Raw genomic sequence first — 115343 nt, 5'->3', positions numbered from 1 at the left:
GCCGGCCTTCTTCGCCGCCTGTTCGATCGCGGCGCCGCCGCCGAGCACGATCAGATCGGCGAGCGAGATCCTCTTGCCGTCCTTCTGCGCGCGGTTGAAGTCCTTCTGGATGCTCTCCAGCTTCCTCAGGACCTTGGCGAGTTCCTTGGGATCATTGACCGCCCAGTCCTTCTGCGGCGCCAGCCGCACCCGCGCCCCGTTGGCCCCGCCGCGCATGTCGGTGCCACGGAAACTCGCGGCCGAGGCCCACGCGGTGCGCACCAGTTCCGGAGTCGTCAGGCCCGAGGCCAGGATCCGGGCCTTGAGTTCGGCGACGTCCCTGGCATCGACCAGCGGGTGATCGACCTTCGGGATCGGGTCCTGCCAGATCAGTTCTTCGGCCGGGACCTCGGCGCCGACATAGCGCGCACGCGGCCCCATGTCGCGGTGCGTCAGCTTGAACCAGGCCTTGGCGAAGGCCAGCTCGAACTCCTTGGGATTCTCCATGAAGCGCCGGGAAATCTTCGCGTAGCTCGGATCGAAGCGCAGCGCGAGATCGGTCGTGAACATGATCGGCGCGTGCGTCTTCGTCTTGTCGTGCGCGTCCGGCACGTTCTTCATCGCGTCCGCGTTCTTCGGCACCCACTGGATCGCGCCGGCCGGGCTCCGGGTCTGCTCCCAGTCGAAGGCGTACAGGTTGGTCAGGTACATCATCGTCCACGCCGTCGGCGCGGCCGTCCACGCGCCCTCCAGACCGCTGGTGATCGTGTCGGCACCCTTGCCGCTGCCGCACTTGTTGGTCCAGCCCAGGCCCTGCTCCTCGATCGCCGCGCCCGCCGGTTCGGGACCGAGGCAGCCCTCGGGACTGCGCGCGCCGTGTGCCTTGCCGAAGGTGTGTCCGCCGGCGATCAACGCGACCGTCTCCTCGTCGTTCATCGCCATGCGGCCGAAGGTCTCGCGGATGTCCTTGGCCGCGGCGAGCGGATCGGGATTGCCGTTCGGACCTTCCGGGTTCACGTAGATCAGACCCATCTGCACCGCGGCCAGCGGGTTCTCCAGCTGCCGATCGCCACTGTAGCGCTCGTCGGCCAGCCACTTCTTTTCCGGTCCCCAGTAGACGAGATCGGCTTCCCAGTCATCGGCGCGGCCGCCGGCGAAGCCGAAGGTCTTGAAGCCCATCGATTCGAGCGCGACGTTGCCGGTCAGGATCATCAGATCGGCCCAGGACACATTGCGGCCGTACTTCTGCTTCACCGGCCACAGCAGGCGTCGCGCCTTGTCGAGATTGGCGTTGTCCGGCCAGCTGTTGAGCGGCTCGAAACGCTGCTGACCGCCGCCGGCGCCGCCACGCCCGTCGGCGACGCGGTAGGTGCCAGCGCTGTGCCAGGCCATGCGGATCATGAACGGCCCGTAGTGGCCGAAGTCGGCCGGCCACCAGTCCTGCGAGGTGGTCAGCACCTTGCGGATGTCCGCCTTCAGGGCCGCGAGATCGACGCTGGCGAAGGCCTTGGCGTAATCGAAGTCGGCGCCGTAGGGGTTGGAGCGCGCGTCGTGCTGCCGCAAGGGAGCCAGATCCAGCTGCTCCGGCCACCAGAAGCGGTTGGCCATCGACGCGCTTTCGGCGCGGGCGACGCCCGCGGCCAGCAGGGGTGGAAGGGCCAGCGCACAGACCGCCAGCCAGGTCGCGGATTTCTTTTGCATGGGAGCACTCCTCTTTGGATGGGAACGACGACCGCGCAGCTACCTTACGGCGTCGTCGCGTGCTCGTGGATGAAAAGATTCAATTGCTGCGATAGCACATCCCATCGACCCCTGCGCCGCGGCGGGTGCGGCCGGTCACGCCGCCAGCGCCGGCGCCGACTCCGTGATCGGCGTCAGGCGGTAGTGCGCGAGCACCAGCGCGGCGGTGCGGCGCCGGAACTCGGTCTGCAGGCCGATCCAGTTGTTGGTGTTGCGGCCGTCGGCCGTGGTGTACCAGCTGTGGCAGCCGCCCTCGTAGGTGGTGCGCGCGCTGCGCTCGCGGATCTCGGCGACGTAGTCGGCCTGGGCCTCGGCGGTGACCTCGACGGCCGCGAGCTTCTGCCGCTCGCGCGCCTGGAGCAGGCTGACGATGTAGCGCTGCTGGCATTCGAGCATGAAGATGATCGAGCCGGAGCCGAGATTGGTGTTCGGACCGTAGAGCATGAAGAAATTCGGAAAGCCCGCGACCGCCATGCCCAGGTAGGCCTCGGCGCCGTGCTGCCAGTTCGCATGCAGGTCGAGGCCGTCGCGGCCGGTGACCTTCATCGGCGCGAGGAACTGCGTCGCGGCGAAGCCGGTGCCCCAGATGATCGTGTCCACCTCGCGCAGCCTGCCGTCGGCGGTGCGCACGCCGGTCGGCGTGATCTCGGTGACGGCGTCGGTGACGAGTTCGACATTGGGTCGCTGCAGCGTCGGCAGCCATTCGTGGGTCAGCAGGATGCGCTTGCAGCCGATCGGATAATCCGGCGTCAGCTTCCTGCGCAGTGCCGGATCACGCACCTGCAGCCAGAACATCAGCTTCGAAAAACCCGTCACCAGACGCTCGGCCCACTTGTGGCCTTCGTAGGCATAGCCCAGCAGCTCGGTGATGCCATAGATGCGCCAGCGGTCGAGGTCGTGCAGGATCGGGAAGGTGTCGAGCAGCCAGCGCTCGAAGCGCGAGAACTGGCGGTCGAACTTCGGGATGATCCAGCCGGGCGAGCGCTGGAACACGTGCATCCGCGCGACCCTGGGCGCGATCGCCGGCACGAACTGGATCGCGCTGGCGCCGGTGCCGATGACCGCGACCGTCTTGCCGGCCAGGTCGTAGCCGTGGTCCCAGGTCGCCGAGTGGAAGGTCTTGCCCTGGAAGCGGTCAAGCCCCGGGATGTTCGGGATCGCCGGGCGGTGCAGCTGACCGACCGCGCTGACCACGGTGTCCGCCTCGATGCGCGCGCCGTTGGCCAGCGTCACGGTCCAGACGCTGCGACTCTGGTCGAAGGCCGCCGACCGCACCTCGGCACCGAAGCGCACGTGGCGCAGGAGGTCGTGCTTGCGCGCGCAGTGCCGGATGTAGTCGAGGATCTCGGGCTGCGGCGCATAGCGGTTCGACCACGGGTAGTGCGGCTCGAACGAGTACGAGTACAGGTGCGACGGAATGTCGCAGGCCGCGCCGGGATAGGTGTTCTCGCGCCAGGTGCCGCCGACGTCCTGGCCTTTTTCCAGGATCACGAAGTCGTCGATGCCGGCCTGCTTCAGGTAATAGCCCATGCCGATGCCGCCGAATCCGCAGCCGATGATTGCGACGCGGGTCCGCGCGGTCTGGGTGCTGTCCACGATGCGCCTCCGTTCCAGTGACGACTTGTTTTGTGCACGGCATCATGCCCCGCGATGGTCCCCGGGTGAATGACGTCGATGGCCAAGGTGTTGACAATTGTGGCCACCTCGCCAAGTGCCGTCACCCTCCATGGCCCGTGCCCAAGTCCGCCGCACCGTGATCAGCGCGAAAGTGCTGGTGCAGTTCGCCACCGCCCGCGGCGTCGAGCCGGCCGACAGCCTGCGCGACAGTGGCATCACGCCGGCGATGCTCGAACAGCCCAGGACCGAGATCGGCGCCGAACAGGAGCTCGCGGTGGTACGCAACATCGTGCGCCGCATCGGCCATCTGCCCGGCCTCGGGCTCGACGCCGGCCTGCGCTATCACCTGTCCACCTACGGCATCTGGGGCTTCGCGGTGCTGACCAGCCCGACCTACCGCAGTGCCGCGGAGATCGCACTGCGCTATCTCGACCTGACCTATGCCTTCGTGCACTTCCGCCTCGAAACGCGCGGCGGCGATCTCGCGCTGATTCTGGACGACGGCTCGATCCCGGAGGACGTGCGGCAATTCCTGTTCGAACGCGACTTCGCGGCGTGGTCCAACGCCGTGCACGAGCTGGGCGGCGTGCCGGTGGCTGCCGTGCAGTTCCGCTTTGCGCGGCCGGCCTACGCCGCGCGCTTCGCCGAACTGTGCGGCGGCGTGGCGCCGCGCTTCGACGCTGCGGAGAACGTGATCCTGCACCATGCCAGCGACGTCGATGCGCCGATGCTGCAGGCCGACCCGAATGTGTGGCGCCTGTGCCTGGCGCAGTGCCGCCAGCTGCTCGACGCGCGCCGGACGCGCAGCGGTGTCTCCGGCAAGGTGCGCGACATTCTCCTGCGTGGGTCCAGCGAGATGCCCGACATCCGGACGGTTGCCGCGGCGCTGCACGTCGCCCCGCGCAGCCTGCGCCGCCACCTCGAACAGGAAGGCACCTCGTTCCGCGAACTGCTCGACGAGGTGCGCCTGACACTGGCCGAGGAAATGCTCGGCACCGGCCGCATCAAGCTCGACGAGATCGCGCTGCGCCTGGGCTACGCGGAGGCCGCGAGCTTCACGCACGCATTCAAGCGCTGGAAGGGCGTGTCGCCGGCGGCGTACCGGCGGCAGCGCAGCGATTCGCCGTAGGAGCGGCCCATGGCCGCGATGCGGTGCGTGCACCGCGCCGAATGAATCGCGGCCATGGGCCGCTCCTACCTGGCAGGCTTGTTCACTCGCTCAGCGTCAGCGTCTGCGTGACGTGCCCGGCGATCTCCGACTCGCAGAAGCGCGCCGGCACCCAGCCGCTCTGCGAGTACAGCCGCGTCTGGTCGGCGTAGTGCGGCGAGGCCGGATTCGCGCTCTGCGAGTAGGTCAGGATCGTGCGCGCGTCCGGGCAGTCGTCGTCGTCGAAGTTCACCACCTGGATGAAGCTCGATCCGTGCACGATGTCCGGGTAGCCGGTACCGGCGACCCAGGGCGCGGTGATGGCATTGAACACGCCCATTTCGCCGGGGCCGCCGTGGATCGGGATCTGCTCGTCGCCGCGCGCCTCGAACTGCGTCGTGCGCAGCGTCACATCCAGCGGCAGGTCCGCAGACTGCAGGTCGCTGATCGCGTTGGCCAGCGCTTCCTGCACATGCGGGTTGGCGACGTTGAGGCCGCGCGGCGTGTGCACCGGATCGTTGACGTCGAAGGGCGTGCGCCAGGCGTCGGCGAAGCCGAGGTAGTTCGCCGAGCTGCCGGACGGCACGCTGGTGATGAACAGGTTCTGCGCGAAGCGGCGGAACAGCACCGCACCGGGACTGTCGAGACGGTCGCTGCGGTCCCACGCGGCGAGCACGTCGCAGGCCTCGCCGGTGACCACCGGCCCCGCCGTGCCGAGCAGCACCGGCGTCAGCCGGCAGAACGGGATCAGGTCGTCGAGCCACAGCTCGGCGGCGTGCTGGCGGTCGTTGAACAGCAGGTCCTGCATCTGCTGGCGGCTGAACGTGCCCTGCGCGAGGCGTTCCTCGACCATCACCAGGCCCAGGCGCGTGCGCATGCGCCGCTCGATGCGCTCGTCGCCGATGATGCGCGCATAGCCTTCCAGCGGTTCGTGCGGATTCGACAGCCAGTAGCTGTCGTTGGAGTTGGTGACGTAGTCGGCGCGGAACAGGTGCGGCATGTGCGACGGTCCGATCGTGCCGGGCTGCACCGCGTCGGCGTCGATGCGCCAGGCACAGGCGCTGCGCGAGCCGTCGAGGATCGGCAGGCCGAGCAGCTGCGCGGTGGCGACGCCGAGCACGCCGGCGCAGCTGATCGCCATGTCGTCGGGCACGTTGGGCGTCACCGAGATGTCCGCATAGAACGCCTCGCCGGCGCGGTCGGCGGCGATGGTGTTGACCCAGGGAATGCCCTGGTTGCGTTCGAGGATCTGCAGCAGCTCGCGCGTCGAGCGCGCGCGGTTCACGTCGAAGAAGTGGTTCACGTAGCGGAAGTTCGCGGCATTGGCGTCGGCCAGCGCATAGGCCTGCGCCGGCAGCCACGGGAACAGCGGCAGTCCGAGCACGCTGGTGAACACCGGCCCCCAGCGTGTCGTGTACAGCGTGCGCTCGACGGTGGCGACGCTGCCGTCCGGCTGCAGCGCCTCGACACTCAGCGCATGCGGGGTCATTGCTTCCGGCAGGCCATCGACCAGATAGCTCGTCGGCATGCCCGGCACCAGCGTCAGCTGGTAAGGCGTGAAGCGCCACGCGCTCGACACGGTGTGGCTCCAGGCCAGGTCCTTGTTGTAGCCGATCAGCACCAGCGGCACGCCGAACAGGCTGACGCCGGTCACGTCGAGCACGCCGGGGATCTGCAGGTGCGCCTGGTGGAAGCGCTCGGAGCCGTGCCACGGGAAGTGCGGATTGCCGAGCACCATGCCGCGGCCGGAGTCGGTGGCGTCGGCGCCGAGCGCGATCGCGTTGCTGCCGATCTGGATGCCCTGCCAGGCCTGCCCGAGCTGCGCCGCGACCTGTTCGCCGGTCGGCAGCGCCGCCGGCACGATGCCCGCCGTCGGCGGCTGCGCGCTGCCGATGCCGTCGATCGCGACGGCCGACGACGCCAGCAGCGCAAGCTGGTAGAAGCGGCGGTACACGTCGATCTCGCGGATCTCGCGCACCCAGGCCGCGCCGCGGCAGGTCGGATCCGGCAGGTTGGCGACGCCAACATCGCGCAGGTAGCGGTTGTAGCCGGCGACGTAACCGCGGATCAGCGCGCGCACCTCCGGCAGCGGCCCCTGCGGCGGCGGGAGCGCCAGCAGCTGCTCGACGCGCTGCTCGGCGATGATCAGCTTGAAGAAGAAATCCGAGTTGAGGTTGTTGTTGGTGGTGCCGTTGCCGGTGAAGATCCAGCTGGCGTCCGGCCCGAAGTACCTGCTGCGCTCACCGTTCACGGTGACGTAGCTCTCGGCGATCGTGCACAGGTTGTCCTGCGCGAAGGCGTAGGCGTAGCCGTAGCCCAGGCCCTCGTAGCTGTCGGCCTTGACGTGGACGACGCCGTAGTCTGTGCGGCGCAGCTCGGCCTTGAGCGTGCCGCTGCCGCCGCTCGACGGTGCCGTCGGCGAGGAATTGCCACAGGCGGACAGCAGGGCGGCAAGGGTTGCGGCGCTCAGGTAACGCGCGACGGACGACATCTTCAGGGCTCCTCGCTTCGGGGGCCGGCATGATGCCGAGCCGCAAACCTCAGATACAGCCGTAAAACCGACCTATCGCTGCGCACCGCGCATCCGATGCCGTCCTGCCCGCGCAGACGCGCATCCAGTCTTGCTGCCCCCGGCTCTGGATTCCCGCTTCCGCGGGAATGACGCCGGAACTCACGCCGCCGCCCGCACCCGCCGCGGCGTATCGCCGGTCCAGCGCCGGAAGGCTCGGTTGAACGCGCTCTGCTCGGAGAAGCCGAGCAGCAGCGCGATGTCACCGAGCGACAGCGAACGGTCGCCCAGGTACTGGCGCGCGAGCTGCTTGCGCGTCTGGTCGAGCAGCTGCTGCCAGGTCTGCTCGCGCGCGTCGAGGCGACGTTGCAGCGTGCGCACCGAAAGATGCAGTTCCTTCGCAGCGCGGCGCAGGCTGGCGTTGCCGTCCGGCAGCAGGCGCAGCATCACCTGCTGCAGCGCGCGGTCGAAGTCGTCGGGTTGCGGCTGGGCCAGCAGCAGCGCCTGCGCCTGGCGGTCGAGTACCGCGCGCAGGCCCGGGTCGGCCTGGCGCATCGGCATGGTCAGGTAGGCGGCCGGGAAGCGCACCCGCGTATGCGTGTCGCCAAACCGCACCGGACAGCCGAAGAAGCGCTCGAACTCCGCGTGCTCGGCGGCGTCGACCGGCGGGTTGACGAAGGCCACGAAGGACGGCGGCGGCGCGCCTTCGATCTGGCGGCGCACGAAGGTGACCAGCGCGGCGATCGCCACCGAATCGCCGAGGTGTCCGAGCGGCGGATCGCTGGGCGGCCAGCGGATCTCCATTTCGTTGCCGGTCATCACCGTGTCGGCGATGTCGACGCCGTAGAACAGGCGCTCGTAGCGGCGGTAGGCCAGCGCCGCCTCTCCGAGATTGCCGACCGAGGCGACGAGGTAGCCGAGCACGCCGACATGACGCGGCTGCACCAACGCACCGATCGCCAGGCCCGGCGCAATGTGGTCAGGGCGCAGCGCGACGGCCTTGCGCAGCCAGTCGGTCCACAGCGGCGTCGGCACCGCATCGTCCGCTGCACGGCTGGCGACGGCCGCGCGCAGCTCGGGCGCGGCGAGGTGCTCCTGGTCGAGCCAATCGACCAGCAGCTGCACCCACGCCCCTGTTACGCGCATCGCACTGGCCATCCGGCTTTGCCCCATTTCGTTTGGCATGGATGGTCAAAAAATGGGCGCCGATCGTCAAGCTTGAGCGGCGCCACCCGCGGAACAATGGCAGCGTCGGCAATGACCGAAGTGAGGAGAAGGCAGGATGAACCTGGTGGACGCGATGTTGGATGTGTGGACGCGCAGCGGACTGGCCGAGCTGTACGCGGTGATCGCGCCGTGGCTGGCGCTGGACGCTCGGCAGCTGATCTTCGTCATCGCCACGCCGGTGTTCCTGGGCGTCGCGTTCTGGGAATACCTGCGCATCCGTAACGACCGCCGGCTGATGGACACCGGCGAGGCCATCCGCAACTTCATGCTCGGCGCCGGCTACCAGGTCACCGAGCTGCTGTTCGCCGGCCTCATCGCCTTCCCGGTCTATGCGTTCGCCTACCAGCACCGCCTGCTCGACATCGAGCTGAACTGGGCCACCGGCGCGCTGCTGTGGGTGCTGACGGACTTCTGCTTCTACTGGTTCCACCGCGTCTCGCACCGCGTGCGCTGGTTCTGGTGCGCGCACGTCACGCATCACTCGTCGGAGCGCATGAACTTCTCGACGGCGATGCGCCAGAACGCGACCAACATCTTCAACGGCGGCTGGCTGTTCTACGTGCCGCTGGCCTTCGTCGGCTTCAACCCGGTGTGGATCGGCGTCTGCTACGCGCTGTCGCTGGTCTATCAGTTCTTCATCCACACGACGCTGATCCACAAGCTGCACCCGGCGATCGAGTACGTGTTCAACACGCCCAATCACCACCGCGTGCACCACGCGAGCAACCCGGGCTATCTCGACACCAACTACGGCGGCGTGTTCATCGTCTTCGACCGCATGTTCGGCACCTTCGCCGCCGAGCGCGCGGACCAGCCGATCCGCTACGGCATCACGCGGCCGGTGCACACGACCAGCCTGGTCGTCGCCTGGACGCACGAGTACGTGGACATGGTGCGCGACATGCTGCGCTCCGGCGCGCTGACCGAGCGCATCAAGCACCTGTGGATGCCGCCGGAGTGGGAACGCAAGACCGGCAGCTCCCGGTCTGCGGCAACGCAGTCGTAGGAGCGGCCCTACGGAGCTTGCGTCGCGGTCAGGCCGCCTGCGGCAGCATGCCGCGGATGAAGGACTCGCACTCCGGCTTGTCCATGTAGCGCGGCACGGCGTAGAACCAGTGCGCCTCGGACAGCGCCTTGTCGGCGATCTCGGGGATGTCCTGCGCGCGCAGCTTGTCGACCTGCGTCGGGATGCCGAACTCGGCGTTGAGCGCGCGCACCTTGGCGATGAAGGCGTCGGCGAGCTGCTCCTCGCTCTCGTTGCCCTTCTTCAGGCCGCTGACCTCGGCAAGCCTGGCCAGGCGCGGCGTGCAGTCCGGCTTCGAGAAGTCGAGCACGCGCGGCAGGATGATCGCGTTGGCCAGGCCGTGCGGCACGTGGTAGTAGGCGCCGAAGTTGTGTGCAATCGCGTGCACGTAGCCGACGCCCGCGGTGGTGAACGCGACGCCGGCCTTGAACGAGGCCAGCGCCATGTTCTGGCGCGCCTCGATGTTCTGGCCGTCCTTCACCGCGGTCGGCAGGTTCTGCATGATCAGGCGCGTGGCTTCCAGCGCTTCCCTGTCCGTCGCCGGCGTGTGGTTGCGCGAGATGTAGGCCTCGACCGCGTGCGTGAGCGCGTCCATGCCGGTGGCCGCGGTGATCGCCGGCGGCAGTCCGGTCATCAGCGCGCCATCGAGCGCGGCACCGATCGGCACCAGCTTGGGGTCCATGATCGCGAACTTGCGCGTCGTCGATGGATCGGACACGACCGCGGCGATCGTCACTTCCGAACCGGTGCCGGCGGTGGTCGGCACCGCGTACAGCGGCATCGGCTTGAAGATCACGCGCATCAGTCCGGCCATGTGCACGATCTTGTGCGGGTTCTTCGCGCGCGCCGCGATGACCTTGGCGGCGTCGATCGACGAACCGCCGCCGATCGCCAGGATCGCGGTGCAGCCTTCCTTGCGCAGCATCGCCAGGCCGGTCTCGATCTGCTCGATGGTCGGGTTCGGCAGCACGCCGTCGTAAACGACGAAGTTCACGCCGAGCTGCTTGAGCCTGTCCTGCATCGGCTGCAGCAGGCCGATCTTGACCAGCATCGCATCGGTGACGATCAGCAGGCTCTGCACGCCCTGCGCCGCGATGTGCTCGCACAGCTTGAGCGACGAGCCCGGCCCGCTGAACAGTTCCGGCGTGCGGAAGTTCAGCAGCTTGGTGGACCACTTCAGCAGAAACTGGAAGAACCTGAAGAACAGTACCTTGATCGAAAACGGGATCATCGCAGCCCCCAATCGTGTGAGCGGGCGCTTCTGGCGCCCGGTCCGGTCATCCGGAGGGCGCGATTGTCCGCTGCGGCGACCCGGCGCCGTCAATAGGGCAGCGCGATACCGGATGCTCAGGCGGCGACCGGCTGCGCACCATCGAGAGCCAGCGGCGCGGCCGCGCGCGGCCGGCTCGGCAAGGCGTGGCGCAGGATGCGCCAGACCACCTGGCCGAACTGCGACGCCAGCGAGCCGGTGTTGTAGTGCTGGCCATAGCGCGCGCAGATCTCGCGCACCACTGGCGCCATCTCGGCGTAGCGGCGCGCGGGAATGTCCGGAAACAGGTGGTGCTCGATCTGGTGGCTCAGGTTGCCGGACAGGATGTGGAACAGCGGCCCCCCCTTGAGGTTCGACGAGCCACGCAGCTGGCGCAGGTACCAGTGCCCGCGGGTCTCGTTGTCGAGGACGCTCTTGGGGAAGACCTCGGCGTTCGCCGTGAAGTGGCCGCAGAAGATGATCATGTAGGTCCACAGATTGCGCAGACCGTTGGCGACGAAGTTGCCCAGCAGCACCGGCATCCAGAACGGCCCGGCCAGCAGCGGGAACAGCACGTAATCCTTGAGCAGCTGGCGGCGCATCTTGCGGCCGACCGGACGGAACTTCTCGCGCAGCTCGGCGGCGCTCATCTTGCCGTGCCACCAGCGGCCGATGCGCAGCTCCTGGATGGCGACGCCCCACTGGAACAGCAGCGCGAAGACCACCGCGATCAGCGGCTGCGCGAGGTAGAACGGCTTCCACTTCTGTTCCGGGAACAGGCGCAGCAGGCCGTAGCCGATGTCGTCGTCCATGCCGCGGACGTTGGTGTAGGTGTGGTGCTTGAAATTGTGCGTCTTGCGCCAGTTGTCGGAGGTGCCGACGATGTCCCATTCGTAGGTCTTGCCGTCGAGCGTCGGGTCACGCATCCAGTCGTACTGGCCGTGCATCACGTTGTGGCCCAGCTCCATGTTCTCGAGGATCTTGGACAGGCCCAGCAGCAGCGTGCCCAGCACCCAGGCCGGCGCGAACAGGCCGAAGAACAGCAGCGCGCGACCCGCGGCCTCGGTGTAGCGCACGGCCGCGACGATGCGGCGGATGTAGCGCGCGTCCTTCTCGCCCAGATCGGCGACATGGCGCGCGCGCAGCGCGTCGAGTTCGGCGCCGAAACGCTGCAGTTCTTCGGCGGACAGGGGACGGCTGAGAGCGGTCGTCGTCATGGCGGTCAGAGATCGAGAATCAGGTCGGTGCAGGCGCGGCTGATGCACAGGCGCAGCGCACTGCTCGCTTCGGCGCTGCTGTCGCCGCTGTGCAGATCCTGCGTGGTGCCAGACAGCTTTCCGCAGGCGCAGGTGTTGCAGATGCCCATGCGGCAGCCGTAGGCGGGGGTCACCCCCTGCGCTTCCAGAGCCGGCAGCAGCGCCTGGCCCGCCGGGATTTCCAGGGTGCGGCCGCTGGCGCGCAGCTCGACGCGCACGGTGCCGGTCGCTTCGTCGGTCGGCATCGGCGGCGTGAAAGCCTCCGCGCTAAAGGACTGCGCGATGCCCTGGGTCAGCTGGCGCGCGGTCGCGACGAAGCCGGCCGGGCCGCAGGCATAGACCCGGCGCGAGGCCAGATCCGGCACGAGGTCCTGAAGCAGCACCGCATCGAGGCGTCCGCTGCGTTCGTTCACCAGCAGATCCGTTTCGCGCGTGAGCACCAGGTGCAGCCGGAAACGCGGCGCGCGCGCCGCCAGCTCGCGCAGTTCCTGTGCAAAGCACAGTTCCGCGCGCGTCTTGGCCCAGTAGATCAGCGTCAGTTCGGCCGGAAAGCCGTCCTGCGCGAGCTGGCGCGTCAGGCCCATCAGCGGCGTGATGCCGCTGCCGGCGGCGAGAAACAGCCAGCGGCCTTCGGGCCGGACCGCGAGCGTCATGTCGCCGAAGGCGGGGCCCAGCTCGACCACGTCGCCGACGCCGATGCGCCGGCACAGGTGCGTGCTCATGCGGCCCTGGTCGATGCGCCGGACCGTGATCGACACGCGGCCATCGGGACGCGGCAGCCCGGTCAGGCTGTAGCTGCGCGTGACGCGCACGCCGTCGATGTCGGCACTGACATGGACGTGCTGGCCAGGCACGAAGCCGGCGAAATGGCGGTTGGGCTGCAGCACCAGCGTGACCGCATCGCGCGCTTCCACGCGGCGTTCGACGACGCGCGCCAGCGGCCGTTGCCAGGACCAGGTCGGATGGAGTCTTGACGCCCAGAAATCGAAGACGTGCGGTGCCACCAGCGGGGACAGCAGGCGCTGGAGCGCGGTCGGCGTGGCGGCAGTCGGCACGGGAGATCCGGCGAATGGATGACACGGCCATTATACAGGTGACTGCACGACTGTCTATACAACTGTATATTAATGACGCCGTTATCATGCTGGACGTTTCCGTCCGGGAGCCGTCCCGTCGTGCCCTCCATCCGAACGCGTACCACCGCCGCGCGCCGCGCCCCTGCGGGCCGCAAGGCGGCGATCTCGCGCGACGACATCATCACGGCCGCGCTCAAGCTGGTCGGGCCGCATCGCAGCGTCTCGACGCTGAGCCTGCGCGAGGTCGCGCGCGAGGCCGGCATCGCGCCGAACAGCTTCTACCGCCATTTCCACGACATCGACGAGCTGGCGATCGCGCTGATCGATCTGGCCGGGCGCTCGCTGCGCCAGATCATCGGCGCCGCGCGCCAGCGCGCGACCACCGAGCGCAGCGTCGTGCGCAGCTCGGTCGAGACCTTCATGGAGCAGCTCGGCGCGGACGAGAAACTGCTGCACATCCTGCTGCGCGAGGGCACGGTCGGTTCGGACGCGTTCAAGCAGGCGGTCGAGCGCGAATTGCAGTTCTTCGAGAACGAGCTGTGCGCCGACCTGATCCGGCTGGCCGAGGCCAACGGCACCGGCCTCTACGAACCGGCGCTGACCGCCAAGGCGATCACGCGCCTGGTGTTCGCGATCGGCGCGACCGCGATGGACCTGCCGCGCGAGAGACACGCCGAGATCACCGAGCAGCTCGCGGTGATGGTGCGCATGATCGTCGTCGGCACGCAGACGATGGCGCAGAACCGGGCCATCCGGCCCTGATCTTTCAGGCCGGGATCACTGGGTGGTCGTGCCCGGATAGCTCGCTTCGAGCGCGCTGGCGTGCACGTAACCGCTGCGCCCGCGGACCAGGAACCAGTCCGCTTCGTCGGTGCGCGCCAGCTCGACGACCGAGGCCGGCGCGAGCTTGGCCAGCACCGGCGCCTTCAGCGAAGGCGAGGCACGCAGATTGACGCGGCTGGCGACCGTCATCGCCGGGAAGTAGTCCGCCTCGCCGCGCGATCCGCCGCCCTGACGGCGCGCCGCGGCGATGACCTGCTCGCGTTCCTTGTTGATGGCGAAGCGGCCGCTGTCGTTCAGGCGGCGATTCAGAGCCGCGACCTCGTAGTCCACGACCGCCAGCACTTCGTCGGTGAGCGTGGCGCAGGGCGCCTTCTGGATCAGCGTCCGCCCGCCGGAGTCGGCCTCGTTGGCGGCGGTGCCGCGCAGCCAGTGCAGATCGATGCGCAGCTGGTACAGGCAGGACTGCGCGTCCATGCGGCCGGCGACGATGCTGAGCGTCGGCTCGACGGCACGCCGCCCGTCGTGGCTGCGGACGGGTTCGAGCGGACTGGCGTACTGGCGCGTCGTCAGCTGCGCGCCGTCGGTGATGGTCTTCAGGAACGCGCCGAGTTCGCCGCGGATCTGCTGCGCCGGATTCGCGCACAACGTGGCCGGCGCCAATAGCGCGCAGACCAGCATCCCTGTGGTCAGTGCTTTCACCATGGTCCCCCCGGACCCCGACCCTCCCCTGCCCGAATGCCAAGGATGGTTGTTATCGACGGCTGACCCGGATCATAGGCAGGAAACCCGGGAATGGGCCAGACACCCCCGGGTAAATTCAGCCTACAGGGAAAACCCTCAGGGCGCCGATGCGATCGCCGCCGCCGGCAGCGCCGGCAAGACCACGCTCGACGCACGCGCCGCATCGCTGTAGATGGTCAGCGCGCCGACGGCCTGGTCGACCAGGTCGAGCAACGGCGGCAGGCCGTGCGGAAAGTCGCTGGCGCCGACGCTGACGCGCAGGCGGTGGCCCTGCTTGATGACGAAGCTCGACGGAAACACTTCGACCGGCAGCAGCACCGGCGTGTTCATGCCGACGGCCTCGCGCGACTCGGCGGTGAACGGGTGCCAGGGCTGGATCATCTGGCCGTCGAGGTAGCGCGAGCGCGCCGCATCGACCTGGCGCAGCGACGCGGTGAGGATGCCGTTGCTGATCTCGCGCGAGGCGCCGCCGGGGGCCACGTCGGTGATGCGCACCAGCAGCGACGCGTCGAGCGCGGTCGTCGCGATCCAGACATCGGCCTGGATCGGGCCGTTGACGACGTAGTCCTCGGCCATCGGCGCGCTGGTGAACGTCACTTCGAGCAGCGGATTCTCGTTGACGCGGTTGTCGCGGGTGCAGGGCAGCTGAAGGGCGCCGATCAGGCCGGCGGTCCACTGCGAGGTGCTGGTCGAGCAGATGCCGTTGAGCGGCTGCTGCAGGACGGTGTTGCTGCCTTCGCCCGCCGCGGGCGCATCCGTGCTGAGTGTCTTGTCGGCGCGCAGATACCAGCGCTGCGCGCGGGCCTGCGGATGCGGCCAGGCCGTCGTCGTGACGTAACGCTCCTCGCCGTAGTAGTACTGCGTGACCGCGGGCACCGTCGCGGCCCCGGTGTCCATGCCGCGCAGGTACCGGTCGAACCACATCAGTGCGATGCGATTCAGGTCCGGCACGCCGTCGCGCGGCAGGCCCTCGCCGCTGGACCCGCCGAGGTGCTGCCACGGACCGATCAGCAGCTTGGCCGTGGTGTTGCGCGCGATCTTCTCGTACAGCAGCGGCTCGCCGCGCTGGAAGATGTCGTTGAGGCCGCCGACGATGAAGGTCGGGATGCTCACGCGGTCCGCGACCTCGATCGGCGAGCGCGTGCGCCAGAACGGGCCATCGTAGTTGTAGCCGCCGACACCGATCGCGGACTGCGCGATCACCGGCACCTGGAAGCCGGTCAGCGCATTGACGATATGGCTGGCGATGATCTGCGGCGCCGCCGGGTCCGGCTCGGCCGGGAGCGCGCCCAGGCCGGTGACCAGGCCCATCCACAGCGGGATGAAACCGATGTTGGTCTGGCCGCCGCTGAAGACGATGTCGCGGTAACCGTCGGCCATCGGCACGATCGCGAACACCGCCTTGTGCGCCGGATGCCGGTGCGCCGCCGTGTAGATCTGCGTGATGCCCATGAACGACGCGCCCCAGGTGCCGACCGTGCCGTTGCTCCACGGCTGCGTCGCCACCCAGTCCATGACCTGTGCGTAATCGGCCTGCTCGCGCTCGCCGAATGCCTCCCAGTCGCCTTCGGACAGGCCGGTGCCGCGCACATCGACGCTGACGTGCGCGTAGCCGCGGCGCACGAAGAACTCGTTGTAGGCCGGAATCGCCGGGATGCTCTTGTTGTAGCCGGTCTGCGTCAGGATCACCGGCAGCGGCGCGCTCACCGCGTTGCCGCTCGCGTCCGCCGGCAGGGTCACGGTCGCCGACAGGCGCACGCCGTCGTCCATCGCGATCTTCGCGCCGGTGATCTGCACGACACCCGGGTAGTCCTCGGCGCGCTCGTAGGTGAACCATCTCGCAGCATCGGCGGCGCCGCCGCCCGACGATTCGCCGCCGCCGCAACCGGCCAGCACGGATACCGCAGCCAGAGCCATCGCTCCGGCGATCCACCACCATCCCGCACGCATCGTCTCGCTCCTGACCTCGCACCCGATGTCGTGAATCCTGCCATCATGGCAATCCGCGCTGATTGGCCGCCGCGCCCCGTTCGTCCGATGAATCGCCCACTTCCACCCCGCGCCCCTGCGGTCCGCCACCACGCCAACGTGCGGGCGCTCGCCGCACGCGTGATCAGCGCCGTGCTGCGCGGGCGCAGCCTCGACGATGCGCTGGAGCCGGCCGCCGCGCGCCTGAAGCTGCCGGCCGACGCGGCGATGCTGCGGCTGCTCGCCTACGGCGTGCTGCGCGAGCTGTCGATGCTGCAGTGGCTGTCGGGCCGCCTGCTCGACAAGCCGCTGGCCGCGGATGACGAAGTGGCCGCGCTGATCCTGGTCGGCCTGTTCCAGCTGCGCACGCTCAGGACGCCCGCGCACGCGGCGATCCACGAGACGGTCGAGGGCGTCGAGCTGCTCAAGCGCCCGCAGGCCCACGGCCTGGTCAACGCCGTGCTGCGCCGCTATGCGCGCGAGGCCGCGGCACTGGAACAGAAGCCGCCGGCCGATCCGGCGATCCTGCATTCGCACCCGACCTGGCTCGTCGAGAAGCTGCGCCAGGACTGGCCGCAGCAGTGGCAGGCGATCCTGCAGGCCAACAACCGGCAGGGCCCACTGACGCTGCGCGTGAACCGGCGGCGGCTGACGCGCGACGACTACCTCGAGCGACTGGCCGAGATGCACATCGGTGCGAGCGCGCACCCGCATGCCGCCGACGCGGTGACGCTCGCCGAAGCGCGGCCGGTCGAGAAGATCCCCGGTTTCAACAGTGGCCGGGTGTCGGTGCAGGACGCCTCGGCACAGCTCGCCGTCGAACTGCTGGACCTGTCGCCGAACCTGCGCGTACTCGACGCCTGCGCCGCGCCGGGCGGCAAGACCGCGCACATGCTCGAACGCGCCGACGTGCAGGTGCACGCGCTCGACAGCGATGCGCAGCGCCTGATCCGTATCGACGAGAACCTGCGTCGCCTCAAGCTGCAGGCGCAGATGATGGCCGGCGACGCCGGCGAACCGGCGCGTTGGTGGGACCGCGTGCCCTACGACCGCATCCTGCTCGACGCGCCCTGCTCCGGCACCGGCGTGATCCGCCGTCATCCCGACATCAAGTGGCTGCGCCGCGACACCGACATCGCCGGCCTGCAGCAGCAGCAGCTGCGCCTGCTCAAGGCCCTGTGGCCGTTGCTCAAGCCCGGCGGGCGGCTGGTCTATGCGACCTGCTCGGTGCTACGCGACGAGGGCGATGAAATCATTTCGCGCTTCCGCCTGCTCGGCGAGCACCTGCGCGTCGTGCCGATCACGGCAGGCTGGGGCGAACGCACCGAACCTGGACGCCGCATCGCGCCCGGCGATGCGGGCGACGGCTTCTACTACAGCGTGCTCGAAAAAGGCGGCTGATCGGAACCCGCGGCCGCTGCCCGCCCTCGCAGTGGCTCAAAGACGTAGTCCCACAGCAGCAGCGTCAGCGCGAGCAAAGCGACCGTCACGCTGAGGGGCCCGGCCAAGACGTAATCCGGCACTCGGATCAGGGCCGCCACCGCGCAGAGCACGATCGACGCGACGAAGGCCAGATGCGGCACCAGTGCCAGGCCCCAGCGGTTCGCACGGACCGTCGGCACCGCGAGGCCGACCGCCAGGCCGGCGACCGCGGCGCCGGCGATCACGTCCAGCGGCCAGTGGGCGCCGACCCAGACGCGGCTCAGCGCGACCGCGCAGGCGAGCGCGTAGAGCAGCAGACGGACACCGAGCGGCCTGCCGACCGAGAAGCACGCGGCGGCGACGAAGGCCGTCACCGTGTGGCCGGACGGGAAACTGAGCGCGTGCAGCTCCGGGCCGATGACCGCCAGCGCCGGACCGAGCACGACGTGCGGTCGCGCGGCATGGAACAGGAGCTTGAGGCCATTCGACAGCACCGTGGCATAGCCCGCCGCGACCACCGCCAGCCACAGCGCGTGCGGCTGGCGGCGGGCGAGCAGCGCGGCCAGGCACACCGCCGACAGGCCGTCGCCGAGGCTGGTCAGGATCTCCAGCAGACTCGCCGGCAGCCGTGTTCCGGCATCATGGATCGGCACGAAGCCGGTCTGATAGCCACCCCAGGAGAACAGTGCGACAGCCGCCAGCGCGCCGGCCGCGGCCAGCAGCAGATTGGTGTTGCGATCCACGGCGCCCGGCACGGCGGCCTGCGCGAGGGCCTGTCGATGTCGCTGGCGCAGACGCAGCAGATAGGTGCGGAGCATCAGGGTGTCCTGGCGTAATCCGGGCTGAAGACGTCGAACTCGGCGCGGTACACCTCGCTGCGCATCCGCAGGGCACCGAGCACGGTATGGAAGATGTCGCGCTGGCCGTGCACCGGCTGCGCGCGCACGCGCTCGGCATCGACGCCGCGCAGGCGCATGAACGCCTCCGACATCCAGACGATGAACGGCACCTTCTTCTGCACGTCCGGCGCGATCGACCACGGCGTGCCATGCAGGTAAAGCCCGTACTCGCCCAGCGATTCGCCGTGATCCGACATGTAGATCAGCAACGTCGCCCTGTCCTCGAAGCGCCGCAGCAGGTCGATCGTGCGCGCGAGGAAGTGATCGGTGTACAGAATCGTGTTGTCGTAGGCGTTGACCAGCGCGTCGTGCGCACATTGGCCGAGCTCGACCGAGGTGCACACCGGGCGGAAGCGCTCGAACTCCGGTGGATAGCGCGAAAAGTAGGCCGGACCGTGACTGCCCATCTGGTGCAGCACGACGAAGCTGCGCGAACTCGACGAGGCGCGGATGCGTTGTTCGAGTCCGTGCAGCAGGACGTCGTCGTGCTCGCAGCCCGCGCCGCGGCAGTCGGCGGCGAGCTCGCCGGCCTTCTGGTAGGTCTGCACGTGCAGCGGCGGCTCGCCCCAGTTGTGCGACCGCCAGATCACATCGACGCCATGGCGCTGCAGATAGGTCGGCAGCGGCTCGTAGCGCTTCGAAAACTCGGAACGCGAGTCCAGGTGCGAGAGCATGCAGCGGATCGACGCGGTGGTGTACGTCGAGCAGGCGGTCGTGTCCTGCAGCGCGATGACACCGGCCGCCGTCAGCGCGGGATTGGTCGGACGCGGGTAGCCATACAGCTGAAAGTTCTGCGGCCGCGCCGCCTCGCCGATCACCAGGACCACGACGATTCGCTCGTCGGACAGGAACGTCGCCGGGGGCAGCGGGATCGGCGCGTCGCCGCCGATCAGCCGGGGCAGCTGGTAACGCGCCAGATTGACCATGTAGGACCACGGCAGGACCATGCCGCCGAGCTTCTTGGCGTTGTGATCGAACCACAGCCAGGTGCTCCCCGCGAGATACGCCCAGAGAATCGTCACGAGCGCGCCCGCCACGCCAAGCCCGGCGAGCCGCAGCCGCGGCGCCGGCCGCAGCCGCACCCGCGTCAGCAGCGCGATGGGCACGACACCCAGCACGACCACATAGGCGAGCAGCGTCGGATGGAACAGCTCGAAGGCCTCGGCGGCGTTGGTGTTGCGGACGTTGCCCATCATCGTCTTGTCCAGCACCACCTGGTAAGTGACGATGAAATAGACGGCGACCGCGTTGCCGGCGGCCGCGATCATGCAGAACGGCTTGAGCAGCCGCTGCGACACCAGCGCCAGGACGAGCAGCGGCAGCGCGGTCGAAGCCAGCAGCGCGACCAGCAGACTGGCCAGCGTCAGCAGTCCGGTGAACGAGGTCAGGTCGAGGTTGGCCACCGCGAACGACAGCAGCGGCGCGTGATACAGCAGCGCGTTGCCCAGCGCCGCCAGCGCGATGAACGGCACGGCGCCGAGTGTCCTGCGCGTGCGCTCGCGGCTCATCGGCCAGCCGATCGACAGGGGCGTGGATTCATGTCGCTGCAGACATTACCCGGCGCTGCACGTGTTGTCAGCGCACGCCGAACACCGCGTCGTACGCCAGGCCGAGATACTCCTTGAACGCGGCGCTGCTGCGTTCGAGCTTCTGCGCGTCCGGCAGTACGCCGAGCAGGCCGTAGCGGCGTTCCGGCAGCACTTCGACGTCGGTCGGCGCGGCGATCGCTTCGACGCCGAGCACGCGCGCATTGGCCATCGCCCTGGGCATGTGCAGCGCCGAGGTCACCAGCAGCACGCGCCGTGCGTGCAGCTGCGCCAGCTTCGGCGCGCTGTAGCGCATGTTCTCGCGCGTGGTGCGGGCGCGGTCCTCGCGCAGGATCGCGGTGTCCGGCACGCCCAGCCGCGCCAACGCCTGCGCCATCGCGTCGGCCTCGCTGGCGGCGCCGGCGGTCCACGGCAACCGGCCGCCGGTGGCGACGATCACCGGTGCCTTGCCGGCGCGGTACAGCGCCGCGGCGTGGACGATGCGGTCGCCGGCAGCGGTCAGGTCGAAGTCGTTGCGCAGCGGCGGCGACGCCGGCTCGATGCCGCCGCCGAGCAACAGGATCGCGTCCGCGTGCGGCAGGCGTTCGGCCGGCAGCGCCGCATAGCGGCGTTCGAGGCTCGCGCACAGGGCCGTCGAGGCCCACGGCGTCGCCCACAGCCACAGCCAGGCCAGCGCGCACGCGACCAGGCCCAGCGCCAGGCGCCGGCGCCGCCACAGCGACAGCGCGACCAGCAGCAACAGCGCCGCCGTGCCGAGCGGCTGCAGCAGCAGGGTCAGGAGCTTGAGAACCATCATCATGCGGTGAACCGCCCGGACGCGCGCGAAAGCGCATAACCTAGCAAGCTTTCCCTGCCCGGAGATCGACGATGCCGACACCGATCCAAGCCTGGTCCGCCACCACTGCGGGCGGCCGCCTGTCCGCTTTCGAATACGATCCGGGCCCACTGCAGCCCGAACACGTCGAGATCCGCGTCGAGCACTGCGGCATCTGCCATTCCGACCTGTCGATGCTCGACAACGAGTGGAAGCGCACGGTCTATCCGTTCGTGCCCGGCCACGAGGTCGTCGGCCGCGTCGTCGCGCGTGGCGAGCAGGTCAAGGGCGTCAACGTCGGCGATCGGGTCGGGCTCGGCTGGTTCTCCGCGAGCTGCATGTGCTGCACGCAGTGCATGTCCGGCGACCATCACCTGTGCCCCAACGGCGAGGAAACCATCGTCGGCCGTCACGGCGGCTTCGCCGACCGCGTGCGCTGCCACTGGTCGTGGGCGGTGCGCCTGCCGGAAGGCCTCGATCACGCTGCGGCCGGGCCTCTGTTCTGCGGCGGCATCACCGTGTTCAGTCCGATCGTCGAGTGCGACGTGCGTCCGACCGACCGCGTCGGCGTGATCGGCATCGGCGGGCTCGGCCACATGGCGATCCAGTTCCTCAACAAGTGGGGCTGCGAGGTCACCGCATTCACGTCGAGCGAGGCCAAGCGCGCCGAGGCGCAGGCGCTCGGCGCGCACCAGGTCGTGACCAGCACCGACCGGGCGGCGCTCAAACCGCTGGCCGGGCGCTTCGACTTCATCCTCGTCACCGTCAACGTCAAGCTCGACTGGGCCGCCTACGTCGCCGCGCTCCGCCCTCGCGGCCGCCTGCACTTCGTCGGCGCGGTGCTCGATCCGATCGGAGTGAACGGATTCCACCTGATCGGCGGCCAGAAGACGATCTCCGGCTCGCCGATGGGCAGCCCGGCGACGATCACCAGGATGCTCGACTTCTGCGCCCGCCACGGCATCGCGCCGCAGGTGGAACGCTTCCCGATGAGTCGCGTCAACGATGCGCTGGAACACCTGCGTGCCGGCAAGGCGCGCTATCGCGTGGTGCTGACCGCGGACTGAAGCTCACGGACAGACGCGGGCCCCCTCGGGCTGCGCCAGCAGTTGCGCCAGCAGCGACGGCAGCAGCAGCATGGAAACGACCAGCGGATAGCGGCAGATGGACATGTGCGCGGAGAGCTTCATTCGAGATACAGCGCGGATGAGAACGCCAGCACGGCGAGACGGTTGCGGCAGTAGGTGGTCTGGTCACCGAACACGCCGTCGCAGGTCGTCGCGCGCAGTTCGCCGTCTTCGGGAATCACGACTTCCGCGCGCAGCCAGCGCGCCGATTGCAGCGCCGGCACCGCGTATTCGAAGGTCTCGGCGAAGGACACGATCGGCTCGTTCTCGACGAGCAGTTCGTCGCCGGCGATCACGCGCAGGAAGGTGCCGGCACCGCCGGTGACACGCACGCGCAGCGCAGCACTGCGCGGCACCGTGTCGCCGAGCATGGCCTCGAAGACGCCGTCGCCATCGACGTCTGCCTCGACGACGACCTTGGGCGCCGCGGTCAGCGGCGGCTGGTGGCTGATGGTCGTGCGCCCGGCGCGCAGGCCTTCGAGCACGCCGCGCGCGCTGCGCTCGGTCGCGTAGACCCAGGTGGTCGGTTGCCCCGGCCCCTGCACGAGCACGGTGCTGACCCAGTGGTTGTCGCTGCCACCGGTCGCGGCGACGCGCGCGCCGGCATCGAGCCAGCCTTCCCAGTAGCGCACGGCGTCGTCGATGGAGTTGCCGGAGGGCAATGGCGGCTGGAAGTACCAGGCGATGTTCCACACCTCGACCGTGTCCGGCACAGTCCTGCCCGCATAGTCGAGCAAGGGTCCGCGCGCCTCGGTCCAGTCGGCGTCGTTGGGAAAGTCGACCGAGCCGCCGGCGGGGTGGTTGATCTGGAAGGCGCCGCCGTCCGCGCGCAGCGCGTTCGCCAGCGCCGTGTACGGCGGCTGCGGCGGGTTGTCGTAGACGCGCGCCGCGCCGAGCATCTGCGCGTGACCGGACAACGAGTTCTCGTAGCCGGGGACCGGCACGACGCCGTAGGCGCCGAAGCCCGGATCGGCGACCGACAGCAGGTTGTTGTGATCGGTCAGCGCGAGAAAATCGAGTCCGCGCAGCGCCGCGTACCGGAACTGCTGACTGACGCTGTTGCCGAGCGTCCAGAATTCCGCCGGGCCGGGCTCGTCACCGGGAGTGCCGTCCCAGGAATCGTGCGAGTAGGTGCTGTGTACGTGCAGATCGCCGGCGAGCCACTCGCCGCAAACCGGCAGCGCTCCGCCGACACGGAGCCACACCGGCGCGCTATACGCCACCGGCCGGCCTTCGGCATCGAGCACGCGCGCATAGGCCCAGCGCTCGGCGCCGGACGCGACCAGGCTGTGCTGCAGCGTCGTGGCCTGCGCGTGCGCGAGCACCACGCCGCCGCTGCCCACGATCTCCAGCGTGCCGCCGGCCCAGCCCTGCGTCACCTCGGCGCGCAGGATCACGCTCGTGCCGGATGGTCGCGCGAGGCGCGCCCCCATCGGCTGATCGTCCGCGGTGAAGCGCAGACGCAGGTCGTTGTGATGCTGCGCCAGCGCGACCATGCGCCGCGCCGACATCGCCTCGCGCAGCGCAGCCTCGCTGCGGTCGCGCGCGATCAGCACGGTCTTGGCACGCGTCGGCTGTGCCCATGCGGTGCCGTGCTCGTCCTCGGCGCCGACCGGACCGACGTGCCAGCCCTGGTCGAGCGCGTGGGCGTACCAGCCGCCGGCAGGCGCGCCGTTGTCGGTGTCGTAGGCGTCGCCGGACTTGCCGAACACCTCGATGCCGACGACGCGGCGGTCGAAGGCGGCGCGGTATTCGAAGTCGTTGAAGGCATACGCCGGATCGGGCACGTAGGCGTGCAGCGTGTCCTCGCGGCCGGGATGGTTGAACACGACCAGGCCGTCGGCGCCGCCACCCTGCTCCGGCCGCGTGCCCAGCCAGGTCCAGAAACCCTCCATGCTCAGCACGTAGCCGTCGGTGGTCTTGGCATTGAGGTCGTTGCGCGAAAAGAACACGTTGATGTGGCCGAAGCGGTCCGAGGTCCACTCGAAACCGCGGAACGCGGTGAAACTGCTGTCGCTCGCCTGCCGCGCCTGCACCAGCGTCGCATCCCATTTCAGCATCGAGCCGACCGGGTCCGTGGGATTCAGCGTCAGGCACTCCGGCAGTTGCCCGGACAGGCAGTCGGTATTCGCCGTCAGCGGCAGATCGGCGTTGTCGGAATGTTCGGACGAGCCGATGAAGTCCAGGCCCTGCGCCTTCGCCGCCGCGAAGTAGTCGCGCGGTTCGGTCGCCACTGCGCCATCGGAAAAGCCGCTGTGCGCGTGCAGCGAACCGATCTGTTCGGTGTAGGTGCCCCAGTTGCGGTTGTCCGGCGCGCAGGCCTCGTCGCCACCGGCCGGCCCCGCGGGCGTTGGCGCCGGAGTGGGCGCGGGGCTCGGTGTCGGCGTGGATGACGCACTCGGGGTCGGTGACGGTGTCGCGGTGGGTGTTGGTGATGGTGTCGGCGATGAAGCCGGCGACGTGGTGGGCGTCGGGCTCGGTGAGTCGCTCGGCGCCGGCGTGGCACCGGGCGAGGGCGTTGCGGTGGGCTGGGCGCTGGCCGTCGGCGTCGGCGTCGCGCCGACCGGCGCTGCGCCGCGATTGCCGCTGCCGCAGCCGCTCAGCAGCAGCACCAGGCACAGCGCCGCAAGATGCCGTCCGGTTCGCAAACCGGACTTACGGCAGGCTGGCTGCCCCGAAATTTCCATCGTCGTCATACACGCGCACCTCCACTGCCGTCGCAGTCGGCGCGACCGTGGCCGTGCAGCGTAGCGAGCCACCATTGCCGGCACATTGCGCCGGCAGCGGATTGCCGCCGTCGGCGCGTACGTCCGCGCGGGACAAGTGACCCACTGCGGCCCACGGCCGGAACGTGCAGGTGATGCAGATGCGCGGGTTGCCGCTGTCCGATATGAACGGGAACGGGCTGTTCGCGTAGCTGCGCGGATAGGCGATCGCCGGCACGTCGAAGCTCACCGTGGAGCCCGAGCGCGACAGGTTCTCGATGGCGATGCCGCCCCAGGGGCTCACCTCGAAGGACTCCGAGCAGAACGCGTAGGGCGCCGTCGCGCCGCCCTTGCGCGCGCGGCCATCGACGCAGAAGCGGTAGCGTCCCGGCTCGGTGCTGCCCAGTCGCGCGGGAAACGCGCTGTAGGCCTCGAAGCTCGCGCTCCAGCGCCACTCCTGCGTGCCGGTCCAGGTGGTCAGCACGCCCGGCAGGCCGTTCGGAAATTCGACCCGCACCGGCACTTCGCCGGCACTGCCGGCGACCGGCAGCCACAGACCCGGTGCCGTCTCGCGTTCGACGCGCGCATGGGGACTGTCCACCGCGGTCGAGCCGCCGCGCCACGTGAAATGCGCGGCGGCGAAGCGCGTGATGTCGGTCGGCTGGATCAACGGCTGCGGCACGCCGGCGTCATCCGGAATGCCGGCCTGCCAGAGCGCGTAGCCGCCGCCGGCGAGCTGTCCGACCAGCGTCGCCTCCGCCTGCTGGCGTGCCTCGTCGATCTGCGCGAGCGGGTCGAGCAGTTCGGCGGCAAGCGCGCCGACACCCTGCAGGACCGCGCCCATGCGCACCAGGCGCGTGACCATGTAGTCGGCAGTGTGCGGGCCGTAGGCGGTCAGTGCCTTGCGGTAGTGATCGCGGTTCATGTACTCGCGGTAGCTGACCGTGTAGCCGTTGTAGTCGCCGGCGTGGCCGACGCCGACGGCGAGCTTGTATCCGGGCGCGCCCAGATCCTGGATCTCCTCCTTGGTGAAGTTGCCCCAGATCGCCGCGGCGTCGGCTGGCTCGTTGTTGGCGTCGAACGCGTTTTCCGGCGCGTCCCAGCCGCGCGCATCGTTGTGCACCTGGGCGCGCATGCGCGCGATCGCGGCCGGATCGAAGTTGCTGCCCGGAACCGACGTGGCGTTGAGCGGGTCGTCTGGATCGAAGTAGGTCTTCTGCCGCGCGCAGGCGTCCACGTAGGCCGGGTCGTCCTTGAACTCGGGCAGCAGGCAGGCCCAGTCGAAGCCGTCGTAGATGTCGCCGGCGGTGTCGTTGAGGCGCGATTCGAGATTCAGGATCAGGTCGGCCTGCGCCTCACAGGCGCAGGACGCGAGCAGGATGTCGCCGAGCCGGAAGGCCTGCAGGCGCAGGCGCAGGTTCTCCTCGACGCCGGAGAAGCCGGGAAAGTCGTAGTGGTCGGGCAGCGGCACGCCCTCGGCCTTGAGCGTGTGGAACAGCAGCGCCGTCGTGCCGGTGATTTCGTTGTCGCCCGGGAAGCCGGAACGCTCGCAGTCCGGCAGGCCCAGCACCGGCGCGCCCGGGTCGCCGCCCGCGGTGGTGGCGGTGGAGCAGTTCGACACGCTCGGATACGGGTGCGAAACCGGGCCCGGCACCCAGGCATTGAGATAGTCCACGTCGAAGTCGGACGTGAACGGCACGCGCGCGTCGCCGGCACCGATCCGGTTCCAGGCGCGGACGATGTCGTCGGCGAGGAAGCGCACGTTGCGCTCGGTCTGCACGAAACCCTTGTGGTCCCAGTCGCGGATCACGCCCTGCCCCGGCGGGCACGCATCGGTCTCCGGTGCGGCCGCGCCGTCGGGCCAGCGCCCGCAGACCTGCGCCGCGTCGTCGAGCAGCTCGCTCTTGTTGCCGGTGTTCTCCGCACTGCCGACGTCACCCTGGCTGAAGACCAGCGGCACGCCCAGATCCCGCTCGACGAAACGCTCGAGCGGGCCGAGGAAGTCGGCGCTGTGCAGGTCGTGCGGGTCGAGGCTTTCCGGATGCTCGCCCCAGTTGACCCAGACGGCGAGCGGCTGCGGGTTCGCGCTGTCGCTCAGATCGTCGAAGCGCAGCACGACCAGGCCATGGTCGTTGTATTCGAGCGGATAGCCGGCCGGCGTGCCGTCGTCGGCGACCGCCAGGCGCACGACGTTGCCCTTGTACACGCGGTGATGGATCTCGGTCGCGCCCAGGCGCGCCGGCCTGAGGTTCGCCGCGGCCTGCTCGATCGCCTCGGCCATCCGGCGTGCCTGGTTCTCGAAGAAGCGCGCGTCGTAGAGGTCCTCGAACAGCCATACGCCCCAGGCCAGCGTCGACGAGTACGCGGAGGTGTGGTCGTGGGTGACGTGATGCAGGATCTGGTCGTAACCGATGCCGGACGAACCCTTGTCGAGGATCTGGCCGACGCGGCGCAGCAGCATGTCCTGCGCGAGATAGTTGTCGGTCTTGAGCAGCGCGATGCGCTTGCCGTTGGCGCCCTCGACGACGATCGCACGCGCCGTCAGCCGCGACTGCACGCCGTAGCTGGCGTGCTTGGACTTGTGCGTGAGGAAGGGGTCGAGATCCTGGCCCGCCAGTCCGCCGAACGTGTCCGTCGCGTAGTCGCAGTACTGGCCGGCGCAGTAACCCACGTCCGGCGTCATGTCGACCACGCCGACGCCGGCGCGCACCTTGATCGCGGCCACGGGCGTCGGACTCGGCGTCGGGCTGCCCGACGGCGTCGGCTCGGGGCTCGGCGATGCGCCGGGCGATGCCGACGGCGACGGCGATGTCGAGGGAGACGGCGAGGGACTGCCGCCCGGTCCGGGCGTAGGGGTCGCGCTCGCCGTCGGTGGCGGCGTGGCGCTGGCCGAGGGTGTCGGCGATCGCTCATTGCACGCCGCCAGCAAGACGCTGGAACCGACCAAGAGAATCCGCAATACAGCGTGGCGCATCGAAAATCCCCCAATCAGTTCGCCGTAGCGGACCGCTGCGCAGCGGCAGGCATCCGCACCGGACGTGACTTCGCCGCACCCAGAGGCGCACTGTTACCCCACCGGTCGAAGCCGGTCGCGGAGACCGTGCCGGCAAACGCGGCGGCCGGCGCGCTGTACACCGCGACGAGCCGACCCTCTCGCGCCTCGATCGACGGCTGCGTCGCCTCGACGGTGTTCGCGCCGTCGCTGAACACCACCCGGCCCTCGCGCACCGGCGCCGGCCGGTCGGTTTTCACTTCGACATCGATCAGCCGATAGTTGTGCGGCCGCGGGGTGTATGCAAGCGTTGCCTCGATGCGCAGACCGTCGGCGCTGGCAACCGGCGGCGACAGCTGCAGGCTGGGCGACGTCGAGATCGTGAACGGCGCTGAGGTCACCGCATAGTCGCTGCTGACCGCCAGCGCGTGACCATCGACGACGAATCGGTACTCGCCGGCCGGCCAGTCCTTCGGCGGTTCCAGCTCGACCGTCCACAGGTGCACGCCCGCGGCGAGCCGGTACTTGAGATGCATCTCGAACAGCGTGTCGATCGCCGTGCCATTGGCGCGGCGCGCGTCCTCGAAGAGGCCGGGCGCGGTGCGCCGCTGCAACCGCACCCTCGGCGCATCGACCACCGGGTCGCCGCCCTCCCAACTGAAGACCGCCGTCTGAAAGCGCTCGATCGGCGCCGGCTGCTCGATGACGCGGCCGGGCATCAGCGACGGCGTCGCCTGTGCCGGCGCGTACGGCAGGTCGCGGTAGAAGTAGTTCGCGCTGAACTCGTCGGCCGGCGGCGCGCTGCGATCACGCAAGGCCCGCAGCAGCGCACGGTTGACGTCGAGCAGGCGTGCACCGAGCCGCCAGCCCCAGAACGTGGTCGTGCCTTCGGTGCCGCCCTGCTCCCAGTCGGCCTTCTCGTCGGCGAGGATGTAGCCGACGTGATCCTGGGCGTAGCCCCAGACGAAAGTGCTCGCAGGATCGCGGCCTTCCTCCTGCGCCATGGCCAGCAGGCGCACCCCGTACTCCGACAGCGGCTCGCCCGGCTGTGCGAGCAGCATCACGTCACCGATCCGCACCGCGGTCACGCGCGTGTCCTGTGGCACGAACGCACCGTTCTCGGCGACGCCGTTGTCGGCGAGATCGATCTCGTCGGGTGGGGGCGCGGGCAGGCAGAACGGAATCGACTCGCCGGTTCCCGGACCCACGAACGGCACCGCGGCCTCGTTGTTGCATTGCACACCGCCCCAGGGATAGGGGTAGTCGCCATCGCCATGCTGTCCGTCGCTGTCCGGATAGCCCAGATGCTCGGCGTCGAGGACGATCCGCTGCGACACCGCGCGCAAGTCCGGCGCGTCATCCAGTTCGTCGATGCCGTCGTAGAGCGCACGCACCTGCGGCGCGAGCAGCTTGCCGAAGCGCTCGATGCGCTGCAGCGTCGGTCCACCGTCGGCACGCGGGCTGACGTTGCCGCCGGCGCTCTGCACCAGCATCGCCACCACCGGCGTATCGAATCCCGCCTCGACCTCGCGTTCGACGGAGGCGAGCACGTCGCCGGAGAAGTACTGGTTCTCGACGTCGAAGGCAATGCCGTGTGCGGCGTAGTTGATGACCACGGCGAGCGGCGTGCCGTCGAGGCGATCGACGCGCAGCACGCCGAGGCGCTTGCGCATCGCGTCGTTCGCCTCGACGTCGTATCCGGGCAACGCGACATTGCGCCGGAACGAGTTGAGGTTCTTCGGCTGCGGGTTGGCCGGATCGTCGATGCGCGAGAGGTAGCCCTCGCTGCCGACCGCGTGACCGAAGCGTGCCGGCTGCAGATCGGCGAGCGCTTGCTTGACGAGGTCGGCGAGCTGCGCCACCAGACGCTCGAAGACTTCCGGCTGGTACACGTCCATCGCCAGCCAGAAGTAGCGGGTGGAATGGTTGGCGAGCGCGCCGGGTCCGTCGTGGGTGTGCGTGGCCGACATCAGCAGGCCGTCGCCGAGCGCGATGCCGGTGTCGGCCTCGACTTTCTCGTTCACCGCGACGACCACTTCGTCGAGCATGCCGATCATGTCGGTCTTGACCAGCACGACGTAGTCGTGACCGTCGTAGAGCGCCACCGCCTTGGCGATCAGCGAGTCGTAGTAGCCGCGCGACGGCGGCGAGTACGTCGCGTAGGGCGAGTGCAGGGCGCGCAGTTCGTCAGGCAGCGGCGCGAGCGGCGTGCCGTCGTCCGCCTCGTAAACCAGGAAGTCGAGCATCTCGTTGAAGAACGCGCTCGGGTCGCCGCCGGCGAGGTCCTCGAAGGCGGGGATGTACTCGCCACCCACGGGCGGGCGCAGATAACCCCCCAACGGAGTGCCGACCGGAACGTCGAGTGCGCGCGCGGCCACGCCGGCCATCAGCGGTTGCGGCGGCGGCAGACCGAGCGTCGGAGACGGTGTGGGCGACGCCGTCGGGCTGGCACTGGGGGTCGCGGTGGGCGTCGGACTCGGGCCTGTCGACGGCGACGGACTCGGCGACGGACTGCCGCCGGGACCGGGCGTCGGTGTCGCCACCGGCGTGGGCGTCGGCGGCGTGCCGTAGCCGATCGTCAGCGACCGGTTGTCGCAGGCACCCAGCGCCAGCGCGGCGCCCAGCACGAGCATGCGAACCGGGACAGGGCGCATGGCAGACGGCTCAGGGCACCGGGAACGCGCTGGGCTGCAGCGGGAAGCGCGCGACATTGGCATAGGGTGCCGCGAGATTCTCGGGCCGCGCCGCGGGCACCATGAACTGCCATTGCTCGCCGTCGATCTCGGTGCTGGTCACCGGCGTGAACAGGTTGTCGCTGTCGTGCGTCACGAAGAAGTGCAAACCGTGCGCCGCGTGCGCACCCTGACGCTGCAGGCAGTCCGCGAACGTATGACCCGAGTGGTCCAGCGCGCGGCCGGCAGCGGCGTCATAAGCGGCCGGCACCGCGCCGCCGTTCCAGGCGTAGCTCTCGCCCGGCCACGGCCGCGGCACCGGATCGTCGCCGGTGCCGTCGTCGAGGCAGGCATCGTCGCGGTAGTACGGCACCACCAGCGGGTTGAGCAGCGAGGTCGCACCGCGCAGCAGGAAGGTATAGACCAGCGCACCGCCGTTGCCCTTGGCCGAGATTTGCTCCCAGTTGTCGAAGGCCAGCGGCAGGTTGAAGCTCGGATCGGCGGCGTCGAAGAAGGCCGGGCAGCGGCCGTTGGCGTTGGGCGGAATCACGCCGCTCTCGGCCGGGCACATGCCGTTGATCGGCGCGAAACCATCGACGTTGCCGACGTCGTCGTTGACGCCGTCGATCGGCACGCCCTGCGGCCGCAGCACCGTGTAGTAGCGTCCGCCGGGCACGCCGGCGGCGGCTTCGGCGGGCGTGGGCACCATCGCGCTGCGGTTGTAGTCCCAGGACGTGTACAGGCCGTCCGGCGGAATCGGATGCACGCGCACGCGGTAGCGGTAGCTGATCGCATCGCGGTAGAAGGTCTCGGTCTTGGTGACGTTGGTCCCGGAGTCCGCGCCCCAGACCTCGCGGATGCAGCGCACCGGACCGCAGCGTTCGCCGATCAGGCTGGAGTTGCCTTCCCAGTTGACCTGTTCGTCCTCGAAGCCGACCAGCGAGATCACCGAGTCGGGCGACTGCTGGAAGGCGCGACCCTTCCAGCGGTCGATCAGATCCGGGCGTGTCGTCCAGTAATCCGCGCCGGCGATGGCCGCGGACGTGTCCGACGGCCCGCGCACGCGCAGGTCGCGCACCATCCAGCGACCGCTGGCCTTCCAGCGGTAGGTGTCGGTCGTCACCGTCAGGCCGTCGCGCGGGAAGCGGTCGGTGGATGGACACAGGTACTTGCCGCTGGCGACGTCGAAGTGGCATGCGCTGTCGTTGCCGTGGTAGGCGTCGAGCGACGCCACGCAGACGGTGCCGGGGATGTTGGCGCCGTAGCCGGTGTTGCTGGTACCGAGCTTCTCCGGATCGTCGTCGCGGAAGAAGCGGCGATCGATCCACTCGTCGGCATTGGCATCGCGCTGGTAGCGCACGTAACGCTGCGTCTTGAACGCCGAGCCGCCGTCCTTGAGGAACAGATAGACGTAGCGCTGTGCGCCGCTGTCGAGCGGATCGGCCAGCGCGATCATCTGGCCCGGCTCGGCGCGCACGCCGGCCGGGCGGCTGCCCGCCGGCGCCATGCCGCCGGCGTCCGCGGCCATGAACACAACCTCGTCATCGGCATCCAGGCCCGGCACCGGGTCGCTGCTCGGCCAGGTCTTGCCGCTGTCGGTCTCGTAGACCCGGCTGCAGTCACCCTCGGTCATCGCCCAGGACTCGGTATCCCAGACGTAACTGGTTTCCGGATCGGTGCCGGAGTAGGTGGAGAAGTCGCTGCTGCCGTTGGCGAGGAAGTACGGCCGGCGTTCATCGACCTGGACCGGGATCTCGACCCAGGCGCCGTTCTTCCAGGCGTAGGCGGCGATGTCGCCGACCGGCTTGCCGGGCAGCGCCAGCGGGCCGATCGGGTACAGCAGCGTGCCGTTGTGCGCGTCGCGCACGCCATCGCCGGTGGTCATCGCCCCTGACGGATAGGGGTTGGCCACGCCATAGGCCGGCGGCACCGACCAGCTGCCGAGCATGAAACCGGGGACGACCACGGGCTCGACGCTGCGCTGCGCCGACAGAGTCTGCAGCGCGGCGGACGGAATGGACTGGCCCAGACCGAGCAGGCCCTCCGGCGTCGTCGTCTGCGACAGCGCCTGCAGGTCGGCGGCGAAGGTGGTCAGGGTCTGCGTCAGCGCCGCTTGCGCGGCGGCGACATCGCCGGCGAGCATCGCGTCGATGAAGCTGTGACCGTTGGCGCCGACACGCGCCAGCGTGCCGGTCAGGCCCTCGCCGGCGCCGATCGGGCCGGACCCGCCGCCGCCCGCACCGGGCACGCCGGTGATGACGACCGCGGGGCAGTTGCCGGCATCCGACGTGCCGGGCAGGACGTTTGCCGGGTCGATCAGCCGTGCGCGGCTGTCGCCGTCCGCGACCGCACTGCGCAACAGGAAGTGCGACATCTGGCAGCGCGCCTGCGCGTCGCGGCGCGGGCACTCGTGCGGGTCGTCGCCGGCGACATCGCCCGGCGGCAGGTTGCCGACCGGTGGCGGACTGGTGTGATAACCGTTGCAGGTGCCGCTGTTCTGGCTGCTCCAGGGCTCGTCCCAGACCACCAGCGCCGAGCCGCCGGCCTGCGCAATGTCGGTGTAGTCCAGCGGCTGCAGCGCGAAGTACTGGTCATGGTCCGGGTGACGATCGACCGCGACGCGGCGGCGATCGACCGGCGCGCCGACCGTACGCGCCATCACCTCGGCGCTCCACATCGTCACCTGGTGGTCGCCGAAGGCGGGGTGCAGCAGCACCGCGTTATCCGGTCCGTGCATCGCCGCGTTGTCCGCCAGATGCTGCGCATAGCCGTTGTTCTCGGACCGGTCCCACAACATCTGCATCAACGCGAAGTTGAGCACGCGGTCGAGATCGTCGGGATACGACAGATACAGCGGGATGGAGTAGATCGTGAAATCGGTGCTGCGCGTCAGCAGCGTCGAGTAGTTCATGCCCAGCACGCCGAGCACGCCGCGGTTGATGTCCTTGGACGCGGCGACCAGCACGCCGCCGAGGATGCCGCCCTGCGAGTTGCCGTGGTAGAACACCTCGCGGCGGTCGAACACCGGCGCGCCGTTGACCTGGAACAGCGGATTCGCGGCGAAGCCGTCGGGATGCGTCAGCAGGCGTGCCAGATACATCTGGTTGACCATGCCCTGCTGCGAACCGTCGGGGATCACCGGGAAGTTCGACAGATCGACCAGCACGCTGGCGACGTTGGGCAGGTCGCCGCTGGCGAAGCCGAACCAGTCCGCGGCGCAGTTCATCAGGCCATAGACGTTGCCGAAGTCGCTGGCCTGGCCGTTGACCTCGCCCTGGCCACCGAGCAGGCCGTGGCCGTACAGCGTCGGCCGCACCGGGTGGACCGTGCTCGCCGTCCACATCGACGCCGCGCCGTCGACCGCCGAACGCGGGATGTTGCAGGTGAAGGTGAAACTGAGATCGCCGGTACGGTCCGGCAGGCCGTCACCATAGACGCTGCCCTGCGGGTCGGCCGGGTTGAAGCCGTCGGCCGGGTTGTAGAATAGCCGGTTCGGCGGCAGGCTGCCGGACGCGGTCAGGCCGAAGGCATCGCCCAGGTCGCCGACACCCGGCACGCCACAGTTGCCGCCGCTGAGCTGCTGGCACTGGCTGGCCAGCGCATCGAGCTGCTGCATCAGCGCCTGCTGGCCGTTGAGCGGTGCCGGATTCGGCGGCGTCACGAAGCTCGGTACCGTGATCGTGCCGCGGATGCGGCGCACGGTACGGCCGCCCGGTCCGTCCGGGTTCTCGACCACTTGCGTCACCGTGTAGGTCGGCGCGATGCCGGCCGGATAGTTCGGCTCGCCCGGCGCGCTGCCGTTGACGTCGCCGAGCGCCGCGAAGGCCTTGTCGCGCATCGCCGTCAGGCGCGCGACGTTGTTGGCCGCGCTCGCGGTGGTGAAGTCCCAGGCCAGGTACAGCGAGGCGTCGCGCGCGATGCCGGCGGCGGCGAGCGTGTCGAACACCGGTTCGAGCGCCGCGCAGCGCTGCTGCAGCGGCGGCAGTGCCGTCGGCAGGCGGTCGCGGCAAACGCCGAACGCGGCGCCGGCGGCGATCCGCTCGCCCGCGTCGTTGCGCAGATCGCGCAGCACGACGACGTAGCGGTGGCCCTCGTCGAAGTTCTTCGCCGGACGCACGATCAGCGCCGGCCGCTTGCCCTGCAGCGACGGCGTCGGCTGGTTGACGACGCCGGGGATCAGCTGGCCGGCGTTGAGGTCGATCTCGGCCCAGATCAGGTGGCGCCGCGGCTGCGCGTAGGGCGCGCCGACCGGACCGGTGTCGAGCACGATCACCGGTGCGTCGGGGTCGTCGTAGCGCGACAGGTCGGTCAGCGGCACCGCGTTCTTCACCGGTCCGAACGGCTGGTTCTGCGCGTTCTTCTCGGTGCCCAGGTTCGGCACGTAGGTGATGATCGGCTGGCCCGGCGAGAAGCCGTCGTTGCGGTTCCACTCGGTCGGGTCGATCGGCTTGCCGGCACTGTTGCGCGGCATCGCCAGCGGGCTGAAGTTGATGCGCCGGCCGGTGCCGTTCCTAGCGACCGACTGCGGGCTGTTGGCCGGCGCGGCGATCGTGAAATGGTCGTTCGGGAACGGGAACAGGCAGTGCGCCGGATCGAGCAGGTCGCAGCCGGCGAGCGTCGCCAGCAGCGCATCGCCGGCCAGTGCGGCGTCGCCCAGTCCCGGCGGACCGCCGGACCCGCCGCCGAGCAGGCTGCAGACCGCGTCCGGCACGCCGGCGTCGCGGCAGGCCTGGGCCGGATCGGTGCTCGGATCGATCAGCGCACAGAATTGCTCCGGCGCGCCGTTGTCGCGGCAGCGCTGCGCGTATTCGCGCTGGATGTACTGCACGCGCAGCGCGATGTCGCGCAGCAGGCACTGCTGCGACGCCGGGTCGCTGCAGGCGCGCAGGTATTCGGGCAGGTTCTGCTCCGGCGCGCCGTCGAACAACGGGACGTAGGCCTCCATGCGCAGCAGCGGCGCGGTCAGCGGTCCGAGCGAAACGAATTCCTCGTAGCCGGTGAACGGCACGACGAAGCCGGTATCGCCGGACGGATCGACGTAGCTGAACTCCTCCTCGGGGATGATGTAGCCAAAGGAGTTCTGCGTCAGGCCCAGCAGCATCACCGTGGCGCCGGGGTTGGCCTGCTGCGCGAGGCCGCGGATGAATTCGCCGAAGGTGTTGGTCGCCTCGCCGGGAATCGTGGCGATCTCCAGGCCGCCGGCACCGCCGATGCTGATGCGCGACACCAGGGTCTCCGCGGTCGGCGTGAGCTGGCCCAGCTCGGTGGATGCGGTGCCCAGCGCCGTGCCCAGGCCCGGGATCGACGACACCTCGGCCGGTGTGAAGTCGTAGTAGCGGTTGAACGAACCCATCGCGCCGGCCGCGACGAAGGCCGGGTTGGTCACCGGCAGGACGACGTTGGCATGACGCACCGCCAGCGCTGGCGTCAAGGCACGTTCGGCCTGCGCGGCGGCGAAGCTGGCGAGGTCGTTGCCGCGGCAGCGCACGCGCTCGTAGACATCCGGATCGGCGACCGTGCAGTTGCCACCGGCCGGCGAGGCATCGGCGATCGGGCCGTTGTAGTACAGCGCGACGCCGCCGTCCTGTTCGAGCCGGCGCATCGCACCGTAGATGTAGTCGGCATGCGGCACGCGCGGCGACTGGCCGGCGCCGATCGAGGTCGGGTGCGCGGCGTACTGCAGCAGCTGGCCGATCGTCGCGCCGTTGCCCGCGCGCACGCGCAGCAAGGTCACGTGGTCGTCGGCGTCGTCCTGTGGATCGACCTGCGGGCGGCGGTAGTTGTTGAAGTCGGAGGTGCGTCCGCTGCGCACGCTCAGGTTGGCCGGCTGCAGCGCCAGCAGCGCCTCGCGCGTCGCCTCGGCGGCCTGCGCGTAGAGCCGGTTGCGGATCCAGTCCTGCGGCACGCCGCCCCACAGGCCCTGCAGGTCGGGACCGGCGTGGCTGTGCGTCTGGCCGAAGACGATGTCGTCGGCCGCGACGCAGGCATCGACCGCGCAGCTCGCCGCGACCAGCGCATTGCGCATCTCGCGCTGGATGACGTTGCCGGCGCCGATCGCGTCGAGCATCACGAACAGCACGCGCGTGTCGCCCTGTGTCAGCGCCAGCACGCGCACGAAGATCTCCTCGTCCTCGTCCTGGTAGGCACTGTGGTGCACGCGCGCGCCGGCCGGCTGGGTCAGGCTGCTGCCGAACTGCGCGAACGGATCGGGGAAGTTCTGGATCGGGTTGATGCCGAAGCCGCCGAGATTGAACTTCTGCACCTTCGAGCCGGCGAAGAAGCGCGGCTCCTGGATGCCGTCGATCTGCGCCTGCGTCGGCGTGACGCTGCGCTTGGCGGCGCCGGCGCAGAACGTCCCCGGCGCGCAGGCCGGCGCGACGCGCTTGCGTACCGTGACGTTGACCTCGTCGGACGCAGATGCGTTCTGTGCATCGCGCACGGTCAGCCGGAAGGTCAGCACGGTATCGGCGCCGACCTGCGGCGCGGTGAACGCGGGTCGCGACGTATCGGCGCCGGTCAGCGTGACCGTCGGGCCGGCGGTCTGCGTCCAGGCGTAGCTCAGCGCGCCGTTCTCGGGATCGAAGCTGTTGCGGCCGTCGAGCATGACCGCATCGCCTTCGTTGACGACCTGGTCGTTGCCGGCGTCGGCCACCGGCGGCTGGTTGACCGGGGCCGGCGCGCGCACGGTGACGACGACGACATCGGGCGCAGATTGCGCACCGGCGTTGTCGGTGACGCGCAGCGCGAAACGCAGCTGCGTGTCGGCGCTGACCTGCGGCGCGATGAACTGCGGCTGCGCCGTGTTCGCACCGCTCAGGGTCACGCGCGGACCGGACGTCTGGTTCCACGAGAACGCCGCGATGCTGCCGTCCGGATCGCTGCTGGCGCGGCCGTCGAGCGTGACGGTGGCGCCGGCATCGACGGTCTGGTCCGGTCCGGCGTTGGCGACCGGCACCTGGTTCTGGCCAGCGGGCGTGACGGTGACGTTGACGTCGTCGCTGGCGCGGGCGCCGGCATCGTCGGTCACGGTCAGGCGGAAGGTCAGCAGCGTCGCCGAGGTCACCGCCGGCGCCGTGAAGCTCGCCGTGGCCTGGTCGGCGCCGCTCAGCGCCACCGCCGGGCCGGCGACCTGGGTCCATGCATACGCGACGATGTCGCCATCGGCGTCGCTGCCCGATCCGGCCAGCGTCACGCTGGCCCCGGCGACGACGCTCTGATCGGCGCCTGCATCGGCCACCGGCGCGAGGTTGTCCTCCTGGCGATCGACCACGGTCACGGTCACCTCGTCGGCGGCCGTGGCGCCGCGGTCGTCGGTGACGGTCAGGCGGAACTGCAGCGTCGCCGTGGCGTTCACCTGCGGCGAGACGAAGCGCGCGACCGCAGTGCCCGCATCCACCAGCGTCACCGCCGGCCCGGACAGCTGCACCCACGCGTAGGCGACGATCGAACCGTCCGCATCGCTGCTGAGCCGGCCGTCGAGCAACACCTCGACGCCTTCGCCGACCGTGCGATCGCCGCCGGCGCGTGCCACCGGCGGCTGGTTGTCCGCGCCACCCTCGCCCGGGGCACTGCGGCTGTTGCAGGCGGCCAGGGTCAATGCGAGCAGCAGGGACAGAATGACCGCCGAAAGCTTCGGCATGCGCGTGGGCGTGTCCATCATTTCTCCAGATCCCCGGCCACCGTAGGATGGTGGCCGCCGCACTCCAACTATCGATGTCGCGCCGGCAGGCACACCGGCGCGTCGCACAAATGGCATGGATTGTCCGACCGGCGCGGCCCCGCGGTCTTGACGAAGGGCGCCGATTTATTGGGAAATCACGCCATCGTGTCCGCTCCCCGACTCGCCCCCCGATCGTCGCGCCCGGCTGCCGAGCCCGTCCCCGGCGGCCTGATCGCCGCGCTCTACGCCCGCGGCCTGCTCGACCACCTGCGCGCGCGCGGCGTCGATCCGGCGGACCTTTATCCGGCCGCGCGCGTCGCCGAGCTGGAACAGGCGCGCGGACACACCGAGATCCCGCTGCACGAGTGGATCGCGATGTTCGACACCGCGATCGCCGCGCTCGACGATCCCGAGCTGCCGCTCAAGGCCGGCGCCGGCCTGCGCATGCGTCACCTGGGCGTGCTCGGCCCGGTGCTGATGAACTGCCGCACGCTCGCCGAGGTGCAGCGCCAGCTGGCGCGCTACATCCGCCTGCTCGGCCAGATCGGCGAGCCGGTGCTCACCGTCGAAGGCGACCGTGCCCATCTGCTGTGGAGCTGGCCCTACGCGACGCGGCCGCATGCGGCGGTGGCGCAGTTCATGATGGGCGCGCGCGCGATGTTCATGCGCTGGCTCAGCAACCGCCCGGACCTGCGCTACGACGGTTACTTCCACTTTGGCCCGCCACGTGACCCGGAACCCTACCGGCAGATCTTCGGCGGCCGCCTGCACTTCGACCAGGATCGCAGCGAGATGCGCTTTCCGGCGAGCTACCTGGAACTGCCGGTGGTTTCGGCCGACGAGGATCTGCGCGCGCAGGTGGAGGCGCAGGCGCAGGCGGTGCTGCGCCAACTGTCCGGCGAGCCCGACTTCGTGCGCACGCTCAAGGCGGTGCTGACGCACAACCTCGCGCGCGGTCAGGTCGCGCTGCACGAGGCGGCGGCGGCGATGGACGTCTCCGCGCGCACGCTGCAGCGCCGGCTCGGCGAACTGGGGCGCTCGTACCAGGGCATCCTCGACGAGGTGCGCCTGGCCAGCGCGCAGAATTATCTGCGCAGTGCCGACACCTCGCTGACGCAGATCGCCTTCCTGCTCGGTTACAGCGAGCAGAGCAGCTTCCACAACGCCTTCAAGCGCTGGACCCGACTGTCGCCCGGCGCGTGGCGACGGCAGCATCTGGCGCGGCGCTGAATGATCCGCGTGCCCCCGCTGCCCGGGGCCCCAGCCCCGGGCGTTCGCCGGGCGGGAACCGCCACGGGCAGTCCCCGCAAGCCCCGGCGCACTGCCTTGCAGCGCACCATGTGCGGGCGTAAGGTGCGCGCCGCATGAAAATCATCATCCTGGGGGCGGGACAGGTGGGATCGACGCTGGCGGAGAATCTCGCCAGCGAACAGAACGACGTGACGGTCGTCGATACCAACCCGGCCGCGCTCGACGAACTGCAGGAACGCCTCGACATCCGCACCGTGCAGGGCCGCGCATCGCTGCCCAGCGTGCTGCGCCAGGCCGGCGCCGACGACGCCGACATGATCATCGCCGTCACCGACAGCGACGAGACCAACATGCTGGCGTGCAAGATCGCCAACACCCTGTTCAGCACGCCGACCAAGATCGCGCGCGTGCGCTCGACCGACTATCTCAAGGAAGAGAAGCTGTTCGCGCCCGACGCGATCCCGGTGGACATGCGCATCTCGCCGGAACAGCTGGTCACCGAGCTGATCCAGCGCCTGATCGAGTATCCCGGCGCGCTGCAGGTCGTCGAGTTCGCCGACGGCAAGGTGCGCCTGGTCGGCGTCAAGGCCTATTACGGCGGCCCGCTGGTGTCGCGCCAGCTCAAGGAACTGCCGGCCCACCTGCCCGGCGTCGATGCCCGCGTCGCCGCGATCTACCGCCGCGGCCGCCCGATCATCCCGGAGGGCGACACGATCATCGAGGCCGAGGACGAGGTCTTCTTCATCGCCGCGCGCGACCACATCCCGAAGATCATCGCGGAACTGCGCCGGCAGGACAAACCGGTCAAGCGCGTGATGCTCGCCGGCGGCGGCAACATCGGCCTGCGCCTGGCGCGCGCGCTCGAATCGGGCAAGGTGCAGGTCAAGATCGTCGAGAAGTTCAAGGAGCGCGCGCAGTTTCTCTCCGAGCAGCTGCAGCACAGCATCGTGCTGACCGGCGACGCCGCCAACGAGCAGTTGCTGCGCGAGGAGAACATCGAGGACGTCGATGTGTTCTGCGCGATCACCAACGACGACGAGGCCAACATCCTGTCGGCGATGCTGGCCAAGCGCCTGGGTGCGCGCAAGGTGATGTGCCTGATCAACCGGCTGTCCTACGTGGATCTCGTCGAAGGCAGCACGATCGACATCGCCATCTCGCCGCGGCAGACGACCGTGTCGGCGCTGCTGGCGCGCGTGCGCCGCGGCGACGTCGCGCGCGTGCACTCGCTGCGCCGCGGCGCGGCCGAGGCGATCGAGGCGATCGCCCACGGCGACCGCCACAACTCCAAGGTCGTCGGCCGCCGGCTCGACGAGATCAAGCTGCCGCCCGGCACGACCATCGGCGCGATCGTGCGCGGCGACGACGTCGTCATCGCCCATCACGACACGGTGATCGAGGCCGAGGATCACGTGATCCTGTTCATCGTGGACAAGAAGTTCGTCAAGGACGTCGAGAAGCTGTTCCAGGTGGGCCTGAGCTTCTTCTGATGCCGACCCCCGTCGCCAGTACCGCCGCCGCGCCCTGGCACCGCTTCGTCGCGGTGCAGCGCGTGACCGGCATCCTGCTGGTGGCGTTCTCGACGACGCTGCTGCCACCGCTGCTGATCAGCCTGCTGCGCGGCGAAGGCATGGCACGACCGTTCCTCGACGGCATGGGGCTGACCCTGGTGACCGGAGCCCTGGTCTGGTGGCCGGTGCGGCACGTGCAGACCGACCTGAAGATCCGCGACGGCTTCCTCGTCGTCGTGCTGTTCTGGGTGGTGCTGTCCACCTTCGGTGCGATCCCGCTGTACGTGGCGCACGTCGGCTGGGACAGCTACGTCGATGCGATGTTCGAGGCGACTTCCGGACTGACGACGACCGGCGCCACCGTGGTCAGCGGACTCGACCAGATGCCGTGGTCGATCCTGTTCTACCGTTGCCAGCTGCACTGGCTCGGCGGCATGGGTGTGATCGTGCTGGCCGTCGCGCTGCTGCCGATGCTCGGCGTCGGCGGCATGCAGCTGTTCCGCGCCGAGACGCCGGGGCCGATGAAGGACGCGAAGCTGACCCCGCGCATCGCCGGCACCGCACGCGCGCTGTGGATCATCTACGTGATGATCACGGTGATCTGCGCGCTCGTGTACTGGATGCTGGGCATGTCGCCGTTCGACGCGATCTGCCACGCGATGTCCACGATCTCGACCGGCGGCTTCGCCAATCACGACGCCAGCATCGGCTACTACCAGAGCCTCGGCATCGAGATCGCGGTGATGGTCTTCATGCTGGTCGGCGCGATGAACTTCGCGTTGCACTTCGTCGCCTGGCGCTCGCGTTCGGTGCTGACGTACCTGCGCGATGCCGAGTTCCGCGCATTCATCGGCATCGTCCTGGTGTTCGGCGTGCTGGTGTGCGTGCCGCTGTGGTGGTTCGGCACCTACGACAGTCTGGGCCTGGCGATCCGCAAGGGCATGTTCCAGCTGATCGCCTACGGCACCGACGCCGGCTTCGCGACTGCCGATCCGACGCCCTGGCCCGGATACGTGCCGCTGCTGATCGTACTGTCCGGATTCATGGTCGGCTGCGCCGGCTCGACCGCCGGCGGCGTCAAGGTGACGCGCCTGATCCTGTTCACCAAGCAGGCGGCGCGCGAACTGCAGCGCCTGCTGCACCCCAGTGCGACGATCACGCTCAAGCTCGGCGGCAAGACCGTGCCCGACGACATCGTCTATGCGGTCGGCGGCTTTTTCTCGATCTACGTGGGCCTGACGATCTTCCTGACCTTCGTGATGATCGGCACCGGCCTCGATCCGGTCACAGCCTTCTCGGCAGTCGCCGCCTGCATCAACAACGAAGGCCCGGGTCTGGGCGCACTGAATTCGACGATGGCCGGCGTCACCGACTTCGGCAAGTGGGTGCTGATCGTGACGATGATCATGGGGCGCCTGGAGATCTTCACCTTCCTGATCGTGTTCACACCGGGCTTCTGGCGTCGCTGACAGACCCCGGTCAGATCCAGCGTGCCTTGCGCAGGCGCAGATACAGCCAGATGTCCACGGCGACCATCACGGCGAGCACGACCGGATAGCCGTAGCGCCAGTGCAGCTCCGGCATCGCCTCGAAGTTCATGCCATAGATGCCGGCGATCATCGTCGGCACGGCGATCAGCGCGGCGTAGGCGGCCAGCCGCTTCATCGTCTCGCTCTCCTGCAGGTTGATCAGCGACAGGTTGACCGACAGCGCGGTGGCGATGGTGTCGCGCAGCGTGTCGAGCGCCTGGTTGAGGCGCTGTACGTGGTCGTGCACGTCGCGGAAGTAGTCCTGTAGCGGCACTGCGAGCGGCGGCACGCGCCCGCCATAGAGCCGTGCGAGCGCCTCGGGCAGCGGCCCGACCGCGTGCTTGAGGATGACGAGCTTGCGCTTGAGGGTGTAGAGGTCGCGGATGTTGGCGCTCGGCGAGGTCTTCTCCGCGAACAGGCGTTCCTCGATTGTCTCCAGCTCGGATTCGATCGCGTGCAGCACCGGGAAGTAGCGATCGACGACCGCGTCCATGATCGCGTACAGCACGAAGCCGGGGCCGTGACGCAGCAGCTCGGGTTCGGTCTCGCTGCGCCGGCGCACTTCGGTCAGACCGCGCTCGGCGCGATTGCGCACGGTCAGCACGTAGTGGCGGCCGACGAAGATCGCCAGCTCGCCCTCGTGCACCTGACCGTCGGCCAGCTCGATCAGGTGCAAGGCGGCGAACAGCGAATCGCCGTACTCCTCCAGCTTGGGGCGCTGATGGCCGTGGCTGGCGTCCTCAACCGCCAGCGGATGCAGGCCGAACTCCGTGCGCATCGTCTCCAGCTCGGCGGCGTCGGCATCCTTGAGGGCAACCCAGACGAAACAGTCCGGCCGGCCGACATAGTCGTGGATCTCGCCGGGCGCGATGTCGGCGAGCTTGTGTCCGTTCTGGTACGCGGTGCAACTGACGAGCATGCGAAGTCCTCCGCCTTGGGCGGGCGATAGCTTGGCCACTGGACGGCCCGACGTCCATCCGCAGCACGCGCATGGCGGATGCCCGCTCCGCTCTGTTCTAATGCGCGTCCGATCCCGATCGTTGCGCCTGCCGATGTCCGTCTTCACCAAGGTCAGCCATGCCGAGCTCGTCGCCTTTCTCAGGCAGTATCCGGTCGGCGAGCTGATCGGCTTCACCGGCATCGGCGAGGGCGTCGAGAACACCAACTACTTCGTCGATACGACGGACGGCCGCTGGGTGCTGACGCTGTTCGAGCGCCTGAACTACGACGACCTGCCGTTCTTCCTCGGCCTGATGGAGCATCTGGCCGCGCACGGCTTCCCGAGCGCGATGCCGCTGCACACGCGGACCGGCAGCACGCTGACCACGCTCAACGGCAAGCCGGCCGCGCTGGTGCGCCGGCTCACCGGTCAGAGCGTGCTGTTCCCCGATCTCGAACAGTGCCGACAGGTCGGTCGCGCGCTCGGCGAGATGCACGTGATCGGACAGTCCTACGCAGGACGCTGCGTCAACGCGCGCGGCGCCGCGTGGCGCGAAGCCACCGGCCGGCTGCTCGTCGCGAAAACTCAGGATGCCTCGATCAAGGCACTGATCGAGGACGAGCTGGCGGCGCAGGCGCGGCTGGACCTGGACAAGCTGCCGCAGGGCGTGATCCACGCCGACCTGTTCCGCGACAACGTGCTGTTTGTCGAGGAGCGCCTGACCGGCGTGATCGACTTCTACTACGCCTGCAACGACGCGCTGGCCTACGACCTCGCGGTGACGCTCAACGACTGGTGCTTCGAGCCGGACGGCGACATCAACCCGGCGCGCTGGCAGGCGCTGCTGTCCGCCTACCGCTCACGCCGCGAGCTGACCGACGCCGAGCGCGCCGCCTGGCCGCTGCTGCTGCGCGCCGCAGCGCTGCGCTTCTGGCTGTCGCGCCTGTACGACTGGACCTTCCCGCGCGCAGGCGACGTGGTCCACGTCAAGGATCCGGACCAGTACCGGCGCATCCTCGTGCATCATCGCGAGCAGCCGCCGCCGTCCCTCTGAAGCCTATTGCTCCTGCGCGTCCAGTTCCTGGTCGAGCTGCTCCTTGCGCTGATCGTTGGCGTCGAGCGCGGAGTCGAGCTTGTCGGCGATCGCGCCGCCGGCGTAGCCGACGGCCTCGGTGTTGCGGATGTTGCGCGTCTCCTCGCGCCCCGCGGTGCTGCGCGGCTTGGGCGCGTCCTCGGCGCTGCCGCAAGCGCCCAGGATCAGCAGCGCGGCGGCGACGGTCGTGGTCAGCAACGGTTTCATGGCGCGGGTTCCTCGGCAGGCGCCGCCCGAGTCTAACCGCCCGCTACAATGCCGCGCTCGACACGCGCGAGGGGGAGTGTTCATGCTGGGGCTGACCCGCTATCAGTGGACCGTGCTGTTCGCGGCCTGGCTCGGCTGGGGTTTCGACGTCTTCGACGGCCTGCTGTTCAACTACGTCGCGCCCAACTGCGTGCCGACGCTGCTCGGTCTGGAGATCGGCTCGCCGGAAGCGCGCCAGGCGACGCTGCTGTGGACCGGCATCCTCACGTCCGTGCTGCTGCTCGGCTGGGCCGTCGGCGGCGTCGTCTTTGGGCTGGTCTGCGACCGCATCGGCCGCAAGCGCACGCTGCTGCTGACGATGACGATGTACGCGATCGGCACCGCCGCCTGCGCGTTCGCGCCGAACATCTGGGTGCTGCTCGCCTGCCGCATCGTCGCCAGCCTGGGCATCGGCGGCGAATGGGCCGCCGGCGCGTCGATGGTCGCGGAGGTCGTGCCCGAGCACAAGCGCGTGACCGCCGGCGCGCTGCTCTACACGTCGGCGCCGATGGGCCTGTTCCTCGCCACCTTCGTCAACATGCAGGTCGCCGGCAACTGGTTCGCCGACCAGCCGGAAGTGTCGTGGCGCTACGTCTTCCTGTTCGGCCTGATCCCGGTGTTCGTCGCGTCGGTCGTGCGGATGTTCCTGCACGAGCCCGAACGCTGGAAACAGGCCGTCGAGTCCGCTGCGCCGCCGCGCCTGGCCGACCTGTTCACGCCCCAACTGCGGCCGATCACCGTCAGCGGCTTCCTGATGGCGGTGATCGCGCTGCTGACCTGGTGGAGCTGCAACGCCTTCCTGCCGACCGTCGTCTCGCATCTCGCGCAGACCGAGGCGGCGCTGCGCGGCCTCGACCGCAGCGGCACGCTGGCGCTGATCGAATCCTGGAAGTTCAGTGCCACCGCCTACTTCAATCTCGGCGGCCTGGCCGGCACGCTGCTGACCATCCCGATCGCGCAGCACATGGGCCGCCGGCCGATGTTCGCGCTGTACTTCGGCGCCTCGGCGCTGGCGATCTTCGCGACCTTCGGCGGCTGGCTGCCGGCCGCCGCCAGCCTGTACCTGTACTTTGCGATCGGCGTGACCGTGTTCGGCATCTTCGGCAGCTTCACCTATTACCTGCCGGAGCTGTTCCCGACGCGCCTGCGCGCGACCGGGTCGGGCTTCTGCTACAACATCGGCCGCGTCGTCGCCGCCGGCGGCCCGTTCCTGGTCGGCGCGATCGCCGCGCAGGGCGGCAGCAGCGCGGTGCAGATCCTGTTCTGGGTCGGCGTGATCCCGCTCGCCGGCGTGCTGCTGATGCCCTGGGTGATCGAGACGCGCGGCCGCGCGCTGGCGGACTGAGGCTCGCCGCGCCGCGCCAGGACCGAAGGCGCTCAGGCCGCGCGTGCGAGCACCGGCGCGGTCAAGAAGGCGACCACGCGGCCGACCACCGCAGGATCGGTGAGGATGCGCCAGTGGCCCAGACCCTGCGTGGCCAGCAGCTCGGCGCCCAGCCAGTTGCGCACCATCGCCTCGCCGTCGGCGAATGGCACCAGCGCGTCGTCGCGGTCGTGCACGACCAGCGCCGGCACGTCGTAGTCGGTGGCGAGACGGCCGATGTCCATGGCATCGGGATCGACGCCGGTGTGCCGGTGGACGAGATCGAGGAAGCGGCGACGCACGCGCGGCAGCAGGCCGACTTCGTCGGCGAAGCGGTCGAGCACGCCGCGCAGGCTCGACGGCGCGCCGAGCAGCACGACGCGCCGCGGCGACAAGCCCAGGCTCAGCGCGTAGCCGATCGCACCGCCGCCCATCGAGTGGCCGACGACCGCGTCCAGATCGCGGATCTCGGCGGCGGCTTCCATCAGCGCCTGCGCGAACAGGATCGGGTTGGCCTCCTCGCCCGGCGAGGCGCCGTGCGCGGGACCGTCGAGGGCGATCACCTGCCGGCCCGCCGCCAGCAGCGGCGCGATGAAGCGCGCGAACTGCGTCGGCCGCCCTTCCCAGCCGTGCAGCATCAGCACGACCGGCGCGTCGTCCGCGCCCCAGCGCAGACCCGACAGGCCGAAGCGGAAGCTGACGCGCCGCGCGCTGGCCGCGGCCCCGGCTTCCCAGTCGCGCGGCGGCAGGCGGCGCGGCCGCATCAGCTGCTGCCGCGCATAGCGGGCGCTCAGACCCGGCGCGAGACGGCCAGAGAGGGCATGGAAACGGCGGATGTGGTCGATGGCGGTCATGGCAGGCTCCCGATCAGTTCAAGATGTGAATGCTGGGACCGAAGCGGCGGCGCAGTTCCTCGCGCGCCTTGCGCTGGGCGGCGTGGCGCTCGGCCGGGGTCGGCGCACGCGCCGTCGGTGCTTCGACCTGCAGTTCGTCGTGGGGCTGTGCCGAATCCATCGACGCGGCCGGCAGCCAGGCCGCGGCGGCGAGCGCTTCAGCCGCCGGCCCGGCCGCCTGCGCGAAAGCGGTCTGCGTGACGATGGCGAGGGCCAATGCGGACACGGACACGAAGGGCTTGTTCGTCATGTCGGGCTCCGGTGCGAGAGGACACGGACACGCTAATTCGGCGCTCGGCGTTGATCAGCCGGGTTGTTGGACGTAGATTGATTCCAGAACGGCATCAATCTGACCCGACTTGGACGAACTGCCTTACCTCGTGACCTTCGCGCAGGTCGTGCACGCCGGCAGCTTCGCCGGCGGCGCGCAGCGTCTGGGCATTGCGCCTTCAGTGGCGAGCAAGCACGTCGCCAAGCTCGAACGCCGGCTCGGCGCACGGCTGCTGCAACGCTCGACCCGCAAGCTGTCGCTGACCGAAGCCGGCGCGGCCTACTACGCGCACTGCGCGCGCATCGTCGAGGAGCTGGAGCAGTCGCGCGAAGCCGTCGCACGCCTGCAGGCGGAACCGGGCGGCAAGCTGCGCGTCAGCGCGCTCCATTCCTTCGTCGGCGCGATCGTCGCGCCGCTGCTGCCCGAGTTCCTGCGCCGCTATCCCAGGGTCGATCTCGAAATCGTCACCAGCGACCGCCCGATCGACCTCGCCGAGGAAGGCTTCGACCTGGCGCTGCGCATCACCGGCGCGCCGTCGCCGCAGCTGGTCGCGCGACCGCTGGCGCCGCTGCGTTTCGTCGTCTGCGCGACGCCGGCCTATTTCCGCCTGCACGGCACGCCGCAGACGCCCGACGAACTCGCCGCCCACGCGACGCTGGGCTATCCGCACCACCTGACCGACGGCGTGTGGCGCCTGGTGCGCGACGGCGCGCAGATCGAGGTGCCGATCCGCCCGCGTTTCGCCGTCAACAACATCGACGCGCTGCGCACGCTCGCGCTGGCCGGCTGCGGCCTGGCGCTGCTGCCGACCTACGCGATCGGCGACGACCTGCGCAGCGGCCGTCTCGCCATCGCGCTGGGCGGCCATACCGCGTTCAACCAGCCGACGCTGTACGCGGTCTATCTGCCCAACCGCTACGGCTCGCCCAAGCTGCGCGCGTTCGTCGGCTTCCTCGCCGAGAAGATCGGCGACCCGCCGTTCTGGGAACGCGGCCTGCCGCAGGGATGAATGCCGCCGTGCGCGACCGCATCACGCCCGCGTACCGCCTCTACGTGCTCGTGCTGCTCGGCACCTACGCGGTGCTCTGGCTGTGGCTGGCGGTCGCGCCGCTGGACCGCCGGGACTGGGCGCTGGAGAACATGCTGGTCGCCGCCTTCGGCTTCGGGCTGTGGGCCAGTCACCGCGCCTTCGTGTTCTCGCGCGTCTCGTACACGCTGATCTTCGTGTTCCTGTGTCTGCACGCGGTCGGCGCACACTACACCTACGCGCAGGTGCCCTACGAGGCCGCGTGGCGCGCACTCACCGGCGACAGTTTCAACGCGCTGGTCGGCTGGCAGCGCAACAACTACGACCGCGTCGTGCACTTCAGCTACGGCCTGCTGCTGGCCTATCCGATCCGCGAGATCTTCCTGCGCGTCGCCGACGTGCGCGGCTTCTGGGGCTACTTCCTGCCGCTCGACTTCACGCTGTCGACGTCGGCGCTGTTCGAGCTGATCGAATGGGGTGCGGCATCGGTGGTCGGCGGCGACCTCGGCGCGGCCTATCTGGGCACGCAGGGCGACATCTGGGACGCGCAGAAGGACATGGCGCTCGCCGCCACCGGCGCGCTCACCGCGATGCTGATCACCGCGGTGGTCAACGGCTTCCTGCAGCGCGACTTCGCGCGCGAGTGGTCGAACAGCCTCAAGGTCAAGGATGCCCGTCCTTACGGCGAGAACGAGATCGCGCGCATGCTGGACGACACGGCGGGTCAGGCGCCCGGCAGCGCATAACTGCCGGTGACGTGCGCGACCATGCGCTGCGGGTCGGCGCTGGTGAACAGCTCGACGCTCATCACCACCAGCTTGCGGCCGAGCTTGAGCAGGCGCGCTTCGCCGATGACGTCGCCTGGCAGCGCCTTGTTCAGGAAGGCCAGATTCATGTTCGCCGTGACCGCCATCAGCGCCGGGCCCAGGTGCGACAGCACCAGCGCGTACATCGCCGAATCGGCGGCGGTGAACAAGGCCGGACCCGAAATCACGTTGCCGGGCCGCAGCATGCTGTCGCGGAACGGCAGGCGGATGCGCGCATAGCCCTGGCGCACGTCCTCGACGACCAGACCGCCCTTGTCGGCGACACGCACGCCGCCGCGGATCAGCGCCTGCGTGCCGGCCGCATCGAATTTCAGTTCCATAGTCCCCTCAAGCCATCGAACGCGAGCTTCACGGAAAGCACGATCAGGATCCACTTGAACAGCTGCGCGAACTGCGCCTCGCTGACGAGTCCGTTGAGACGCTTGCCCAGCGCGGTGCCGGCGATCACCGCGGCACACATCAGGCCCAGCAGCAATGGCCGCGTCAGCGCGGAGAAGCCGACGAAACCATAGGCGAGCACGCGCAGCGCATGGCCCAGGGTCTGCGTCAGCGCCAGCGTGCCGATCGTCGTCTCCTTGCGCCACTCCGGGCGGAAGAACAGGCGGCCGACGAACAGGCCGGTCGCGCCGACGAACATGCCCAGACTGCCGTTGAGGAAGCCGGCGATGGCGAATGCCGGCCGCGGCGGCAGCGGCGACTGCTCGGCGCGGCCCGGTGCCAGCGACGCGAGAATCAGCCCGGCCAGCAGCAGGCGCACCAGATCGGCGTTGACGTGTTCGACGAAGGGCGCGACGAGGAAGGTCGCCGGCACGGCGACGAGCAGGAACCAGCCGGTGGCGCGCCATTCGACGTGGTGCAGGTAGGCGACCGTGCGCGCGCTGTTGGACACGAACTGCACCGCGGCGAACAGCGGCACCGCCTCGGCCGGACTCAGGCCCAGCGCATAGAACACGCCGATCAGGATGGTGCCGCCGCCGAGTCCGGCGACGCCGGACAGCGTCGCGGTGAGAAAGGCGACGAACAGGATCGCCGCGTCGAGCGGCGTCATCGGGCGCGCATGTCGGCGGGCTGCTCGCGCAGGTCGTTGGGCTTGCGGCGCAGGATGCGCTGCCACTCCAGGTAGCTGCGCAGCTCGGCGGCGCTGATCCGCCCGTTGCGGTCGGTGTCGATGGCATCGACATCCGCGACGAACTCCGGCAGACCGGCGGCGAGCTCGTCGCGGTCGAGCGCGCCGTCGCCGTCGCGGTCGGCGGCGTCGAAGCGGTCACGCAGCGGCGCCAGCGCATCGCGACGCGCATCGCGCTCGGGGGGCGTCGCCGCGCAGGCGGCGAGCAGGACGAGGGCAGCCAGCGCGGCCCAGAAGTGCGGGTTGCGGGTCATGAGACGAGTGTGGTGGCGAGGAACAGCATCAGCCCCATGCCGAGCACGTCCGTCGCGGTGGTCAGGAAGATGCTGCTGGCGGTCGCCGGGTCGGCGCCGAGGCGGCGCAGTGTCAGCGGCACGAGCACGCCGAACACGCCGCTGCCGACGCAGGCGCCGGTCATCGCCAGCAGGATGGTCAGCGCCAGCATCGGCGCGTCGGCCGCGCCGGTCCGTGCCGCGTAGATCCACATCGCCGCCGCGGCGACGACACCGACCACCAGGCCGTTGAGCGCGCCGAGCAGCGCTTCCTTGCGCAGCAGCGGCCCGACCGGACGGCCATCGAGATCGCCCAGGGTCAGGCCGCGCAGCGTGATCGCCAGCGCCTGGCAGCCGGTGTTGCCGCTCTGCCCGGCGAGCACCGGCAGGAATGCGGCGAGCGCGACCACGCGCGCGATGGTGTCCTCGAAGCTGCCGACGACGAAGGCGGCGAGGAATGCGGTGAGCAGGTTCACCTGCAGCCATGGGTGGCGCATGCGGAACGCCTGCCAGAAGCCGGTGTGGACGCGCTCGTCCTTGTCCACGCCGACCATCTGGCCGGTCTGCGCGGAGATTTCCACCGCCTGCCGTTCGAGCAGCTTCCAGCCGCGCACGATGCCGGCGAGCCGGCCATCTGCGTCGATCACCGGATACACCGGATACTGGCGATACACCGCGGCGCGCACGGCGTCGCCAATCGGCAGTTCGCGTTCGAGCGTGAACGGCGCGCGCAGCATCACATCGGCGAGCGGCTGGTCGGGCGTGGCCAGCAGCAGGTCGCGGATCACGACCAGACCGGTCAGCCGGTCGTCGGCGTCGGTGGTGTAGAGGTAGGTGATCTGCCGCGCGTCGTCCGCCGCGCGCAGGTACTCGATCGCGTCCTGCACGGTCGCCTGTTCCGGCAGCACACCGCGCGCCGGTTCCATCAGATCGGCGACGCTACCGGGAATCGCGATCTCCGGCATGGCGAAATCCTGCGGGCGCAGTGCCGGCGGCAGATGATCGACGATCGTGTGCGCCATGCCATGCGGCAGCTGGTCGAGCACCTGCGCGACGACGGCCGGCGGCTCGTGGGACAGCAGCGTCGCGGCATCCATCGGCACCCGCACGCTGGCCGCGCGGACCAGTTCCTTCACGTGCTGCGACTCGTCCATACCCGCCTCCCGGTGGTTCACGGTCATTATGCGGTGCCGCGGTCCGCGACCGCGGACCGGCGCGGTTGACACCACCGCAGAAAGATTCATACTGGTCGGTATGTTGATGGACCGCCGATGAAGACCGCCGCCAGACGCCAGCCGGACCGCACGCGCCAGACCCTGCTCGAATGCGCGTTCGAGGAGATGCACCGCTCGGGTTTCCGTGCGGCCAGCCTCGACGCGATTCTCGAATCGAGCGGCGTGACCAAGGGCGCGCTCTACCACCATTTCGGCAGCAAGACCCAGCTCGGCTACGCCGTCGTCGAGGAAGTCGTGCGGCCGTGGATCGAAGCGGCCTGGCGGCCGGTGCTGGATGCCGACAACTGCATCGACGCCGCCGTCGCCGTGTGCCGCGAGCTGACGCGCACGCGCTCGGCGCACGCGATCGAGTACGGCTGCCCGTTCAACAACCTGATCAACGAGATGTCGCCGATCGACGAGGGCTTCCGCAAGCGCCTGCAGTCGATCCTCGACGAGTGGCGGGCCGGCATCGTCGAGGCCATGCGCAGGGGACAGGCGCGTGGTGTCGTGCGCGCCGACGTCGCGCCCGAGGACGCCGCGGCCTTCATCATCTCGTCCATCGAGGGCGGTGTCGGCCTGGCCAAGTCGAAACGCTCGCGCGAGTTCCTCGAATCGAGCATGCGCGGGCTGGTGGACTACCTCGAATCCCTCCGTGCGCGGAGCGGTGCGCATCCGGCGCAAGCCGCGGCCGTCCCGGCTGCGAGTTCCAAGACCAGCAAGGGGTAAGCCATGAATCGCTTCGATCAATGGATCGTCCGCTACGCGCGCTGGCTGATGCGCAACCGCTGGTGGGCGTTGCTGCTGGCGCTGCTCAGCGTCATCGCTGTCGGCGCGGGCGCGCGCCTGCTCAGCTTCTCCACGGACTACCGCGTCTATTTCGGCCCGCACAACCCGCAGCTGCTCGCCTTCGACGAGATCCAGAACGTCTACAGCAAGAACGACAACATCCTGCTGATGTTCGAGCCGCGCGAGGGCGACGTCTTCCAGCCGCGCGTGCTCGAAGCGGTGCGCGAGATGACCGCCGAGGCGTGGAAGCTGCCGTATGCGCTGCGCGTCGATTCGATCACCAACTACCAGCACACCGAGGCCGCCGGTGACGACCTGCAGGTCGCCGCGCTGCTCGCCGATGACGACGCGCTGACGCCGGAGCGCATCGCCAAAATCCGCGACGTGACGCTGCACGAACCGATGCTGCTGCGCCGGCTGATCGCGCCGGATGGCGCGGTCACAGCCATCAACATCACCTTCCAGTTCCCGCCGTTCGCCGAGCAGACGCAGAAGGAGCTGCCGGCCGCCGTCGCCGCGACGCGCGCGCTGCGCGACCGCATCCTCGCCGAGCACCCGGAGATCGCACGCATCCCGATCACCGGCTCCAACATGATGTCCAACGCCTTCACCGAGGCGGCCGCCGCGGACATGAAGACGCTGGTGCCGGCGATGTACGCGATGATCGTGCTGATCACCTGGCTGATGCTGCGCTCTGGCCTCGCGACGCTGGCGACGACCGTGGTCATCGTCGTGTCGGCCGTCACCGCGATGGGCATGGCCGGCTACCTCGGCATCCACCTGACACCGCCGTCGGCGGCCAGCCCGCAGATCATCACGACGCTGGCGGTCGCCGACTCGATCCACCTGTGCCTGACCGCGTTCGCGCTGATGCGCGCCGGCACGCCCAAGATCGACGCGCTGGTGGAATCGTTGCGCGTCAACTTCGCGCCGGTGTTCCTGACGTCGGCGACCACCGCGATCGGCTTCCTGTCGGTGAACTTCACCGATTCGCCGCCGCTCAAGGATCTCGCCAACATCACGTCGATGGGCGTGATGCTGGCCTGGTTCTACTCGATCTTCCTGCTGCCGGCGCTGCTCGCGGTGCTGCCGCTGCGCATCCCCGTCGCCAAGGATGGCGAATCCTCCGGCCTGACGCGGATCATGGACCGCATCGGTGGCTTCGTCGTGCGCCGGCGCCGGCCGGTGTTCTGGAGCACGCTGGCGGTGTCGGTGGCGTTGACCGTGGTCTCGTTCCGCAACGAGGGCAACGACCTGTTCGCGCACTTCTTCGGGCCGAGCATCACCTTCCGCGCCGACACCGACCGCATCGTTGAGAAGCTCACCGGCCTGTACTCGATGGAGTTCTCGCTGCGCTGCGGCGAGCCGGACTGTGTGTCGCACCCGGACTACCTGCGCACGCTCGACGACTTCACGCAGTGGTGGAAGCAGAATCCGAAAGTGCTCTACGTCGGCACCGTCTCCGACATCTTCAAGAAGCTCAACAAGAGCATGAACGGCGACGACCCGGCGCACTACGCGCTGCCGGACGACCGCGAGCTGTCGGCCCAGTACCTGCTGCTCTACGAGATGTCGCTGCCGTTCGGCCTGGACCTGAACAACACGATCAACATCGACAAGTCCTCGTCCCGCTTCATCGTCGTCTTCGAGCATCTGAAGTCCAAGGAGACGCGCGCGATCGAGGAGCAGGCGCGGCAGTGGCTGCACGAGCACGCGCCGCAGATGGAGACGCATGGCGTGTCGCCGGCCGTGATGTTCGCGCACATCTCCAAGCGCAACCTGCAGTCGAACTTCATCTCGCTGCCGATCTCGCTGGCGGCGATCTCGCTGCTGCTGCTGCCAGCGCTGCGCTCGGTGCGCATCGGCGCCGCGTCGCTGCTGCCCAACCTGCTGCCGCTGGGCGGCGCGTTCGGCATCTGGGCGCTGGTCAGCGGCGAGATCAACTTCACGATGGCGATCGTGCTGAACATGACCGCCGGCATCATCGTCGATGACACGATCCACTTCCTCAGCAAGTACCTGCGCGCGCGGCGCGAGCTGGGTTATACGCCGGAGGCGGCGGTGCGCCACAGCTTCCACACCGTCGGCTCGGCGCTGGTCGTCACCACGTTGATTCTCGGTGCCGGCTTCCTGATCCTGTCGCAGTCGGCGTTCCTGCCGAACAGCGGCATGGCCCGGCTGACCAGCATCGGCATCGTCTTCGCGCTGGCGCTGGACCTGCTGCTGCTGCCGACGCTGCTGCTGGCGATCGACCGTCCCCGCAAGATTCCGTCCACCGTTCCGTCCGTCGAGGAGAATCCCCATGAAGCTTTGGCCACGAAGTGAGGCACGCGTCGCCGCGAGCCTGATCGTCGCGCTGTGCGCGACGCTGGTCGCCGCGCCGAGCCGCGCCGAAACGCCCGAGGAAAAGGGCCTCGCCATCGCCAAGGAGGCCGAACGGCGCAACGACGGTTTCGGCGACACGTCGGCGACGATGCAGATGATCCTGCGCAACCGTCAGGGCGAGGAATCCAAGCGCGAGATCCGCTCGCAGGTGCTCGAAGTCGCCGGCGACGGCGACAAGTCGCTGATCATCTTCGACCAGCCCAAGGACGTCGAAGGCACCGCGCTGCTGACCTATTCGCACAAGACGGCCGATGACGACCGCTGGCTGTACCTGCCGGCGCTCAAGCGCGTCAAGCGCATCGCCGGCAACAACAAGGCCGGCCCGTTCATGGGCAGCGAGTTCGCCTTCGAGGACCTCGGCTCGCAGGAAGTCGAGAAGTACACGTACAAGTACCTGCGCGACGAGACGCTCGACGGCCAGGACTGCTTCGTCACCGAGCGTTATCCGGTGGACAAGGACTCCGGCTACACGCGCCAGGTGATCTGGATGGACAAGGCCGAGTACCGGCCGCTGAAGATCGAGTTCTATGATCGCAAGCAGTCGCTGCTCAAGACGCTGGAGTTCAAGGAATACCAGAAGTATCTGGACAAGTACTGGCGCCCCAGCCGCCTCGACATGGTCAACCACCAGACCGGCAAATCGACCACGCTTCTGTTCAAGAACTACAAGTTCCGCAACGGCTACACCGACCGTGACTTCGACCAGAACAGCCTGAAGGCGGCGCGGTGAGTGCAGTGCTCAGACGCGCCGGCGCGCTGCTCGCGCTGCTGCCGTTCGCGGCGCTGGCCGAAGACGCCGACCTGAAGCTGTCGCTGGAACTGTCCGCGGAGACCCGCACGTTCCTGCAGCCGGCCGCCTACGCAAACCAGGCCGACGACACCGTCGGCCTGTCGGTGTCGGTGCTGCCGGAGCTGTACTACGCCTGGAGCCGCGACGGCAGCATCACGTTCCAGCCGTTCGCGCGCTGGGACTCGATCGACGACGAGCGCACGCATGCCGATGTCCGCGAGCTGTTCCTGCAGCAGCGCGCCGGCGCCTTCGACCTGCGTGCCGGCGTCGGCCGCGTGTTCTGGGGCGTGACCGAATCGGTGCACCTGGTGGACATCGTCAACCAGACCGACCTCGTCGAGAACCCGGACGGCGAGGACAAGCTCGGCCAGCCCATGCTCAGCCTCGCGTGGACCTCGCCGGCGCTCGGCACCTTCACCGGCTTCGTGCTGCCGTACTTCCGCGAGCGCACGCTGCCCGGCGCCGATGCGCGCCTGCGCGCGCCGTTGCCCTACGCGATCGGCGACGCCGTGTACGAGTCGCGCCGCGAGGAACGCCACATCGACTACGCGCTGCGCTGGAATGTTTCGGCCGGGCCGCTGGACCTGGGGCTGTCGCATTTCTCCGGCACCGCGCGCGCGCCGCGCTTCATGCCTGGCCTGACGCCGTCCGGCCCCGTGCTGGTCCCCGTCTATGACCTGATCGAGCAGACCGGGCTCGACGCCAATCTCGTCGTCGAGGGCGGCTGGATCTGGAAGCTGGAGGCGATCCATCAGCAGAACCGCGTCGAGGACTACAGCGCGGCGGCCGGCGGGTTCGAGTACACCTTCAGCGGCGTGTTCGACAGCGCCTGGGACATCGGCGCGCTGACCGAGTACCTCTGGGACAGCCGCGGCGACGATGCGCCGACACCGTTCCAGAACGACGTCTTCGTCGGCACGCGCATCGCCGCCAACGACACCGCCAGCACCGAGATCCTCGCCGGCGCGATCATCGACACGCAGCGCGGCGGCATCTTCGGCAACGTCGAGGCCAGCCGCCGCATCGGCGCGGCGGGCAAGCTCGTGCTGGAGCTGCGCCTGTTCATGGACGCGGATGCGCGCGACCCGCTGTACTTCCTGCGCCGCGACGATTACCTGCAGATCGAATACATCCGCTACTTCTGACGCATCCGAAAGGAACGGGCGCGCGGCCGGCCTGCGCGCCCGGCCCTGCTAGGTCGCTCCCGGTTCTGGACGGACGAGGGCATGGAGCGTCTGCACCGAACGCTTCGGCCGGATCCCGGGCGGCAGATGGGGCGCGACGTTCTTGGCGAAGAACTGGTCCGCATCCGCCTTCGATTCCCACAGTTCGATGACGCGCCAGCCATCCTCGACGGGATGTGCCGCATGCAGGATGAATCCCTTCGCCTGCCGGATGACCGGCCCGAGCACCGCCAGCATGCCGTCGTAGCCCTGCTGGGTCTGCCCTTTGACCTCCGCCGTGATCATGACTGCCATATCGACCTCCTTCGAGCGGACATGACCGAACCGCTCGAAAATACCGCGAAAGCGCGAAGCCTTCACGTCCGGCCGGCGGGGGGCTTGCGGCGGAGCGCCCCTCCGCCGCGCCGAGGGAGAAGAGCGGTCGGCCCGCTCCTGCACGCGGGAGCGGACGGAGCAGCTCAGAGCGTCTTGAGGTACTCGATGATCGCCTTGCGCTCGGCGTCGGTGAGCACGTCGCTGAACCTGTGGCCACCGTTGCCGTTGCCGAGGATGCGCGTGTCATAGACCAGCCGCTTGTCGATGGCGTCGGGGGCCGGGTCGGAGATGGTGAACAGCCCGGTCCACGCCAGTGACTGGTTCAGGTAGTTCTGCATCATCTGCGTCAAGGACGGACCCTGGTCGCTGACCGGGCTGCAGTTCATCTGCTGCGTGCCGGGGATGTCGGTGCAGTCGAGCGCGTCGGCCTTCCAGCCGAGCGCGTCGAAGTCGTAGGCGACCGACAGGCGCTGGTCGAAGCCGGTGACCGGGCCTGCGGTCTGCAGCTTGCGCCGCCAGATCGGCACGCGCTTGCTCGAATCGAGCACGGCTTCGACGGTCGGCACCGAGCCGTTGTGGAAGTACGGCGCGGTGGCCCACACGCCGTACAGCGGCGGCGCCTGATAACCGATCACGTCCTTCTCCCAGCCGCACACGCCCTGCGGCCGCAGGGCGGCCGGGTACAGGTCGTCCGCGGCTTCGGTGAACGGATCCTTGTCCTCGGGTGCCACGTAGCCGGGCACGTTGTCCTGGTAACCCCAGAAGGTCGTGTCCCAGCGCGTGCGCAGCGTCGGCGTGAGCATGTCGGAGCGGGCGTGGTCGGTGTCGATCACGGCGAGCGGCGCGATGTGCGCGGCAACGCCTTCGAGCGCGGGGTTTTCCAGGTACGCGGGATCGTTGACGTAGCGCGGCGAGTAGGCGCCGTGGCAGCTGGCGCAGGAGCCGTTGCCGCCGAGCGGGCGCGGCGCGTTGGCGTTGCCGGGCGCGGCCCACAGGTCCTTGGTGTGGAACAGGATCGCGCCCTGCTCGGCGAGCGCGGTGTCGATCGCGCCGGGATAGGCCGGCGAGACCAGCGACAGGAAATAGGTCGCCAGATCCTGGTCGTACTGTTCGATGCGGTCGCGGTAGGGCTTGCCGTCGTAGGTCATCAGCTGGTCGAACTCGCCCGGGCCGGCGGCCATGATGATGCGCGTGCTGTCGTTGGAGACGCCCGCGTCGAAGAACTTGCGCGGTCGGGACCCGAAGTTCCACCACGGCGGCGTGTCCTGGGTGTGCGCCAGCGGATGCGCCTGGTCCTGCGGACCGCTGGTCTCGACGATGGTCTTGAGCGGATTGGGGTTGATGCCCAGCGAGTCGAGATCGAGCACGGTGACGAGGAACTCGAATGCGCCGACGGCATTGTTCTGGCCGCGCTGCTTGATGCCGATGTTGAACAGGCTGTTGATGTCCAGCGCCGGCAGCAGCGACGAAAACGGCGTCTGCGCGAACGGCGAGTTGTCCTGCGCGTTCATCGGCACGTCGAAGTTGTTGTTGCCCAGGCCCAGGCTGGCGAGGCCGATGCGGTTGCCGCCGGGGTCGTCGGCGGTGCCGATCTGGCCGCCGTGGCACTGGAAGCAGGCGGCGGTGCCGATCTGCCCGGTCCAGCGGCCGTTCGCATCCTTGAGCTGGCGCAGACCCAGCGGCAGTCGCCCGGAGCCGCCGTTGGTCGCGTTGGGGTCCTCGCCGGGCAGCGGATACGGGTTGTGGAACGGCGCCTCGTTGAGGCCGTAGCGCAGCGTGTAGAGCGCGTCGAAGTCCGCCGGACGCTCGGCCAGACCCCACTTCTTCCAGGTGTCGTTGTAGGCCGCCGCCGACATCGCCGCGGCCGGCAGTTCGTCGATCAGGAAGGCCAGGCCGCGGTCGCGGCGCGCACGGTATTCGCCGCAGGTCTTGGCCGCGCCTTCGGCTTCCGGCAGGTTGGCGTGGCAGTCCTCCCAGTACGCGTTGAAGTACACGGCCTTGCCGGCGTTGAAGCCGGGCCGCACCAGCGTGCGCGGATCGGCCGGCAGCACGGCGTCGTCGGGCCGGCCTTCGCAATAGCTGGCCCACAGGTGAAGCGCGTGCTTGCTGCCCAGCAGCGGCTGCTCCTGGCTCACCGGTCCGCCGCCGGCACCGTCGAGACAGCCCGCCGGATTCTCGAAGCAGCGCAGCAGCGTCTGCATGTCCTGGTACGCATCGCTGCCGGCCGGCCAGGGCTGGCCGCCGCTGTGCGGCGTCTCCGCGCCGGAGGCCATCCGGAGGATGCGCGAGGTCGGGTTGTTGCCGCCCAGGCGCTCCCAGGACGCGCGCAGGTTGGCGAGGTCCTGCGCCGCATTGCTCGACAGCATGAACTGGCGGCCGCCCTCGACATCGGCGATGCCGCCCGGCACGTGGCAGCTGCGGCAGAACGCCAGGCGCGGCTGCACGCGCTGCGCGAAGAATTCCTCGACGCTGCCGGTGGCGCCGCCGCCCGGCCCCGGCGCAGCGCCACCGCCGCCCTGCGTGCCGCTGTACTCGCCCGCACAGGCACTCAGGCCCAGCGTGCCCACAAGCAGAATCAGACGGAACCCGTGTTGCATGACGCTCTCCTCCAGCCACAGCCCGCGCGCCGCGGTGTCCTTGCCGGGCTGCGCAGGCGCAGCCGACCCCGCCCGATGTCGGGCGAGCGTGGCAACATTAACCCGAATAAAAGCTCGGAAATACTCGGAAACTCGGGAGTTCGTGGATGAGTGCCGTCGATCGGATTCAAGTCGCTGACTTGCAAGCAAAAAAACAGCCCCGGCAAGCCCGGGCCCGGGCCACGTTCGACGCCATCGTCGAGGCCGGGGCTCAGCTCCTGGCCGCTGAAGGCTACGCGGCGGTGACCACCAATCGCGTCGCCGAGCGCGCCGGCGTCAGCATCGGCTCGCTCTACGAATACTTTCCCAACAAGCAGTCGATCATCGCCAGCGCACTGGCGCGCGTGATGCGCGAGATCACCGCCGAGGTGTCGCACGGGCTGCGCGAGGCGCTGTCCCTCGACGGCCAGCCGCGCGCCGGCATCGACTCGTGGATGCGGGCGATGACCGCGGCGCTGGACCGGCGCGGCGCGCTGCTGCGCGTGGCGCTGCGCGAGGTCCCGTTCCTGTGGGACATCCCGGAAGTGCGCGGCCTGTCCGACACGCTGCAGCACATCGCCCAGGAAGGGCGGCGCAAGAGCCAGCGCGTCGTGCACTTCGACGATCCCGAGGCCAGCACCTATCTGCTGATGACGATGGTCTGGTCGGCGATCCTGCAGACCGTGCTGTACCGGCCGGCGCATCTGTCGCGCGAGCGGCTGACGCAGACGCTGGTGGAGATGGTGCTCAAACTGCTCTGAGCGCCACCGACCTGGATCAATGCGGCCGACCGGTTGCCATGGCAGGATCTTGCAGCCGACAGCCACGAGACCGGCGATGACCCTCAACAGCCTGCCCGCCGCGGAAGTATCGGGCGTGCTGACCAAGCTGCAGCAGGCGATCGACAGCCACCAGCTCTGGCACAGCGAACTCAACCGCACGCTGATCTGCGCCCTGCCGCCGCGCGCCGACGATCTGGCGGAGGACGCGCATTGCCGCTGCCGGTTCGGCCAGTGGTATGCGAGCGCCGACAGCGCGCGGCTGCACGCGCACCCGGCCTTCGTCGCACTGGGCGACGCGCACGCGCGCATGCACGCGCTCGCGCGCGAGCTGCTGCAGACCGCCGCCAGCGGGAGAGCCGTCTCGACGCAGGCTTTCGACAGCTTCGCCGCGGCCCTGCAGACGATGCGGCTGGAAGTCTCGTCGCTGAAGCAGGAACTGGTCGATGCCTTCCAGAATACGGACCCGCTGACCGGCGCCGTGAACCGCAACAGCCTGCTCGCGCGCCTGCGCGAACAGCACGCGGCGGCGCAGCGCGGCATCGAGACCTCGTGCGTGGCGATGGTCGATCTCGACCGCTTCAAGCGCGTCAACGACACCCATGGCCATGCCGCAGGCGATTGCGTGCTGGCGGCGGCGGCCCGCTGCCTGATGGAGAACGTGCGTCCGTACGACGTCGTCTATCGCTACGGCGGCGAGGAGTTCCTGATCGCGATGCGCCACGCCGGCGTGGCCGACGCGGCGGCCGTGCTGGAGCGCGTGCGCGCGCGGCTCGCGGCAACGGCGATCGACATCGGCGACAAGACCGTGCGCATCACCGCCTCGTTCGGCGTCGCCGCGCTCGATCCGGCCGTGAGCGTCGAAACGGCGATCGCGCGCGCCGACGAAGCGATGTACGCGGCCAAGTCCGCGGGCCGCAACACGGTACGCGCATGGCAGGCGCCGGCAACCTGAACTGACACGCCGCGTCCATTTCCGACATCTTTCGCACCACACGCAGCGCCGCGCCGCAGCGGCGACGGGTGGCGCATCCTGGCATTTCTCTTGCACACTTCCGCGCCGCGCGCGCCGATTGCGGTCCGCGCACGCGCAGGGGTCTTGGCCGTGCACGCATGGCCGGACGACACGCCGCACCCGTGTGCGGCCCACGAAAAGGGGAATGTTGGGGATGAAAGCATTTGTCATGAGCTGCGCCGTCGCGGCGCTCGCGGCGGGGATTTCGGCGCCGGCCGGCGCGGGACCACTCGGCGGTGGATCGCAGCCGACGCTGTCCGCCGCCGCGGCGCAGCCGATCGCCAACCAGTACATCGTCACGCTGGCGAAGCTGCCGCCGGAGTCGCCGCTCGCGGCCCTCGACGTCGGCGCACTCGCGCAGACGCTGGCCGTGCAGTTCGGCGGCCAGGTGATCCACGTCTATGAGCACGCGCTGCGCGGCTTCGCGATCCGCCTGCCGGACGCCGCCGCACCGCTGCTGGCGCTGCATCCGGCGGTCGCCGCGATCGAACGCGACCAGCTGATGCACGCGGTCGGCACCCAGTCCGGCGCGACCTGGGGCATCGACCGCATCGACCAGCGCGACCGGCCGCTCGACGGCAGTTACCGCTATCCCGATGCCGCCGGCCAGGGCGTGCACGTGTACGTGATCGACACCGGCATCAACCCGAACCACGTCGAGTTCACCGGCCGCGTTTCGACGAGCCGCAACTTCGTCGCCGGCACGCTCGGCAGCGCCGATCCGAATGCCTGGACCGACTGCAACGGTCACGGCACGCACGTCTCCGGCACCGCGGCCGGCACGAGCTACGGCGTCGCCAAGCAGGCGACGCTGCACGCCGTGCGCGTGCTCGATTGCCAGGGCAGCGGCTCCAATTCCGGCGTGATCGCCGGCGTGGACTGGGTGACGGCCAATCACGTCAAACCGGCGGTGGCGAACATGTCGCTGGGCGGCGGCGATTCGAGCGCGCTCGACACCGCGGTGAAGAATGCGATCGCCGCCGGCGTGACGATGGCGGTCGCGGCCGGCAACGACACCAAGGACGCCTGTGCCGGCTCGCCGAACAAGGTGCCGGAAGCGATCACCGTCGGCGCCTCGACCAACACTGACGCGGTGGCGTCGTACTCGAACCGCGGCACCTGCCTCGACCTGTTCGCACCGGGCTCGGACATCGTCTCGGCCAACTACAGCAACAACACCGGCAGCACGACGATGAGCGGCACGTCGATGGCGTCGCCGCACGTCGCCGGTGCCGCCGCACTGTACCTGGGCGCCAATCCGAACCTGACGCCGGCGCAGCTGCGTGACCGGATGGTCGCCGACAGCAGCGCGAACAAGCTGTCCGGCACCGGCGCCGGCGGCAACTTCCTCACCGGCACCTACGGCGCGTCGCCGAACCGGCTGCTGTACGTCGGCGACATCGCCGGTGGCGGCGGCACGCCGACCGACAACCCGCCGGTCGCCGCGTTCACCTACAGCTGCACGGACCTCGCCTGCAGCTTCGACGGCAGCGCATCGACCGATGATAAGGGCATCGCCGCGTACGGCTGGACTTTCGGCGACAGCACCGGCGGCAGCGGCGCGACGGTTGCGCACAGCTACGCCGCCGGCGGCATCTACACGGTGACGCTGACGGTCACCGACACCGTCGGCCAGACCGCGAGCAGCACGCAGACCGTGAGCGTGACCGCCCCGGGCGGCAGCGCGCCGTGCAGCAACTGCACCAAGTCCAGCGGCACGCTGGCCAGCGGCGGCACCGGCTACGTGCCGTCCAGCAACGGCTTCTCCAGCCCCGGCGGGACGTTCAAGGGCTGGCTGCGCGGACCGGCGACCGCGGACTTCGACCTGTACCTGGAGAAGTTGTCGAGCGGCCTGCTCGGTTCGAGCTGGTCGATCGTCGCGCGCGGCGAGACCACGAGCAGCAACGAGGACATCAGCTACTCCGGCACCAGCGGCACCTACCGCTGGCGCATCAAGGCCTACTCGGGCTCCGGCAGCTACGACCTCTACGTCAGCAATCCGTAAGCGCCCGCCCGTACCGCGCGATGGAGCATGCCCCCGCACGCAGCGGGGGCATTTTTCATCTGGGCTGCCGGCGCCACTCATCGACCGGCAGGCCGCCGACGCCCCAGTCCTCGAGAGCGACCTCATCGATGACGACGAAGGTCGTCGCCGGATTCTTGTCGAGCACGCGGACGAGCACGTCGGTGACGCCGCGGATCAGCTCCGCCTTCTGTTCGCGCGTCGCGCCCTCACGCGTGATCTTGATGTTCACGTATGGCATTGCGTTCCTCCGCTGGGGGCGGTGCGTTACTTGACCAGGCCCTCGGCCTTGAGCGCCTGCGCCACCATCGGGCGCGTGGCGACGCGCTCACGGAACGCGGTGAGCCTGGGCAGGTGCGACAGGTCGAGATCGACGAAGCGCGCCCAGCCGGACACGACGAACAGATAGGCGTCGGCGGCGGTGAAGGTCTCGCCGGTGAGGAAGGGCTTGTCGCCGAGCTGTTCCGCGACCCACGCGAACCTGCTCGCCAGGCTCTCGCGGAAGGCCTTCTTCGCGTGGCCGTCGAAGGCCGGGCTGAACAGCGGGCTGAACGACTTGTGCAGCTCGGAGGTGATGTAGTTCTGCCACTCCATCACACGGTAGCGCGCCATCGTGCCGGGCGCCGGCATCAGCTGGCGGTTCTCGGCGCGGTCGGCGAGGTACTGGCAGATGACCGGACCTTCGGTCAGACGGCTGCCGTCGTCGAGTTCGAGGACCGGCACCTGGCCCTTGGGATTGATCGCGTAATAGTCGCTGCCGTCGGCGAGCGTGTGCGTGGCGGTATCGACGCGCACCAGTTCGATCGGCGGACACCAGCGCGAACCGTCCGGCACGCTGCGCCTGAGCGTGCCGACCAGCTACGGCCACAAGCGCGTGCTGCCGCTGCTGCCGGCGTTCCGCGCGCGCTACCCCAGGGTCGAGATTGACGTGCACGTCAGCAACCGCAGCGTCGATTTCGCCGCCGAGGGCTTCGATGTGGCGATCCGCATCCTGCCGCCGAGCGATTCGAGCCTGGTCGTGCGCAAGCTCGAGGACGCGGCGTTCGTCGTCGTCGCCGCGCCCGGCTACCTGCGCCGCGCCGGCACGCCGCAGACCATCGCCGACCTGCAGCAGCACGAGTGCATCCAGTTCCTGCGCCCGGCCAGCGGCCGGCCGCTGCCCTGGTATCTGCACGAGGATGGACGCGAGCAGGAGATCGTGACCGCCGGCAGCTACTGCGTGTCCGACGACGTGACCGGCTGCATCACCCTGCTGCGCCACGGCGCCGGCCTGCTGCAGACGCTGCGCTTCATGGTCGAGGACGAGCTGCGCGACGGCACGCTGGTCAAGGTGATGTCGCACTGCGCCGGTTCGGCGCGGCCCGTGTCCCTGCTCTATCCGCACCGCCGCGCGCTGCCGCTGCGCGTGCGCGTGTTCATCGATTTCATCGTCGAGAAATCCACGGCATGGCGTCGGGCCAAGCTGTAGGAGCGGCCCATGGCCGCGATGCGGCGACCACAGCGCACGAAAGAATCGCGTCCATGGGCCGCTCCTACAAAAGACGGCGGTTAGCGCTTGATCTTGTACCCGGTGCGGAAGATCCAGGTGATCGCGCCCAGGCACAGCGCGAGGAACAGCGCGATCGCCGCGAGGCTGACGCCGACGGCCACGTCGGCGACGCCGTAGAAGCTCCAGCGGAAGCCGCTGATCAGATAGACGACCGGATTGAGCAGCGCGATCTTCTGCCAGACCGGCGGCAGCATCGCGATCGAGTAGAAGCTGCCGCCGAGGAAGGCCAGCGGGGTGACGATCATCAGCGGGATCACCTGCAGCTTCTCCCAGCTGTCGGCCCAGACGCCGATGATGAAGCCGAACAGGCTGAACGTGATGGCCGTGAGCACCAAAAACGCGAGCATCCACAGCGGATGGGCGATCTCGTAGGGCACGAACAGGCGTGCGGTCGCCAGGATCAGCACGCCGAGCAGGATCGACTTGGTCGCTGCCGCGCCGACGTAGCCGACGACGATCTCCACCGCCGACACCGGCGCCGACAGCACCTCGTAGATCGTGCCCGACCACTTCGGCATGTAGATGCCGAATGACGCGTTGGAGATGCTCTCCGACAGCAGCGACAGCATCACCAGTCCCGGGATGATGAACGCGCCGTAGGACACGCCCTCGATGTCGCCCATGCGCGAACCGATCGCCGCGCCGAAGACGACGAAGTACAACGAGGTCGAGATCACCGGCGAGGCGACGCTCTGCGTCAGCGTGCGGAACCAGCGCGCCATCTCGAAGTGGTAGATCGCGCGGATCGCGTACACGTTCAGGCTCATGCTCATGCGCGGGATCTCAGCAGGTTGACGAAGATCTCTTCGAGCGAGCTCTCGCTGGACTGCAGCGACTTGAAGTCGATGCCGTGCTCGGTCAGCCGGCGCAGCAGCGCGGCGATGCCGGTCTGCTCGGTCTGCGTGTCGAAGGTATAGACCAGCTCCAGGCCGTCGGTGGACAGCTCCAGCGGGTGCGCGCGCAGTGCGTCGGGAATCGCCGCGAGCGGCTGCTGCAGCTGCAGCGTGAGCTGCTTCTTGCCGAGCTTGCGCATCAGCGTGACCTTGTCCTCGACGACGATCAGCGCGCCCTTGTGGATCACGCCGATGCGGTCGGCCATCTCTTCGGCCTCCTCGATGTAGTGCGTCGTCAGGATGATCGTCACGCCGGACTCGCGCAGGCGCCGCACCATCGCCCACATGTCACGGCGCAGCTCGACATCGACACCGGCGGTCGGCTCGTCGAGGAACAGGACGGCGGGCTCGTGCGCCAGCGCCTTGGCGATCATCACGCGCCGCTTCATGCCGCCGGACAGCGTCATGATCTTGTCGCCGCGCTTGTCCCACAGCGACAGCTCGCGCAGCACTTTCTCGACGTAGGCGTCGTCGCGCGGCTTGCCGAACAGTCCGCGGCTGAAACTGACCGTCGCCCACACGCTCTCGAAGGCGTCGGTGAACAGCTCCTGCGGCACCAGGCCGATCGCCGAGCGCGCACCGCGGAAGTCGCGCAGGATGTCATGGCCATCGACCTGCACGCTGCCGCCGCTCGGGTTGACGATGCCGCAGACGATGTTGATCAGCGTGGTCTTGCCGGCACCGTTGGGCCCGAGCAGCGCGAAGATCTCGCCGCGGCGGATGTCGAGATCGATGCTCTTGAGCGCCTGGAACCCGGTTGCGTAGGTCTTGCTCAGGCCGCGGACCGAGATGATGGGCTGCACGATGCTTGCTCGAAGTGCGCTGGACGGGCTTGGATCGTACGGCAGGTCGTCGGGTTCCATCTGCACGGCGCGGCCACCGCCCGGGCCCGGGAAACGACCGCTGGGCGGCGCGCAGGGCGACGAGGACCGACACCTGCTATGATGCGCGCGCTGCAAACGTTTCAAGTACAAAGTTCTCGACCGTTTCCTTGCCCGCTCCCGCGCGGCGCACAGCGATACCCCGTTGACTTTCACCTGTGCGCTGCAGATGCGCCGGCCGTGTTGGCCTGCGTGTAATTCTCAAACTTATCAAGGAAATAGACACATGTCCGAGAAGCAAACCGGTACCGTCAAGTGGTTCAACGACGCCAAGGGCTTCGGCTTCATCACGCCGAGCAATGGCGGCGAAGACCTCTTCGCGCATTTCAAGGAAATCCAGGGCAGCGGCTTCAAGTCGCTCGCCGAAGGCCAGAAGGTGGAGTTCATCGCCGCCCGCGGCCCGAAGGGTATGCAGGCCACGCGCATCCAGGCGATCTGAGCGGCCCGGAATCGCACGAGGGGCCGCAGCGCAAGCTGCGGCCCTTTTTCATGGGCGCTCCGGCGGCTACGAGTCAGGCGCGGGAAACGTCAGGACGACGTCCAGACCACGACCGTCGGGGCCGTCGTCGAAACGCAGCGCCGCGCCGTGCAGCTCGGCGATGCGGCGCACGATGGACAGGCCGAGTCCGGTGCCCTCGACGTCGGCGCGTCCCAGGCGCTGGAAACGCTGGCCGAGCCGGTCGCGCAGACCCCGTTCGATGCCCGGACCCTGGTCGATGACGTGCAGCAGCACGCCAGCCGCGCTGCGTCCGATGCGCACGCGCACCGTGCTGTGATCCGGCGCATAACGGATCGCGTTGTCGAGCAGATTGCGCAGTAGCACGGCCAGCAGGTCGGCGTGGCCATCGACCGCGACGGTTTCGCCCTCCAGGACCAGATCGATACCGCGCCGCAGCGCCAGCGGCGCGAGATCGGCCGCGACGCCGGAGGCCAGCGCGTGCAGATCGGTGCGCGCGCGGTGCGCGCGCCAGTGCGCGGGTTCCAGGCGCGCCAGCGTCAGCAGCTGGTCGATCAGCCGCGCGGTGCGGTCGCAGGCCTGGATGACCTTGTCGAGCGCCGGCCGGCGCTCGGCGTCGCTGCCGGCGCGCTGCGCCACCTGCGCCTGCGCCTTGAGTGCGGCGATCGGCGTGCGCAGTTCGTGCGCGGCGTCGGCCGTGAACCGGCGCTCGGATTCGAAGGATTCCGCCAGCTGCGCGAACAGCTGATTGAGCCGCAACAGCAGCGGTTGCAGCTCGGCGCCGACGTCGGCAGGCACCGGCAGCGGCGCGAGCTGATCGGGCGCGCGGCGCCCCACTTCCTCGGACAGCAGCGCCAGCGGCCGCAGTCCGCGCCGCACGATCCACGCGATGAGCATGCCGAGCAGCGGCAGTCCCAGCAGCAGCGGCAACAGCAAACCGCGGCCGACGCTGCGTCCGATCGCCTTGCGCGCGCCGCTCTCTTCCGCGACCTGGATCAGCCACTCGTCCTGCTGCACGCTGAAGACCCGCCAGCGGCGCCCGTCGATCAGTTCGTCGGCGAAGCCGCGGTCGCGGCGCGAAAGACGCGTGTTGGGGGCGTTGAGCGAATGCAGGCGCAGCCGTTCGCCGTGCTCCCAGACCTGGAAGGCCACGCGCCGTCCGTACTTGTGCAGCAGCGGCAGATGCTCGGTATCGATCTCGTCGAGCTCGCCCGCCTGTGCGAGCAGCAGGGCGGCGGACTGCGCCAGATGCGCATCGAGCAACTCATCGACTTCGTGCAGTGCGTCGCGCCACGCCACGATGCCGCTGACGATCCAGACCGCCGCAGCTGCGGCGAGCAGGGACACGAGCAGACGGCTACGGATCGAACGCGGCATCGGCGTCAGGATCCGGCCGCGAGCATGTAGCCGACGCCGCGCACCGTGCGGATGATCTCGGGCGTGAGCTTGCGGCGCAGATGGTGGACGTGTACCTCGACGGCATTGCTCTCGACTTCGCCGCCCCAGGGATAGAGCTGGCTTTCGATCTGCTCGCGCGTCAGCACGCGGCCGGCATGGAGCATCAGCAGTTCGAGCAGCGCGAACTCGCGCGCGCCCAGCTCGACCGGCCGACCGCGGAAGCGCACCTCGCGCGTCGCCGGATCGAGCGTGAGGTCGCCGCAGGCCAGCGCCGGCTGCGCGCTGCCGGCCGAGCGGCGGATCAGCGCACGCAGGCGGGCGGCCAGCTCGTCGAGATCGACCGGCTTGACGACATAGTCGTCGGCGCCGGAATCGAGTCCGCGCACGCGATCGTCGATCGCATCGCGCGCGGTCAGGATCAGCACCGGCAGTTTCGACGCGCGGCCGCGCAGGCGCTGCAGCACGCTCAGTCCATCGACCTTCGGCAGGCCCAGATCGAGAACGAGCGCGGCGAACGCCTCGGTGTTCAGCGCCAGCAGCGCGGCCTGTCCGTCACGCACCCAGTCCGCCTCGAAGCCGCGCTGGCGGAGTCCGGCCTGCAGGCCATCGCCCAGCAGCGCGTCGTCCTCGACGATCAGCACACGCATGCGGGCCGCTCAGTCGTCATCGTCGTGATCCTGCTCCTGCATCGCCGACTGGGTGTCGGCCGTATCAATCGGCGCGCCGACCAGCGCCTCGCGCACACCAAAGGCATTTGCCCAGAACGCGAGCACCAGACCCGCCAGCGCGATGCCGAGGCCGGCGTGCGCACGCTGGATCCCCTGCGTCGCCTCGCCCGTCTTGTAGCCGGTGACCATGCTGCGCGGCAAGTTGATGCGGTGCAGGACGCTGCTGACGATCACACCGGCGATGTGCACGACGACGATGCCGAGCAGCAGATTGGCGACTACCTCGTGGACGTCCTCGAAGGCCTCGCCGCCGATCTCGTTGTAGAGCGCGTAGCCGCTCAGAGCGGTGCCCAGGCCGAGCAGCAGGATCGCGTAGATCGCCCAACTGCCCGCGGGATTGTGGCCGACGTGATGTTCGGGATTGCGCCCGAGCAGGCTGCGCAGGTAGGCGAGCACGCGCCGCGGGCCGAAGGCGAAGTCAGAGAAGCGCGCGTGACGCGTGCCGACCAGACCCCACAGCAGGCGGAACAGGATCAGCCCGCCAAAGGTGTAGCCCAGCGTGACGTGGACCAGCCGCCAGGCTTCGGACTCGGCGGTGACGTAGGCGCCGGCGAAGCTGATCGCCAGCAGCCAGTGGAAGACGCGTGTCGGGATGTCCCAGACCAGGATGCGGGTCGTGTTCATGTCGGTGGCTCCTGTGGATCGGTTCATCGGGGAATGCGGATCGCGTTCTCGTCGAAGGCGCCCTGCTCGGCGCCGCGATGACAGGCTGCGCAGTTGGCGGCGCTGCCGACCGTGGGCTTGTTCCAGGTCGCCGCACCGATCTCGTCGTGCTCGTGGCGGAACCAGCGCGTCTCGGTGATGCGCAGCGTCGGCGTGCCGCCCGCCGCGCGCGCGGCGTGGGTCTGCGCATAATCGAGCAGCTGCGCCGCGGTCGCCGGATCGAGCGTCGCATCGACGCCGAAGTGATCGTCCAGACTTGCAAACAGCGCGGCCCACGACGCCGCCGGCAGCAGCTGCGGCGGATAGGCGAGATGGCAGCTGCCGCACTCGGCCTTCCAGGCGTCGTTGGTGACGACGAGACGGCTCTCTTCCGCCGCTGCGAGGCCGGATGACAGCAGCAGCGCAGCCAGTGCCGCGGCGCGAAACCTCTGGATCGTGGTCATCGCAGTGCTCACTCGAGTGAAACGAGGTAACTGATCACGTCGCCCTTCTCCATCGCCGTGCATTCCCGCTTGAGCACGTCCTGGCAGTTGCGACGGAACCACTTCTCGACCTTGGCCGGGTCGCTGAGTCGTTCGGGATTCGCGGCCGGCGCCAGCGCGGCGATCGTCTTGCCGGTCGCGGCGTGGCGGCCCGGCTGCAAGGGGTTGCGCGTGTGGCAGGAGCTGCAGCTCCACGGCTGGCCGTGCGTGCGCTCGAAGAAGGCTTGCCCGCGCGGTGCGGAAAAGCCGGTGAAGGCGGGGTCGGCCTGTCGCGCCTGCACTTCGAGTGCCGGCAGCAGCTCGGCGCCGCCCGCGCCCGCCGCGGTCGCGGCGCTCGCCGCTACGAGCAGCGCGGTGGTCCGCAAGAGTCCTGTGGGCATGTCGTGCTCAGTCCGTCGGTGACGGCAGCGAATCTAGGCGGTGCGTCTTAAGTCGAGCTTATGGATCCGATGCCTGCGCGCAGGCTTAGACTCGCGGGGCTGCGGCATGGCAGCCACTCAAGGAGCGAGACATGGCGAACGATCCGTTTGCGCAGTTCAAGGCGATGCAGCGCGAGGGCTGGGCGCTGTTCTCGCCGCTGGCCACCTTCACGACGCCGCCGGCCGCGGCGCTGGTCGAGTTCGCCGGCGTGAGCGCGGGCCAGAACGTGCTGGACGTCGCCTGTGGCACCGGCGTCGTCGCCGTCACCGCCGCACGGCGCGGCGCGACGGTGAGCGGGCTCGACCTGTCACCGGTGCTGCTCGACGACGCGCACCGCAACGCCAGTGTGATCGGCGCGACGATTGACTTCCGCGAGGGGGACGTCGAGAACCTGCCCTACGCCGACGCCAGCTTCGATGTCGTGCTCAGCCAGTTCGGCCACATGTTCGCGCCGCGACCCGCCGTCGCCATCGCCGAGATGCTGCGGGTCCTGAAGCCCGGCGGGCGCATCGCGTTCTCGACCTGGCCGCCGGAGCTGATGCTCGGCCGGGTGTTCGCGCTGACCGGAAAGTACCTGCCGCCACCGACCGGCATCGCGCCGCCGCCGCAGTGGGGCGACCCCAATATCGTCCGCGAACGGCTCGGCGACGCCGTGCGCGACATTGAGTTCACGCGCGACGACATGGTCGTTCCGGCGCTCAGCCCGGCGCATTACCGTGTACAGATGGAGCTGACCGCAGGGCCGATCATCAAGCTGATCCAGACGCTCGAAGGCGAGCCACAGAAGCTCGCGCAGTTTCGCGCCGAGCTGGAAGCGATCGCCGCGCAATACTTCGCCCACAATCGCGTGCGCCAGTCTTTCCTGATCACGCGCGCGATCAAGCGCTGACGATCGTCCCGCCCAGCGACAGGTCGGCGCGCACGATCAGGTGCGGCAGACCCAGATCGGCAAGCCAGCGCGGCCCGTCGTCGGCGCCGAGCAGCATCGCGGTCGTGCACGCGGTGCCGGCGATCAGGCACTGATCGGCGAGCACGCTGACCGCCGCGAGACCCTGCACCGGCCAGCCGCAGCGCGGGTCGAGGATGTGGCAGTAGCGACGGCCGTCGTGCTCGAAACCGCGCTCGTAGTCGCCGCTCGACGCGATCGCGCCGTGTGAGAGCGGCACCGTCGCGATCGCACCGGCGCGGCGCGGGTGCTGCACGCCGACTTGCCAGGGCGAGCCGTCGGGGTGCGGGCCGAGCACGCGGATGTCGCCAGCGAAATCGACCAGGCCGTGACGCACGCCGCGCGCGAGCAGCAGCGCGGCGACGCGATCGACCGCGTATTCCTTGCCGAAGCCGCCGAAGTCCAGCTCCATCCCCGCCTTCGGCAGCAGGACGCGCGGCGGGTCCCAGCGCACCTGCGCCCAGCCGATCCGCGGCAGCAGCGCGTCGATCTCGTGCTGCGCCGGCACACGCCGCGACTTGAAATCCCAGGCGCGGCGCAGCACGCCGGAGGTGATGTCGAACAATCCGCCGCTCTGCGCGTGCGCGATCGCCGCGTAGTCGAGCAGCGCCGCGGTCTCGTCATCGACCTCGACGGGCAGGCCGCTGCCCGCCGCGGCATTGATGTGGGCGACGATGCTGTCGTCGCGATAGCGCGAGTACTTGGCCTCGATGCGCAAGGCCTCGGCCTCGGCCTTAGCGCAAACCGCCGCCGCGTCGCTCGCGTAGATCTGCACCGCGCACGGCCCGCCGAGCGCGCGGAAGCGGTGCGTGTATGGCGGCACGGCGGAGGTGTGGATCATGCGAGCGACGCCTGCACGCCGACCCGGCCCGACCCTAGCACGAAGATCCTCCGCGCACCGCCGCCTCGATCCTCGCGACGTCGATCTTGCGCATCTCCATCATCGCCGCGAATGCGCGGCGGGCGATTTCACCCCCAGCGTTGATCGCCTCGGTCAAGACCCGAGGGGTGATTTGCCACGACAGCCCCCATTTGTCCTTGCACCAGCCGCACTCGCTCTCCGACCCACCGTTCTCGACGATCGCGTTCCAGTAACGATCGGTTTCCTCCTGGTCGTCCGTGGCGATCTGAAACGAAAAAGCCTCGTTATGCTGAAAGACATTGCCGCCGTTGAGGCCGAGGCACGGCACGCCACAGACCGTAAACTCGACCGTCAGCACCTGGCCCGCCTTCCCGCCGGGGAAGTCGGATGGCGCCCGGCAGACCCGGCCGACGCTGCTGTCAGGAAACGTCCGCGCATAGAAGTGTGCGGCCGCCTCCGCATCGCGGTCGTACCACAGGCAAATCGTGTTCTTGTTCATCGTCGCGCTCCCATCTTGATCGAAGCATCAGCGTTCCCTTGACCCGGCGCAGCAGGCTCTGACGCGGCACTAATCTCGCCTGCGCAGCAACCGATCGACAAGTCGTCGAACGAAACCGCCGGAATTCGACAATGACAAGTCTGCACGGCAGCCCGTCACCGTCCCGCCATGCCCGCGTCATGCTTCCATCATGCAGCCGCCCTACCGTTGCGGCCGTATGCACAGCAGATGCGGATCATGCGAATCGCCTACGGCGTGATGGGCTACGGTCGCGGCCACGCGATGCGGACGATGTCGGTGCTGCCGGCGCTGATGGCCGAGCACGAAGTCACCGTGTTCGCCGGCGCGGACGCCTACGAGGTGCTCGCGCCGCGCTTCCCGACGGTGAAGATCCCGACCATCGGCTACCAGTACAACGACACCGGCCGGCATTCGTTCACGCGCACGGTCACGCGCAACTTCGAGCCGATGAGCGACCTGCTGTTCGGCGGCGCCGGCCAGGCGCAGGTCGAACGCGCGTTCCGCGAGCGCGGCATCCAGCTGGTGATCTCGGACTCGGAAGCCTGGACGCATCGCGTCGCGCAGAAGCTGGGCATTCCGCGCATCAGCTTCGACCACGTCGGCATCATCGCCTACTGCAAGCCGCACTTTCCCCCGGACCTGTGGCTGCTCGGCATGCGTGACGCCTGGGGCTACCGCACGCTGATGGGCGTCCCCGAGCGCATCCTCGTCTCCAGCTTCTACCCGGCCGAGCCGGCCTATCCACAGGTGCAGATCGTCGGCCCGATGCTGCGCGACGAGGTGCTGCGCGCGCAGCCGTCCGCGGGCGACTACCTGCTCGCCTACTTCAACAAGGGCGAGCACCAGTACCTGCCACACATCGACCGCGCGCTGCGCCTGCTCGACTGCAAGGTCGTCGTGTACGGCACGCAGCTGCGCGGCCTCGACGACAACCTCGACTTCCGCGCGCCCAGCGTCGATGGCTTCGTGCGCGATCTCGCCGGCTGCCGCGCGGTGCTGTCCACCGCCGGCAACCAGCTGATCGGCGAGGCGATCCACTTCGGCAAGCCGGTGCTGGCGCTGCCCGAGGATGCCTTCGAGCAGCGTCTCAACGGCTTCATGATCGAGCGCATGGGCGTGGGCATGCGCGCCGAACGGAAGTCGCTGACGCCCAGCGACATCGACCGCTTCCTCGGCAACCACGCCTGGTACACGTCGAACATGGCCGAGCACGCGCGCGACGGCCGCGCCGAGGCGGTCGAGGTCTTGCATCGCTACATCGGGGACTTGGTGCAGCGTCGCAAGCCTGCGCGCCGCGCCCCCGTCGCACGCCGGATCGTTACGCGCAGCGCGTAGGGGCGCCCCTTCACGCGTCGTTCCCGCGCGGGCGGGAATCCAGAAGCCCCGGAAGCGCACAAACACTGGATGCCCGCTTTCGCGGGCATGACGGGGACAGTGGAGGCCTTGTCTGAGATCGCCGCGTCAACGGCTGCGGAACAGCCGTTCACGGCGGTAGTCGCGGATCGCCTCGTCGTAGTCGGCGAGCCGGCGGAAGCGTTGCGGGTCGATCGACTGCGGCGGCACGTCGTGGAGCGCCGGCGGACGATCGACGTCCGAGGCGGTCTCGCCCTGCCAGGGCGCGAGATACAGGCCGACGGCGGCCTCGCGCTCGCCGACGATGGTCGTGCCTTCGGCATCCGCGGCGGGCGCCGTGCCGGCCACGGGCAACGCGGCGGCGAGCAGCGCCAGTGCAAGAACCTGGCGGGTCATGGCGTTGCCCCGCTGTGCGCGGTCTCGATGCCGTGCCGCGCTTCCAGTTCGCGGATCCAGGCTTCGACGATCAGATCGGGCCCGCCGGCCGCGCGGTAGCCGCGGTAGGCGGCGATCGCGTCCTGCGGCCGGCGCAGGTAGAGCTCGTAGAGGATGCCGAGGTTGAGCTGCGCATCGGCATAGCCGGGCTGCACGGCGAGTGCGCGCCGGTAGGCCTGCTCGGCACGCGCGTAGTCGCCGCTCTCGCGGTACAGCACGCCGAGCCAGTTGAGCGCCACCGCGTTGCCGGGATTGGCCTCGACGGCACTCGCGAAGGACCGCAGCGCGGCGTCGCGGTCGCGGGCCTGCGCGTGCAGTATCCCGAGGTTGGTCAGCGCACCGGACAGCGCCGGGAAATCCCGCGCGAGCGCGGCGAAGGCTTGCACCGCGTCCTCGGGCTGCTGCGCCTGCATCAGCGCCAGCGCCGCCTTGAAACGGCGGTCGGCATCGGCCGGGATCGCGGCCCGTGCGGCGGCCGCTGGCGGCGGCAGGGCGGGCGCGGCGGCACGCAGCGCTGCCGAGGAGCGCGGTGCCGGCGCGCCGACGCACGCAGCCAGCACGGACGCCAGCAGTAGCGCGGCCCCGGCGCGCACGCCGCGCAGGTCAGCCGGGGATGTCATAGCGGGTCTCCCGTCGTTCATGCTTGCCGTAGCGGGCCGGCGCCAGTTCGGTCAGCGCCGCGGCGCTGCGCTGCACCCATTCGTTCCACACGCCCTGCGCGATGCGGCCGAGGTTGGCCTCGTGGGCCCTGATCGCGCTTTCCTCGAAGGGATACGCCTGCTCTTCGAGCAGCAGCGCGTACTGTTCGCGTTCCAGTTCGCTGGCCAGCCGCGGACGCGGCACATCGAGCAACGCACAGCCCAGGTCCCGGTACAGCGTGGCGATCTCCCAGGTCGCGGCGCTCGTGGTCTCGGCAAAGCCGTAATCCGCGGCCGCGTCGAGCGCGGCCAGCGCAGCCTGCATCGCCGCCACGCGCCGCGGCAGGCTGCGCTCGAGCGGCAGCGCCAGCGCGATGTGAGCGGCGTTCTCCGCTTCGATGCGGCCCAGGCGCAGCTGTGCGCTCGCGGCCCGCGCCCGCGCCGCGTCGATGTTCAAGCTGCGCGCCACGGCGACGATCTCGCGCAGCCAGCGCTGCTCGCGGACCGGGTCGCCGGCAGTCAGCTCGGCCAGCCGCACGCGCGCGTCGAGCGCGGCGTCGGACGGCGCGGGATAGTCGCGCACGTACTGTTCGTAGGCCCGCTCCGCCTGCGCCCACAGCCGCGCGCGGTCATAGCGCTGCGCTGCGCGCCAGGCCGCGGCACGGCGCGCGTCCGCGTCCTCGCCGGGGCGCGAGGCGATGCGTGCATAGGTCGCCGCGGCAGCGGCGGGCTGGTCCTGCTCGTCGTAGGCGACGGCGAGCTTGCGGTCCACGGCGGCGATCAGGGCGTGGTCCGGGAAGCGCGCCCGGAACGCCTCCAGCACCGGCGTCGCCGCCGCCCAGTCGCGCAGACCGATCAGCGCGGCGGCGGCATCGTAGTCGGCGGCCGCGCGGATGGCGGACTGCGGCGCGACGGCGCCCACGCGCAGGAACTGCCGTGCCGCGCCCTGCGCGTCGCCGGCGGTGCGCAGCACCTCGCCCTGGCGGTAGATCGATGCGGCGAGCCGTTCGACGACCGGGGTCTGCGCGCCGGAACCGTCCGCCGGCATCAGCGCGAGCAGCGCGGCATAGGCCTGTTCGGCCGGTGCGTACTCGGCGCGCGCGTAGTGCGCATCGGCGAGCACCGACAGCGCGATGCGCCGATCCGCCGGCGCCGGCTGCGCGTCGAGCGCGCGCTGCGCGACCTCGATCGCGCGCGGCGCCTCACCGAGGTCGAGCAGATCCGCGGCGCTGGCGGCGAGCACCGCGCCGCGCTGCGGATGCCGCGGAAAGCGCTCGGCCAGGCGCAGGCCGGCGTCGATGCGCGCGCGCCGCGCCGGTTCCGTATCGCCGAGGCGGCGGTAGGCGAGCACGGCGGCGTGCGCGGCGTCTGCGTCCGGCGTGTTCTCGTCGTAGGCGACGGCCTCGAACTCACGCGCCGCGTCGGCGACGCGGCCGCCGTCGAGCAGGGCCTCCGCGTAGAGCAGATGCGTGGCCGCGCGCTGCGGATCGTCCGGATACAGCGCGAGCCGGCGCGCGTACCAGTGCGCGGCGCGCAGGTAGTCGCCGATGCTGCCTTCGGCGCCGCGCTGCGCGCGCGCATGGTGAAAGCGCGCGAGCGTGTCGAGGTGCATGCGCACCGTCTCGACGACGCCGGCATCCGGCGTGCGGCCGTTCCAGTAGGCTGCATCAGCGGCGTAGCGCTCGACGTAATCCTGCTGCGCCGCGCGCGCGAGGTCCGCGAAGCCGCCCGCGCGCCAGGCTTCGATGATGTGCGCCTGGAACGGCGGCGCCAGCGCGTGCCGTGGATGGCGCGCGATGAACGCGGCCCAGGTCTGGGCCGCATCGCTGTAGCGCTGACGCGCCATCATCTGCTCCGCCAGCGCCGCGTGCAGCAGCGCATCGAGGCGCTGCGGACTGTCCGGCTGCGCGAGCTGCTCGGCGATGGCGCCGCCGCCGCCGAGCGCCGCGAAGGACAGGCCGGCGATGCGCAGGCTCTCGCTGGCGATGTCGGCGCTTGCCGCGGGCACGCGGGCGAGCGCGGCAGCCGGATCGGCCAGCTCACCGCGCGGCAGCGCGCGATCGAGAATCGTCAGCAGCACCGGCAGCGCCTGCGCGTACTGGTGCTGCTGGAACAGCGCCCAGGCGTACTTGTACTGCGCGGGTTCGGCATAGCGGCTCGCGGCGCCGCGCTCGAGGACGGCACGGTATTCCTGTGCGGCGGCGGCGTAGTCGCGCTGCTGGAACAACAGCTCGGCGGCGCGGAAGCGCGCTTCGACGCTGCGCACCGAGTCCGCGTGACGCTCGCCGAGCATGCGCAGCGAAGCCGTGGCCTGCGCCTCGTCGCCCTGCAGCTGCTGCGCGCGCGCCAGCTGGTAGAGCACGCGGTCGCTCGCGGCGTAACCGGGATGGTCGGCGAGGATACGACGGTAATGCGCGATGGCGATCTCGACGTCGCCGTCCTCGCCGTCGCCCGCTTCGGCGCGCTGCAGGCGCAGGTCCGCGGCGCGGCGCAGCGCTTCGGCGTGCAGGCGCGGATCGCCGTCCAGATCGATCATCGCCTCGTACTGCCCGATGGCGACGCGCGGGTCGGCGGTGACGACCGTCGCGCCTTCGACGCGCAGCGTGCTCGGCGACGGCGCGAGCAGCTGGCGCATGATCCAGCTGCGACCGGCATCCTCCTGGCGCGCGATGTCGCCGACCGTGGTCGGTGGCGTGCGGGCCAGTGGATTCCTCGGGCCCATCGACTCGCAGCCGGACAGCACCAGGACCGGCACGAGCAGCAGACGTAGCGACTTCATGGCGCGGCTCCGGCCAGCTGCTGAGCGGCACGCGGTACAGGGTCGTGCAGTCGCGCAAGGGCGAAGCGCGCTTCCGCCAGGTAGCCACGCGTGATCTTCGCGCGCGCCTGCAAAGCGGCGCTCGCCGCTTCGACCACTCGCGCATCGGCCGCATCGAGCGCCGCCTTGACATGTCGGGCGACGAGTTCGACGCGCGTGCGCAGGTCCTGCGAATCCGCAACCGTCGCCAGTGCCTGCGCGTCCTGCGCGAGCAGGTCGCGCTGGAAGCGCAGCGGCCGGCGCGCTTCCAGCGCATCGACGACCGCCGCATCGCCAGCGAGGATGCGCACGTAGGCGGTGGCGTCGTCGTAGGGCAGGTCGGCGAGCCAGCGGCGCCAGCCGTCGGCAGTCTGCGCATCGACCAGCGCGAGCAGACGGCCGTCGCGTGCCTGCGCCAGCGCGTCGTCGAGCCGCGCGCCGGTCTGCTGCAGGCGTTCGATCGACCGCAGATAGTGGCGCTGCGCCTGTTCCTGCGCACCCAGGTGCTGCAGCGCGTAGGCGACGACGAGCATGCCTTCCTGGACGACTGGATCGAAGGGATCGCCGCCGCTGAGCTCGTTCCACGGCACCAGCGCCACACGCAGATCGCGCTCGCGCTCGCCGGCAGCGACCGCAGCGTTGTAGCGGAACGGCATGCGCCGCCGCAGCGCCGGCGTGTCGGCCGCGTCCAGCGGCCACGCCATGCCCGTCGCCGCCGCGCCGGCCGGATCGTCATCGCCGGTCGTGCGCGCTTGCGGCAGCAGCCGGGACCATCCCAGTGCCAGCAGCGCGGCATTGCCATACGGACCCGGGCTGCGCACGCGGCGCAAGGCTTCGGCCGCCTCGGCATTGCGGCGTTCACGCAACAGCTGATGACCGAGCGTGAGATTCGCGAGGTCGCGCACGCGCAGCGCGTCCGCGTCCGGTGCCTCGCCGCCGGCGATCTGTGTCAGCGCGGCGATGCCGGTATCGCGCCGTCCCTCGCGCAGCATCGTCACGGCCTCGTTGTAGCGCACGATCGCGGCGGCGCCCGACACGTCCGGCGACGGCAGGCCCGACGGCGCATCCGCGACCGCTGCGACCCAGGCCTCCCGGGCATCGATGGCGTAGCGCGCGGCCCGTCGCACCTGCGCGGCATCGGGCGGTTGCGACTGCGCGAGGTTGAGCAGCGCCCGGTCGCGCCAACCGCCCGTGTGCGCCAGCGTCAGCTGTAGCGACAGGGCTTGCGCGCCCATCTCGAACGCCTGGTCGAGACGCAGCTCGACGCGCGGCGTCAGCGGTCCTGCATCGGCACGACGGGCGATGAACTGTGCACGCAAGCGGTGCACTCCGGGTGCCAGCGCGCCGGCGTGCAGACGGTGCAGGCCGCCGCGCTGCAGGGCCGCCGACTCGAAGCTGCTGTACTCGTAGTCGAACGGCGGCTGCTCGTCGATCTGCACCTGCACACGTCGCAGCAGCAGCGGACCGGCCGCAGCACCGACGTAGATCTGTACATCTTCCGTCAACGTCAGCGCGGCGACCTCCTCGTGCAGCGCCCGCACCTCCGCGGACAGATCCGCGTACGCGACGCCGGGCACCGCCATTGCCAGGGCGACGGCGGCGGCGATCAGCAATCCATCGGTGCAGCGCATCTCCATCTCGGTGCGTTTGTCGCAAAAAAATCCACTCGCGCGCGGCCAGCGCGGGAGTGGACGTCTTCATCCGTGCGGAACCCTCGTTGGCTCCATCGAAGGAATCGCAACCATCGTGCCAGTGAGGGACGCCGCAGGACGCCTGCATGGCATGCGGCTTGCTGCCACTTGCCAGCGGACCAAAGCCGGTCTGCACGGATGAAGACGTCCACCCCGTTCGTTGTGGCGGCGGTGGACTTTTTGCCTGCGGTCCAGGAGCCAGAAAGATGAACGAACGACGTCACCCTTCGCGCGCCCTTGCGCTGACCCTGATGGCCATGACGGCGTGTGCGACGATGCACGCCGCGCCGGCCACGGCGGCAGCGCCCGATCACGCCGACGTGCGCATCGCCAACTACCAGTTCTCGCCGCAGACCGTGCACATCGCCGCCGGCGGCAGCGTGAGCTGGACCAATGGCGACAAGCGTGCACATGTCGTCCACTTCGACAACGGCGGCGACAGCCCGTCGATCGCACAGGGCGGCAGCTACCAGCGCCGCTTCGAGAAGCCCGGCGAATACCCCTATGTCTGCGCCATCCACGGCGCGTCGATGCAGGGCGTCGTCGTCGTCGAATAGCAGCGTTCCCCCGCGCCCTTCCGACGCACCTTTCGGTCGGCGGGGTCCGCGCGGCTCAGATCCACCAGCTCCAGGTCTGCGGGTCTGCGCTCAGGTGCAGCAGCGCCAATGCGGCGATGCCCAGCGACCAGCCGCCGAGCACCAGGCACGCGGCGCGCCCGAACTGGCGTCGGTCGATTCGCTCCCAGCCGCGCAGGCACAGTGCGAAGCCGCCGAGCAGGCAGACGAGCGCGATCAGCGCGCGGCGCAGCAGCGGCGGCCCGTCCGCCGCATGCGCCAGCTCCGGCAGCAGCACGCAGCACACGGCCATGAGCAGCGCGGCATGGTGCAGACCGCCCCCGCGCTTCATGCGCGCGCCACCGGACGGCCCGCCGGGCGACGGTTGCTGCGGATGCGCCACCACATCCAGATGCCGCTGATCGACAGGCCGATCGCGGCCAGACCGACGAAGTTGACGATCCAGGCGCCAAGGCCACCGAACAGGCGGCCACTGTGCGCATCGACCAGCACATGTTCGAGCGAGACGCTCGGCCGTGCATACGGCAGCAGCTGCTCGCGCTGCGCTTCGGCCAGCGTCTCGACCGCGGACCAGCGCACCTGCTGCGGATCGACCGGAGTCCAGCTGTCGCCGCCGTCGCGGCTCTGGAAGGCGTCGAGATCCTGCACCGCGACGGCGCCGTCGGCGGTCCGGCCGATGCGGCGCACGTTCGCCACGGGCAGGATCGGCGCGCGCAGCTCGTCGTAGCGCGCACCATCCGTCGTGAGCAGCACGACGCTGCTCGCGGTGGCGACGAACAACAGCGGACGCGCGGCGCTGCCGCCGGCGACCAGGCCCAGCGGCGCGTCGATGCGTTCGGCCAGCGGCTGTGCGTCGAGCAGCGTGTGATCGGCGGTGACGGCGAGCCAGTGACCGTCGGCGGCGAATCCGCTGCGCGGCGCCTCAGGGTGCAGGCCGTACAGCCACATGACCGGCGCCCAGTCGATGCGCACGGTGTCGTAGCCCCAGTCCGCGCTCTGGTTGATCAGAATGCCGCTGAAGCCGAGCCAGCCCATGAACGCAAACGCGAACAGGCCCAGGCGCTTGTGCCATTCGCGCAGCGTCGCCAGCACATTGCGCTTGGGCCGCGCGACCGGGTGCGCGCGCGGCGCGTGCGAGGCGTCGGCCCTGCGCAGCAGGCGTGCGCGCAGGCCGCGGCGCGGCGCGGCGTCGGGCGCGAGCGTGGACGTGGTCACCGGTACGGTCTGCAGTTCAGTGGTCATGGTTGCCCCGCGAACGAGTCGAACAGCAGCGCGGTGCGTGCCATGCGCTGCATCAGTTTCACCGAGTAGGTCGCGCCGGAGATGTTGTCGACGCTGCGGTCGAGTCCGGCGCCGTTGGCGCGCGCGCCGAGCAACTGATGCAGGAACGACAGCTCGCCGACCTGCTCGCCGCGTGACTCCTTGTAGAACAGCACGCGCGCGGTCTGGATCGCGCCGTCCTTGACGACGAAGCCCGAGATCGTCGGCTGGTAGCCCTCCTTGCCGATGTCCTCGAAGATCCACGCGGTGCGGCCGTCGGCGCCGCGCCAGTAGCGCAGGCGCGCCTGCGGAAAGCGGCGGCCGTAGATCGGTGCGAGCTGCGCCTGCTTTGCTTCGTCGATATCGAGACTCTGCGCCGGCGGCAGCGTGTTGCCGAAGGCTTCGGCGAGAAAGGCCTCGCGCGTGATGAAAGTCTTGCAGATGACCGGCGGGCATTCCTCGGCATGTGCCGACATCGCCGCGGCGCACAGTCCAAGTGCCAGCAGCAGGGCCGCGCGATGCATCGTGGTGTTTCTCATGTCGTGGTCGTGGCTGTGGTGTGTTCGGCTCGGACAACTGGAAAAAGTCCCTGCGCACGACGCGCAGGGACCCCCGACCGTGTGCTGCCGTCAGCGCGTGACGATGACGGCGGTGAAGGGCGCGAGCGCATTGATCAGCTGGTTGCAGGCGTAGTAGCTGATGTTGTTGCGCTCGCAGGCGTTGTAGGCGGCTTCGACGACGGCGTTGAACTGCGCCATCGTGATGCCCAGGTCGGCGTGCGCCGCGGCCATGCTCGCGCCCTGGTATTCGACCGCACCACCCAGCACCAGCTGCTCGAGCTGCGTGTTGAGCATGATCTGGCGTTCGACGTTGCCGAACTCCTTGAAGATCCAGTTGATGCGGTTGTCGAGCATGATGTAGTAGAAGAGGCTCTCGACCCAGTTGTGCACGCCGGCCGCGCCGCCGAACGCCGCGAGCGCGGAACTGCTGATGCCGAGGATCGGCCTGGTCTTCTGCTCGCCGGCCTGCGCACCGTGGGCGCACGCCAGCATCAGGGTCGCGGCAAGCGCTGCGGATTTGATGACTTTCATGACTGTCTCCCGTTGATCTCGCGCATCAGAACGTCAGGTGCGTCGAGAAGTAGAAGCCGTTGTTGTCCGGCGACACGGCGATGTTGCCGAGCATCAGGTAGGCGATGACGAAGGAAATCTTCTTGTTCGGCGCGTAGGCGAAGAAGATGTCCCACCAGTCGCTTTCCTCCTTCTGCGTCAGCGCGCTCTGCGTGCCGCCGCCCAGGATCGCGGTCAGCGCCGACAGGTCGATGTCGCCGACGTTGACGCTGCGGCCGTCGAGGTTGTCGCCGTGCTGCTGGTACTCGAAGCCGATCGCGGTGTTCTTGGCCACCAGGTGCGCGACCGAGGCTTCGAGACGCACTTTCTTCTTGCTCTGGCAGTTGCCGCTGTCGTCGCAGGAGCCGAAGCCGGTCAGGCCGATCTCGTTGGCCGCGGTGTAGCGCGCCGTCAGGTTGACCAGCGTGCTGTAGCGGAAGAACACCTTGGTCGCGGCGACGTAGGCTTCCCAGTCCTTGGACTTGGCCGCGCCCAGCGTGTGCATCAGCTCTTCGCTGCTGTTCTTCTTCCACAGTCCGCCGATCGCCACCTGCGGCACCCAGCTGTCCGAGGTATAGACCGCATCGCCGAGCACGCGCAGCTTGGCGCCGAGCACGTCCATCTTGATCGTCGAGTTCCACGGGTCGGTGCCGATGTCCAGGCCCGCCGCTTCGGCTGCCAGCGCCACCGTGTCGAGGTTCGACAGGTTCAGCGACAGGTCGTGCTGGGCGTACGACAGCTCGAAGCGGTCGAAGAAGCCGACTGCACCGCCGATCACCGTCAGCTGCAGCGCCGGCAGGTTCGCGTAGGTGAAGCCGACACCGCCGTTGATGCCGTCGCGCGTCTCGTAGCCGCTGATCGTCGCCCACGGCACCGCGCCGCCGCCGCCCGCGCCGTCCACGGTGAATACGCCGCCGGTCAGGAAGACCTTGCCGTCGTCGTAACCACCCGCCCATGTGCTGGTGCTGCACAGCGCAGTGGCCAGCGCGGCGGCGATCGCCGCCGCTTGGCGCTTGCGTCCCATGATGTTTTGCATTGCCCCAACTCCGTTGAAGTGAGTACCGCCCGAGTCGCAGCTCGAAGTGCGCCCAAAAAAAAACGCCCACCGATCGGCACGCTGGCCAATGAGTGGACGTCGACATCCCCTGCTGTCGGGCTTCTTTACCCGACCGTATGTGCAGCGAAGCAGGCTCTACCGCGCTGCGTGCCCTATACCCAGCAAACGCTATGCCAGGATGCGGCAGTGCAGCATCGATGGGCCGGATGACTCCTTAGATAGAGCGCGGCGACCTGCGGGGGCGCCTTCGGGCGCGATTCGTCGCGTACGGTGCGCGTTCCATGGTGCGGAATGGACGATCCACGACGGCGCGCCGCGTCCGCGTTGGTGCACGTGTGCGCTACTCGTCTCCGGCCACCGCCAGCACCGCGCGCGCGACATCGCCGAGCTTGAGTTTCTGGTCCATCGCCAGGCGCCGCAGGCGTTCGTAGGCCTGGTTCTCGCTGAGCCCGGAGCGCCGCATCAGCACCTGCTTGGCGCGATCGATGTCGTCGCGGTCGGTGAGCCTGGCCCTGGCGTCGTCGAGTTCGCGCTTGAGCGCCTGGTGCTGCTCGAACTGCGCGATCGCGACTTCGATCAGTGACTTCAGACGCGACGCAGACAGGCCGTCGACGACGTAGGCGCTGACGCCGGCATGGATCGCGCGGCGGATCATCTCGGCGTCGCCGTTGTCGGAGAACAGCACGATCGGCCGCGGCCGCTCGCGGCTGATCTGGCCGAGCGATTCGAGCGTGTCGCGCCCCGGCGCCTCGGTGTCGATCAGCACGACATCGGGCAGGTACTGCTCGATGCCGCGCAGCAGATCGTCGGTGCCGCCCAGATGGAGGACGACCTCGTGGCCGGCGTCGGTCAGCGCGGTCTGCAGACGCTGCAGGCGGCAGCGGTCGTCATCGACCAGCATCACGCGCACGCGTGGCTCCTTCCTGCCGTGCCGACTCATCGTTGCCGCGCCCGCCACACCGTCACGCCCGCCACGTCGATCCCGCGCTTATCGTACATCGCGCGCACGCCGCACCGACGACGCGCTGCAGCGCGCCGCCGGTGCATGCGCCTTCAGAACGCGTAGTCGAGCTGGACCCACAACTTGTCGGTGTCGACGCCGAAATCGTCGGCGCTGTAGCGCGCGTACTTGACCAGTCCGCCGAGCTTGCCGACCAGCTTCATGCCCGCCGACAGGTCGATTTCGCTGCCGTAGTCGTCGAGCGTCGGCGTCGTCTCGTCGGCGCTGAACTGGTGGTAGGCTGCAGCGAGCTTGACCGGGCCGGCGCTGCCGCTGGCCGACACATAGAGATCGCGCACGCCGGTCGGCGGCGTGGTCAGGAACACGTCGGCCCAGCCCTGGAACGCGTGCTTGGTCGCCAGCGGCGTCTGCAGGCCGAACGCGCCGCCGTCGCTGCCGAGCACTTCGTAGCCGACGGTCACCGTCACCGGCTTGAAGCCGACGCCCAGTTCGGCGAGCAGGTAGTCGGCGTCGAAGTCCGCGGCCGCGGTCTCGGCCTTCTGGCGCGCGTACTCGGCGGCGTAGATCAGCTTCACCGCGTCGGTGATTGGCGCACTGCCGGCGGCGCGCAGGCCGTAGGTGTCGAAGTCGGTTGCCGCCGCAGCCATGTAGTCGAGCAGGTAGGCATAGCCGGTCAGCGTCAGCTGTGGCAGCAGCGCCCAGCCCAGGTTGAGCAGGTGGCCATCGAGATCGACGTTGGTGCCGGTGATCGTGTTGACGTTGGACAGGTACGCGTACTGGCCGGTCAGCGCCGGGATGCCCGTGTACTTGAGGAAGACACCGTCGAAGGTCTGCTCGTTCTGGCGCCAGCCGACGTTGCCGACCCAGCGCGCATTGTCGAGGATCAGCTTGCTGCGACCGAGCGTCGCCGCGAGGCCGGGCACGCCGTTGTAGCGCAGGCCGTACTGATTGACTTCCGCCCCTTCGGGATCGGCGACGACCGAATAGCCGGCATTCTCCGGCGCATAGTCATCGACCAGTGCGGAGACGTTCTCCATCTCGACGAAGGCGGTCAGGGCGTTCCACGCGCGCGTGCTGTAGCCCAGACGCGTGCGCAGCGTCAGTGCGTCGGCGTCGTCGAGCGCGTTGTCCTGCTCGACGCGCTCGTAGCGCAGGCGCAGATCGAGCTGGGTGATTCCGCCGGCGAGGGCGGCGGCGAGGCTGTCGGCCGACTCGTCCGCCCACGCGGGGCCCGCCATCAGACCCCAGCCGGCAGCGGCGATCGCCAGCGCTGTGGCGGACAGGTTTGCACTCTTATGCATGAACATGGTCACTCCTGATACCTCGGGCGGCTCGCCCGGAAACGTGGGATGGACGGCTGAAGGACCCGGCCGCGGCACACTGCTGCGGGAAGCGCCATTGTCGTGCACGCACAAGAAAAGCGCCCCCGAACGCACTGCGTTCGGACGGACGCCTTTGTCCTGTCGATCGGTATGACTCGCGCGCTCCGTCATTGGAGGCGGCCGGACGGGCGACCGCTGCGCGATGTCCACGGCTTTCGAGCAAGGGGCGTGCCAAGAGTGGCTCCCGGCGGCACAGCTTTTGCGAAACCAGTGTCATGCGTTTGCCTCCTGCACCATCGTGGTTCCTATGCGTGTGATGCTGGTTGACGATGACCACCATCGGGTGGTGCTGCTGCGTCAGGCGCTGCTCGATGGCGGCCATGAGGTCGTCGCGCAGCTGGCGACCTCGGACGACCTGCTCACCGCGGTCACGCATCACCAGCCCGACGTGGTGCTGATCGATGTCGATGCGCCGACGCGCGACACGCTCGAATCGCTCGGCCAGATCGCGCGCGACCGGCCGCGGCCGATCGTGCTGTTCGCTGCGCACAGCGACGCCGAGACGGCGCGCCGCGCGATGCGCGCCGGCGTCAGCGCCTACGTCGTCGATGGCATGGCGCCATCGCGGCTCAAGGCGGTGATCGACGTCGCGATCGCGCGCTTCAACGAGCACCAGGCGCTGCGCCGTGAACTGGAAGAAACCAAGATGCGGCTCGCCGACCGTCGCGACGTGGACCGCGCCAAGGGCATGCTGATGCAGCGTCGCCAGCTGTCGGAAACGCAGGCCTACGAGCAGCTGCGCAAGATGGCGATGGACCGCAACCTCAAGATCGGCGATGCCGCGCGCTCGCTGCTCGCCGCCGCCGAGCTGTTATAGAAGGACGCACAATGAGCGGGAAACCGGAGAAGACGCGGCTGCAGCTGGGCATCATCCCGCTGGTCGATGCGGCGCCGCTGATCGTCGCGCGGGACAAGGGGTACTTCGCTGCGCACGGACTGGACGTGGATGTGCGCGTCGAGGCCTCGTGGGCCAGCATCCGCGACAAGCTCGTCGCCGGCGTGCTCGACGGCGCGCAGATGCTCGCACCGATGCCGCTCGCGGCGACGCTGGGCATCGACGGCATCGGCGTGCCGATGGTCACGGCATTGGCGCTGAGCCTCAACGGCAACTCGATCGCGGTGTCCGAATCGCTGTACCGCGAGCTGCACCTTGAACGCCGCGAGCCGGTCGGCGCCGGACGCGCGCTCAAGGCGCTGCTCGCGCGCGACCGCGCCGTCGGCCGGCGGCCGCGCGTGTTCGCGCACGTGTTCCCGTACTCGACGCATCACTACCTGCTGCGCTACTGGCTCGCCGCCAGCGGCATCGACCCGGACCGCGACCTGCGCCTCGAAGTGATCCCGCCGCCGCTGATGGTCCAGCACATGGGCGACGGCCGCATCGACGGCTTCTGCGTCGGCGCGCCCTGGGGCGCGGCGGCGGAGGCGGCCGGCGTCGGCTACCGCATCGTCAACACCTACCAGATCTGGAACAACGGCCCGGAGAAGGTCTTCGGCGTGACCCGCGCGTGGGCACAGAAGCATCCGCGCACGCATCGCGCGGTCGTCAGTGCGCTGCTCGACGCCTGCCGCTGGCTCGACGCGCCCGAACATCGCGCCGAAGGCGCGCAGCTGCTGATCGACAGCGGCACGGTCAACGCGCCGCCGGCGACGATCCGCACCGCGCTGGAAGTGCCGTGGGCCGGCGACAGCTTCTTCGGCACCGGCCTGGTGTTCCACCGGCACGCGGCGAACTTTCCGTGGGTGTCGCAGGCGATGTGGTTCATCGAGCAGATGCGGCGCTGGGGCCAGATCGGCGACGGCATCGACGCGGCGGAGGTGGCCGCGCAGGTCTATCAGCCACAGCTGTACCGCGAGGCGGCGGCGGCGCTGGACGTGCCCTGCCCGTTGGCGGACTGCAAGACCGAGGGCGGGCACGCCGGCGTCTGGGGGCTGCACACGCCCGAAGGCCTGCTGACCATGGGCGCCGACGCCTTCCTCGACGGCGCCGTGTACAGCGCCGACGGCTGCCGGTCCGAAGCCGGAGCCTGCTGAGGTACGCCCGCGCTTGGCACGGCGCGTGCGTTGGTAACTGCCACAGGGCGCGGGCTCCAACGACGGAGCGCTCGCGCAGGGACAACGAGGCCCGTCTCCAGGCTCTGGAGCCGGGCTTCTTTCGTTTGGCGAACGCACCGATATGGACCCCGCACAGATCGAACTGGTGAGAGACACCTGGGCGCGGCTGCTGCCGATCCGCGCCGACGTCGCAGAACTGTTCTACAGCAAGCTGTTCGAGCTGGAACCGCAGCTGCAGCCGCTGTTCCGCAGCAACATGGCCGCACAGGGCGATCGGCTGATCGCGATGCTCGATATCGCCGTGCGCGGACTCGATCATCCGCAGGTACTGGCGCCGGCGTTCCGCGACCTGGGCCAGCGCCACGTGCGCTACGGCGTGACGCAGGCGCACTACGGCATGGTCGCGGTCGTGCTGCTGTGGACGCTCGAACAGAGTCTCGGCGCCGCCTTCACCGCCGACGTGCGCCGCGCGTGGACCGAGGCCTATGCGGTGATCACGTCGATCATGCGGCCGGGCTGACTTCGCGCGGCGACGCACCACGGCCGTGCGCCGTCGCGCCGCGCTGGCGCACGGGGCAGACCTTTGCGTCGCTGCGGCGTGTGGCTCGTGCCTCGCAGGCGTTGGCACGCCGCTTGCAATTCTTCTCCGGACACGGCGGTGAGCCGGCCAATGGCGGCCGGCAGTGCAGCGCGTCTCGCGTGCACGGCATCGCCCGGATCGAGGACAACGGCGTCCATGTGACGGTCATCCGACCGGGGCATGGGCGCATTTTTTTGCTTGGGGACAATGCAATGACCGCACAGGATGTCTTGAGTCTCACCCGCCGCCGGCTGCTGCGCAGCACCGGCGCACTGCTCGCCGGACTGGGGCTGGCCTTCGCCGGTCAGGCCGCCGCCGCCAAGCTGGAGAAGGAGGAGCTGAAGTTCGGCTTCATCAAGCTCACCGACATGGTTCCGCTGGCGATCGCCTACGAGAAGGGCTTTTTCGAAGATGAAGGCCTGTTCGTCACGCTTGAGGCGCAGGCGAACTGGAAGGTGCTGCTCGACCGCGTGATTTCCGGCGAGCTCGACGGCGCACACATGCTGTCCGGCCAGCCACTCGGCGCGACGATCGGCTTCGGCACCAAGGCCGACGTCATCACCGCATTCACGATGGATCTCAACGGTAACGCGATCACGATGTCGAACGCGGTGTGGGCCGAGATGAAGAAGAACCTGCCGATGAAGGACGGCAAACCGGTGCACCCGATCTCGGCCGCCGCGCTCAAGCCGGTCGTCGAGAGCTACAAGAAGCAGGGCAAGCCGTTCAATGTCGGCGTCGTGTTTCCGGTGGCGACGCATAACTACGAGATGCGTTACTGGCTCGCCGCAGGCGGCCTGCATCCCGGCTACTACGCGCCGGCCAAGGGCGACGTCACCGGCCAGCTCAACGCCGACGTGTTGATCTCGGTGACGCCGCCGCCGCAGATGCCGGCAACGATGGAGGCCGGCACCATCTACGGCTACTGCGTCGGCGAGCCGTGGAACCAGCAGGCGGTGTTCAAGGGCATCGGCGCGCCGGTAATCACCGATTACGACATCCGCAACAACATCTCGGAGAAGGTGTTCGGCGTAACGCAGAAGTGGGCAGACGAGAATCCGAACACGCACATCGCCGTCGTCAAGGCGCTGATCCGCGCCGGCCACTGGCTCGACGCCAACAACAACGCCAACCGCAAGGAGGCGGCGAAGATCATCTCCAAGCCGCAGTACGTCGGCGCCGATTACGAGGTCATCGCCAACAGCATGACCGGCGTGTTCGAGTACGAGAAGGGCGACGTGCGGCCGGCAGCGGACTTCAACGTCTTCTTCCGCTACCACGCGACCTACCCGTACACGTCCGACGCCGTCTGGTACCTGACGCAGATGCGTCGCTGGGGCCAGATCGCCGAGGCCAAACCGGACAGCTGGTACATCGAAACCGCGAAGAAGGTGTTCCGCGCCGACATCTACCGCAAGGCGGCCGAGGCGCTGATCGCCGAGGGCAAGATGAAGAAGGCCGATTTCCCCGACTTCGCCACCGAGACCGGCTTCCGTCCGGCCGAGCACACGACGTTCATCGACGGCGTCGAGTACGACGGCCGTCAGCCCAACGCCTATCTGTCGAAGTTCGCGATCGGCCTGAAGGGCAGCGAGACCGTGAAGTGACCCTCCTCCACGCGATACACCGTCATTCCCGCAAAGCTTGTCCCCGAGTGCTTCAATCGGGGAGCGGGAATCCAGCCGGCGCGCAGCGCCGTTCCGAAGGGCGGTTCTGGATGCCCGCCTGAGCGGGCATGGCGGCGCAGCTCTGAACACGGAGATGTCCATGCTCATCCAAACCGTCAACGTCCTCAACAAGACCGGTCTGACTTGGTTCGTGCCGATCGTGCGGCTCGCCGCCGGCGAGGACCCGCGCGAGCAGCTGCGCGAGATCCTGCGCGTGATCGGCGTGCCGCTGCTCGCCTTCGCGGTGTTCCTCGGCCTGTGGGCGGGCCTGGCCAGTGGCGTGCAGACCAGCCTCGGCGCGCTGCCGGGGCCGGCGCAGGTGCTGGACGCCGCCGGCCAGCTGCTCGACGAGCACCACGCAGAACGTGAGAAGGCAGCGGCCTTCTACGAGCGCCAGGCCAGGCGCAACGCCGAAACGCTGGCACAGGACCCGAAGGCCGAGGTGCGCATCCGGCCGTGGACCGGAAAGCCGACGTATCTCGACCAGATCGGCACCAGCCTGCGCACGGTGTTCATGGGCTTCGTGCTGGCGACGATCGTCGCCGTGCCGCTGGGCATCGTCTGCGGCCTGTCGCCGACCGTGCAGACCGCGCTCAACCCGATCATCCAGCTGTTCAAGCCGGTGTCGCCGCTGGCCTGGCTGCCGATCGTCACGCTGGTGGTCAGCGCGGTCTACGTCAGCGCCGAGCCGATGTTCCAGAAGTCCTTCCTGATCTCCGCGATCACGGTGACGCTGTGCTCGCTGTGGCCGACGCTGATCAACACCGCCGTCGGCGTCGCGTCGGTGGACAAGGATCTGATCAACGTCGCCAAGGTGCTGCAGCTGTCGTGGTTTGCCAAGGTGCGCAAGATCGTGCTGCCGTCCTCGCTCAAGCTGATCTTCACCGGCCTGCGCCTGTCGCTGGGCGTGGGCTGGATGGTGCTGATCGCCTCGGAGATGCTGGCGCAGAACCCGGGACTCGGAAAGTTCGTCTGGGATGAATTCCAGAACGGCTCCAGCCAGTCGCTGGCGCGCATCATGGTCGCGGTGTTCACGATCGGCTTCATCGGCTTTTTGCTCGACCGCCTGATGGCGACGCTGCAGCAGCTGGTCAGCTTCGGCGAGCAGGTGCACTGATGAGTGCGGTCATGAAAACACCTGTAGGAGCGGCCCACGGCCGCGATGACGTCGGCGCGCAGCCAGAAGAAGCGCGGCCAAGGGCCGCTCCTACAAATGCATGCGTGGAGCTGCGCGGTGTCAGCAAGTCCTACGGCAGCGGCAAGCGCGTCACGACCGTGCTGCGCGACATCGACCTGCGCATCCGCGACGGCGAGTTCGTCGCCATCGTCGGGTTCTCCGGCACCGGCAAGACCACGCTGATCTCGCTGATCGCCGGGCTGATCGAGGCCGATGCGGGTGAGGTGCTCGTCCGTGGCCAGCCGGTGACCGGGCCGGGGCCGGACCGCGGCGTCGTCTTCCAGTCCTATTCGCTGATGCCGTGGATGACGGTGCGCGACAACGTCGCGCTCGCGGTGGACCAGGCGTTCCACACGCAGTCCAAGGAGGATCGTGCGATCCGCGTCGAGAAGTACGTAGAGATGGTCGGCCTGACGCCGGCGCTGCACAAGCGCCCCGCCGAACTGTCCGGCGGCATGCGCCAGCGCACCTCGGTGGCGCGCGCGCTCGCGGCCGATCCCGACGTGCTGCTGCTCGACGAGCCGCTGTCTGCGCTCGACGCGCTGACGCGCGCCAAGCTGCAGGACGAGATCGTGCAGATCTGGGACCTGGAGAAGAAGACCTGCGTCCTGATCACCAACGACGTCGACGAGGCCCTGTTCATGGCCGATCGCATCATTCCACTGAAGCCCGGCGTCAACGGCAGCGGTGCGACACTCGGACCCGAATTCGTCGTCGATCTGGCGCGGCCGCGCGACCGTCGCGCGATGAACCACGACCCCGCCTTCATCCGCCTGCGCAGGGACGTCACGCAGTATCTGATCGACGCCGGCCTCGAATCCGCCGGCAAGCACAGCGACAAGGTCGTGCCGCTCAAGCCGCAGGTACCGACCACCAGCGACGAGCACCCGGCGGCAGCCCGGGCCGCACGCGGCAGAGCGCCGGTGCAGCCCGAACGCTACGTCGAGCTCTCGAAGATCTCGAAGATCTATCCGACGCGCAAGGGTCCGGTGAAGGTCGTCGATGGCTTCGACCTGAAAATCCGCCAGGGCGAGTTCATCTCGGTGATCGGCCATTCCGGCTGCGGCAAATCGACCGTGCTGTCGATGATGGCCGGCCTCAACAGCATCAGCGAGGGCGTGATCATCCTCGACGGCAAGGAGATCGACGGCGCCGGTCCGGATCGCGGCGTCGTGTTCCAGGCGCCGAGCCTGGTGCCGTGGCTGACGGCGCTCGACAACGTGATGCTCGGCGTCCACCAGGTCTATCCACACATCGCGCCGGCCGAGCGCCGCGAGATCGCCGAACACTACCTGGGCCGTGTCGGCCTGTCCGAGCACCTGCACAAGCACGCGTCGGAGCTGTCGAACGGCATGAAGCAGCGCGTCGGCATCGCGCGCGCGTTTGCACTGCAGCCCAAGCTGCTGCTGCTCGACGAGCCCTTCGGCATGCTCGATTCGCTGACACGCTGGGATTTGCAGGACGTGCTGATGGACGTCTGGGCACGCACCCGGCTGACCGCGATGATGGTCACGCACGACGTCGATGAGGCGATCCTGCTCGCCGACCGCGTGGTGATGATGACCAACGGCCCGAACGCGCGCGTCGGCAAGGTGCTAGAGATTGAGCTGCCGCGCCCGCGCACGCGCAAGGCGCTGCTCGAACATCCCGACTACTACCGCCTGCGCGAGGAACTGCTGCGCTTTCTCGCGGACTGCGACGCGCACTGAAGAAACTCATCATTCCCGCGAATGCGGGACTCCACGAGGCACGCATCGCTGCGCCGCGGCGCGCACTGGATGCCCGCCTGCGCGGGCATGACGGTCTGGCCGTGGCTGATTGCCTATCACGACGCACCATGAGCGTGCGTCACCGCTCGCCTGCGGTGCATCAGGATGGTCTGTTGCACACGTTTTCACGCAAGTACGGCGCACAAAAGCTGGCACGACGCTTGCGGGAGACGCGTGGTCGGCGCATCGACATCGGCCAACGGCGGCCGTGTCGAGGACCCTGCGTCGGACACTCGATACTGGACAACGGCGTCCATGACTCGGTCCTGAGGACCGATGCATGGGCGCCTTTTTATTGCCCCGGAAAAGATCATGTCGGCACCGCACGCAGCGCAGAACCTCGCCAAGGCCACCACGATCCAGCTGTTCAGCCTGGCGACGCCGCAGATGCGCGCCTTTCACCTGAGCTGGCTGGCGTTCTTCGTCTGCTTCTTCGCCTGGTTCGCCTGCGCGCCGCTGATGCCGGTGATCAAGGGTGAGTTCGGCCTGACCAAGGACCAGATCGCCAACATCAATATCGCCGCGGTCGCGGTGACCATCCTGGTGCGCCTGATCATCGGTCCGCTGTGCGACAAGTTCGGACCGCGCAGGGCCTACACCGGCCTGCTCGTCCTCGGCAGCATCCCGGTGTTCGGCGTCGCCGCGGCGCAGAGCTACGAGAGCTTCCTGTTCTTCCGTCTGCTGATCGGCGCGATCGGCGCGAGCTTCGTGATCACCCAGTACCACACCTCGGTGATGTTCGCGCCCAACGTCGTCGGCACCGCCAATGCCGCGGCTGCGGGCTGGGGCAATGCCGGCGGCGGCGCGACGCAGACGCTGATGCCGCTGCTGCTCGCGGCGCTGGTCTGGCTCGGCGTCGAGCAGACGCTGGGCTGGCGCGTCGCGCTGCTCACGCCCGGCATCCTCATGCTCGTGGTCGCCGTTCTGTACTGGCGCTACACGCAGGACTGCCCGGCCGGCGACTACGGCGCGCTGCGCGCCACCGGACTGCTGCCGAGTAATGGCAAGAAGGTCGGTTGGACCAGCTTCAAGCGCGCCTGCGCGAACTACCGCGTTTGGATGCTGTTCGTCACCTACGGCGCCTGCTTCGGCGTCGAGATCTTCATCCATAACATCGCGGCGAGCTACTACGTCGATCAGTTCGGCTTGTCGCTGAAGACCGCGGGCCTCGCCGCCGGCGTCTTTGGCCTGCTGGCGCTGTTCGCGCGTGCGCTCGGCGGCATCGTCTCCGATCGCGTCGCACGTCGCTACGGCCTCGACGGCCGCGGCCTGCTGCTGTTCGTGCTGATCGTCGGCGAGGGCCTGGGCCTGCTGTGGTTCGCCCAGGCCGGCGGCGCCGCGATCGCGGTCGTCGCCATGGTGACCTTCGGCCTGTTCACGCACATGGCCTGCGGCGCGACCTACGCGCTGGTGCCCTTCGTCGATCGCGATGCCCTGGGCGGCGTTGCCGGAATCATCGGCGCGGGCGGCAACGTCGGTGCGGTGGCCGCGGGCTTCCTGATGAAGGGCGCGGCCAGCATGCAGGAATGCCTGTTCCTGCTCGGCGTGTTCGTCACCGTCTCGTCGCTGTGCGCGATCGCGGTGCGCTTCACCGCCGCGCACAAGACCCGCGAGGAGCACCTCTACCAGCAGGCGCTCGCCGAACGCGAAGCCGCGGCGGCCTGAACGGAGATCGTCATGAAACTACTCGTCATCGGCAACGGGATGGTGGGTCATCGACTGCTCGAGGAACTGACCGCCAAGGGCATCCCGGACCTCGACATCACCGTGCTCTGCGAAGAGCCGCGCCCGGCCTACGATCGCGTGCACCTGTCGGAGTACTTCTCCGGCAAGAGCGCGGATCAGCTGTCGCTGGTCGAACCGGGCTTCTTCGACCGCAACAATCTCGTGCTGCGTCTCAACGCGAAGGCCACGAGCATCGACCGCAGCCGCAAGGAAGTCCGCACATCCACAGGCGAGACGCTGCACTACGACAAGCTGGTGCTCGCCACCGGTTCCTATCCCTTCGTGCCGTCGGTGCCGGGCAAGGACCGCGAAGGCTGCTTCGTCTACCGCACGATCGAGGACCTGGAGGCGATGACCGCCGCGGGCAGCCGCTCGAAGGTCGGCGTGGTGGTTGGCGGCGGCCTGCTCGGCCTGGAATGCGCCAAGGCACTGCGCGACATGGGCCTGCAGACGCATGTCGTCGAGTTCGCGCCGCGCCTGATGGCGGTGCAGGTCGATGACGGCGGCGGCCGCGTGCTGCGCCAGAAGATCGAGGACCTGGGCGTGACCGTGCACACGCAGAAGAACACGGTCGAGATCGTCGATGGGGATTCCTGCCGGCACAGGATGAAGTTCGCGGATGGGTCCGCACTGGAGACCGACATGATCGTGTTCTCCGCCGGCATCCGCCCGCGCGACGAATTGGCCAGGTCCTCGGAGCTGGGCGTCGGTCCGCGCGGCGGCATCGTCATCGACAATTTCTGCCGCACGCTCGATCCGGACATCTACGCGATCGGCGAATGCGCACTGTGGAACGGCAAGATCTTTGGCCTGGTCGCGCCGGGCTACGAGATGGCGCGCGTCTGCGCGGCACATCTGGTATCCCACGTCTCACATCTCACGTCCCACGCGGGCGGCGCGACAGCGCCGCCCGAATTCACCGGCGCCGACATGAGCACCAAGCTCAAGCTGATGGGCGTCGATGTCGCCAGCCTCGGCGATGCGCAGGGCGCCACACCCGGCAGCCGCGCCTACGTGTTCACCGACGAGCGCCGGCAGGTGTACAAGAAGCTCGTCACCTCGGCGGACGGCAAGCGCCTGCTCGGCGGCGTGCTGGTCGGCGACGCCGACGAGTACGGCACGCTGCTGCAGATGATGCTCAACCAGATCGAGCTGCCGGAGCGGCCGGAGTTCCTGATCCTGCCGGACTCCGGCGGCCGGAAGCCGGGCCTGGGCGTGGACCAGTTGCCGGACGCCGCGCAGATCTGCTCCTGCAACAACGTGTCGAAGGGCCAGATCTGCGCGGCGGTCGGCGCCGGCGCGACGACGATCGGCGCGATCAAGTCCTGCACCAAGGCGGGCACGTCCTGCGGCGGCTGCGTGCCGCTGGCGACGCAGGTGATGAAGTCCGAGATGAAGAAGCGGGGCATGGCGGTCAACAACCATGTCTGCGAACACTTCGCGCACTCGCGCCAGGAGATCTATCACCTGGTGCGTGTCGGCAAGATCGAAACCTTCGACGAGCTGCTGCGCAAGCATGGCCGGGGCCTGGGCTGCGACATCTGCAAGCCCGTCGCCGCCAGCGTGTTCGCTTCGTGCTGGAACGGCTTCGTGCTGGAGAAGGACAAGGCCGCGCTGCAGGATTCCAACGACTACTTCCTCGGCAACATCCAGAAGGATGGCACCTACTCGGTGGTGCCGCGCATGGCCGGCGGCGAAGTGACGCCGGACGGCCTGATCGCGGTCGGCCAGGTCGCCAAGAAATATGGGCTGTACACCAAGATCACCGGCGGCCAGCGGGTGGACCTGTTCGGCGCCCGCGTCGAACAGCTGCCGGCGATCTGGGAGGAGCTGATCGCGGCCGGCTTCGAGTCCGGCCATGCCTATGCGAAGGCCGTGCGCACCGTGAAGTCCTGCGTCGGCAGCACCTGGTGCCGCTACGGCGTCGGCGACTCGGTGGGGCTCGCCATCGAGATCGAGAACCGCTACAAGGGCCTGCGCGCGCCGCACAAGCTCAAGTTCGCGGTGTCCGGTTGCACACGCGAGTGCGCCGAGGCGCAGGGCAAGGACGTCGGTGTCATCGCCACCGAGAAGGGCTGGAACCTCTACGTCTGCGGCAACGGCGGCATGAAGCCGCGCCACGCCGAGCTGATCGCATCGGACCTCGACAAGGCCACGCTGATCCGGTTCATCGACCGCTTCCTGATGTTCTACGTGCGCACCGCCGACCGCCTGCAGCGCACCAGCACTTGGCGCGAGAACCTCGAGGGCGGCCTCGACTACCTGAAGCGCGTGATCATCGACGACGCGCTCGGCATCGCGGCCGAGCTGGAAGCGCAGATGCAGCACGTCGTCGATACCTACGCCTGCGAGTGGAAGAAGGCGGTCGAGAGCCGCGAGGCGCGCGCCCGTTTCCGTCACTTCGTCAACAGCGACCTGCCGGACGCCGACGTGCTGTTCGTCGAGGAACGCGCGCAGATCCGGCCGGCGACGATCGAGGAGAAGGCGCGCTTCAAGGGCATCGCGGTCGTGGCGGAGCCGGCGTGATGGACGGATCGACCATGGAAGCGAGCTGGATCGACATCTGCGGCGTCGAGGAGATCTGGCCGAACACCGGCGTCTGCGCGCTGGTCGGCGCCACGCAGATCGCCGTGTTCCGCCTGGCGGGCACGGACGGCGAACATCTCTACGCGATCGACAACCGTGATCCGTTCTCGGGCGCGAACGTGCTGTCGCGCGGCCTGCTCGGCAATCTCGGCGAGCGCCGGGTGGTCGCCTCGCCGATCTACAAGCAGCACTTCGATCTGGCCACCGGCGCGTGCATCGAGGACCCGGCGGTGTCGGTACGCACGTATCGGGTGCGCGTCGCCGACGGCCGCGTGCAGGTCGCCGCATGAACCTGCCGGTCCCCGATGCCGTGCTGCCCGTGACGAAGGCCCGGCCCAGGCCGCGTCTCGTCGTCGTCGGCAACGGCATGGCCGGCATGCGCACGGTCGAGGAACTGCTCAAGCTCGACGCGGCGCTGTACGACATCACCGTGTTCGGCGCCGAGCCGCACGGCAACTACAACCGCATCCTCCTGTCGCCCGTGCTCGCCGGCGAAAAGACCGTCGAGGACATCATGATCCACACGCGCGAGTGGTATGCCGCCCACGGCATCACGCTGCACGCGGGCGATCCGGTCGTCGCGATCGACCGTCGCCGCTGCGTCGTGAAGTCGAAGTCGGGCCGCGAGGTCGGCTACGACCGTCTGCTGCTGGCGACCGGATCGAAGCCGTTCATGATTCCGGTGCCCGGCGCCGACCTGCCCGGCGTGATCGCGTTCCGCGACCTCCAGGACGTCGAGACGATGCTCGCGGCCGCGCGCGACCACCGCAAAGCGGTGGTCATCGGCGGCGGCCTGCTCGGGCTCGAAGCCGCCAATGGCCTCCTGCGCCAGGGCATGGACGTCACCGTCGTCCACGTCATGGACAGCCTGATGGAGCGCCAGCTCGACAAGCCGGCGGCGGCCTTGCTCAAGCAGGCGCTGGAGAAGCGAGGTTTGACGATCCGGCTCGAAACGAACACCGCAGAGATTCTCGGCACCTCCTCCGACTCCCCTCTCCCGCAAGCGGGAGCGGGGCCGGGGGCGAGGGGGCCGCGCGTGCGCGGCCTGCGCTTCAAGGACGGCAGCGAGATCGAGGCCGATCTGGTCGTGATGGCGGTCGGCATCCGCCCGAACATCGACCTGGCGCAGGCGGCCGGCCTGCACTGCGAGCGCGCGCTGGTCGTCGATGACACGCTGCAGACGCTGTCCGACCCGCGCATCTACGCGGTCGGCGAGTGCGTGCAGCACCGCAAGGCCACCTTCGGACTGGTCGCGCCGATCTGGGACCAGGCGCGCGTCTGTGCAACGCATCTCGCCGGACACGGCCACCGCCGCTACGTGCAGACCGCGACCTCGACCAAGCTCAAGGTCACCGGCATCGACCTGTTCTCCGCCGGCGACTTCATCGGCGGACCGCACACCGAGGATCTGGTGTTCTCCGACCCGCGGCGCGGCGCGTACAAGCGTCTCGTGCTCAAGGACAACCGCATCCACGGCGTCGTGCTCTACGGCGACGTCGCCGACGGACCGTGGTACTTCGAGTTGATGCAGAAGCGGGCCGACGTGTCCGCGTTCCGCAACCGCCTCGTGTTCGGGCGCAGTTACTGCGAGGCCGCGGCGTGAGTGCGCGCGGCGCGGTGAAAACCACCTGCCCGTACTGCGGCACCGGCTGCGGCGTCGATGTGCGCCTGGCGCCCTCCGGCATCGAGGTCGCCGGCGATGCGCAGCATCCGACCAATGCCGGACGGCTGTGCGTGAAGGGCGCCGCGCTCGGCGAGACGCTGGTGCCGGACGGACGTCTGCTGTATCCGCAGATACGGGAATCGGGAATCGAGAATCGGGAGTCGTTGAAGCGCGTCACTTGGGATACCGCGCTCGATGTGGTGGCGTCCGGATTTCAGAGGATCATCGAGGAGCACGGCCCTGACGCCGTGGCCTGGTATGTCTCCGGCCAGCTGCTGACCGAGGACTACTACGTCGCCAACAAGCTGGTGAAGGGCTTCGTCGGCACCGCCAACATCGACACCAACTCGCGGCTGTGCATGTCGTCCGCGGTCGCTGGCCACAAGCGCGCGTTCGGCGAGGACATCGTGCCGGTGTCCTACGCGGATCTGGAGCTCGCCGACCTGATCGTGTTGGTCGGCTCGAACACGGCGTGGTGCCACCCGATCCTGTACCAGCGCATCGTCAAGGCGAAACAACGGCGACCGGAGATGAAGGTCGTCGTCGTCGATCCGCGCCGCACCGCGACCACCGACGCCGCCGACCTGCACCTGCCGATCCGGGCCGGCACCGACGTCTGGCTGTTCAACGGTCTGCTGTCGTTCCTGCACCAGCACGGCATCGTCGATACCGCCTTCGTCGATGCGCACACGACCGGACTGCCGCGCACGCTGGCGATCGCCGACAACACGGCCGGCAACCTGCGCGGCGTCGCGAAGCAATGCGGCATCGACGAGACGCTGCTCGGTGAGTTCTACCGTCTGTTCGCGCGCTCGGAGAAGGCGATCACCGCCTTCTCGATGGGCGTCAACCAGTCGTCAGCCGGCACCGACAAGGTCAACAGCATCATCAACTGCCACCTGCTCACCGGACGCATCGGCAAGCCCGGCGCCGGCCCGTTCTCGATCACCGGCCAGCCCAATGCGATGGGCGGGCGCGAGGTCGGCGGGCTGGCCAACATGCTCGCGGCGCACCTGGACCTGGACAACGCTGACCATCGCGCACTGGTGCAGCACTTCTGGCAAAGCCCGAAGATCGCCGAGCGTCCCGGCTACAAGGCCGTCGATCTGTTCGAAGCGATCGACGCCGGCCAGGTCAAGGCGGTGTGGATCATGGCAACCAATCCGGTCGTCAGCCTGCCCGACGCCGACAAGGTCAAGCGCGCGCTCGCCCGGTGCGAACTGGTCGTCGTCTCCGACGTGATGGAGCGGACCGACACCACCGCGTTCGCACACGTGCTGCTGCCGGCGCTGGCCTGGGGCGAGAAGGACGGCACCGTCACCAACTCCGAACGCCGCATCTCGCGCCAGCGCGCCTTCCTGCCACCGCCCGGCGAGGCGAAACCCGACTGGTGGATGCTCGCCGAAGTCGGCAGGCGCTGGGGTTACACCGCGCAGTTCAGCTACAGCGGCGCGCATGAGATCTTCGACGAGCATGCACGGCTGACCGCAGCCGGGAATCGGGAATCGGGAATCGTAGAAGAGCAAGATGCGGCGCCGCATGCTTTGCGATATCTGAATCTGGGTGGTCTCGCCGGCATGACACGTGAGCAGTACGACGCTCTTGCTCCGGTGCGCTGGCCCGTGCCGTCGCAGAATGCTTTGGCTTTCAACGATTCCCGATTCCCCCTTCCGGATTCCCGCCCGTTCTCCGACGGCCGGTTCTACACCCCGGACCGCCGCGCGCGCTTCGTGCCGACCATGCCGCGCCTGCCGGCGCACGCGCGCGACGACGACTTCCCGCTGGTGCTCAACACCGGCCGCGTGCGCGACCACTGGCACACGATGACGCGCACCGGTCTGTCGCCGCGGCTGGCCGCGCACATCGACGAGCCGTATGTCGATCTGCACCCGCAGGACGCCCTGCTGTGCGGCGTGCGCGAAGGCGATCTCGCGCGCGTGACCACGCGCTGGGGCAGCCTGGTCGCGCGCGTGCGCAGCAGCGGCGAGATGCCGCGCCGCAACGTGTTCGTGCCGATCCACTGGAACGGCCAGTACGCCTCGGACGCGCGCGTCGGCAGCCTGGTCAATCCGGTGGTCGATCCAGTGTCGGGCGAACCCGAGTTCAAGCACACGCCGGTGCGTGTCGAGCACTTCGCCGTGCTCTGGCACGGCTTCGTGCTCAGCCGCAGGCCGGTGCCGATGCGCGACGTGACCTGGTGGACGCGCGTCACCGGCGCACGCTTCCTGCGCTACGAACTGGCGGGACGCGTCACGGTCAGTGACTGGTCGGGTTTCGCGCGCAGCGCGCTGGGCGCGCCCGCCGACGCCGACTGGCTCGAATACGAGGACCGCAGCGCCGGCCTGTACCGCGCGGCGCATGTCGTCGAGGATCGCATCGAAGCCTGCGTGTTCGTGTCGCCGCGCGCCGACCTGCCGTCGCGCGCCTGGCTGTCCGGCCTGTTTGCGAAGGACCGGCTCGAAGACCGGGACCGTCTCGGCCTGCTGATCGGCGAACCGCCCGACCGCGGCGCCGACACCGGCCCGACGATCTGCTCCTGCTTCGGCGTCGGCCGCAACACCCTCATCGACGCGATCCGCGGCGGCTGCCACAGCGCCGACGCGCTGGGCCGCAAGCTGCGCTGCGGCACCAACTGCGGCTCGTGCATCCCGGAGCTGAAGAACCTGATCGCGACGGCGCTGGAACCAGCTTAGCGCCGCGCTCACCCCATCAGCTTCTGCAGCTTCGCGCTCAGCCGCGCCAGATGGCGCTGGTGATCCTGCTCCAGCCGCGCATACGCCGCGATCAGGCGTTGTCCGCACTCGGTGAGCCGCGCGCCGCCGCCGCTGCGGCCACCGGTCAGGCGGGTCACGAGGTCGCAGCCCAGGCGCCGGTTCATCGCATCGACCGCGTCCCAGGCGGCGCGGTAGCTCATGCCCATGCGCAGCGCGGCCTGGCGGATCGAGCCGGTCTCGTCGATCGTGCGCAGCAGCTCGATGCGGCCGGGGCCGGCCAGGCTCTCGTCCCCGGCCATCAGCCAGAACTGGGAGCGGACGGCGAGGCGGGCGAGAGTCTCGGGCATGGCACGGGCGTGGTGGCTGAGGGCTTGCGTTATATATACTGCGGAACAACGCTTTGTCTCGCCCGATGTCCGACCTTTCCGCTCCCCTTGCTTGCGTCACCGGCGTCGTCCTCGCCGGCGGCCGCGGTTTGCGCATGAACGGCATCGACAAGGGCCTGATCGAGCGCGATGGCCGGACCTTGGCCGAACGGCAGCTCGAGCGGCTGCGCGCGCAGACCGGCGCTCTGCTGATCAGCGCCAACCGCAATCTCGACCGCTACCACACGCTGGGCGTGCCGGTCGTGACGGATCGCCAGCCCGGCCATCCGGGCCCGCTCGCCGGCATGCTCGCGGCGCTGCGCGCGGCGCGCACGCCGTGGATCGCCTGCCTGCCCTGCGACACGTTCGGCACGCCGGATGATCTGGTGCCGCGCCTGCTCGCGGCCGCGACCGCCGCCGCTGCGCCGGCGGCCTACGCGGTCGATGTGCACGGTTCGCAGTACACGGTCTGCCTGCTGCATACGGACCTCGCCGACGCAGTCGATGCGGCACTGCACGCGAGCCGCCGCGCCGTGCATGCGTTCCTGAACGCGCAGCACGCAGTGGCCGTGGACTTCACCGATTGCGCGTTCGCCAACCTCAACACGCCGGAGGCGCTGGCATGCTGAGCCCGGCGCCGACGCTGGCCGACGCGCGCGGACGCATCAAGCACAAGCTGCGTCTGTCGCTGACCGACCGCTGCAATCTGCGTTGCGTCTATTGCATGCCGGAAGAGCCGAAGTGGCTGCCGCGCGAACAGCTGCTCGGCGCCGACGAGATCCTGCGCCTGGCGCGCCTGTTCGTCACCGAACTGGGCATCCGCGACATCCGCCTGACCGGTGGCGAGCCGCTGCTGCGCGCGGAGGTCGTCGAGATCGTCGCGCGCCTGAACGCACTGCGCCCGCGCGGGCTCGAACGCATCGCGATGACCTCGAACGGCATCCGCTTGCCGCAGTGGGCGGCGGAACTCAGGGCCGCCGGCCTCGACGATCTCAACGTCAGCCTCGATGCGTTCACGCCGGAAACCTTCCGCCGCCTCACCGGCGGCGAGGTCGCGCCGGTGCTGCGCGGCATCGAGGCGGCGCGTGCTGCCGGGCTGCCGGTGAAGATCAACAGCGTGATCCTGCGCGGCCACAACGAGGACGAGGTGCTGCCGCTGGTGCGCTGGGCGGTGGCCGAGAACCTCACGCTGCGCTTCATCGAGTTCATGCCGCTCGACGGCCGCGGCTACTGGAACGCCGAGCGCGTCGTGCGCGAGGACGAGATCCTCGCACGCCTGCAACCGCATTACGCGATCACGCCGGAACCGCCGACCGATGATCCGGCGCATTACTACGATCTCGACGGACACTACCGGCTCGGCATGATCTCGACGATCAGCAAGCCGTTCTGCCGCCGCTGCGACCGCGTGCGCCTGTGTTCGACCGGCACGCTCTACGCCTGCCTGTTCTCGGCCAGCGGTGCCGACCTGAGGACCCCGCTGCGTGCCGGCGCGGACGATGCCGCGCTGAAAGAAACGATCCGTCGCCACGTCTGGCACAAGGAGGCCGGTTACGCCGAGCGGCCCGGCTATGTCGAGCGGCCGATCACGATGCACGTGATGGGAGGCTGAGATGAACATTCACGTTCAGTGCTACGGCGTCACCCGCCGCCTCGCCGGGGCCGAGGTCGTCACGGTCAGCGTCGAAGACGGTTCAACGGTTGCCGACGTGCTGGCCGCGCTCGCACAGCGCGGAGACGACTTCGCGCAGGTTCTGCGCCAGTGCGCGGTCGCATCCGGCGATGAACTGGTGCGGCGCACACATCGGCTCAAGAGCGGCGACGAGATCGCGCTGCTGCCGCCTGTTGCCGGGGGTTGAACACACCATGAACAGCACCGATTTCCTTCGCATCCAGTCCAACCCGCTGTCGCTCGACGCGATGCTCGCCGGCAACGCACGCGAGGACTGTGGCGCGCTGGCGATCTTCTCCGGCACGGTGCGCAATCACCATGAAAGCAGGCCGGTCACGCACCTGATCTACACCGCACATGCGAGCCTGGCCGACAAGATGATCCGCGGCATCGAGCAGGAGATGCGCGAGAAATTCGGCGTGCCGGTGTGCCAGGTCGTGCACCGCATCGGCACGCTCGGCATCGGCGAGTCGGCGATCATCGCCGTCGTGCGCGCGCCGCATCGCGCCGAAGCCTTCGCCGCGCTCAAGGCGGTCGTCGATGCGGTCAAGCACCGCGTGCCGATCTGGAAGGAGGAGTTCTACGCCGACGGCAGCAGCGCCTTCGTGACCGGCTGCTGCATCGCCGAGGATGCGGCCCAGCCGCATGAAGACCCGAACGGTTCCGCGCACGATCACGAACACTTACATCACCACCGTCATGCCCGCGAAGGCGGGCATCCAGAGACGGGGCAGACGGCGGGTTCTGGATTCCCGCATTCGCGGGAATGACGGAAAGATTCGATGCGTGACATCACCCTCAAGCCCACCACCCTGCGCAGCGCGACCGCGCGTGGCCGCATCCGCCTGACCGCCGAAGGGCTCGCGATGATCCGCGACCGGCGCGTCGAGAAGGGCGACGTCGTCGAGACGGCGCGCATCGCCGGCCTCATGGCGGTGAAGAAGACCCCGGACTGGCTGCCGCATTGCCATCCGATTCCGGCGCTCGATGCCGAGCTGCGCTTCACGTTCGAGGACGACGCGCTGGCGATCGAGGCGCAGGTGCGCACGATCGCGGCAACCGGGGTCGAGATGGAGGCGCTGACCGCGGTCAGCGCCGCGGCGCTGTGCGTTTACGACATGATGAAGCCGCACGTCGCCACCGACGCGCTGGTCATCGACGGCGTCCGGCTCACCGAGAAGAAGGGCGGCAAGTCGCAGTTCGGGCGCAAGCTCAATGCCGGGCGCGCCGCGGTGATCGTGCTGTCCGACACCGTCGCCGCCGGCAAGAAACCGGACACCGCCGGCAAGTCAGTCGCCGATGGCCTGCAGCGGGGCGGCTTCGAGATCGTCGCCTACGAGGTGCTGCCGGACGAGCCCGCGCAACTGGAGGCGCGCGTGCAGCACTGGCTCGACCAGCGCGTCGAGCTGATCGTCACCGTCGGCGGCACCGGCGTCGGTCCGCGCGACAAGACCGTGGAGACCGTGCAGCCGCTGCTCACGTCCGAGCTGCCCGGCCTGATGGAGGCCGCGCGCGCCTTCGGCCAGGCGCGCACGCCGTACGCGATGCTGTCGCGCGGCGTCGCCGGCCTGGCCGGCAACACCGTCGTCTGCACCTTCCCGGGTTCGCGCAAGGGTGCCGAGGAGACGCTCGCGGCGATCCTGCCCGGGCTCGTGCATCTGATCGAGGTCTGTCGCATCGGCCAGGCGCACGAAGGCGGTTATACGTGAGCACGGCGCTGCTGAGCGTCGACGACGCGCTCACGCGCGTGCTCGCGTCCGCGACCGGACTGCGCGCCGAGACCGTGCCGCTGGAAGACGCGCTCGGCCGGGTGCTCGCACAGGCGGTGCACAGCGCCCATCCGCTGCCGCTGTTCGACCAGAGCGCGGTCGATGGTTATGCCGTGCACCAGGCGGATCTCGCGCAGTTGCCGGCGCGTCTGCCGCTGGTGGCGACGATGGCGGCGACGGCACAGGATCACCGTCCGACGCTGGCGCGGGGCACCGCCGCGCGCATCCTCACCGGCGGCCTGCTGCCGCTGGGCGCCGACACCATCGTGCGTCAGGAACTGACGCGGCGCGAGAACGACCACGTGGTGATCCTCGAAGCGGTCGAGCCCGGCACCGACATCCGCCGCTCCGGCGAGGAATCCGCCACCGGGGCACGGGTCGCCGCTGCCGGCACGCGGGTGCACCCGGGCCTGGTCGGTGCGCTGGCGCTGGCCGGGGTGCATGAGCTCCGCGTGCGCATGCCGCCGCGCATCGTCGTGCTGATCACCGGCGACGAGGTCGTGCCGCACGGTGCGCCGCTGCGCCTGGGGCAGGTGCCGGACGCGAACGGCCCGCTGCTGCGCGCACACCTGACTGCGTGGGGTTGCGCGCCGCTGCGCGTCGAGTACGTGCCCGACCGCGAGGACGCCGTGCGCGATGCGCTGGCACGTGCGCTTGCCGACGCCGAGCTCGTGCTCAGCAGCGGCGGCGTGTCGGTCGGCGACTACGACTTCATCCCGGCCGCCGCCGAAGCGCTCGGCGCCGAGCGCGTGCTGTGGAAGGTCGCGCAGAAACCCGGCATGCCGCTGTACGTCGCGCGTCACGGCCGCGCGCTGCTGTTCGGCCTGCCCGGCAATCCGGCGTCGGTGCTGGTCAACCTGCATGTGTACGTGCGTGCCGCGCTCGACCGCATGCTCGGCCTCGATCCCACGCGGCGCTGGCACTGCGGCGTCGCGCCGGAAGCGCTGCGCCGCGAACCGAACAAGACCTTCTGGCTGCGTGCCGTCGCCACCACCGACGCACGCGGCGTCACGCGGCTGCAGACGCTGCGCGGACAGGCGTCGCACATGCTCGGCAACCTCGCGCAGGCCAACGCGCTGGCGCGCGTGCCCGGCCTGCACGAGCCGGCCGGCGTCGAGGTGCTGCACTGGACCGCGCTGTAGCCCGGGCCGGCGTGTCGCGCGGCGGCGGACCGCGACTTCAGTGGCGCGCGAGGCGCTGCAGGATCAGCGCAGCCAGCTTGTCGTAGGCGCCGTCGAAGTGGTGCCCGCCGGGCAACTGCTCCGCGTGCACGTGCGCGGCGCCCGCGCTGCGGCACAGTGACTCGTCCTCGTCCTCGCCGTACAGGCACAGCACCTCGGCCGCGTTCAGGCGTTCGATCTCGGGACGCACCGGCAGACCCGCAGGATCGTCCCCGAGCCAGTTGCCGAGGTGGAACTCGAAGGACGCGCGCGCTTCCAGACCCATCAGCACGGTCTGCACGACGCGCTGGCGTGTCGTCGGCGGCAGGCGGTTGACGGCGAAGGGCAGGACGTTGGCGCCCTGCGAGTAGCCGATCAGCACGGCGTGCGGCCGCTGCCAGCGCGCGGCGTAGTGGCGCAGGATACGGTCGAGATCGGCGGCCAGGCCGTCGGGCGTGCGCGTGCGCCAGAAGTAGCGCAGCGAGTCGAGGCCGACGACCGGCAGCCCGCGCGCCGCCAGCGCCGCGGCGACTTCCTTGTCGAGCCCGGCCCAGCCGCCGTCGCCGGACAGCAGCACGGCGAAGGTGTCGCCGTCACCCGTCGCCGGTACTTCGACGATCGGCAGGTCGGGCAACGCGGCCGGCACCGGCACGGCGACGTGCGGACGCGCCGCCATCCGCGCGTAGGCATCGAGCAGCGACGCGTGCGGCGGCAGCGTTTCGGCGCCGCGCACGTGCGCGGCGAACTCGGCGGCGATCGGCGCGGGACAGGCGCCGGCGTCGTCCAGAAGCAGCCAGGGCGCGGGCACCTGCGCGACCGGTTGCAACGCCGGCCCCTGCACCGTGCTGCCGACGACGCGCGGACGGGCGTCGGTGCATAGCGGCTTGCGCAAGGTCAGTCGCGGGCAGAAGCCGGCAGTGATCGCGCCACCGAAGGTATCGGCCGGCGCGGCGGCGAGCATCGCGTAGGCCAGTTCCGCACCGGCACCGCGGCCGACCAGCAGCGGCGTCAGATAGCCTGGCACGCGCGCGTAGCCCTGCAGATAGTGCGACAGGTTTTCCAGATCGCCGTCGGGAAACACGCAGTCGCCGTCGTCGGCCTCGAGCGCGCGGCGCAGCTGCGCGTAGTCGATGCCGGCGACCAGCGCGTCGCGCGCAGCCAGGGCCTGCACGTCGCGCTCGGCTGCGGCGTCCCAGCCGGCCGTATCGGACAGGTACAGCACGAACTGCTGCGCCGCACCGGACGGTCGGTACAGCCGCACCGGGTCGAACAGCCCGTGCGTGATGTGCTCCTGCGCGAAACCCGGCACCGCGCGCAGCAGGCCCGCGAGCAGGACGAGTCCGGCGACGAGACGTTTCACTTGGAGATCACTCCGCGCAAGCCGCCGCCGATCAGCGCGGCGACGTCCGAAAGCACGAACAGCGGCGCCAGCCCGCCCGGCGCGGCGAGATAGCGCGGCTCCCACTGCGGGTCGAACTTCTCCTTGAACGCGCGCAGGCCGCGGAAGTTGTAGAAGCGCTCGCCGCGCGTGTACAGCAGGCGGCCGAGGCGGTGCCACTGCGAGGCGAGCGGATGCTCGGCCATGCCGGCCAGCGGCGCCATGCCCAGGCCGAAGCGCTGGAACCCTTGCGCCTGGAAGTGCTGCATCAGGCTGACGAACAGGAAGTCCATCGTCCCGGGCGGCACGTCCGTCCGGTGACGCATCAGATCGACGCTGGCTTCGACGCGCGCCTCGGTGGTCAGCAGCGTGGCGAAGGCGACGATCTCACTGCGGCGGCGCACCAGTGCGAGCGGCACGCGCTGCAGATAGGCAGGATCGAAGCTGCCCAGCGAGAAGCCCTTCTCTGCCGCCTGCTGCTCCGCGAGCCAGGCATCGGAGATCGCGCGCAGGGCGTCGATCAGCGTGGATGCCGAGCCGGGCGGCACGATCTCGCAGCTCAGGCCCTCACGCTCGGCGCGGCTCACGGCGTGACGCAGCTTGGCGCGCGCCTTGCCCTGCAAAGAGAAGTCCGCGAGCGGCACATGGGCATACTCGCCGAGCTTGTACAGCTGCAGACCGGCGTCGAGGTACAGGTTCAAATACTGCGGCCGCACCTGGTAGAACGCCGCGCGGCAGCCAGCCGCGCGCGCCTGTTCGAGGAACGACCAGATCAGCTCCGGCCATTCGTTGGTCGGTCCGACCGGGTCGAACAGCGCGATCCACGAACGGGCGCGACGCCCGAACATGACGAAGGCCTGCTGCGACTTCGAGAACATCAGCGCCTTGTCGCCAGCCAGCGCGAGGCCGGCCTCGGCGCTGGGTTGCGCGCCGACGATCGCAGCGGCACGGTGCAGATCGGCGCTGCCCGGCAACGGCGCCTTGGCGACGTGCGGCCGGAACAGCTGCCGGGTCGCCAGCAGCAGCGTGAGCACCGCCACGGCCACCTGCGCGCGCAGCGAACGCGGCGCATGGCCGTCGAACTCGAACTGCCACCACAGCTCGTGCGTGTATTCGACATCGCGGTAGGCGAAGAACAGCAGTGCGGTGGTCGCCGCGATGATCGCCGCGACAGCGAGCAGCCAGCCGGCGCTGAACGGCTGCGCCAGCAGCGATGCCTTGCGCGTGAACTGATCGTGCGACACCGCCAGCGCCGCGGCGAGCAGCGCCAGCAGCGACGCCTCGGACAGCGCGATGCCCTTGGGAATGGCCAGCACGAGGCTGACCAGCGCGATCACCAGGCCGGCCCACCAGGCCGCATCGAGGCGCTGCAGCATGCCGCGCGCGACGAACAGCAGGGCGACGCCCGCGACGCTGCCGAGGAAATGCGAGGCTTCGACCAGGCTCAGTGGCACATACTGGGCCAGCAGTTCGGTGGCGTCGTCCGTGGCCGGCGTGGCGCCGGACAGCAGCAGGACGATGCCGACGATCAGCGTGAATGCGGCGAGTCCGGTCGGCGCGAGGCTCGCGGCCGCGCGCACCACTGGCGCACCGCTGCCGCGGCGCAGCTCATAGGCCACCAGCAGCGCCAGCGCGAGCAGCAGGGGCAAGGCGAAATAGATCAGCCGGTACAGCACCAGCGCCGCCGCCAGCGCGTCGGTCGGCACGCGCCCGGCGAGCGCGACGAGCATGATCGCCTCGAACACGCCGAGCCCGCCGGGGACGTGGCTGATGACGCCGAGCACGACGGCGATCGAGAAGAAGCCGAGAAAGGCGGCGGCCGGAACCGCATCCGCCGGCAGCAACACCCACAGCACCGTCGCCGCCGCGGCGATGTCGAGCGCCGAGAACAGCAGCTGCTGCAAGGCCAGGCCAAGCGACGGCAGCGTGATGCGCACGCGGCCCAGGATCCGGCGCTCGCCGCCGCCACCGCGACACAGCCAGAGGATGCCCGCCGTGGCACACAGGACCACCGCCGAGGCGACGCGCAGCAGCACGGCCGGCAGCTGCAGCGCCGGCGCCACCGCATCGGCGCCCCACCACAGCGCCGCGGCGCCGACGGTGGCGATGCCCAGACCGAAGGACAATGCGTTGAAGGCGATCGCGCGCGCGATCAGTCCGGCCTCGACGCCGGCCGCCGAGTACAGCCGCATGCGCACCGCGCCGCCGGTGAGCACGCCGACGCCGATGGCGTTGCCGATGGCATAGGCGATGAACGAGGTCGGCGCGACGACCCGGTACGGCAGTGCCGCGCCCACGTAGTGCAGCGCGGACCGGTCGTACCCGGTCAGCGCGGCAAAGCTCACCGCGGTCGCCAGCGCGGCCGCGGCCAGCGCGGACGGCGGCGTCGCGCGCAGCGCAGCGGCGAGGTCGGCGAGACTCAGCTCGTCGAGCAGACCGCGCAGCGCGTGGAACAGCAGGGTGCCGACCAGCAGTGCGAAGGCCGCCAGCAGCACATGGCGCCAGCGATCGAGCAAGGCCAGCAGGCGCGAAGCGCTGGCGGTCGGTACGGCGGGTGGTGGCGCGTTCACATCGACGGGAACCCTCTGCCCCTCAAGGCCAGACGGGTCGGATCGTAGCCGCCGGCGCGCGCTATGGACACGAACGGCGGCACCGAGTTCCGCCCGGAGCGCCGGCACCCCGGCTCACTGCGCAGCAGGCGAAGCTTCCCTCTGGAGCCCAATGTTAGAGGGCGCGGTTATAACCACAGTGGGAAAGCTGCAACACGCGCAGAAGCGGATAGTTTTCTGATATGGCACTGCGGCAAGCAACGCCACGCTCGACAACCTTTGAGCGAACCTCGGCGACAAACTCGTCTATGGACATGATTTGACCACCTGCAATGGTGTCTCGACCTTTGGGGTGAGAGGGAAACACTGCGATTTGACGCAGTGGAGTTTCTGGCGGCAACCAGGAAAAGACTTCAGCAACAATGAGTTTCCGTGCTGCCTCGAATTTTTTGGCGTATCTGACCTCGCGTGTATCCCATGTGTGGGCATCAACCGACGGCTCGTAATGAACAAGATCGCTGGTGTGGGGGTTATAGCCGATGACATCAAGCTCCATTTCCCAGCCGCCATGTTTTAGCCGCCCAACCTTGGTGTTTCGGCGCACCAAGTAACCCTGCCAGTCGAGGTATTCAACGATGAGGGATTCGAGGTGAGACATAGCGCGCTCTAACGCCCAGGTTCAGCGGCGGACCGCGAAGCGGACCATCCGCTGCATCGGTTGTTGGACGGCACGCCACCTACTCCTGCACATAGCCAGCTTCGCGTTGATGTCGTACTGAAAGCACAAGCACGGTGTCCTGCTCTGGCTCATAGCTGTACAGTGCAACATAGCCAGACTTTCCACGAGAAATAACGAGTTCTCTTAGTCCCTGCTCTGCGCAGCGCCCGATCAATGGATGATTCGTAAGGATTTGTACCGCCTCGGTGATGAGATCCACCGTTTCAAGCGCAGCAGATGGCTCAGCCTGCAAGAGAAAGTCGGTGAGCCGGGCGAGATCAGAGAGCGCTCGTTCGGCGTAAATTACGCGCGCCAATTTTTTGCCCTTGGTTTTGGGGCGGACTTGCCTTGCACCTTGGCTCTTAGGTACGCATGTACCTCTGCAGTAACGTACCCCTTGCCAGATTTGACTGCCTGTTTTCTTGCAGCAACTGCATCAGCGACGAACTGCGCTCGCCTCTCCGCATTTGCGGCTGCGGCACGAATGGCATCAACCATAAATGCATGTGTTGTGACGCCTTGCTGCTTTGCAGCCGCGGCGGCAAGCTGCTTTACGTCTTCAGGAAGCTTCAGTGAAGTCGTAGACATGGCGGGGCGCTCCAGATGCGGTGTCACCATGGTAATACCCAGCAGCTCATCGGAACAACTTGTCCCCTTGTGGTGCCTAACGCTCCGATTCAGCGGCGGGCCGAGCGCGCAGCGCGAGGACCGTCCGCTGGAACCCGTGGTTGGGCCCCAAACGCGGACCAGGGTCTGATCTTGCCCAGCTTTGGGCCGATTGAGCGCTCCGCAACCTCAGTGTCGTATGCCGCCTGTGCCCGCAGCCAATAGCCATTGGAGAGGCCAAAGAAGCGACAGAGGCGAAGGTCCGTGTCAGCCGAGATGGAGCGCTTGCCGGCCACAATGTCTCCGATGCGCTGCGCCGGAACGCCAATCTCCTTGGCCAGCCGGTAATTAGTGATGCCCATGGGCTTAAGGAACTCCTCAGCCAGGAGTTCACCAGGGGTAACGGGGCTAAGTTTGCTCATCTGTGCCTCTCTCTCAGTGGTAATCCGCAATCTCCACGTCTTCGGCGCCTGCTGCCGTCCATCGAAAACAAAGACGCCACTGATCATTGATGCGAATGCTGAATTGGCCGGCTCTATCGCCTTTCAATGCTTCGAGCCTGTTGCCAGGGGGCACCCGCAAGTCGTCTAACCGCGCTGAGATCTCGAGCTGCCTAAGCTTGCGGCGGACTACCGAGGCGATATTGGCGAAACGCCTGACGCGCTCGCCGCGGGCGAGGGCCTCTGTTTCGGCGCAGGCAAACGACTTGATCACGCGCCATAGTAACGCGTCTCGTGATTAACGTAAAGCGTGCCTATTTGAGGCCCAACGCTCCGGTTCAGCGACGGACCGCGCAGCGGGTCGTCCGCTGCAACCGGTTGTTAGCCTGACTCACTACCGCCCTGGTCCTGGAGGGTTCATTGAATGACTCCGAGCTGTCGCATCATGCCGAGCTGATCGAACTGCCCTCGGACTTCGGTGACCTTCCCATTGGCAATACTGAGAATGGCGATCGCCCCAACCTCGATGTCCTTTTGGCTGGGTTGAATACCCATGAACTCGCCTTGATGGGTGCCACGCAAGGTAAACCGGACCACGACCTTCGCGTCATCCGCGATCGTCTCCTCGACCGTGTGCCGCAAGTTGGGGAACCCCGCGTAAAAGGCGTTGGCGAACGCCTGGTGGTCTGGTAGCGTCATGGGCGGATTGCCGCCGATACGCGCAAGATAGTTCGACGCACAAAGATCGGGATCAGGACCACCTCTTAAACGATCCTGTGCCTCGAAGAACTTGCACCCGAGCTCGCGATGTCTTTCTGCCGCCATACTTTTTCCTCCTATTTCGCGGACAACTCAATGTATCAGCCTCGTGAGAGTCCGGCTAACGCTCCGGTTCAGCGGCGGGCCGCGCGGCGGACCGTCCGCTGCAACCGGTTGTTAGCCATGAGCGCGCCACACTTCAGGCCACCCTGCTGCCCTTGCTTGCTCGAACTGCTCCGCAGAGAGAATCTCTTCGATTGTGTTGGTGCTGATAACCCCTTCCTCACCAAACGGGGCTGCGACACTAAACGCTTTAACTCGCAGGGTATAGACGCCCGTGCGCTCGATGACACGACCGTACACCGTGAAATCAAGCAAGGGATAGCAAAAGAAAGTGAAGTCGAAAGGCTTGTACTTCACTTTCTCCCTTTTGCCACGCGAGAGCAGGCGCTGAAGAAGCACGCGCTCCACACCCGGGCCATCCGTGCACTTTAGTGATGCAGCTATGTCAGCGAATTGAGACGTCGAAAGAGATGAGACCGCAGCGGCGATTGACGATCGGATTGTCTCTACATATGCAGGCCAGTAATGCGTCAAGCCGTTCTGAAGCTGCTCCTTGACTTCTTCCCAAGGGTCTTGGAGCGCAGAATCGTCGCCCGAAAGATGGACGTCGATGTCCCGCAGTGTCTGTACGATAGCGTCGAGGATGTCTCTTGGTTTCATGGCTAACGCCTGCGCTCAGGCGCGTGCGTCTTCGCACGTCGCCTGGAGCGCATGGTTGGGCAACTGCCACTCCCACACTGGCCCATCTTCAGGATGATCGACTGTTCCCACCATGGCGAAGCCAAGGCGCCGAAGAATGGTCGTAGATGCACTTTCTTGCGGGAGCGTTTGTGCAGCAATGACTACCTTCATATCCGCCATCCTGCCACGCTCAATGAGAGCCTCCGCCATGCGTGTGGCGAAGCCGCGCCCCTCGAACCCAGGGAAGGTGAAGTATGCAATCTCCACACGATTTGCCACCGGTGGCGACTTGAAGCCGCAGGTGCCGATGCAAACAGATCCGTCCAAGGCGAAGTATCCCAGCCATGGCGGTACGAATCCCATACGCTTGTAGAGATCGACGTACGCTGCTCCCACTTCCTTGGCGGCATCCGGCAGATCAGGGATGTCCTCTGCAGGCATACCAGCACGGGATACGTGTATTAGCTTCATGCTTCTGATGCCCAACGCCCCAGCTCAGCCGCGTGCCGCGAGCGCAGCGAGTGGCACGTCGGCTGGAGCTGATAGTTGGGGCTGCCGTAGCTACTCACCCTTGGCCTTCT

At 69.0% G+C, this 115343-nt stretch carries 101 protein-coding genes (1 of these 101 running past the window's edge); 42 read left to right on the top strand and 59 right to left on the bottom strand.

Features of this window, described 5'->3' with window-relative positions:
* Positions 1-1680: the 5' portion of a catalase/peroxidase HPI gene (katG, locus tag AAG565_RS07360; protein WP_348818921.1), read on the bottom strand. The gene continues 546 nt to the left of window position 1, outside the view; 1680 of the gene's 2226 nt are visible here — the first part of the coding sequence; the start codon lies at positions 1678-1680; the stop codon falls past the left edge of the window.
* 135 nt (positions 1681-1815) lie between these two features.
* Positions 1816-3315: an NAD(P)/FAD-dependent oxidoreductase gene (locus tag AAG565_RS07355; protein WP_348818920.1), complete on the bottom strand. Its 1500-nt coding sequence runs from the start codon at positions 3313-3315 to the stop codon at positions 1816-1818.
* Between the two features lie 130 nt (positions 3316-3445).
* Here AAG565_RS07355 and AAG565_RS07350 point away from each other — a divergent pair, with 130 nt between their 5' ends.
* A complete protein-coding gene (locus AAG565_RS07350; RefSeq protein WP_348818919.1) occupies positions 3446-4465 on the top strand; it encodes an AraC family transcriptional regulator in 1020 nt (339 codons plus the stop codon).
* 82 nt (positions 4466-4547) lie between these two features.
* On the opposite strand, the gene AAG565_RS07345 is transcribed toward AAG565_RS07350, so the two are convergent.
* Together AAG565_RS07345 and AAG565_RS07340 are read right to left on the bottom strand one after the other, a co-directional pair.
* Complete coding sequence (locus AAG565_RS07345) at positions 4548-6974, bottom strand: penicillin acylase family protein (protein ID WP_348818918.1); 2427 nt, start codon at positions 6972-6974, stop codon at positions 4548-4550.
* A 180-nt stretch (positions 6975-7154) separates the two neighbouring features.
* Complete coding sequence (locus AAG565_RS07340; protein WP_348818917.1) at positions 7155-8177, bottom strand: AraC family transcriptional regulator ligand-binding domain-containing protein; 1023 nt, start codon at positions 8175-8177, stop codon at positions 7155-7157.
* 97 nt (positions 8178-8274) lie between these two features.
* On the opposite strand from AAG565_RS07340, the gene AAG565_RS07335 reads away from it, so the two are divergent.
* Positions 8275-9225, top strand: a complete 951-nt coding sequence (locus AAG565_RS07335) for a sterol desaturase family protein (protein WP_348818916.1) — start codon at positions 8275-8277, stop codon at positions 9223-9225.
* A 28-nt stretch (positions 9226-9253) separates the two neighbouring features.
* Here AAG565_RS07335 and AAG565_RS07330 read toward each other — a convergent pair whose 3' ends face one another.
* From AAG565_RS07330 to AAG565_RS07320, 3 genes are all read right to left on the bottom strand, one after another.
* Positions 9254-10474 (bottom strand): iron-containing alcohol dehydrogenase, encoded by a 1221-nt coding sequence (locus AAG565_RS07330; protein ID WP_348818915.1) that lies wholly within the window; start codon positions 10472-10474, stop codon positions 9254-9256.
* A 116-nt stretch (positions 10475-10590) separates the two neighbouring features.
* The gene (locus AAG565_RS07325) at positions 10591-11709 is read right to left on the bottom strand and encodes an acyl-CoA desaturase (protein ID WP_348818914.1); all 1119 of its coding nucleotides are present in this window, start codon (positions 11707-11709) and stop codon (positions 10591-10593) included.
* 5 nt (positions 11710-11714) lie between these two features.
* Positions 11715-12803 carry a ferredoxin reductase gene (locus AAG565_RS07320; RefSeq protein ID WP_348818913.1) on the bottom strand — a complete coding sequence of 363 codons (1089 nt, stop codon included), beginning with the start codon at positions 12801-12803 and terminating at the stop codon, positions 11715-11717.
* A 120-nt stretch (positions 12804-12923) separates the two neighbouring features.
* On the opposite strand from AAG565_RS07320, the gene fabR reads away from it, so the two are divergent.
* Positions 12924-13586, top strand: a complete 663-nt coding sequence (fabR, locus tag AAG565_RS07315; protein WP_348818912.1) for an HTH-type transcriptional repressor FabR — start codon at positions 12924-12926, stop codon at positions 13584-13586.
* A 15-nt stretch (positions 13587-13601) separates the two neighbouring features.
* Here fabR and AAG565_RS07310 read toward each other — a convergent pair whose 3' ends face one another.
* Together AAG565_RS07310 and AAG565_RS07305 are read right to left on the bottom strand one after the other, a co-directional pair.
* Positions 13602-14306, bottom strand: a complete 705-nt coding sequence (locus AAG565_RS07310) for an SH3 domain-containing protein (RefSeq protein WP_348818911.1) — start codon at positions 14304-14306, stop codon at positions 13602-13604.
* Between the two features lie 138 nt (positions 14307-14444).
* Positions 14445-16298, bottom strand: a complete 1854-nt coding sequence (locus tag AAG565_RS07305) for a CocE/NonD family hydrolase (protein WP_348818910.1) — start codon at positions 16296-16298, stop codon at positions 14445-14447.
* A gap of 87 nt (positions 16299-16385) precedes the next feature.
* Between AAG565_RS07305 and rsmB the strand changes: the two genes are divergently transcribed.
* Complete coding sequence (gene rsmB, locus AAG565_RS07300) at positions 16386-17717, top strand: 16S rRNA (cytosine(967)-C(5))-methyltransferase RsmB (RefSeq protein WP_348818909.1); 1332 nt, start codon at positions 16386-16388, stop codon at positions 17715-17717.
* On the opposite strand, the gene AAG565_RS07295 is transcribed toward rsmB, so the two are convergent.
* The 3 genes from AAG565_RS07295 to AAG565_RS07285 all read right to left on the bottom strand — a co-directional run bounded on the left by AAG565_RS07295 (position 17690) and on the right by AAG565_RS07285 (position 20983).
* Positions 17690-18556, bottom strand: coding sequence for a phosphatase PAP2 family protein (locus tag AAG565_RS07295; RefSeq protein WP_348818908.1), 867 nt, complete (start codon positions 18554-18556; stop codon positions 17690-17692). The genes rsmB and AAG565_RS07295 overlap by 28 nt on opposite strands.
* Positions 18556-20145 (bottom strand): phosphoethanolamine--lipid A transferase EptA, encoded by a 1590-nt coding sequence (eptA, locus tag AAG565_RS07290; protein ID WP_348818907.1) that lies wholly within the window; start codon positions 20143-20145, stop codon positions 18556-18558. The genes AAG565_RS07295 and eptA overlap by 1 nt, the downstream gene beginning before the upstream one ends.
* Before the next feature lie 67 nt (positions 20146-20212).
* Positions 20213-20983 carry a YdcF family protein gene (locus AAG565_RS07285; RefSeq protein WP_348818906.1) on the bottom strand — a complete coding sequence of 257 codons (771 nt, stop codon included), beginning with the start codon at positions 20981-20983 and terminating at the stop codon, positions 20213-20215.
* Between the two features lie 68 nt (positions 20984-21051).
* On the opposite strand from AAG565_RS07285, the gene AAG565_RS07280 reads away from it, so the two are divergent.
* Entirely contained in the window at positions 21052-22065 is a 1014-nt protein-coding gene (locus tag AAG565_RS07280; protein ID WP_348818905.1) for an NAD(P)-dependent alcohol dehydrogenase, read from the top strand.
* A 119-nt stretch (positions 22066-22184) separates the two neighbouring features.
* Here AAG565_RS07280 and AAG565_RS07275 read toward each other — a convergent pair whose 3' ends face one another.
* The gene (locus AAG565_RS07275) at positions 22185-24773 is read right to left on the bottom strand and encodes a CehA/McbA family metallohydrolase (protein ID WP_348818904.1); all 2589 of its coding nucleotides are present in this window, start codon (positions 24771-24773) and stop codon (positions 22185-22187) included.
* A gap of 7 nt (positions 24774-24780) precedes the next feature.
* Positions 24781-27555: a hypothetical protein gene (locus AAG565_RS07270; protein ID WP_348818903.1), complete on the bottom strand. Its 2775-nt coding sequence runs from the start codon at positions 27553-27555 to the stop codon at positions 24781-24783.
* Between AAG565_RS07270 and AAG565_RS07265 the strand changes: the two genes are divergently transcribed.
* Positions 27512-27832, top strand: coding sequence for a hypothetical protein (locus AAG565_RS07265; RefSeq protein ID WP_348818902.1), 321 nt, complete (start codon positions 27512-27514; stop codon positions 27830-27832). The two genes, AAG565_RS07270 and AAG565_RS07265, sit on opposite strands and share 44 nt — an antisense overlap.
* Here AAG565_RS07265 and AAG565_RS07260 read toward each other — a convergent pair.
* Positions 27819-30476, bottom strand: a complete 2658-nt coding sequence (locus tag AAG565_RS07260; protein WP_348818901.1) for a neutral/alkaline non-lysosomal ceramidase N-terminal domain-containing protein — start codon at positions 30474-30476, stop codon at positions 27819-27821. The genes AAG565_RS07265 and AAG565_RS07260 overlap by 14 nt on opposite strands.
* Before the next feature lie 10 nt (positions 30477-30486).
* Positions 30487-38151 (bottom strand): PKD domain-containing protein, encoded by a 7665-nt coding sequence (locus AAG565_RS07255; protein WP_348818900.1) that lies wholly within the window; start codon positions 38149-38151, stop codon positions 30487-30489.
* A 168-nt stretch (positions 38152-38319) separates the two neighbouring features.
* On the opposite strand from AAG565_RS07255, the gene AAG565_RS07250 reads away from it, so the two are divergent.
* The 3 genes from AAG565_RS07250 (at position 38320) to AAG565_RS07240 (ending at position 42385) form a co-directional block, all read left to right on the top strand.
* A complete protein-coding gene (locus AAG565_RS07250; RefSeq protein WP_348818899.1) occupies positions 38320-39384 on the top strand; it encodes an AraC family transcriptional regulator ligand-binding domain-containing protein in 1065 nt (354 codons plus the stop codon).
* 134 nt (positions 39385-39518) lie between these two features.
* The gene (gene trkA / locus AAG565_RS07245) at positions 39519-40895 is read left to right on the top strand and encodes a Trk system potassium transporter TrkA (RefSeq protein WP_348818898.1); all 1377 of its coding nucleotides are present in this window, start codon (positions 39519-39521) and stop codon (positions 40893-40895) included.
* On the top strand, positions 40895-42385 hold the full coding sequence (locus AAG565_RS07240) for a TrkH family potassium uptake protein (protein ID WP_348818897.1): 1491 nt from the start codon (positions 40895-40897) through the stop codon (positions 42383-42385). The genes trkA and AAG565_RS07240 overlap by 1 nt, the downstream gene beginning before the upstream one ends.
* Before the next feature lie 10 nt (positions 42386-42395).
* Here AAG565_RS07240 and corA read toward each other — a convergent pair whose 3' ends face one another.
* A complete protein-coding gene (gene corA / locus AAG565_RS07235; RefSeq protein WP_348818896.1) occupies positions 42396-43364 on the bottom strand; it encodes a magnesium/cobalt transporter CorA in 969 nt (322 codons plus the stop codon).
* A 133-nt stretch (positions 43365-43497) separates the two neighbouring features.
* Here corA and AAG565_RS07230 point away from each other — a divergent pair, with 133 nt between their 5' ends.
* Positions 43498-44439: a homoserine kinase gene (locus AAG565_RS07230; protein WP_348818895.1), complete on the top strand. Its 942-nt coding sequence runs from the start codon at positions 43498-43500 to the stop codon at positions 44437-44439.
* A 3-nt stretch (positions 44440-44442) separates the two neighbouring features.
* Here the strand turns inward: AAG565_RS07230 and AAG565_RS07225 are convergent, their stop codons facing one another.
* Positions 44443-44685: a hypothetical protein gene (locus AAG565_RS07225; RefSeq protein ID WP_348818894.1), complete on the bottom strand. Its 243-nt coding sequence runs from the start codon at positions 44683-44685 to the stop codon at positions 44443-44445.
* Positions 44686-44767: 82 nt separating this feature from the next.
* Between AAG565_RS07225 and AAG565_RS07220 the strand changes: the two genes are divergently transcribed.
* On the top strand, positions 44768-46069 hold the full coding sequence (locus tag AAG565_RS07220; protein ID WP_348818893.1) for an MFS transporter: 1302 nt from the start codon (positions 44768-44770) through the stop codon (positions 46067-46069).
* A gap of 32 nt (positions 46070-46101) precedes the next feature.
* Here the strand turns inward: AAG565_RS07220 and AAG565_RS07215 are convergent, their stop codons facing one another.
* Together AAG565_RS07215 and AAG565_RS07210 are read right to left on the bottom strand one after the other, a co-directional pair.
* A complete protein-coding gene (locus tag AAG565_RS07215; RefSeq protein WP_348818892.1) occupies positions 46102-46941 on the bottom strand; it encodes an alpha/beta fold hydrolase in 840 nt (279 codons plus the stop codon).
* Between the two features lie 13 nt (positions 46942-46954).
* Entirely contained in the window at positions 46955-47230 is a 276-nt protein-coding gene (locus tag AAG565_RS07210; RefSeq protein WP_348818891.1) for a hypothetical protein, read from the bottom strand.
* A 109-nt stretch (positions 47231-47339) separates the two neighbouring features.
* Between AAG565_RS07210 and AAG565_RS07205 the strand changes: the two genes are divergently transcribed.
* Positions 47340-48260, top strand: a complete 921-nt coding sequence (locus AAG565_RS07205; RefSeq protein ID WP_348818890.1) for a LysR family transcriptional regulator — start codon at positions 47340-47342, stop codon at positions 48258-48260.
* An 8-nt stretch (positions 48261-48268) separates the two neighbouring features.
* Positions 48269-49024: a DUF2238 domain-containing protein gene (locus AAG565_RS07200; protein WP_348818889.1), complete on the top strand. Its 756-nt coding sequence runs from the start codon at positions 48269-48271 to the stop codon at positions 49022-49024.
* On the opposite strand, the gene AAG565_RS07195 is transcribed toward AAG565_RS07200, so the two are convergent.
* The 4 genes from AAG565_RS07195 to AAG565_RS07180 are packed head-to-tail and all read right to left on the bottom strand — an operon-like array spanning position 49003 to position 51657.
* Positions 49003-49425 (bottom strand): PaaI family thioesterase, encoded by a 423-nt coding sequence (locus tag AAG565_RS07195; RefSeq protein WP_348818888.1) that lies wholly within the window; start codon positions 49423-49425, stop codon positions 49003-49005. The genes AAG565_RS07200 and AAG565_RS07195 overlap by 22 nt on opposite strands.
* Positions 49416-50153: a sulfite exporter TauE/SafE family protein gene (locus tag AAG565_RS07190; RefSeq protein ID WP_348818887.1), complete on the bottom strand. Its 738-nt coding sequence runs from the start codon at positions 50151-50153 to the stop codon at positions 49416-49418. The genes AAG565_RS07195 and AAG565_RS07190 overlap by 10 nt, the downstream gene beginning before the upstream one ends.
* The gene (locus tag AAG565_RS07185; RefSeq protein WP_348818886.1) at positions 50150-50485 is read right to left on the bottom strand and encodes an EF-hand domain-containing protein; all 336 of its coding nucleotides are present in this window, start codon (positions 50483-50485) and stop codon (positions 50150-50152) included. The genes AAG565_RS07190 and AAG565_RS07185 overlap by 4 nt, the downstream gene beginning before the upstream one ends.
* A complete protein-coding gene (locus AAG565_RS07180; protein WP_348818885.1) occupies positions 50482-51657 on the bottom strand; it encodes a magnesium transporter in 1176 nt (391 codons plus the stop codon). The genes AAG565_RS07185 and AAG565_RS07180 overlap by 4 nt, the downstream gene beginning before the upstream one ends.
* 117 nt (positions 51658-51774) lie before the next feature.
* Between AAG565_RS07180 and AAG565_RS07175 the strand changes: the two genes are divergently transcribed.
* The 4 genes from AAG565_RS07175 to AAG565_RS07160 are packed head-to-tail and all read left to right on the top strand — an operon-like array spanning position 51775 to position 56826.
* The gene (locus AAG565_RS07175; RefSeq protein ID WP_348818884.1) at positions 51775-52446 is read left to right on the top strand and encodes a TetR/AcrR family transcriptional regulator; all 672 of its coding nucleotides are present in this window, start codon (positions 51775-51777) and stop codon (positions 52444-52446) included.
* 3 nt (positions 52447-52449) lie between these two features.
* Positions 52450-54831 carry an MMPL family transporter gene (locus tag AAG565_RS07170; protein WP_348818883.1) on the top strand — a complete coding sequence of 794 codons (2382 nt, stop codon included), beginning with the start codon at positions 52450-52452 and terminating at the stop codon, positions 54829-54831.
* Positions 54809-55621 carry an outer membrane lipoprotein-sorting protein gene (locus AAG565_RS07165; protein WP_348818882.1) on the top strand — a complete coding sequence of 271 codons (813 nt, stop codon included), beginning with the start codon at positions 54809-54811 and terminating at the stop codon, positions 55619-55621. The genes AAG565_RS07170 and AAG565_RS07165 overlap by 23 nt, the downstream gene beginning before the upstream one ends.
* Complete coding sequence (locus AAG565_RS07160) at positions 55618-56826, top strand: hypothetical protein (RefSeq protein WP_348818881.1); 1209 nt, start codon at positions 55618-55620, stop codon at positions 56824-56826. The genes AAG565_RS07165 and AAG565_RS07160 overlap by 4 nt, the downstream gene beginning before the upstream one ends.
* 48 nt (positions 56827-56874) lie before the next feature.
* On the opposite strand, the gene AAG565_RS07155 is transcribed toward AAG565_RS07160, so the two are convergent.
* Complete coding sequence (locus AAG565_RS07155; RefSeq protein ID WP_348818880.1) at positions 56875-57225, bottom strand: hypothetical protein; 351 nt, start codon at positions 57223-57225, stop codon at positions 56875-56877.
* A 98-nt stretch (positions 57226-57323) separates the two neighbouring features.
* A complete protein-coding gene (locus AAG565_RS07150; RefSeq protein ID WP_348818879.1) occupies positions 57324-59777 on the bottom strand; it encodes a hypothetical protein in 2454 nt (817 codons plus the stop codon).
* A 146-nt stretch (positions 59778-59923) separates the two neighbouring features.
* On the opposite strand from AAG565_RS07150, the gene AAG565_RS07145 reads away from it, so the two are divergent.
* The 3 genes from AAG565_RS07145 (at position 59924) to AAG565_RS07135 (ending at position 63594) form a co-directional block, all read left to right on the top strand.
* Positions 59924-60556 (top strand): TetR/AcrR family transcriptional regulator, encoded by a 633-nt coding sequence (locus AAG565_RS07145; RefSeq protein WP_348818878.1) that lies wholly within the window; start codon positions 59924-59926, stop codon positions 60554-60556.
* A 76-nt stretch (positions 60557-60632) separates the two neighbouring features.
* The gene (locus tag AAG565_RS07140) at positions 60633-61529 is read left to right on the top strand and encodes a diguanylate cyclase (protein WP_348818877.1); all 897 of its coding nucleotides are present in this window, start codon (positions 60633-60635) and stop codon (positions 61527-61529) included.
* 214 nt (positions 61530-61743) lie between these two features.
* Entirely contained in the window at positions 61744-63594 is a 1851-nt protein-coding gene (locus tag AAG565_RS07135) for a S8 family serine peptidase (protein ID WP_348818876.1), read from the top strand.
* A 55-nt stretch (positions 63595-63649) separates the two neighbouring features.
* Here AAG565_RS07135 and AAG565_RS07130 read toward each other — a convergent pair whose 3' ends face one another.
* Both AAG565_RS07130 and gstA read right to left on the bottom strand, forming a co-directional pair.
* Positions 63650-63853 (bottom strand): 4-oxalocrotonate tautomerase family protein, encoded by a 204-nt coding sequence (locus AAG565_RS07130; protein ID WP_348818875.1) that lies wholly within the window; start codon positions 63851-63853, stop codon positions 63650-63652.
* Positions 63854-63879: 26 nt separating this feature from the next.
* The gene (gstA, locus tag AAG565_RS07125; RefSeq protein WP_348818874.1) at positions 63880-64407 is read right to left on the bottom strand and encodes a glutathione transferase GstA; all 528 of its coding nucleotides are present in this window, start codon (positions 64405-64407) and stop codon (positions 63880-63882) included.
* Here gstA and AAG565_RS07120 point away from each other — a divergent pair.
* Positions 64388-65080 (top strand): substrate binding domain-containing protein, encoded by a 693-nt coding sequence (locus AAG565_RS07120; RefSeq protein WP_348818873.1) that lies wholly within the window; start codon positions 64388-64390, stop codon positions 65078-65080. The two genes, gstA and AAG565_RS07120, sit on opposite strands and share 20 nt — an antisense overlap.
* 80 nt (positions 65081-65160) lie before the next feature.
* Here the strand turns inward: AAG565_RS07120 and AAG565_RS07115 are convergent, their stop codons facing one another.
* Both AAG565_RS07115 and AAG565_RS07110 read right to left on the bottom strand, forming a co-directional pair.
* Positions 65161-65922 (bottom strand): ABC transporter permease, encoded by a 762-nt coding sequence (locus AAG565_RS07115; RefSeq protein ID WP_348818936.1) that lies wholly within the window; start codon positions 65920-65922, stop codon positions 65161-65163.
* 8 nt (positions 65923-65930) lie between these two features.
* Positions 65931-66857, bottom strand: coding sequence for an ABC transporter ATP-binding protein (locus AAG565_RS07110; protein ID WP_348818872.1), 927 nt, complete (start codon positions 66855-66857; stop codon positions 65931-65933).
* Positions 66858-67161: 304 nt separating this feature from the next.
* Here AAG565_RS07110 and AAG565_RS07105 point away from each other — a divergent pair, with 304 nt between their 5' ends.
* A complete protein-coding gene (locus AAG565_RS07105; protein WP_348818871.1) occupies positions 67162-67374 on the top strand; it encodes a cold-shock protein in 213 nt (70 codons plus the stop codon).
* Between the two features lie 66 nt (positions 67375-67440).
* On the opposite strand, the gene AAG565_RS07100 is transcribed toward AAG565_RS07105, so the two are convergent.
* From AAG565_RS07100 to AAG565_RS07080, 5 genes are read right to left on the bottom strand one after another with little or no spacing between them, the layout of a single operon-like run.
* A complete protein-coding gene (locus tag AAG565_RS07100) occupies positions 67441-68769 on the bottom strand; it encodes an ATP-binding protein (protein WP_348818870.1) in 1329 nt (442 codons plus the stop codon).
* A 5-nt stretch (positions 68770-68774) separates the two neighbouring features.
* A complete protein-coding gene (locus AAG565_RS07095; protein ID WP_348818869.1) occupies positions 68775-69437 on the bottom strand; it encodes a response regulator transcription factor in 663 nt (220 codons plus the stop codon).
* A gap of 9 nt (positions 69438-69446) precedes the next feature.
* Positions 69447-70142, bottom strand: a complete 696-nt coding sequence (locus tag AAG565_RS07090; protein WP_348818868.1) for a cytochrome b/b6 domain-containing protein — start codon at positions 70140-70142, stop codon at positions 69447-69449.
* A 23-nt stretch (positions 70143-70165) separates the two neighbouring features.
* On the bottom strand, positions 70166-70624 hold the full coding sequence (locus AAG565_RS07085; protein WP_348818867.1) for a diheme cytochrome c: 459 nt from the start codon (positions 70622-70624) through the stop codon (positions 70166-70168).
* An 8-nt stretch (positions 70625-70632) separates the two neighbouring features.
* Positions 70633-71043: a DUF1924 domain-containing protein gene (locus tag AAG565_RS07080; protein WP_348818866.1), complete on the bottom strand. Its 411-nt coding sequence runs from the start codon at positions 71041-71043 to the stop codon at positions 70633-70635.
* Between the two features lie 131 nt (positions 71044-71174).
* On the opposite strand from AAG565_RS07080, the gene AAG565_RS07075 reads away from it, so the two are divergent.
* Entirely contained in the window at positions 71175-71972 is a 798-nt protein-coding gene (locus AAG565_RS07075) for a class I SAM-dependent methyltransferase (protein WP_348818865.1), read from the top strand.
* On the opposite strand, the gene AAG565_RS07070 is transcribed toward AAG565_RS07075, so the two are convergent.
* Both AAG565_RS07070 and AAG565_RS07065 read right to left on the bottom strand, forming a co-directional pair.
* The gene (locus AAG565_RS07070) at positions 71962-72870 is read right to left on the bottom strand and encodes an FAD:protein FMN transferase (protein ID WP_348818864.1); all 909 of its coding nucleotides are present in this window, start codon (positions 72868-72870) and stop codon (positions 71962-71964) included. The two genes, AAG565_RS07075 and AAG565_RS07070, sit on opposite strands and share 11 nt — an antisense overlap.
* 34 nt (positions 72871-72904) lie before the next feature.
* Positions 72905-73390: a VOC family protein gene (locus AAG565_RS07065; protein WP_348818863.1), complete on the bottom strand. Its 486-nt coding sequence runs from the start codon at positions 73388-73390 to the stop codon at positions 72905-72907.
* Positions 73391-73618: 228 nt separating this feature from the next.
* Here AAG565_RS07065 and AAG565_RS07060 point away from each other — a divergent pair, with 228 nt between their 5' ends.
* Positions 73619-74746 (top strand): glycosyltransferase family protein, encoded by a 1128-nt coding sequence (locus AAG565_RS07060; protein ID WP_348818862.1) that lies wholly within the window; start codon positions 73619-73621, stop codon positions 74744-74746.
* A 126-nt stretch (positions 74747-74872) separates the two neighbouring features.
* Here the strand turns inward: AAG565_RS07060 and AAG565_RS07055 are convergent, their stop codons facing one another.
* The 4 genes from AAG565_RS07055 to AAG565_RS07040 are packed head-to-tail and all read right to left on the bottom strand — an operon-like array spanning position 74873 to position 80265.
* On the bottom strand, positions 74873-75160 hold the full coding sequence (locus tag AAG565_RS07055) for a hypothetical protein (RefSeq protein ID WP_348818861.1): 288 nt from the start codon (positions 75158-75160) through the stop codon (positions 74873-74875).
* Positions 75157-75819, bottom strand: a complete 663-nt coding sequence (locus tag AAG565_RS07050) for a tetratricopeptide repeat protein (protein WP_348818860.1) — start codon at positions 75817-75819, stop codon at positions 75157-75159. The genes AAG565_RS07055 and AAG565_RS07050 overlap by 4 nt, the downstream gene beginning before the upstream one ends.
* Positions 75803-78616, bottom strand: a complete 2814-nt coding sequence (locus AAG565_RS07045) for a tetratricopeptide repeat protein (protein ID WP_348818859.1) — start codon at positions 78614-78616, stop codon at positions 75803-75805. The genes AAG565_RS07050 and AAG565_RS07045 overlap by 17 nt, the downstream gene beginning before the upstream one ends.
* Positions 78613-80265 (bottom strand): hypothetical protein, encoded by a 1653-nt coding sequence (locus AAG565_RS07040; RefSeq protein WP_348818858.1) that lies wholly within the window; start codon positions 80263-80265, stop codon positions 78613-78615. The genes AAG565_RS07045 and AAG565_RS07040 overlap by 4 nt, the downstream gene beginning before the upstream one ends.
* Positions 80266-80531: 266 nt before the next feature.
* Between AAG565_RS07040 and AAG565_RS07035 the strand changes: the two genes are divergently transcribed.
* Entirely contained in the window at positions 80532-80882 is a 351-nt protein-coding gene (locus AAG565_RS07035; RefSeq protein ID WP_348818857.1) for a cupredoxin domain-containing protein, read from the top strand.
* Between the two features lie 55 nt (positions 80883-80937).
* On the opposite strand, the gene AAG565_RS07030 is transcribed toward AAG565_RS07035, so the two are convergent.
* From AAG565_RS07030 to AAG565_RS07000, 7 genes are all read right to left on the bottom strand, one after another.
* Complete coding sequence (locus tag AAG565_RS07030) at positions 80938-81231, bottom strand: hypothetical protein (protein ID WP_348818856.1); 294 nt, start codon at positions 81229-81231, stop codon at positions 80938-80940.
* Positions 81228-82142 (bottom strand): PepSY-associated TM helix domain-containing protein, encoded by a 915-nt coding sequence (locus AAG565_RS07025; RefSeq protein ID WP_348818855.1) that lies wholly within the window; start codon positions 82140-82142, stop codon positions 81228-81230. The genes AAG565_RS07030 and AAG565_RS07025 overlap by 4 nt, the downstream gene beginning before the upstream one ends.
* A complete protein-coding gene (locus AAG565_RS07020) occupies positions 82139-82699 on the bottom strand; it encodes an FMN-binding protein (RefSeq protein ID WP_348818854.1) in 561 nt (186 codons plus the stop codon). Before AAG565_RS07020 ends, AAG565_RS07025 begins: the two co-directional genes overlap by 4 nt.
* Positions 82700-82789: 90 nt before the next feature.
* Positions 82790-83251 carry a group 1 truncated hemoglobin gene (locus tag AAG565_RS07015; RefSeq protein WP_348818853.1) on the bottom strand — a complete coding sequence of 154 codons (462 nt, stop codon included), beginning with the start codon at positions 83249-83251 and terminating at the stop codon, positions 82790-82792.
* A gap of 25 nt (positions 83252-83276) precedes the next feature.
* Positions 83277-84305 carry a DUF3034 family protein gene (locus tag AAG565_RS07010; protein WP_348818852.1) on the bottom strand — a complete coding sequence of 343 codons (1029 nt, stop codon included), beginning with the start codon at positions 84303-84305 and terminating at the stop codon, positions 83277-83279.
* A gap of 361 nt (positions 84306-84666) precedes the next feature.
* Positions 84667-85227, bottom strand: coding sequence for an ANTAR domain-containing protein (locus AAG565_RS07005; RefSeq protein WP_348818935.1), 561 nt, complete (start codon positions 85225-85227; stop codon positions 84667-84669).
* Between the two features lie 152 nt (positions 85228-85379).
* Entirely contained in the window at positions 85380-86594 is a 1215-nt protein-coding gene (locus AAG565_RS07000; protein WP_348818851.1) for a hypothetical protein, read from the bottom strand.
* Positions 86595-86925: 331 nt separating this feature from the next.
* On the opposite strand from AAG565_RS07000, the gene AAG565_RS06995 reads away from it, so the two are divergent.
* The 11 genes from AAG565_RS06995 to AAG565_RS06945 all read left to right on the top strand — a co-directional run bounded on the left by AAG565_RS06995 (position 86926) and on the right by AAG565_RS06945 (position 102581).
* Complete coding sequence (locus AAG565_RS06995; protein WP_348818850.1) at positions 86926-87486, top strand: ANTAR domain-containing protein; 561 nt, start codon at positions 86926-86928, stop codon at positions 87484-87486.
* Between the two features lie 11 nt (positions 87487-87497).
* Positions 87498-88700, top strand: coding sequence for a CmpA/NrtA family ABC transporter substrate-binding protein (locus AAG565_RS06990; RefSeq protein WP_348818849.1), 1203 nt, complete (start codon positions 87498-87500; stop codon positions 88698-88700).
* Between the two features lie 142 nt (positions 88701-88842).
* Positions 88843-89241 (top strand): globin family protein, encoded by a 399-nt coding sequence (locus tag AAG565_RS06985; RefSeq protein ID WP_348818848.1) that lies wholly within the window; start codon positions 88843-88845, stop codon positions 89239-89241.
* A gap of 272 nt (positions 89242-89513) precedes the next feature.
* Complete coding sequence (locus tag AAG565_RS06980; RefSeq protein WP_348818847.1) at positions 89514-90908, top strand: CmpA/NrtA family ABC transporter substrate-binding protein; 1395 nt, start codon at positions 89514-89516, stop codon at positions 90906-90908.
* 160 nt (positions 90909-91068) lie between these two features.
* Entirely contained in the window at positions 91069-92085 is a 1017-nt protein-coding gene (locus AAG565_RS06975; RefSeq protein ID WP_348818846.1) for an ABC transporter permease, read from the top strand.
* 104 nt (positions 92086-92189) lie between these two features.
* Positions 92190-93854: a nitrate ABC transporter ATP-binding protein gene (locus AAG565_RS06970; RefSeq protein WP_348818845.1), complete on the top strand. Its 1665-nt coding sequence runs from the start codon at positions 92190-92192 to the stop codon at positions 93852-93854.
* Positions 93855-94226: 372 nt separating this feature from the next.
* A complete protein-coding gene (locus AAG565_RS06965) occupies positions 94227-95579 on the top strand; it encodes an MFS transporter (RefSeq protein WP_348818844.1) in 1353 nt (450 codons plus the stop codon).
* A gap of 12 nt (positions 95580-95591) precedes the next feature.
* Positions 95592-98165: a nitrite reductase large subunit NirB gene (gene nirB, locus AAG565_RS06960; protein WP_348818843.1), complete on the top strand. Its 2574-nt coding sequence runs from the start codon at positions 95592-95594 to the stop codon at positions 98163-98165.
* Between the two features lie 14 nt (positions 98166-98179).
* The gene (gene nirD / locus AAG565_RS06955) at positions 98180-98515 is read left to right on the top strand and encodes a nitrite reductase small subunit NirD (RefSeq protein ID WP_348818934.1); all 336 of its coding nucleotides are present in this window, start codon (positions 98180-98182) and stop codon (positions 98513-98515) included.
* Entirely contained in the window at positions 98512-99828 is a 1317-nt protein-coding gene (locus tag AAG565_RS06950; RefSeq protein ID WP_348818842.1) for an FAD-dependent oxidoreductase, read from the top strand. The genes nirD and AAG565_RS06950 overlap by 4 nt, the downstream gene beginning before the upstream one ends.
* On the top strand, positions 99825-102581 hold the full coding sequence (locus AAG565_RS06945; protein WP_348818841.1) for a molybdopterin-dependent oxidoreductase: 2757 nt from the start codon (positions 99825-99827) through the stop codon (positions 102579-102581). The genes AAG565_RS06950 and AAG565_RS06945 overlap by 4 nt, the downstream gene beginning before the upstream one ends.
* Positions 102582-102589: 8 nt before the next feature.
* On the opposite strand, the gene AAG565_RS06940 is transcribed toward AAG565_RS06945, so the two are convergent.
* Positions 102590-102949, bottom strand: coding sequence for a winged helix-turn-helix domain-containing protein (locus AAG565_RS06940; RefSeq protein WP_348818840.1), 360 nt, complete (start codon positions 102947-102949; stop codon positions 102590-102592).
* 65 nt (positions 102950-103014) lie between these two features.
* Between AAG565_RS06940 and mobA the strand changes: the two genes are divergently transcribed.
* The 6 genes from mobA to glp are packed head-to-tail and all read left to right on the top strand — an operon-like array spanning position 103015 to position 107550.
* Positions 103015-103596 (top strand): molybdenum cofactor guanylyltransferase MobA, encoded by a 582-nt coding sequence (mobA, locus tag AAG565_RS06935; RefSeq protein ID WP_348818839.1) that lies wholly within the window; start codon positions 103015-103017, stop codon positions 103594-103596.
* Entirely contained in the window at positions 103590-104579 is a 990-nt protein-coding gene (moaA, locus tag AAG565_RS06930; protein WP_348818838.1) for a GTP 3',8-cyclase MoaA, read from the top strand. Before mobA ends, moaA begins: the two co-directional genes overlap by 7 nt.
* 1 nt (position 104580) lies before the next feature.
* Complete coding sequence (locus tag AAG565_RS06925; RefSeq protein WP_348818837.1) at positions 104581-104826, top strand: MoaD/ThiS family protein; 246 nt, start codon at positions 104581-104583, stop codon at positions 104824-104826.
* Between the two features lie 7 nt (positions 104827-104833).
* Entirely contained in the window at positions 104834-105409 is a 576-nt protein-coding gene (locus tag AAG565_RS06920; protein WP_348818836.1) for a molybdenum cofactor biosynthesis protein MoaE, read from the top strand.
* A 12-nt stretch (positions 105410-105421) separates the two neighbouring features.
* A complete protein-coding gene (gene moaCB / locus AAG565_RS06915) occupies positions 105422-106348 on the top strand; it encodes a bifunctional molybdenum cofactor biosynthesis protein MoaC/MoaB (RefSeq protein ID WP_348818835.1) in 927 nt (308 codons plus the stop codon).
* Positions 106345-107550, top strand: a complete 1206-nt coding sequence (glp, locus tag AAG565_RS06910; protein WP_348818834.1) for a gephyrin-like molybdotransferase Glp — start codon at positions 106345-106347, stop codon at positions 107548-107550. The genes moaCB and glp overlap by 4 nt, the downstream gene beginning before the upstream one ends.
* A 37-nt stretch (positions 107551-107587) precedes the next feature.
* On the opposite strand, the gene AAG565_RS06905 is transcribed toward glp, so the two are convergent.
* From AAG565_RS06905 to AAG565_RS06860, 10 genes are all read right to left on the bottom strand, one after another.
* Positions 107588-108928 (bottom strand): AcvB/VirJ family lysyl-phosphatidylglycerol hydrolase, encoded by a 1341-nt coding sequence (locus AAG565_RS06905; RefSeq protein WP_348818833.1) that lies wholly within the window; start codon positions 108926-108928, stop codon positions 107588-107590.
* The gene (gene mprF, locus AAG565_RS06900; RefSeq protein ID WP_348818832.1) at positions 108925-111516 is read right to left on the bottom strand and encodes a bifunctional lysylphosphatidylglycerol flippase/synthetase MprF; all 2592 of its coding nucleotides are present in this window, start codon (positions 111514-111516) and stop codon (positions 108925-108927) included. Before mprF ends, AAG565_RS06905 begins: the two co-directional genes overlap by 4 nt.
* A gap of 154 nt (positions 111517-111670) precedes the next feature.
* The gene (locus tag AAG565_RS06895; protein ID WP_348818831.1) at positions 111671-112153 is read right to left on the bottom strand and encodes a hypothetical protein; all 483 of its coding nucleotides are present in this window, start codon (positions 112151-112153) and stop codon (positions 111671-111673) included.
* Positions 112154-112232: 79 nt separating this feature from the next.
* A complete protein-coding gene (locus AAG565_RS06890; RefSeq protein WP_348818933.1) occupies positions 112233-112466 on the bottom strand; it encodes a type II toxin-antitoxin system RelE/ParE family toxin in 234 nt (77 codons plus the stop codon).
* 50 nt (positions 112467-112516) lie between these two features.
* Entirely contained in the window at positions 112517-112801 is a 285-nt protein-coding gene (locus AAG565_RS06885) for a hypothetical protein (protein ID WP_348818830.1), read from the bottom strand.
* Between the two features lie 89 nt (positions 112802-112890).
* Complete coding sequence (locus AAG565_RS06880) at positions 112891-113241, bottom strand: HigA family addiction module antitoxin (RefSeq protein WP_348818829.1); 351 nt, start codon at positions 113239-113241, stop codon at positions 112891-112893.
* Between the two features lie 13 nt (positions 113242-113254).
* Positions 113255-113533 carry a type II toxin-antitoxin system RelE/ParE family toxin gene (locus AAG565_RS06875; RefSeq protein ID WP_348818828.1) on the bottom strand — a complete coding sequence of 93 codons (279 nt, stop codon included), beginning with the start codon at positions 113531-113533 and terminating at the stop codon, positions 113255-113257.
* A gap of 143 nt (positions 113534-113676) precedes the next feature.
* Positions 113677-114084: an ester cyclase gene (locus AAG565_RS06870; protein WP_348818827.1), complete on the bottom strand. Its 408-nt coding sequence runs from the start codon at positions 114082-114084 to the stop codon at positions 113677-113679.
* Between the two features lie 111 nt (positions 114085-114195).
* On the bottom strand, positions 114196-114741 hold the full coding sequence (locus AAG565_RS06865) for a hypothetical protein (protein ID WP_348818826.1): 546 nt from the start codon (positions 114739-114741) through the stop codon (positions 114196-114198).
* 15 nt (positions 114742-114756) lie between these two features.
* On the bottom strand, positions 114757-115203 hold the full coding sequence (locus AAG565_RS06860) for a GNAT family N-acetyltransferase (RefSeq protein WP_348818825.1): 447 nt from the start codon (positions 115201-115203) through the stop codon (positions 114757-114759).
* Between the last annotated feature and the right edge of the window lie 140 nt (positions 115204-115343).

This window comes from Fontimonas sp. SYSU GA230001 (assembly GCF_040066175.1).
Classification (GTDB): Bacteria; Pseudomonadota; Gammaproteobacteria; order Nevskiales; family Nevskiaceae; genus Solimonas.
The sequence above is the reverse complement of the archived record's forward strand: the minus strand, read 5'-3'. Positions and strand labels throughout refer to the sequence as shown.

Coding starts and splice junctions, on each gene's coding strand:
- AAG565_RS07055 (WP_348818861.1), bottom strand. CDS start 75,160: ATGACCCGCCAGGTTCTTGCACTGGCGCTGCTCGCCGCCGCGTTGCCC.
- AAG565_RS07100 (WP_348818870.1), bottom strand. CDS start 68,769: ATGCCGCGTTCGATCCGTAGCCGTCTGCTCGTGTCCCTGCTCGCCGCA.
- AAG565_RS06925 (WP_348818837.1), top strand. CDS start 104,581: ATGAACATTCACGTTCAGTGCTACGGCGTCACCCGCCGCCTCGCCGGG.
- AAG565_RS07005 (WP_348818935.1), bottom strand. CDS start 85,227: ATGCTGGTCGATGACGACCGCTGCCGCCTGCAGCGTCTGCAGACCGCG.
- AAG565_RS07105 (WP_348818871.1), top strand. CDS start 67,162: ATGTCCGAGAAGCAAACCGGTACCGTCAAGTGGTTCAACGACGCCAAG.
- AAG565_RS06940 (WP_348818840.1), bottom strand. CDS start 102,949: ATGCCCGAGACTCTCGCCCGCCTCGCCGTCCGCTCCCAGTTCTGGCTG.
- AAG565_RS06975 (WP_348818846.1), top strand. CDS start 91,069: ATGCTCATCCAAACCGTCAACGTCCTCAACAAGACCGGTCTGACTTGG.
- AAG565_RS07210 (WP_348818891.1), bottom strand. CDS start 47,230: ATGACGAACAAGCCCTTCGTGTCCGTGTCCGCATTGGCCCTCGCCATC.
- AAG565_RS07045 (WP_348818859.1), bottom strand. CDS start 78,616: ATGAAGTCGCTACGTCTGCTGCTCGTGCCGGTCCTGGTGCTGTCCGGC.
- AAG565_RS07020 (WP_348818854.1), bottom strand. CDS start 82,699: ATGAGAAACACCACGATGCATCGCGCGGCCCTGCTGCTGGCACTTGGA.
- rsmB (WP_348818909.1), top strand. CDS start 16,386: ATGAATCGCCCACTTCCACCCCGCGCCCCTGCGGTCCGCCACCACGCC.
- AAG565_RS07335 (WP_348818916.1), top strand. CDS start 8,275: ATGAACCTGGTGGACGCGATGTTGGATGTGTGGACGCGCAGCGGACTG.
- AAG565_RS07255 (WP_348818900.1), bottom strand. CDS start 38,151: ATGGACACGCCCACGCGCATGCCGAAGCTTTCGGCGGTCATTCTGTCC.
- AAG565_RS07195 (WP_348818888.1), bottom strand. CDS start 49,425: ATGGAACTGAAATTCGATGCGGCCGGCACGCAGGCGCTGATCCGCGGC.
- AAG565_RS07240 (WP_348818897.1), top strand. CDS start 40,895: ATGCCGACCCCCGTCGCCAGTACCGCCGCCGCGCCCTGGCACCGCTTC.
- AAG565_RS07180 (WP_348818885.1), bottom strand. CDS start 51,657: ATGGACGAGTCGCAGCACGTGAAGGAACTGGTCCGCGCGGCCAGCGTG.
- AAG565_RS07025 (WP_348818855.1), bottom strand. CDS start 82,142: ATGACCACTGAACTGCAGACCGTACCGGTGACCACGTCCACGCTCGCG.
- nirB (WP_348818843.1), top strand. CDS start 95,592: ATGAAACTACTCGTCATCGGCAACGGGATGGTGGGTCATCGACTGCTC.
- AAG565_RS07080 (WP_348818866.1), bottom strand. CDS start 71,043: ATGCCCACAGGACTCTTGCGGACCACCGCGCTGCTCGTAGCGGCGAGC.
- AAG565_RS07265 (WP_348818902.1), top strand. CDS start 27,512: ATGTCGACCACGCCGACGCCGGCGCGCACCTTGATCGCGGCCACGGGC.
- AAG565_RS07190 (WP_348818887.1), bottom strand. CDS start 50,153: ATGACGCCGCTCGACGCGGCGATCCTGTTCGTCGCCTTTCTCACCGCG.
- AAG565_RS07085 (WP_348818867.1), bottom strand. CDS start 70,624: ATGACCACGATCCAGAGGTTTCGCGCCGCGGCACTGGCTGCGCTGCTG.
- AAG565_RS06895 (WP_348818831.1), bottom strand. CDS start 112,153: ATGTCTCACCTCGAATCCCTCATCGTTGAATACCTCGACTGGCAGGGT.
- AAG565_RS07000 (WP_348818851.1), bottom strand. CDS start 86,594: ATGTTCATGCATAAGAGTGCAAACCTGTCCGCCACAGCGCTGGCGATC.
- AAG565_RS06990 (WP_348818849.1), top strand. CDS start 87,498: ATGAGCGGGAAACCGGAGAAGACGCGGCTGCAGCTGGGCATCATCCCG.
- moaCB (WP_348818835.1), top strand. CDS start 105,422: ATGCGTGACATCACCCTCAAGCCCACCACCCTGCGCAGCGCGACCGCG.
- AAG565_RS06980 (WP_348818847.1), top strand. CDS start 89,514: ATGACCGCACAGGATGTCTTGAGTCTCACCCGCCGCCGGCTGCTGCGC.
- AAG565_RS07140 (WP_348818877.1), top strand. CDS start 60,633: ATGACCCTCAACAGCCTGCCCGCCGCGGAAGTATCGGGCGTGCTGACC.
- AAG565_RS07175 (WP_348818884.1), top strand. CDS start 51,775: ATGAAGACCGCCGCCAGACGCCAGCCGGACCGCACGCGCCAGACCCTG.
- AAG565_RS07030 (WP_348818856.1), bottom strand. CDS start 81,231: ATGAAGCGCGGGGGCGGTCTGCACCATGCCGCGCTGCTCATGGCCGTG.
- AAG565_RS07090 (WP_348818868.1), bottom strand. CDS start 70,142: ATGAACACGACCCGCATCCTGGTCTGGGACATCCCGACACGCGTCTTC.
- AAG565_RS07325 (WP_348818914.1), bottom strand. CDS start 11,709: ATGACGACGACCGCTCTCAGCCGTCCCCTGTCCGCCGAAGAACTGCAG.
- AAG565_RS07050 (WP_348818860.1), bottom strand. CDS start 75,819: ATGACATCCCCGGCTGACCTGCGCGGCGTGCGCGCCGGGGCCGCGCTA.
- AAG565_RS07040 (WP_348818858.1), bottom strand. CDS start 80,265: ATGCGCTGCACCGATGGATTGCTGATCGCCGCCGCCGTCGCCCTGGCA.
- AAG565_RS07035 (WP_348818857.1), top strand. CDS start 80,532: ATGAACGAACGACGTCACCCTTCGCGCGCCCTTGCGCTGACCCTGATG.
- trkA (WP_348818898.1), top strand. CDS start 39,519: ATGAAAATCATCATCCTGGGGGCGGGACAGGTGGGATCGACGCTGGCG.
- AAG565_RS07075 (WP_348818865.1), top strand. CDS start 71,175: ATGGCGAACGATCCGTTTGCGCAGTTCAAGGCGATGCAGCGCGAGGGC.
- moaA (WP_348818838.1), top strand. CDS start 103,590: ATGCTGAGCCCGGCGCCGACGCTGGCCGACGCGCGCGGACGCATCAAG.
- AAG565_RS06885 (WP_348818830.1), bottom strand. CDS start 112,801: ATGTCTACGACTTCACTGAAGCTTCCTGAAGACGTAAAGCAGCTTGCC.
- AAG565_RS07230 (WP_348818895.1), top strand. CDS start 43,498: ATGTCCGTCTTCACCAAGGTCAGCCATGCCGAGCTCGTCGCCTTTCTC.
- AAG565_RS07280 (WP_348818905.1), top strand. CDS start 21,052: ATGCCGACACCGATCCAAGCCTGGTCCGCCACCACTGCGGGCGGCCGC.
- AAG565_RS06950 (WP_348818842.1), top strand. CDS start 98,512: ATGAACCTGCCGGTCCCCGATGCCGTGCTGCCCGTGACGAAGGCCCGG.
- AAG565_RS07215 (WP_348818892.1), bottom strand. CDS start 46,941: ATGACCGCCATCGACCACATCCGCCGTTTCCATGCCCTCTCTGGCCGT.
- AAG565_RS07295 (WP_348818908.1), bottom strand. CDS start 18,556: ATGCTCCGCACCTATCTGCTGCGTCTGCGCCAGCGACATCGACAGGCC.
- AAG565_RS07345 (WP_348818918.1), bottom strand. CDS start 6,974: ATGTCGTCCGTCGCGCGTTACCTGAGCGCCGCAACCCTTGCCGCCCTG.
- AAG565_RS07225 (WP_348818894.1), bottom strand. CDS start 44,685: ATGAAACCGTTGCTGACCACGACCGTCGCCGCCGCGCTGCTGATCCTG.
- AAG565_RS07135 (WP_348818876.1), top strand. CDS start 61,744: ATGAAAGCATTTGTCATGAGCTGCGCCGTCGCGGCGCTCGCGGCGGGG.
- AAG565_RS07285 (WP_348818906.1), bottom strand. CDS start 20,983: ATGATGATGGTTCTCAAGCTCCTGACCCTGCTGCTGCAGCCGCTCGGC.
- AAG565_RS07350 (WP_348818919.1), top strand. CDS start 3,446: ATGGCCCGTGCCCAAGTCCGCCGCACCGTGATCAGCGCGAAAGTGCTG.
- AAG565_RS07220 (WP_348818893.1), top strand. CDS start 44,768: ATGCTGGGGCTGACCCGCTATCAGTGGACCGTGCTGTTCGCGGCCTGG.
- eptA (WP_348818907.1), bottom strand. CDS start 20,145: ATGAGCCGCGAGCGCACGCGCAGGACACTCGGCGCCGTGCCGTTCATC.
- corA (WP_348818896.1), bottom strand. CDS start 43,364: ATGCTCGTCAGTTGCACCGCGTACCAGAACGGACACAAGCTCGCCGAC.
- nirD (WP_348818934.1), top strand. CDS start 98,180: ATGGAAGCGAGCTGGATCGACATCTGCGGCGTCGAGGAGATCTGGCCG.
- AAG565_RS07165 (WP_348818882.1), top strand. CDS start 54,809: ATGAAGCTTTGGCCACGAAGTGAGGCACGCGTCGCCGCGAGCCTGATC.
- AAG565_RS06965 (WP_348818844.1), top strand. CDS start 94,227: ATGTCGGCACCGCACGCAGCGCAGAACCTCGCCAAGGCCACCACGATC.
- AAG565_RS06995 (WP_348818850.1), top strand. CDS start 86,926: ATGCTGGTTGACGATGACCACCATCGGGTGGTGCTGCTGCGTCAGGCG.
- AAG565_RS07070 (WP_348818864.1), bottom strand. CDS start 72,870: ATGATCCACACCTCCGCCGTGCCGCCATACACGCACCGCTTCCGCGCG.
- AAG565_RS06870 (WP_348818827.1), bottom strand. CDS start 114,084: ATGGCGGCAGAAAGACATCGCGAGCTCGGGTGCAAGTTCTTCGAGGCA.
- AAG565_RS06920 (WP_348818836.1), top strand. CDS start 104,834: ATGAACAGCACCGATTTCCTTCGCATCCAGTCCAACCCGCTGTCGCTC.
- AAG565_RS07260 (WP_348818901.1), bottom strand. CDS start 30,476: ATGCGCCCTGTCCCGGTTCGCATGCTCGTGCTGGGCGCCGCGCTGGCG.
- AAG565_RS07060 (WP_348818862.1), top strand. CDS start 73,619: ATGCGGATCATGCGAATCGCCTACGGCGTGATGGGCTACGGTCGCGGC.
- AAG565_RS07150 (WP_348818879.1), bottom strand. CDS start 59,777: ATGCAACACGGGTTCCGTCTGATTCTGCTTGTGGGCACGCTGGGCCTG.
- AAG565_RS07185 (WP_348818886.1), bottom strand. CDS start 50,485: ATGACCCGCAACCCGCACTTCTGGGCCGCGCTGGCTGCCCTCGTCCTG.
- AAG565_RS07145 (WP_348818878.1), top strand. CDS start 59,924: ATGAGTGCCGTCGATCGGATTCAAGTCGCTGACTTGCAAGCAAAAAAA.
- AAG565_RS07065 (WP_348818863.1), bottom strand. CDS start 73,390: ATGAACAAGAACACGATTTGCCTGTGGTACGACCGCGATGCGGAGGCG.
- mobA (WP_348818839.1), top strand. CDS start 103,015: ATGTCCGACCTTTCCGCTCCCCTTGCTTGCGTCACCGGCGTCGTCCTC.
- AAG565_RS07010 (WP_348818852.1), bottom strand. CDS start 84,305: ATGCAAAACATCATGGGACGCAAGCGCCAAGCGGCGGCGATCGCCGCC.
- AAG565_RS07330 (WP_348818915.1), bottom strand. CDS start 10,474: ATGATCCCGTTTTCGATCAAGGTACTGTTCTTCAGGTTCTTCCAGTTT.
- AAG565_RS07095 (WP_348818869.1), bottom strand. CDS start 69,437: ATGCGTGTGCTGATCGTCGAGGACGACGCGCTGCTGGGCGATGGCCTG.
- AAG565_RS07170 (WP_348818883.1), top strand. CDS start 52,450: ATGAATCGCTTCGATCAATGGATCGTCCGCTACGCGCGCTGGCTGATG.
- AAG565_RS07305 (WP_348818910.1), bottom strand. CDS start 16,298: ATGCGTGCGGGATGGTGGTGGATCGCCGGAGCGATGGCTCTGGCTGCG.
- AAG565_RS06860 (WP_348818825.1), bottom strand. CDS start 115,203: ATGCCTGCAGAGGACATCCCTGATCTGCCGGATGCCGCCAAGGAAGTG.
- AAG565_RS07130 (WP_348818875.1), bottom strand. CDS start 63,853: ATGCCATACGTGAACATCAAGATCACGCGTGAGGGCGCGACGCGCGAA.
- AAG565_RS07340 (WP_348818917.1), bottom strand. CDS start 8,177: ATGCCAAACGAAATGGGGCAAAGCCGGATGGCCAGTGCGATGCGCGTA.
- AAG565_RS06880 (WP_348818829.1), bottom strand. CDS start 113,241: ATGAGCAAACTTAGCCCCGTTACCCCTGGTGAACTCCTGGCTGAGGAG.
- AAG565_RS07015 (WP_348818853.1), bottom strand. CDS start 83,251: ATGAAAGTCATCAAATCCGCAGCGCTTGCCGCGACCCTGATGCTGGCG.
- AAG565_RS06985 (WP_348818848.1), top strand. CDS start 88,843: ATGGACCCCGCACAGATCGAACTGGTGAGAGACACCTGGGCGCGGCTG.
- AAG565_RS06865 (WP_348818826.1), bottom strand. CDS start 114,741: ATGAAACCAAGAGACATCCTCGACGCTATCGTACAGACACTGCGGGAC.